The 113,074-nt window shown below is 62.9% G+C and carries 105 protein-coding genes, 1 tRNA gene and 3 pseudogenes (2 of these 109 only partly in view); 47 read left to right on the top strand and 62 right to left on the bottom strand.

The genetic code is table 11. The features are described 5' to 3' along the window. The 3 genes from QYQ98_RS09540 to QYQ98_RS09530 form a co-directional block, all read right to left on the bottom strand. Nucleotides 1–301: the 5' end (the start) of a DUF4192 domain-containing protein gene (locus QYQ98_RS09540; protein ID WP_302006627.1), read on the bottom strand. It extends 722 nt beyond the left edge of the window; 301 of the gene's 1,023 nt are visible here — the first part of the coding sequence; the start codon lies at nt 299–301; its stop codon lies beyond the left edge, outside the window. Between the two features lie 170 nt (nt 302–471). Beyond that, nucleotides 472–1,044 (bottom strand): recombinase family protein, encoded by a 573-nt coding sequence (locus QYQ98_RS09535; RefSeq protein ID WP_302006626.1) that lies wholly within the window; start codon nt 1,042–1,044, stop codon nt 472–474. Between the two features lie 16 nt (nt 1,045–1,060). Then, nucleotides 1,061–1,687, bottom strand: coding sequence for an HNH endonuclease (locus QYQ98_RS09530; protein ID WP_052333763.1), 627 nt, complete (start codon nt 1,685–1,687; stop codon nt 1,061–1,063). Between the two features lie 4 nt (nt 1,688–1,691). On the opposite strand from QYQ98_RS09530, the pseudogene QYQ98_RS09525 reads away from it, so the two are divergent. Next, nucleotides 1,692–1,814 (top strand): annotated as a pseudogene (locus QYQ98_RS09525) (IS3 family transposase); the annotation flags it as partial. Nucleotides 1,815–1,947: 133 nt separating this feature from the next. Here the strand turns inward: QYQ98_RS09525 and QYQ98_RS09520 are convergent. The 5 genes from QYQ98_RS09520 to ychF all read right to left on the bottom strand — a co-directional run bounded on the left by QYQ98_RS09520 (nt 1,948) and on the right by ychF (nt 8,091). Next, complete coding sequence (locus QYQ98_RS09520) at nt 1,948–2,682, bottom strand: ATP-binding cassette domain-containing protein (RefSeq protein WP_016456434.1); 735 nt, start codon at nt 2,680–2,682, stop codon at nt 1,948–1,950. Continuing rightward, nucleotides 2,669–4,453, bottom strand: coding sequence for a hypothetical protein (locus QYQ98_RS09515; protein WP_231376317.1), 1,785 nt, complete (start codon nt 4,451–4,453; stop codon nt 2,669–2,671). The genes QYQ98_RS09520 and QYQ98_RS09515 overlap by 14 nt, the downstream gene beginning before the upstream one ends. Before the next feature lie 227 nt (nt 4,454–4,680). After that, nucleotides 4,681–5,106, bottom strand: coding sequence for a lactococcin 972 family bacteriocin (locus QYQ98_RS09510; protein ID WP_016456436.1), 426 nt, complete (start codon nt 5,104–5,106; stop codon nt 4,681–4,683). Nucleotides 5,107–5,470: 364 nt separating this feature from the next. Then, on the bottom strand, nt 5,471–6,982 hold the full coding sequence (locus QYQ98_RS09505) for a recombinase family protein (protein WP_075467190.1): 1,512 nt from the start codon (nt 6,980–6,982) through the stop codon (nt 5,471–5,473). Between the two features lie 20 nt (nt 6,983–7,002). Then, entirely contained in the window at nt 7,003–8,091 is a 1,089-nt protein-coding gene (ychF, locus tag QYQ98_RS09500) for a redox-regulated ATPase YchF (protein WP_302006623.1), read from the bottom strand. Between the two features lie 294 nt (nt 8,092–8,385). On the opposite strand from ychF, the gene QYQ98_RS09495 reads away from it, so the two are divergent. From QYQ98_RS09495 to QYQ98_RS09485, 3 genes are read left to right on the top strand one after another with little or no spacing between them, the layout of a single operon-like run. Next, complete coding sequence (locus QYQ98_RS09495; RefSeq protein ID WP_302007758.1) at nt 8,386–9,705, top strand: AI-2E family transporter; 1,320 nt, start codon at nt 8,386–8,388, stop codon at nt 9,703–9,705. A 21-nt stretch (nt 9,706–9,726) separates the two neighbouring features. Beyond that, nucleotides 9,727–10,893, top strand: a complete 1,167-nt coding sequence (locus QYQ98_RS09490; protein ID WP_302006622.1) for a DNA recombination protein RmuC — start codon at nt 9,727–9,729, stop codon at nt 10,891–10,893. Nucleotides 10,894–10,945: 52 nt separating this feature from the next. Next, complete coding sequence (locus tag QYQ98_RS09485) at nt 10,946–11,608, top strand: DUF6542 domain-containing protein (RefSeq protein WP_302006621.1); 663 nt, start codon at nt 10,946–10,948, stop codon at nt 11,606–11,608. Nucleotides 11,609–11,616: 8 nt separating this feature from the next. On the opposite strand, the gene QYQ98_RS09480 is transcribed toward QYQ98_RS09485, so the two are convergent. After that, nucleotides 11,617–12,576, bottom strand: coding sequence for a 4-hydroxy-3-methylbut-2-enyl diphosphate reductase (locus QYQ98_RS09480; RefSeq protein ID WP_302006619.1), 960 nt, complete (start codon nt 12,574–12,576; stop codon nt 11,617–11,619). Between the two features lie 142 nt (nt 12,577–12,718). Between QYQ98_RS09480 and xseA the strand changes: the two genes are divergently transcribed. Together xseA and QYQ98_RS09470 are read left to right on the top strand one after the other, a co-directional pair. Continuing rightward, entirely contained in the window at nt 12,719–13,966 is a 1,248-nt protein-coding gene (xseA, locus tag QYQ98_RS09475) for an exodeoxyribonuclease VII large subunit (protein WP_302006618.1), read from the top strand. Between the two features lie 39 nt (nt 13,967–14,005). Continuing rightward, nucleotides 14,006–14,296: an exodeoxyribonuclease VII small subunit gene (locus tag QYQ98_RS09470; RefSeq protein WP_302006617.1), complete on the top strand. Its 291-nt coding sequence runs from the start codon at nt 14,006–14,008 to the stop codon at nt 14,294–14,296. Between the two features lie 46 nt (nt 14,297–14,342). Here QYQ98_RS09470 and QYQ98_RS09465 read toward each other — a convergent pair whose 3' ends face one another. Continuing rightward, nucleotides 14,343–14,948 (bottom strand): DUF4245 domain-containing protein, encoded by a 606-nt coding sequence (locus QYQ98_RS09465; protein WP_302006616.1) that lies wholly within the window; start codon nt 14,946–14,948, stop codon nt 14,343–14,345. Nucleotides 14,949–15,114: 166 nt separating this feature from the next. On the opposite strand from QYQ98_RS09465, the gene glpX reads away from it, so the two are divergent. From glpX to QYQ98_RS09445, 4 genes are all read left to right on the top strand, one after another. Then, nucleotides 15,115–16,122: a class II fructose-bisphosphatase gene (gene glpX / locus QYQ98_RS09460; RefSeq protein WP_302006615.1), complete on the top strand. Its 1,008-nt coding sequence runs from the start codon at nt 15,115–15,117 to the stop codon at nt 16,120–16,122. 189 nt (nt 16,123–16,311) lie between these two features. Further along, on the top strand, nt 16,312–17,709 hold the full coding sequence (locus QYQ98_RS09455) for a class II fumarate hydratase (RefSeq protein WP_302006614.1): 1,398 nt from the start codon (nt 16,312–16,314) through the stop codon (nt 17,707–17,709). A gap of 119 nt (nt 17,710–17,828) precedes the next feature. Next, on the top strand, nt 17,829–18,440 hold the full coding sequence (locus tag QYQ98_RS09450) for a TetR/AcrR family transcriptional regulator (protein ID WP_302006613.1): 612 nt from the start codon (nt 17,829–17,831) through the stop codon (nt 18,438–18,440). After that, nucleotides 18,434–19,972: an MDR family MFS transporter gene (locus QYQ98_RS09445; RefSeq protein ID WP_302006611.1), complete on the top strand. Its 1,539-nt coding sequence runs from the start codon at nt 18,434–18,436 to the stop codon at nt 19,970–19,972. The genes QYQ98_RS09450 and QYQ98_RS09445 overlap by 7 nt, the downstream gene beginning before the upstream one ends. Before the next feature lie 214 nt (nt 19,973–20,186). Here QYQ98_RS09445 and QYQ98_RS09440 read toward each other — a convergent pair. The 4 genes and pseudogenes from QYQ98_RS09440 to QYQ98_RS09425 form a co-directional block, all read right to left on the bottom strand. Next, nucleotides 20,187–20,714: pseudogene (locus QYQ98_RS09440) on the bottom strand (N-acetyltransferase family protein); the annotation flags it as partial. 45 nt (nt 20,715–20,759) lie between these two features. Further along, nucleotides 20,760–22,088: a PhoH family protein gene (locus tag QYQ98_RS09435; protein ID WP_302006610.1), complete on the bottom strand. Its 1,329-nt coding sequence runs from the start codon at nt 22,086–22,088 to the stop codon at nt 20,760–20,762. Between the two features lie 182 nt (nt 22,089–22,270). Further along, complete coding sequence (locus QYQ98_RS09430) at nt 22,271–22,828, bottom strand: LGFP repeat-containing protein (protein ID WP_302006608.1); 558 nt, start codon at nt 22,826–22,828, stop codon at nt 22,271–22,273. Between the two features lie 63 nt (nt 22,829–22,891). Continuing rightward, the gene (locus QYQ98_RS09425; RefSeq protein WP_302006606.1) at nt 22,892–23,866 is read right to left on the bottom strand and encodes a LysR family transcriptional regulator substrate-binding protein; all 975 of its coding nucleotides are present in this window, start codon (nt 23,864–23,866) and stop codon (nt 22,892–22,894) included. Nucleotides 23,867–23,888: 22 nt separating this feature from the next. Here QYQ98_RS09425 and QYQ98_RS09420 point away from each other — a divergent pair, with 22 nt between their 5' ends. After that, nucleotides 23,889–24,239: a DUF5997 family protein gene (locus tag QYQ98_RS09420; protein ID WP_302006604.1), complete on the top strand. Its 351-nt coding sequence runs from the start codon at nt 23,889–23,891 to the stop codon at nt 24,237–24,239. On the opposite strand, the gene glyA is transcribed toward QYQ98_RS09420, so the two are convergent. Next, on the bottom strand, nt 24,236–25,525 hold the full coding sequence (gene glyA, locus QYQ98_RS09415) for a serine hydroxymethyltransferase (protein ID WP_302006603.1): 1,290 nt from the start codon (nt 25,523–25,525) through the stop codon (nt 24,236–24,238). The two genes, QYQ98_RS09420 and glyA, sit on opposite strands and share 4 nt — an antisense overlap. Before the next feature lie 118 nt (nt 25,526–25,643). On the opposite strand from glyA, the gene coaA reads away from it, so the two are divergent. Next, nucleotides 25,644–26,570 carry a type I pantothenate kinase gene (gene coaA / locus QYQ98_RS09410; RefSeq protein WP_302006602.1) on the top strand — a complete coding sequence of 309 codons (927 nt, stop codon included), beginning with the start codon at nt 25,644–25,646 and terminating at the stop codon, nt 26,568–26,570. A gap of 19 nt (nt 26,571–26,589) precedes the next feature. Here the strand turns inward: coaA and QYQ98_RS09405 are convergent, their stop codons facing one another. The 3 genes and pseudogenes from QYQ98_RS09405 to mca all read right to left on the bottom strand — a co-directional run. Further along, a complete protein-coding gene (locus QYQ98_RS09405) occupies nt 26,590–27,354 on the bottom strand; it encodes an isoprenyl transferase (protein WP_302007756.1) in 765 nt (254 codons plus the stop codon). 97 nt (nt 27,355–27,451) lie between these two features. Then, nucleotides 27,452–27,715 (bottom strand): hypothetical protein, encoded by a 264-nt coding sequence (locus QYQ98_RS09400; protein ID WP_302007755.1) that lies wholly within the window; start codon nt 27,713–27,715, stop codon nt 27,452–27,454. Nucleotides 27,716–27,966: 251 nt separating this feature from the next. Beyond that, a pseudogene (gene mca, locus QYQ98_RS09395) lies at nt 27,967–28,824 on the bottom strand (mycothiol conjugate amidase Mca); the annotation flags it as partial. Between the two features lie 81 nt (nt 28,825–28,905). Between mca and QYQ98_RS09390 the strand changes: the two are divergent. The 3 genes from QYQ98_RS09390 to QYQ98_RS09380 all read left to right on the top strand — a co-directional run bounded on the left by QYQ98_RS09390 (nt 28,906) and on the right by QYQ98_RS09380 (nt 30,709). After that, the gene (locus QYQ98_RS09390) at nt 28,906–29,490 is read left to right on the top strand and encodes a DUF4307 domain-containing protein (RefSeq protein WP_302006601.1); all 585 of its coding nucleotides are present in this window, start codon (nt 28,906–28,908) and stop codon (nt 29,488–29,490) included. Nucleotides 29,491–29,569: 79 nt separating this feature from the next. Next, entirely contained in the window at nt 29,570–30,091 is a 522-nt protein-coding gene (gene greA, locus QYQ98_RS09385) for a transcription elongation factor GreA (RefSeq protein WP_302006600.1), read from the top strand. A gap of 72 nt (nt 30,092–30,163) precedes the next feature. Further along, nucleotides 30,164–30,709: a hypothetical protein gene (locus tag QYQ98_RS09380; RefSeq protein WP_302006599.1), complete on the top strand. Its 546-nt coding sequence runs from the start codon at nt 30,164–30,166 to the stop codon at nt 30,707–30,709. 310 nt (nt 30,710–31,019) lie between these two features. Here the strand turns inward: QYQ98_RS09380 and QYQ98_RS09375 are convergent, their stop codons facing one another. Next, nucleotides 31,020–31,865 carry a Bax inhibitor-1/YccA family protein gene (locus QYQ98_RS09375; protein WP_302006598.1) on the bottom strand — a complete coding sequence of 282 codons (846 nt, stop codon included), beginning with the start codon at nt 31,863–31,865 and terminating at the stop codon, nt 31,020–31,022. A gap of 122 nt (nt 31,866–31,987) precedes the next feature. On the opposite strand from QYQ98_RS09375, the gene QYQ98_RS09370 reads away from it, so the two are divergent. Next, nucleotides 31,988–32,983, top strand: coding sequence for a suppressor of fused domain protein (locus QYQ98_RS09370; protein ID WP_302006597.1), 996 nt, complete (start codon nt 31,988–31,990; stop codon nt 32,981–32,983). Nucleotides 32,984–33,403: 420 nt separating this feature from the next. Here QYQ98_RS09370 and QYQ98_RS09365 read toward each other — a convergent pair whose 3' ends face one another. Continuing rightward, the gene (locus QYQ98_RS09365; RefSeq protein ID WP_302006596.1) at nt 33,404–33,655 is read right to left on the bottom strand and encodes a hypothetical protein; all 252 of its coding nucleotides are present in this window, start codon (nt 33,653–33,655) and stop codon (nt 33,404–33,406) included. After that, nucleotides 33,652–33,942 carry a hypothetical protein gene (locus QYQ98_RS09360; protein WP_302006595.1) on the bottom strand — a complete coding sequence of 97 codons (291 nt, stop codon included), beginning with the start codon at nt 33,940–33,942 and terminating at the stop codon, nt 33,652–33,654. Before QYQ98_RS09360 ends, QYQ98_RS09365 begins: the two co-directional genes overlap by 4 nt. 243 nt (nt 33,943–34,185) lie before the next feature. Here QYQ98_RS09360 and QYQ98_RS09355 point away from each other — a divergent pair, with 243 nt between their 5' ends. Beyond that, a complete protein-coding gene (locus tag QYQ98_RS09355; protein WP_302006594.1) occupies nt 34,186–34,506 on the top strand; it encodes a hypothetical protein in 321 nt (106 codons plus the stop codon). Nucleotides 34,507–34,609: 103 nt separating this feature from the next. Here QYQ98_RS09355 and QYQ98_RS09350 read toward each other — a convergent pair whose 3' ends face one another. From QYQ98_RS09350 to QYQ98_RS09315, 8 genes are all read right to left on the bottom strand, one after another. After that, complete coding sequence (locus QYQ98_RS09350; protein ID WP_302006593.1) at nt 34,610–34,885, bottom strand: hypothetical protein; 276 nt, start codon at nt 34,883–34,885, stop codon at nt 34,610–34,612. A gap of 10 nt (nt 34,886–34,895) precedes the next feature. Continuing rightward, nucleotides 34,896–36,947, bottom strand: a complete 2,052-nt coding sequence (locus tag QYQ98_RS09345) for a DNA polymerase (protein WP_302006592.1) — start codon at nt 36,945–36,947, stop codon at nt 34,896–34,898. Nucleotides 36,948–36,967: 20 nt separating this feature from the next. Further along, complete coding sequence (locus QYQ98_RS09340; protein WP_302006591.1) at nt 36,968–39,772, bottom strand: bifunctional DNA primase/polymerase; 2,805 nt, start codon at nt 39,770–39,772, stop codon at nt 36,968–36,970. Between the two features lie 107 nt (nt 39,773–39,879). Further along, nucleotides 39,880–41,094 (bottom strand): IS30 family transposase, encoded by a 1,215-nt coding sequence (locus QYQ98_RS09335; RefSeq protein WP_302007689.1) that lies wholly within the window; start codon nt 41,092–41,094, stop codon nt 39,880–39,882. A gap of 414 nt (nt 41,095–41,508) precedes the next feature. After that, nucleotides 41,509–41,733, bottom strand: a complete 225-nt coding sequence (locus QYQ98_RS09330; RefSeq protein ID WP_302006590.1) for a hypothetical protein — start codon at nt 41,731–41,733, stop codon at nt 41,509–41,511. Nucleotides 41,734–42,610: 877 nt separating this feature from the next. Further along, nucleotides 42,611–43,624 carry a poly-gamma-glutamate biosynthesis protein PgsC/CapC gene (locus tag QYQ98_RS09325; protein WP_302006589.1) on the bottom strand — a complete coding sequence of 338 codons (1,014 nt, stop codon included), beginning with the start codon at nt 43,622–43,624 and terminating at the stop codon, nt 42,611–42,613. Nucleotides 43,625–43,626: 2 nt separating this feature from the next. Then, nucleotides 43,627–44,985 carry a poly-gamma-glutamate synthase PgsB gene (gene pgsB, locus QYQ98_RS09320; RefSeq protein WP_259851957.1) on the bottom strand — a complete coding sequence of 453 codons (1,359 nt, stop codon included), beginning with the start codon at nt 44,983–44,985 and terminating at the stop codon, nt 43,627–43,629. A gap of 78 nt (nt 44,986–45,063) precedes the next feature. After that, nucleotides 45,064–46,845 (bottom strand): gamma-glutamyltransferase, encoded by a 1,782-nt coding sequence (locus QYQ98_RS09315; protein ID WP_259851956.1) that lies wholly within the window; start codon nt 46,843–46,845, stop codon nt 45,064–45,066. 322 nt (nt 46,846–47,167) lie between these two features. On the opposite strand from QYQ98_RS09315, the gene QYQ98_RS09310 reads away from it, so the two are divergent. The 3 genes from QYQ98_RS09310 to QYQ98_RS09300 all read left to right on the top strand — a co-directional run bounded on the left by QYQ98_RS09310 (nt 47,168) and on the right by QYQ98_RS09300 (nt 51,224). After that, nucleotides 47,168–48,850, top strand: a complete 1,683-nt coding sequence (locus QYQ98_RS09310) for an FAD-dependent oxidoreductase (RefSeq protein WP_302006588.1) — start codon at nt 47,168–47,170, stop codon at nt 48,848–48,850. Nucleotides 48,851–48,885: 35 nt separating this feature from the next. Next, nucleotides 48,886–49,308 carry a helix-turn-helix domain-containing protein gene (locus QYQ98_RS09305; RefSeq protein ID WP_302006587.1) on the top strand — a complete coding sequence of 141 codons (423 nt, stop codon included), beginning with the start codon at nt 48,886–48,888 and terminating at the stop codon, nt 49,306–49,308. Nucleotides 49,309–49,976: 668 nt separating this feature from the next. Then, a complete protein-coding gene (locus tag QYQ98_RS09300; protein WP_302006586.1) occupies nt 49,977–51,224 on the top strand; it encodes a site-specific integrase in 1,248 nt (415 codons plus the stop codon). A 279-nt stretch (nt 51,225–51,503) separates the two neighbouring features. Here QYQ98_RS09300 and QYQ98_RS09295 read toward each other — a convergent pair. Next, a tRNA-Leu gene (locus QYQ98_RS09295) sits at nt 51,504–51,577 on the bottom strand. 177 nt (nt 51,578–51,754) lie between these two features. Here QYQ98_RS09295 and QYQ98_RS09290 point away from each other — a divergent pair. The 5 genes from QYQ98_RS09290 to QYQ98_RS09270 are packed head-to-tail and all read left to right on the top strand — an operon-like array spanning nt 51,755 to nt 55,447. Further along, nucleotides 51,755–52,366 (top strand): CPBP family intramembrane glutamic endopeptidase, encoded by a 612-nt coding sequence (locus QYQ98_RS09290; RefSeq protein ID WP_302006585.1) that lies wholly within the window; start codon nt 51,755–51,757, stop codon nt 52,364–52,366. A 19-nt stretch (nt 52,367–52,385) separates the two neighbouring features. Further along, nucleotides 52,386–53,192 (top strand): ABC transporter ATP-binding protein, encoded by an 807-nt coding sequence (locus QYQ98_RS09285; RefSeq protein WP_302006584.1) that lies wholly within the window; start codon nt 52,386–52,388, stop codon nt 53,190–53,192. Further along, the gene (locus tag QYQ98_RS09280) at nt 53,189–53,824 is read left to right on the top strand and encodes an ABC transporter permease (protein WP_302006582.1); all 636 of its coding nucleotides are present in this window, start codon (nt 53,189–53,191) and stop codon (nt 53,822–53,824) included. Before QYQ98_RS09285 ends, QYQ98_RS09280 begins: the two co-directional genes overlap by 4 nt. A gap of 1 nt (nt 53,825) precedes the next feature. Beyond that, a complete protein-coding gene (locus QYQ98_RS09275; RefSeq protein ID WP_302006581.1) occupies nt 53,826–54,512 on the top strand; it encodes an ABC transporter permease in 687 nt (228 codons plus the stop codon). Continuing rightward, on the top strand, nt 54,509–55,447 hold the full coding sequence (locus QYQ98_RS09270) for an ABC transporter substrate-binding protein (protein WP_302006579.1): 939 nt from the start codon (nt 54,509–54,511) through the stop codon (nt 55,445–55,447). The genes QYQ98_RS09275 and QYQ98_RS09270 overlap by 4 nt, the downstream gene beginning before the upstream one ends. Here the strand turns inward: QYQ98_RS09270 and mfd are convergent. Next, a complete protein-coding gene (gene mfd / locus QYQ98_RS09265; RefSeq protein ID WP_302006578.1) occupies nt 55,437–59,081 on the bottom strand; it encodes a transcription-repair coupling factor in 3,645 nt (1,214 codons plus the stop codon). The two genes, QYQ98_RS09270 and mfd, sit on opposite strands and share 11 nt — an antisense overlap. 203 nt (nt 59,082–59,284) lie before the next feature. On the opposite strand from mfd, the gene QYQ98_RS09260 reads away from it, so the two are divergent. After that, the gene (locus tag QYQ98_RS09260; RefSeq protein ID WP_302006577.1) at nt 59,285–60,481 is read left to right on the top strand and encodes a hypothetical protein; all 1,197 of its coding nucleotides are present in this window, start codon (nt 59,285–59,287) and stop codon (nt 60,479–60,481) included. A 190-nt stretch (nt 60,482–60,671) separates the two neighbouring features. Here the strand turns inward: QYQ98_RS09260 and QYQ98_RS09255 are convergent, their stop codons facing one another. From QYQ98_RS09255 to QYQ98_RS09245, 3 genes are all read right to left on the bottom strand, one after another. Next, nucleotides 60,672–60,866 carry a hypothetical protein gene (locus QYQ98_RS09255; RefSeq protein WP_302006576.1) on the bottom strand — a complete coding sequence of 65 codons (195 nt, stop codon included), beginning with the start codon at nt 60,864–60,866 and terminating at the stop codon, nt 60,672–60,674. A 46-nt stretch (nt 60,867–60,912) separates the two neighbouring features. Next, nucleotides 60,913–62,376, bottom strand: coding sequence for a multicopper oxidase family protein (locus QYQ98_RS09250; RefSeq protein ID WP_302006575.1), 1,464 nt, complete (start codon nt 62,374–62,376; stop codon nt 60,913–60,915). Between the two features lie 67 nt (nt 62,377–62,443). Continuing rightward, on the bottom strand, nt 62,444–63,817 hold the full coding sequence (locus QYQ98_RS09245; RefSeq protein ID WP_302006574.1) for a multicopper oxidase family protein: 1,374 nt from the start codon (nt 63,815–63,817) through the stop codon (nt 62,444–62,446). Nucleotides 63,818–63,874: 57 nt separating this feature from the next. Between QYQ98_RS09245 and QYQ98_RS09240 the strand changes: the two genes are divergently transcribed. The 6 genes from QYQ98_RS09240 (at nt 63,875) to pth (QYQ98_RS09215) (ending at nt 70,764) form a co-directional block, all read left to right on the top strand. Next, complete coding sequence (locus QYQ98_RS09240; protein ID WP_302006573.1) at nt 63,875–65,107, top strand: MFS transporter; 1,233 nt, start codon at nt 63,875–63,877, stop codon at nt 65,105–65,107. 61 nt (nt 65,108–65,168) lie between these two features. Further along, entirely contained in the window at nt 65,169–66,638 is a 1,470-nt protein-coding gene (gene glmU, locus QYQ98_RS09235) for a bifunctional UDP-N-acetylglucosamine diphosphorylase/glucosamine-1-phosphate N-acetyltransferase GlmU (protein ID WP_302006572.1), read from the top strand. Next, on the top strand, nt 66,628–67,605 hold the full coding sequence (locus QYQ98_RS09230; RefSeq protein WP_302006571.1) for a ribose-phosphate diphosphokinase: 978 nt from the start codon (nt 66,628–66,630) through the stop codon (nt 67,603–67,605). The genes glmU and QYQ98_RS09230 overlap by 11 nt, the downstream gene beginning before the upstream one ends. A gap of 169 nt (nt 67,606–67,774) precedes the next feature. Continuing rightward, nucleotides 67,775–69,181: an MFS transporter gene (locus QYQ98_RS09225; RefSeq protein WP_302006570.1), complete on the top strand. Its 1,407-nt coding sequence runs from the start codon at nt 67,775–67,777 to the stop codon at nt 69,179–69,181. A gap of 206 nt (nt 69,182–69,387) precedes the next feature. Then, nucleotides 69,388–70,071 carry a 50S ribosomal protein L25/general stress protein Ctc gene (locus tag QYQ98_RS09220; RefSeq protein WP_302006569.1) on the top strand — a complete coding sequence of 228 codons (684 nt, stop codon included), beginning with the start codon at nt 69,388–69,390 and terminating at the stop codon, nt 70,069–70,071. A gap of 132 nt (nt 70,072–70,203) precedes the next feature. Continuing rightward, on the top strand, nt 70,204–70,764 hold the full coding sequence (pth, locus tag QYQ98_RS09215; RefSeq protein ID WP_302006568.1) for an aminoacyl-tRNA hydrolase: 561 nt from the start codon (nt 70,204–70,206) through the stop codon (nt 70,762–70,764). Between the two features lie 7 nt (nt 70,765–70,771). Here the strand turns inward: pth (QYQ98_RS09215) and QYQ98_RS09210 are convergent, their stop codons facing one another. Beyond that, complete coding sequence (locus tag QYQ98_RS09210) at nt 70,772–71,722, bottom strand: nitronate monooxygenase (protein WP_302006567.1); 951 nt, start codon at nt 71,720–71,722, stop codon at nt 70,772–70,774. A gap of 39 nt (nt 71,723–71,761) precedes the next feature. Here QYQ98_RS09210 and pth (QYQ98_RS09205) point away from each other — a divergent pair, with 39 nt between their 5' ends. Next, on the top strand, nt 71,762–72,385 hold the full coding sequence (gene pth, locus QYQ98_RS09205) for an aminoacyl-tRNA hydrolase (RefSeq protein WP_302006565.1): 624 nt from the start codon (nt 71,762–71,764) through the stop codon (nt 72,383–72,385). Here the strand turns inward: pth (QYQ98_RS09205) and QYQ98_RS09200 are convergent. Then, nucleotides 72,382–72,927, bottom strand: a complete 546-nt coding sequence (locus tag QYQ98_RS09200; protein ID WP_302006564.1) for an NADPH-dependent FMN reductase — start codon at nt 72,925–72,927, stop codon at nt 72,382–72,384. The two genes, pth (QYQ98_RS09205) and QYQ98_RS09200, sit on opposite strands and share 4 nt — an antisense overlap. A 138-nt stretch (nt 72,928–73,065) precedes the next feature. Here QYQ98_RS09200 and QYQ98_RS09195 point away from each other — a divergent pair, with 138 nt between their 5' ends. Further along, nucleotides 73,066–73,965 carry an NAD(P)/FAD-dependent oxidoreductase gene (locus QYQ98_RS09195; protein ID WP_302006563.1) on the top strand — a complete coding sequence of 300 codons (900 nt, stop codon included), beginning with the start codon at nt 73,066–73,068 and terminating at the stop codon, nt 73,963–73,965. Nucleotides 73,966–74,024: 59 nt separating this feature from the next. Then, on the top strand, nt 74,025–75,668 hold the full coding sequence (locus QYQ98_RS09190) for a peptide chain release factor 3 (RefSeq protein WP_302006561.1): 1,644 nt from the start codon (nt 74,025–74,027) through the stop codon (nt 75,666–75,668). Nucleotides 75,669–75,677: 9 nt separating this feature from the next. Here QYQ98_RS09190 and QYQ98_RS09185 read toward each other — a convergent pair whose 3' ends face one another. From QYQ98_RS09185 to QYQ98_RS09155, 7 genes are all read right to left on the bottom strand, one after another. Next, on the bottom strand, nt 75,678–77,072 hold the full coding sequence (locus QYQ98_RS09185) for a hypothetical protein (protein ID WP_302006560.1): 1,395 nt from the start codon (nt 77,070–77,072) through the stop codon (nt 75,678–75,680). Between the two features lie 69 nt (nt 77,073–77,141). Continuing rightward, a complete protein-coding gene (locus tag QYQ98_RS09180) occupies nt 77,142–77,390 on the bottom strand; it encodes an LppP/LprE family lipoprotein (RefSeq protein ID WP_302006559.1) in 249 nt (82 codons plus the stop codon). Nucleotides 77,391–77,502: 112 nt separating this feature from the next. Then, nucleotides 77,503–77,793 (bottom strand): hypothetical protein, encoded by a 291-nt coding sequence (locus QYQ98_RS09175; RefSeq protein WP_302006558.1) that lies wholly within the window; start codon nt 77,791–77,793, stop codon nt 77,503–77,505. Between the two features lie 32 nt (nt 77,794–77,825). Then, nucleotides 77,826–78,710 carry an SDR family oxidoreductase gene (locus QYQ98_RS09170; protein WP_302006557.1) on the bottom strand — a complete coding sequence of 295 codons (885 nt, stop codon included), beginning with the start codon at nt 78,708–78,710 and terminating at the stop codon, nt 77,826–77,828. Nucleotides 78,711–78,720: 10 nt separating this feature from the next. Further along, nucleotides 78,721–79,590, bottom strand: coding sequence for a patatin family protein (locus QYQ98_RS09165; protein WP_302006556.1), 870 nt, complete (start codon nt 79,588–79,590; stop codon nt 78,721–78,723). A 38-nt stretch (nt 79,591–79,628) separates the two neighbouring features. Further along, nucleotides 79,629–80,495, bottom strand: a complete 867-nt coding sequence (locus tag QYQ98_RS09160) for a patatin family protein (RefSeq protein WP_302006555.1) — start codon at nt 80,493–80,495, stop codon at nt 79,629–79,631. 25 nt (nt 80,496–80,520) lie between these two features. Beyond that, nucleotides 80,521–81,681: a YihY/virulence factor BrkB family protein gene (locus QYQ98_RS09155; protein ID WP_302006553.1), complete on the bottom strand. Its 1,161-nt coding sequence runs from the start codon at nt 81,679–81,681 to the stop codon at nt 80,521–80,523. A gap of 49 nt (nt 81,682–81,730) precedes the next feature. Between QYQ98_RS09155 and QYQ98_RS09150 the strand changes: the two genes are divergently transcribed. Beyond that, nucleotides 81,731–82,189 carry a hypothetical protein gene (locus QYQ98_RS09150; RefSeq protein WP_302006552.1) on the top strand — a complete coding sequence of 153 codons (459 nt, stop codon included), beginning with the start codon at nt 81,731–81,733 and terminating at the stop codon, nt 82,187–82,189. A gap of 75 nt (nt 82,190–82,264) precedes the next feature. Here the strand turns inward: QYQ98_RS09150 and QYQ98_RS09145 are convergent, their stop codons facing one another. Next, nucleotides 82,265–83,464, bottom strand: a complete 1,200-nt coding sequence (locus QYQ98_RS09145) for an MFS transporter (protein WP_302006551.1) — start codon at nt 83,462–83,464, stop codon at nt 82,265–82,267. Nucleotides 83,465–83,537: 73 nt separating this feature from the next. On the opposite strand from QYQ98_RS09145, the gene QYQ98_RS09140 reads away from it, so the two are divergent. The 3 genes from QYQ98_RS09140 (at nt 83,538) to QYQ98_RS09130 (ending at nt 87,168) form a co-directional block, all read left to right on the top strand. Next, complete coding sequence (locus QYQ98_RS09140; RefSeq protein ID WP_302006550.1) at nt 83,538–84,761, top strand: D-serine ammonia-lyase; 1,224 nt, start codon at nt 83,538–83,540, stop codon at nt 84,759–84,761. A gap of 85 nt (nt 84,762–84,846) precedes the next feature. Further along, complete coding sequence (locus QYQ98_RS09135) at nt 84,847–86,037, top strand: NAD-dependent epimerase/dehydratase family protein (protein ID WP_302006548.1); 1,191 nt, start codon at nt 84,847–84,849, stop codon at nt 86,035–86,037. Then, nucleotides 86,038–87,168 carry a glycosyltransferase family 1 protein gene (locus QYQ98_RS09130; RefSeq protein WP_302006547.1) on the top strand — a complete coding sequence of 377 codons (1,131 nt, stop codon included), beginning with the start codon at nt 86,038–86,040 and terminating at the stop codon, nt 87,166–87,168. Here QYQ98_RS09130 and manA read toward each other — a convergent pair. The 3 genes from manA to QYQ98_RS09115 all read right to left on the bottom strand — a co-directional run bounded on the left by manA (nt 87,158) and on the right by QYQ98_RS09115 (nt 90,817). Next, nucleotides 87,158–88,282 carry a mannose-6-phosphate isomerase, class I gene (gene manA / locus QYQ98_RS09125; RefSeq protein ID WP_302006546.1) on the bottom strand — a complete coding sequence of 375 codons (1,125 nt, stop codon included), beginning with the start codon at nt 88,280–88,282 and terminating at the stop codon, nt 87,158–87,160. The two genes, QYQ98_RS09130 and manA, sit on opposite strands and share 11 nt — an antisense overlap. 13 nt (nt 88,283–88,295) lie before the next feature. Then, nucleotides 88,296–89,735 (bottom strand): glyceraldehyde-3-phosphate dehydrogenase, encoded by a 1,440-nt coding sequence (locus QYQ98_RS09120; RefSeq protein WP_302007753.1) that lies wholly within the window; start codon nt 89,733–89,735, stop codon nt 88,296–88,298. An 83-nt stretch (nt 89,736–89,818) separates the two neighbouring features. Next, nucleotides 89,819–90,817 carry a 3-hydroxyisobutyryl-CoA hydrolase gene (locus QYQ98_RS09115; RefSeq protein ID WP_302006545.1) on the bottom strand — a complete coding sequence of 333 codons (999 nt, stop codon included), beginning with the start codon at nt 90,815–90,817 and terminating at the stop codon, nt 89,819–89,821. A gap of 34 nt (nt 90,818–90,851) precedes the next feature. On the opposite strand from QYQ98_RS09115, the gene QYQ98_RS09110 reads away from it, so the two are divergent. The 3 genes from QYQ98_RS09110 (at nt 90,852) to QYQ98_RS09100 (ending at nt 93,973) form a co-directional block, all read left to right on the top strand. After that, nucleotides 90,852–91,652, top strand: a complete 801-nt coding sequence (locus tag QYQ98_RS09110; protein WP_302006544.1) for an HAD family hydrolase — start codon at nt 90,852–90,854, stop codon at nt 91,650–91,652. Then, nucleotides 91,640–92,206, top strand: a complete 567-nt coding sequence (locus QYQ98_RS09105; RefSeq protein WP_302006543.1) for a DNA-3-methyladenine glycosylase — start codon at nt 91,640–91,642, stop codon at nt 92,204–92,206. Before QYQ98_RS09110 ends, QYQ98_RS09105 begins: the two co-directional genes overlap by 13 nt. Nucleotides 92,207–92,470: 264 nt before the next feature. After that, nucleotides 92,471–93,973, top strand: coding sequence for a histidine-type phosphatase (locus QYQ98_RS09100; protein WP_302006542.1), 1,503 nt, complete (start codon nt 92,471–92,473; stop codon nt 93,971–93,973). Between the two features lie 237 nt (nt 93,974–94,210). Here QYQ98_RS09100 and ppk2 read toward each other — a convergent pair whose 3' ends face one another. From ppk2 to QYQ98_RS09065, 7 genes are all read right to left on the bottom strand, one after another. After that, nucleotides 94,211–95,065, bottom strand: a complete 855-nt coding sequence (ppk2, locus tag QYQ98_RS09095; protein ID WP_302006541.1) for a polyphosphate kinase 2 — start codon at nt 95,063–95,065, stop codon at nt 94,211–94,213. A gap of 22 nt (nt 95,066–95,087) precedes the next feature. Continuing rightward, nucleotides 95,088–95,411 (bottom strand): putative quinol monooxygenase, encoded by a 324-nt coding sequence (locus QYQ98_RS09090; protein WP_302006540.1) that lies wholly within the window; start codon nt 95,409–95,411, stop codon nt 95,088–95,090. A gap of 22 nt (nt 95,412–95,433) precedes the next feature. Then, complete coding sequence (locus QYQ98_RS09085; protein WP_302006539.1) at nt 95,434–97,233, bottom strand: ABC-F family ATP-binding cassette domain-containing protein; 1,800 nt, start codon at nt 97,231–97,233, stop codon at nt 95,434–95,436. Nucleotides 97,234–97,245: 12 nt separating this feature from the next. Continuing rightward, nucleotides 97,246–98,220, bottom strand: a complete 975-nt coding sequence (locus QYQ98_RS09080; protein WP_302006537.1) for a 4-(cytidine 5'-diphospho)-2-C-methyl-D-erythritol kinase — start codon at nt 98,218–98,220, stop codon at nt 97,246–97,248. Then, a complete protein-coding gene (gene rsmA / locus QYQ98_RS09075) occupies nt 98,217–99,074 on the bottom strand; it encodes a 16S rRNA (adenine(1518)-N(6)/adenine(1519)-N(6))-dimethyltransferase RsmA (RefSeq protein ID WP_302006536.1) in 858 nt (285 codons plus the stop codon). Before rsmA ends, QYQ98_RS09080 begins: the two co-directional genes overlap by 4 nt. An 11-nt stretch (nt 99,075–99,085) precedes the next feature. Beyond that, nucleotides 99,086–100,219 (bottom strand): resuscitation-promoting factor, encoded by a 1,134-nt coding sequence (locus tag QYQ98_RS09070; RefSeq protein WP_302006535.1) that lies wholly within the window; start codon nt 100,217–100,219, stop codon nt 99,086–99,088. A 173-nt stretch (nt 100,220–100,392) separates the two neighbouring features. After that, the gene (locus tag QYQ98_RS09065; RefSeq protein WP_302006534.1) at nt 100,393–101,229 is read right to left on the bottom strand and encodes a TatD family hydrolase; all 837 of its coding nucleotides are present in this window, start codon (nt 101,227–101,229) and stop codon (nt 100,393–100,395) included. Nucleotides 101,230–101,253: 24 nt separating this feature from the next. Here QYQ98_RS09065 and QYQ98_RS09060 point away from each other — a divergent pair, with 24 nt between their 5' ends. The 3 genes from QYQ98_RS09060 to QYQ98_RS09050 all read left to right on the top strand — a co-directional run bounded on the left by QYQ98_RS09060 (nt 101,254) and on the right by QYQ98_RS09050 (nt 103,234). Next, nucleotides 101,254–101,646 (top strand): DUF3806 domain-containing protein, encoded by a 393-nt coding sequence (locus QYQ98_RS09060; RefSeq protein WP_302006533.1) that lies wholly within the window; start codon nt 101,254–101,256, stop codon nt 101,644–101,646. Between the two features lie 235 nt (nt 101,647–101,881). Continuing rightward, entirely contained in the window at nt 101,882–102,586 is a 705-nt protein-coding gene (locus QYQ98_RS09055; protein WP_302006532.1) for a hypothetical protein, read from the top strand. Nucleotides 102,587–102,685: 99 nt separating this feature from the next. After that, the gene (locus QYQ98_RS09050; protein WP_302006531.1) at nt 102,686–103,234 is read left to right on the top strand and encodes an HNH endonuclease signature motif containing protein; all 549 of its coding nucleotides are present in this window, start codon (nt 102,686–102,688) and stop codon (nt 103,232–103,234) included. Nucleotides 103,235–103,241: 7 nt separating this feature from the next. On the opposite strand, the gene metG is transcribed toward QYQ98_RS09050, so the two are convergent. The 3 genes from metG to rsmI are packed head-to-tail and all read right to left on the bottom strand — an operon-like array spanning nt 103,242 to nt 107,809. Further along, a complete protein-coding gene (gene metG, locus QYQ98_RS09045) occupies nt 103,242–105,095 on the bottom strand; it encodes a methionine--tRNA ligase (protein ID WP_302006530.1) in 1,854 nt (617 codons plus the stop codon). 18 nt (nt 105,096–105,113) lie between these two features. Continuing rightward, nucleotides 105,114–106,907 (bottom strand): BCCT family transporter, encoded by a 1,794-nt coding sequence (locus tag QYQ98_RS09040; protein WP_302006529.1) that lies wholly within the window; start codon nt 106,905–106,907, stop codon nt 105,114–105,116. Nucleotides 106,908–106,966: 59 nt separating this feature from the next. Beyond that, on the bottom strand, nt 106,967–107,809 hold the full coding sequence (gene rsmI, locus QYQ98_RS09035) for a 16S rRNA (cytidine(1402)-2'-O)-methyltransferase (protein ID WP_302006528.1): 843 nt from the start codon (nt 107,807–107,809) through the stop codon (nt 106,967–106,969). A gap of 100 nt (nt 107,810–107,909) precedes the next feature. On the opposite strand from rsmI, the gene QYQ98_RS09030 reads away from it, so the two are divergent. Continuing rightward, nucleotides 107,910–109,406 (top strand): dolichyl-phosphate-mannose--protein mannosyltransferase, encoded by a 1,497-nt coding sequence (locus tag QYQ98_RS09030; RefSeq protein WP_302007752.1) that lies wholly within the window; start codon nt 107,910–107,912, stop codon nt 109,404–109,406. A gap of 2 nt (nt 109,407–109,408) precedes the next feature. Here QYQ98_RS09030 and QYQ98_RS09025 read toward each other — a convergent pair whose 3' ends face one another. Together QYQ98_RS09025 and QYQ98_RS09020 are read right to left on the bottom strand one after the other, a co-directional pair. Continuing rightward, nucleotides 109,409–110,029, bottom strand: a complete 621-nt coding sequence (locus QYQ98_RS09025) for a zf-HC2 domain-containing protein (RefSeq protein ID WP_302006527.1) — start codon at nt 110,027–110,029, stop codon at nt 109,409–109,411. Continuing rightward, nucleotides 110,022–110,429 carry a DoxX family protein gene (locus QYQ98_RS09020; protein WP_302006525.1) on the bottom strand — a complete coding sequence of 136 codons (408 nt, stop codon included), beginning with the start codon at nt 110,427–110,429 and terminating at the stop codon, nt 110,022–110,024. Before QYQ98_RS09020 ends, QYQ98_RS09025 begins: the two co-directional genes overlap by 8 nt. A gap of 55 nt (nt 110,430–110,484) precedes the next feature. Here QYQ98_RS09020 and QYQ98_RS09015 point away from each other — a divergent pair, with 55 nt between their 5' ends. Next, nucleotides 110,485–110,904 (top strand): DNA-3-methyladenine glycosylase I, encoded by a 420-nt coding sequence (locus tag QYQ98_RS09015; RefSeq protein ID WP_302006524.1) that lies wholly within the window; start codon nt 110,485–110,487, stop codon nt 110,902–110,904. On the opposite strand, the gene QYQ98_RS09010 is transcribed toward QYQ98_RS09015, so the two are convergent. From QYQ98_RS09010 to QYQ98_RS09000, 3 genes are all read right to left on the bottom strand, one after another. After that, a complete protein-coding gene (locus tag QYQ98_RS09010) occupies nt 110,891–111,406 on the bottom strand; it encodes a hotdog fold domain-containing protein (RefSeq protein ID WP_302006522.1) in 516 nt (171 codons plus the stop codon). The two genes, QYQ98_RS09015 and QYQ98_RS09010, sit on opposite strands and share 14 nt — an antisense overlap. A gap of 46 nt (nt 111,407–111,452) precedes the next feature. After that, nucleotides 111,453–112,475 (bottom strand): gephyrin-like molybdotransferase receptor GlpR, encoded by a 1,023-nt coding sequence (gene glpR, locus QYQ98_RS09005; RefSeq protein ID WP_302006520.1) that lies wholly within the window; start codon nt 112,473–112,475, stop codon nt 111,453–111,455. 113 nt (nt 112,476–112,588) lie between these two features. Further along, on the bottom strand, nt 112,589–113,074 hold the 3' portion of the coding sequence (locus QYQ98_RS09000; RefSeq protein ID WP_302006519.1) for a GNAT family N-acetyltransferase. The gene runs 168 nt beyond the window's last position; the window shows 486 of its 654 coding nt (coding positions 169–654); its start codon lies off the right edge, out of view — the gene reads right to left on this strand; its stop codon occupies nt 112,589–112,591.

Below are 113,074 nucleotides of genomic sequence, written 5' to 3'. Positions count from 1 at the left end.
GGTACGTGGCCGTCTCGTCGAAGATCGGCTGTGCAATGTCGTCGCTGATCATGTACGCGATAACAGCGTCGAGTTCGAGGTGGTGGACCCACGCTGCGAACCGCTCGCGGCTCTCGGTGAGCTTCTCCACGGCCTCGTCCAGGTCGAACCGCGCGACCGGGCCGAGGCGGACGGTGTCGACGCCCTCGTCATCGACGAAGAACGCGAGGATCAGCGAGTTGTTCGGGTAGAACCCGAGGATGCCGGGGAGGTTCGCGAGGATCTCGCCGTGGGATGCAAGCGTGTGAGAATGGGTGGACATTGCAGTGCTCCTTTGCACGAATACGGGGTGTACGTGGTCAATCCCGTATTCGGTCCGGCTCTGCCGGTCGCGCCCTGCCACGGCACCACCGCACCTGAAGCGTGCTGAGCGTCGCTAGCGCAGCCTGATGCTCGCTCGCTGGGTGCGAGCGCTAGCGACGCAGCCTGTGCCTAAGTGTCGGCGTCAATGCGCTTGAGAGCGCGATAGATCGTCGGCCGCGAGACGTTGAATGTCCTGCCTACTGCGCTGAGGGACTTGCCGCCCTCGATAAGCTCCTTAGCGATCTGGGCCTGCTCAGCGCTGAGCTTCGGCTTCGGGCCGGCGACCCTGCCCTGTGCGCGGGCGTGCGCCACGCCTTCACGGGTGCGCTGGACAAGCAGGTCACGCTCCCACTCGGCAAGACTTGCCATGACGTTGATGACCACCTTGTCGGTGGGCTTCGACGTGTCCAGCGCTGGCTCCAACACCTTGACGTTGATGTCGCGCTCGGCGAGGTCAGCGATGGTGTTCACGGTGTCCGCGAGGCTGCGGCCGAGCCTGTCCAAGCGTGTGACAACGAGCGTGTCGTCGGGGCGCATGTACGCCAGCGCGTCATCGAGGCCAGGCCGTTGCCATTTCGTGCCGGAGATGGTGTCTGAGTAGATGTGCTGAGGGTCGCAACCAGCGTCGATCAGGGCGTCGCGCTGGGTGTCGAGTGACTGCCCCTGCTTCGAGGTGGAAACGCGGGCGTAACCGATGAGCATGGTTAGTCACCTGCTCCTATGCGTTACCTTTGGCACGGTTGTGGGACTTGCAGAGCAGCTCGCAGTTGCTTTCCTCGGTCTTGCCGCCCTTCGACCAGGCGGCGACGTGATCGGCGTCCATATCCTTGAGCGGCCAGATCTTCGCCTTGCCCCCCTCGTGACCGAGGGCGCAATACGAGCAGTTCGAGACACCGTTCTTCTCGGCGGCGTCTGTCTGGCGCTTGTACACGCGCTTTTTGACGGCCTCAGTGAAGACACGCACGCTAAGCAGCCGCGTCTCTTTCTTGCCGCCGAGAAGGTACTCGTAGATACCCTTCTTCGACTGAACCTGCGAGTCGGAAAGCAACTCGCGTGCTTCGGCGGTCATCTCTGTTGCGTCGTAGCCCTTGTCGCCGTACTGCTCATAGAGCTTGTTCCATGCGATTCCACGCATGGAACTGTCCGTCATCTTGAACACGCTTGCGGCCCAGTCGATGACGGTGGTGAAGTACGTCTGCAGTTCATTGCAGTCGTCGTCATCGCGGTGCTTAGCCATGTAGTTGTCGATACTCACGCCGTCACGCTGAGCGATCCAGTCGAGGGCGACTTCAAGCACCTCCTGGCGGGCGGGTTCACCGCGCACGAAATTCGACCACTTCGACATCAGTCGCCAAGAAGTCTTCCGGTGGTGCATGCGCTACAACACCCGCAGACGGCACTCCTGGTGCAACGTTCTAGCCCCCAATGACTTCGAAGCACTCACATCAGCTACGCTGACCCAAGCAGCATAGCTAACCCCCGACGTGTCTACTTTCCGGGGGTCAGGCCCGTGCTCGACAACCCCAGCGGACTCAACGCCCACGCCAGCGTCGCGGACCATGCGGCCGGGTACCGGAAGGTGGCCAAGGCCGCGGGCATCGCGATTTAATCCCGCGCAGAGCCGGAGACTGTGACCTGGCGATCATTGATGCGCAAGGTGCTGTCAGCGGCAGCAATAACTGCGGCATCGTGCGTGGCGGCCAGAACGAGTGCGCCCCCGTCCGCAGCTCGCCGCAGGAGCGCGATAACTTGGTCGCGGTTAGTGGGGTCGAGGGAGGCGGTCGGCTCGTCAGCGAACACATAAGCCGCGCCGCGGAGCAGGGCTCGGGCGATCGCCAGCCGCTGCTGCTCGCCTCCGCTGAGAATAGCTGCCGGCCCGTCGAAGGGGACATCAAGACCGACTTCGCCGAGGGAGTGCAGCAATTCTTCTTTGGAGTATTGCTTCCTGGATAGCCCGAGGGTGAGGTTATCTTCGCAGCTTAGTTCGGGAATGATTCCGTGGTCTTGGTGGATTATCGCTGCGCGTTCTCGCCAGAACCTCCGCCTCCGCTTCATCCTCCACGCGGAGGCATTCTCACCGTCTATCCGGAGGAGGCCGTCCGCCGGCGGCAGGAGCCCGGCCAAGGTGTTGAGCAGCAAAGTCTTTCCGGAACCGCTGGCTCCACAGATGGCGACAAAGCCTGGCCCGGGTAGGGAAAACGTTGCATTTTCCACGAGGGACTTCTTCACCATCCGCGTGCTGCGCCCCACAGAAAAAGTCGACTCCGCGGCGAGACAGAGATGAGAGGTGGAAATCTCCGGCGGCAGAGTGGGGGACTGATTGGGGCTAGCCAATGACATTGTGACTCCTAGGGGAGGCGGACATGTGCTGAGAAATACTGAGACGGACAAAACCGAGGTAGACGATTAAGACAAGGCAGCTTAGCGCGGTGAAGGTGTAGAGGAACGGGTTGGGAAGCAGTAGCGGAGCCAGGACGGACAATATGACGACAACTGTCAGGCTGACCAGTTGGCTTTTGAATAGTCGCCACATTGTTTTGTCCGGTGATTGCCCAGCGCTGTGGAGGAGTACCAGGAGGCGACGGTGAACTCGGAGCTGGATGCGCGCCTGGACTATCAAGGCCGCAAGCGTGGCGAGCAAAGCTCCGAGGGCGCTCAGGATACTCAGCCAGAACAGCGCCGTGCTGGCTACTAGTTCGGCCAGACCGCGATCGGCGGCGCGTACCGGGTAGACGTAGCCTTCGAGGCCGGCAGCGGTAAGTTCTGGACCCAGTTCCGAGAAATCCGCGAAGAGCAAATTTTCACTCGAAGCTGTGGAGCTTAGGAAGTCTGCGTCGAAGCCGGATAGATCGTCCGTTTCAAGCACGTAAAAACAATCGCCGGGAACCAGTTCCCCCGACATTGTTCCACTAATGAATCCGACCGCATGATCGGCACTGACCGGACCAATTTGCGCAGATTTAAGGAGCAGGTCGCCGGATTCCTGAGCCCACAGATCCACGGAAGCTGCGAAATGCTCTTGGGCTGCGGAATAGTCGACCGAGTGGTTGTCGTCTCCGGGACGGAACTGATAATCCTGCAGATCGTGCCATTGGCGGTTGGCAAGTGCCACGGGGCAGGAGTCCGGCACACCGGTACCTTCTTTCGGCAAAGTATGGCTGAGGACAGCCCCGTGCTCCCGTTCCCAGCTGAGCGCGAAGTCGCGGAAGTTCTGCTGCAGACTGGGCGGCAAGAGCTCGCCTCCTTCCACGCGGCCAGCAGGGCCGTCGAAGTTGGCTGAAAAATGCAAGGCTCCAAACTCCGCGAGAGATTTCCAGGTCTGCTGGGCCTCGGATTCCTGCTGGTAGGAGCGGAGCGCAGCCGCTGAGCTAAGACCCGCTGCTACAAAGGTCACGCAGGTAAAGACCGAAATTACTTTCAGCGCTTTTCCCGCCGCCTTCTCTGCGGGGGCACGCTGCCCCAGCAGCGCTACTGCGCGGCGCAACAATGGGGCGGTGACGGCTACGGCCAAACCGGTGGTAGCCAGGGCCAAGCCTATCCCGGCGGCGTAGAACCTGAGGAACAGGAGGGCAAAAGAATAGCTCCCTTGGCGGGCGAGGAATGTACTCGCAAGGCCAATGAGAACTAGGTGCGGGAGGATGACAAAGGTCCATTGCCGCCAATTGCCTTTTTGACTGCGGTGCCCTCCATTTATTGTGCGCAGCGCTGCCAATCTAAGACCGGAAACCCGAAGAACAAATACCAGGGCAAAAAGGGAAACGACAAATAGAAACAGGATCGCCACCAACGCGGGCAGGCGGAATACGACCGATTGGATGAGGTGAAGGAACTGCGTCTTTTCGCTTAGCCTGAGCCCGTCATTCCTGGCCGATTCGTAGAAGTGGTTCGCATTGCCACCCGTTGCTTTGGGAACCAAGACGTAGTCACCGTGGTAATCCAGCGACCCAAGCTCACTGGCCGCTTGGCTCAAGGCATCCGGCCGGTTGAGCCGGGGAATGCGTTCCGGTGCTGGATAATTTTCCTCCAGCGGGATGAAAACCTCGTGGGAAGTCCCGCTTGCGTCATCGGTGCCAGTCAGCCGGTAGATGGAGTAGCCGTTCTGCTCGGCCAATGAAACCAGTGAGTTACGGATTACCGTCGGTGCGTAGTCTGACTCAAGTTCCTCCGCGAGTGAAGTCTTAGGCTCGACGTAGTCAAGACTAAAGGTTGATTCGACCCCTAAGGACAAGGGCTTGGTGGAGTCAACCAGGGCTGTCAGCAGCCACCCAGTAGTCGCGATGACTGCAGCAAGAAGTAGGCTCAAAAGCCCAAGTACTAGGGGTCGAATACGCATGAGTTCTAGCAGAAGTCGTAGTAGTAGCTGTCCTTAGTGCCCGGCAAATTCGTTGCCCAAAGCTCGGCGACCGACTTCTGGCCGCCGCGGGTGTCGATGCTTCGTTGCGTTCTGTCGTTGACGATCACAGTCGAAGTATGGCACCGATTCACGGTGAAATAAGAACGCGCCTTAGCGTCCCAGAATCCGTACTCCCAGGTACCGCCACCTGCAGGGTAGCGAACTTTCCGGCCGACAGATGCCCAGTAGGTTGTGAAGGCTGGTGCTGCCTCGCCGAGTAGCTCGGCCATCACACCGGAAGCAAAGCCTCCCTTGGCGCCGTGGTCTTGGAATTCTTCTGCGGAAGCAACGGCTGAGTTAGATACGGAAACGCTCAGAGCAGAGGCAATCAGCAGCGCTGCAAACTGCCGAGTGCGCTTTTTGGGGGTCATAACAGTCTCCTTTGAGAGAGGAAATGAGGCTGGATTTCCTCAAAAGGGAGACTATCCTAAGTGAATACAAATGGGAATAGAACCAGTTTTCTAATTATATTGGTACTTTTCACAGGCCTTAGGCTCGGGAGGGCGTTGGTTGTCCTTGGTCCGCTATGTCTTGGATTCACCCCGTACGGAGTGGGGTTGCCCGCAACACGCCCTTTCGTCCTTGCTCTCTTCTGACGTCATCCTCGCCAACGTCAGCTGCGCGAAACTCCTGCCTAGTTTCGCACGCCGCAAGCGCACGGTGTCGTGCGCTTGCTTAGGCCGCCCCTAAGGCGCAGCACATGCGCGCGATTGTTGACGTGTCACACACTGCAACCTAGTTCCACACGATCTGGACTGACTCGGGGTTGAAGGTCTTGCTTCCGCGCACGCCACGGCGCAGGCGCACCTGGCACAGGGTGTTGATGACTCGGCGCTGCACGGCAAGCTCTGCGTTGTCGAAGGCGTCCACGGGCGAGGCGTAGCCGGTTGTGTCGAGCAGCGCCGATGCGCCAGCAAGACGGGCACGGCGCGTTTCGAGTTTCTCGATCTGCGGCTCATAACGGTTTCGCGCGCGCTTGAGGTCACGGGCCTCGATAAGCTCCTCATCGTAGTCAGCCTGGACGCGGGCGAGCTTTGCGCGAAGCTCAGCGAGTTCGTCGTCGATGGCGTTGACCTCGTCGTCGTCCACAGTCGGCAGCAGGTCCGCCAGGTCGTCACGGCCAAGGCGGGCGCGGATCACGGCGAGCACAAAATCATCGACGCTATGTGTGCGCACTAATCCACAGGCGGCGCAGCGGTAGCGGTCGGCATGCGTGCGCACAGGGTTGCCGCACTCGTCGCAGACATACAGACCCGAGCCGAGATGGCGGCGAGTGTTCCGGCGCTCCTTGTTGGTCAGCCGGTCGGGATCATCGAGCACGTTCTGCACACGCCACCACAAATCGGGTGTGACGATCGGCTCCCACTGCCCTTTCACAGGCTCGCCGGTATCGGGGTCGCGGACGATATGCGTGACACGGCGGTATTTGTTCTTCACGCCTTTGCGTTTGGCCTTCTTGTAGGTGGAATAGCCGGCATACACGGGGTTGCGCAGAATCGAGTGCAACGACGTATAGGCCCACGGCTGCGCGTCGGGAACTGGCTTTTCTTCCTGGCCTTCAGCGCGGCGTCGAGCGTTGCGCTCTGTGACCACGGTGTGCATATGGCGCGGCGTGGTCGGGATATCCGGCAAGCCCGGTTGATCGACCCCAGATAGGGCGCGTGCAATGTCGCGCATGGAGTTGCCCCGCTCGACAGCCCGGAACATACCGAGCACGGCGGCGGCTTCGGGTGGGATGATCTCGCCGGTCGAGGTGTAGCCGATTGGGCGCACACCGCCGGAGTACCAGCGTCCCTGCTCGGCGCGCTGCTGTTGCGCACGGGATTGGCGCATGCTTTTACGTTCGATCTCGCCGCGCGCCACGGCTGCTTTGATGCGCGCGTACATTCTGCCGCCGTCGGTGGCAAGGTCAGCATCACCGTTCGCGGTGACGAGTTTCAGCCCCTGCTCTTCTGCTCTGTCGATCCACTCTTCGAGCTGCCAGGGCTGTCGCGTGAGGCGGTCGAGGTCCCAGCAAATGATCGCGTCGATCTCGCCGCGCTCGAAAGACGCCACCATGGCGTCGTAGTCGGGGCGGTCCACGTCCTTCTTCGACGCGGAGATCGACTGATCGACGTAGGTATGCACGACGTCCCAGCCACGTTGCTCGGCAAGGGCTTCGCAGTCCTGACGCTGCCGGTCGATGGCGAGGCCGTCCATGGCAGCATCGAGCGAGATACGGAGGTAAATAGCAGCACGTGTTGTCATGCCGCTAACACTAGCGCGCCTCAGGTTACATTGAAACGAAACTCCACGACATCGCCGTCGGCCATGACGTAATCCTTGCCCTCTTGGCGGACCTTTCCGTTGGCGCGCGCTTCGGCCATGGAACCGAGCTCGTCCAGGTCGTCGAAGGCGACGATCTCGGCTTTGATGAAGCCCTTCTCAAAATCGGTGTGGATCACCCCGGCAGCCTTCGGGGCGGTGTCGCCCTTGTGGATGGTCCAGGCGCGGGATTCCTTGGGGCCAGCAGTCAGGTAAGTCTGGAGTCCGAGGGTTTCAAAGCCGGCGCGCGCCAACGTCGATAAGCCGGGCTCGTCTTGTCCGACAGCCGCGAGAAGCTCTGCGGCATCCTCTTCGTCGAGCTCGAGCAGCTCGGTTTCGGTCTGCGCGTCGAGGAACACGGCCTCGGCAGGACCGACGAGCTCGCGCAGCTCCGCCTTCTTAGCCTCGTCCGTGAGCACGCCCTCGTCGGAGTTGAAGACGTAAAGGAACGGCTTCGCGGTCATCAGGTGAAGGTCACGCACGAGCGCGAGGTCGATTTCACCAGCCTTGGACGCGGCGAAGAGAGTGCGGTCATTCTCCAGGATCGCCTGAGCCTTCTTCGCCTCTTCCGCCTGCGCTGAGATGTCCTTGTCCTTGCGGCCTTCCTTTTCAAGACGAGGCAGCGCCTTCTCAATCGTCTGGAGGTCGGCGAGGATCAGCTCGGTGTTGATCACGGAGATGTCGCTGGCCGGGTCCACCTTGCCGTCGACGTGAATGACGTTGTCGTCGGAGAAGGCGCGCACCACCTGGCAGATCGCATCCGCCTCACGAATGTTGGCCAGGAAAGCATTGCCCATGCCCTCGCCCTCAGAGGCGCCCTTGACAATGCCGGCGATGTCCACGAACGACACCGTCGCCGGCAGGATCTCCGCGGAACCGAAGATCTCCGCGAGACGGTCCAAGCGCTTGTCCGGCAGCGGCACCAGACCGACATTCGGCTCAATGGTGGCGAAGGGGTAGTTCGCCGCCAAGACCTCGTTGCGGGTCAGCGCGTTGAACAGGGTGGATTTACCCACATTGGGAAGACCGACAATTCCAAGAGTAAGGCTCACGAGGGCCAATGATAACGCACGTCTGAACCACCCCGGACGGCGGGCGGATGGGCGGGGTCGTGCGGTGAGCCATCGAACAGCGGGCGTAAAAAGCTTCGCTCGGCGCTGATTGCTTAGGGCACAATAGGACCCGTGAGTTCTGCAGAGAAACCCCCAATTGCGGGCAAGGACCCAGTGACCGACGCTCAGGCACTAGCAGAAGAGGTGCAAGCGTCTGACGCGAAATCTGCCGGGTCAGGCGCGGTACACGAATACGACAACCGCGTGGACCGCTCCGTCATTGTCAATACGTGGATGAAGTCCGCGGCCCAGTTCTCGCTGCGAGCGCTCATCATCGTGGTTCTGCTGGGCGCCAGTTTCTACCTCATCGGAAAATTCTGGGCCGGTGTCCTGCCCGTCATCCTCGCGCTGATCGTGTGCACGGTGCTGTCCCCGATCACGAACTTCCTGCGCCGCCACAAAGTGCCAGAAGCGTTTGCAGCGCTTCTGTCGCTGCTGATTTTCTTCGCGGTTCTGGTCTTTTTCGTGGCCATCATCCTGCCGGATATCCTGCGCAATTCACGCATTCTTGTCATCCAGGCCGGCCAAGGAATCCAGGGATTACAGCTGTGGCTGCAAAACCAGGAAACGCTGCCGTTCGACATTGACGCAGAACAGCTGGACACCATTATCCAGGACATCACAACATGGATGCAGAACAAGGCGGGCGCGATCGCCGGCGGCATCTTCAGTGGCATCAGCACCGCCACGTCGATGTCGATCACCCTAGTCGTCGTGGTGGTCCTCACTTTCTTCTTCCTCAAAGACGGCCCTAAATTCCTGCCGTGGGTCCGCAGCGCCACCGGCGGCCGCGCAGGCCTGCACGCAACGGAGCTGCTTACCCGCGCGTGGGAGACCCTCGGCGGCTACATCCGTGCGCAAGCTCTCGTTTCGCTTATCGACGCCATCTTCATCGGCCTAGGCATCTGGCTCGTCGGAGTCCCCATGGCGTTCACCCTGGCGGTGATCACCTTCATGGCCGGGTTCATTCCTCTCGTCGGCGCGATCGTCGCCGGTACCCTGGCGGTGCTGATCGCGCTCGTCTCCCTCGGTTTCACCGAAGCTCTCATCGTCCTCGCAATCGTCATCGCGGTGCAGCAACTCGAAGGCAATGTCCTGTCCCCACTACTGCAATCACGGGCGATGAACCTCCACCCCGTGATCATCCTTGTCTCCGTCACGGTCGGCGGCGGACTCTTCGGACTCGTCGGCGCCTTCCTCGCCGTTCCTGTCGCGGCCACCTTGGCGGTGGTGTTCCGCTACATCCAAGAGATGCTCCGCCTGCACGCCGGGGAAGTCAGCGCGAGCGATCTGACCTTCTCCACCGACGTCGGCAGAGCATTGGCCGAAGCAGAAGAACGCGAGAGCAATGCCGCACGCGACGAGCTCATGTCCGAGCACGTCTGGGCACCACCGTCGGTGGACGATCCGGTCAACGACCAACGGGACCCACACCACACGCCCGGGTCAACACTGGTCAAGCAGGTGAAATCGATCAATTTTCGGCCGCGGAAAGAATGGAAGTTCGAAAATCCGTTCGGTTCCCGCAAGGACAGCGAAGACGACGTGTCTTAAGCGTGTGAAAGGGTGTGGTGCATGAGCACCTCTACCGTCGCTGTCCTGATCATTGTCGTTGCCGTCCTCGCATTCGTTGGCGGGGCGTTTGTCGGCGCAGCGTTCCACTCTGTGCGCTCGACGCGGCACGACCCCCACTCGGCGGGTCCCGCTCAGGCGGGATTTCCCGCTGAGCAAGCAGCGATCCCCGCCTCCCCGGAGACTCGCGCATTCGAGGCAGAACGCCAACGTGAGCTGGACCGTCTCGGGCAGACCATGGAGCAACTTTCCGCGCAGCTGCGGGAAATGGACGAGGACAGAGCAGTCGCCTACTCCGCACTAGCCGGGCAAGTACAAGCCGTCACCCGGGCGTCTACCCGATTGGGTGACCGCACCGACCAACTCGTGGCTGCTCTTCGCTCCCCCAACACCCGGGGGCGGTGGGGCGAGATGCAGCTCGAGCGTGTGGTGGAGCTCGGCGGAATGACCCGTTACTGCGATTTCGATGTCCAGGCCACAGCGTGGGTCGACGGACGCATGGTACGGCCCGACATGGTGATTCGCTTGAGCCGCGGCCGCAACATTGTCGTGGACGCGAAGGTACCGTTTGGAGCATTCCTGGATGCCTTGAGCACCGAAGACCCGGAAGAGAAACAGGGGTACCTGCGCCGCCATAGCCACCTCGTGCGAAACCATGTGGCCACACTGTCCGAGAAGAGCTACGTCGAGGCATTCCACCCGACCCCTGAATTCGTCGTGCTATTCATTCCCGCGGACCCCTTCCTCGATGCCGCACTCGAACAAGACCCCGAGCTGCTCGACTATGCGTTTTCCCGCGACGTCGTCCTGGCCACCCCGACCACCTTGTTCGCGCTGCTGCGCACCGTAGGCCTTGGCTGGCAGCAAGAGAGCGCCACGGAGAAAGCGCAGGAGATCCAACGCCTGGGGACGCAGCTGTACACACGCCTGGGAACCATGGCCGAGCACTACAACCGGCTCGGAGCCTCCCTAGATAAAGCCGTCGAGGCCTTCAACGCCACCCTCGGCTCCATGGACTCCCGCGTAATAGTTACCGCCCGCAAGCTCAAAGACCTCGACGTCCCTGCTCATTCCGCCGCCCCGCCCGCCGTGCTGAACTCGGTGTCCACACGCACGCGTACCGCGCCTGCCCGCACCCACGAAGCGCAGCCGGAAGAAAAATGGGGGTAGCTCCGCCGAGTGACGCTTAGGGCGGCACAGCCGGCAGGTAACATGTTTCATCGTGTCTCATGCTTCCCCCCGCTCGTCGTCCACGTCTAAATCGACGCTGTCCGGCTTTTCCACGGGTTCCGGCATTGGCATCATCATCGCCGCGCTCGTAACCGGCGGACTGATCGCACTGTACAACGAGGCGGTGGGAATGCCGTTCCTCGTGCTGTTCGCGCTGGCGTCGATCATTGTCACCACCTTCGTCAATCCGAAGGGCCTGTTCATCACCGTCGCGTCAATACCGGTTCTGTACACGTTCTTCCTGCTACTGACGGGCACGCTGAACGCGTATTTCCAGCTCCCCGACGGCCAGACATCACTGGGCAAAACCTCAGCTCTGCTGATTCTCTATCCGCTAACCCAGTACTTCCCGGTGCTTCTTTTTGTCGCACTCGGAACGCTTCTGATTGCCCTGCTGCGCCACCGTTTGCTGAAGAAACAGAACGAGGACATTCTCGCGCGTGAAGAGCGCCAACGCCGCAATGCGAGCGCCTCGAACAGGCGAACGCGCTACGAAGCCTCACGGTCGCGACAGCGAACCACCAGGTCAGACAGCACTGACACCAAGGTAACGGTCGAGGAGCTTCTATCCCGCCGAGGTGAGCGCCAGAAGGCGAACCGGAATGAATCCCGCGTGGTCAGCCGCAGGCTAAGCGACGACCTGTATAACCCCTAAACCTTCCCTTATTCCCGCGTCCGCGGCGCCCGCAGATCACGCGGCAGCGCGAAGGTGATGGTCTCCGTGGTCGTGGTGACCTGCTCAACGTTGTCGAATCCGCGCTCGCTCAAGTACTCCACGACCTCGCGCACGAGGATCTCCGGCACCGACGCGCCGGACGTGACGCCGACGGTGGTCACGCCGTCGAGCCACGCTTCGTCGATCTGGCGCGCGTAGTCCACGAGATAGGCCGCGTCCGCACCGTTTTGCAGCGCCACTTCCACGAGACGTTTCGAGTTCGAGGAGTTCTGCGATCCCACAACGATCATCAGCTCGACTTTCTCGGCGATCGCCTTGACAGCCACCTGGCGGTTCTGGGTGGCGTAGCAGATGTCGTCGCTCGGCGGATTCTCGAGGTTGGGGTACTTCTCCCGCAGCCGCGACACGATTTCCATCGTCTCGTCGACCGACAAGGTGGTCTGGGACAGCCACACCAGTTTCTGGTCAGCCGGGAAATCAGGCGCAGCCTCGACACCATCCACACCGTCAACAAGGTGGACGACATCCGGTGCCTCACCGGCGGTGCCCTCCACCTCCTCGTGGCCTTCGTGGCCGACGAGAAGAATGTGGTAGCCGTCGCGCGCGAAACGCTTGACCTCGTTGTGCACCTTGGTCACTAGGGGGCACGACGCATCGAGCGCCATGAGGTTGCGCTGTCGCGCCGATTCGCGCACCGCCGGGGACACACCGTGCGCGGAGAAAACCACGTGCGCGCCTTCGGGGACTTCGTCGGTCTCCTCCACAAAGATCACGCCGCGCTGAGACAGGGTCTCCACGACGTACTTGTTGTGCACGATTTCTTTGCGGACGTAAATGGGGGCGCCGTATTTTTCCAGCGCCTTCTCCACGGTTTCAACTGCGCGGTCCACGCCGGCACAGTATCCGCGAGGGGCTGCAAGAAGGACGTTTTTTCCGGTGCTGGACATGGGACCAAGGGTAATGGATGGGCAGTCTAAAAGGTAAGCTGGCGTGCTCGAGAAGACCCCGGTGACCGCCGGGCTTCCTCGTCGAGCACCGAAGCAGTAACGCAAGCACCTACGGCCAGCAGAAGAAAGGGGGCGTGGGCCAATGGCAGGACAACCACCAAAGAGCACACCGGAGACACCGTGGTCAGTTTCCCAGGTCAACCAGACGGTCAAACAGTGGATCGAGCGGCTGGGTTGGTTGTGGATCGAGGGGCAGCTGACCCAGGTGAACATGAAGCCGACGTGGAAGCTGTCGTATCTCACTTTGCGCGACACCCAGGAACAGATGAGTTTGCAGCTCACCGCGTCGACGGAATTGTTGCGAAGTATGCCCACTCCGCTGAAAGACGGCGACCATGTGGTGGTCCGCGGCAAACCCGCGTTCTATGCCGGCCGCGGGTCGTTTTCGATGTGGGTCACGGAGATCCGCCACGTGGGCGAAGGCGAACTTCTGGCCAAGATCGAGCAACTGCGCAAAATGCTCGCCGCAGAGGGGCTTTTCGACGTCTCGCGCAAGCGCCCCCTCCCCTACCTGCCCACCCGCGTCGGCCTGATCACCGGCCGCGGATCCGCCGCAGAGCGCGACGTGCTTTCCGTGGCCAAGGACCGGTGGCCGGCAGTCGATTTCCGCGTGATCAACACTGCAGTCCAGGGCGCCAACGCCGTCCCGGAGGTCGTCGAGGCGCTCAGGCTTCTCGACGCCGACGAGACCATCGACGTCATCATCATCGCCCGCGGCGGCGGCTCCGTTGAAGATCTGCTCCCGTTTTCCGAGGAAGTCCTTCAGCGCGCGGTCGCCATAGCAAAGACACCAGTCGTTTCTGCGATCGGGCACGAGCCCGATAATCCGGTCCTGGACAACGTAGCCGATCTGCGCGCCGCCACACCGACAGACGCCGCTAAACGCGTCGTCCCCGACGTCGCCGCCGAATACGAGCTGATTGGCGAAGCCCGCTCCCGCATGGCCGCGGCGCTCCGCGGTTGGGTGCACCGCGAACGCGAGGGGGTCCGCCAGCTGCGCTCCCGCCCCGTCATGGCGAATCCGCTCACCCCGATCCTGCAGCGCCGCGAGGAGCTGGACCGTTCCCGGGCGTCCATCAGGCGCGACATCACCCGTCTCGTCGCCGCGGAGTCCGCCGAAGTTCGGGCTTTGCGCGCCCAAGTCTCAGCGCTTGGGCCGTCGGCGACACTCGCCCGAGGCTACGCTGTCGTCCAGGTTCAGCCCCGCGACGGCAGCGACGCCGAAGTGGTGACCAGCATCGAGCAGGCGCCGCCCGGATCCCAGCTCCGCATCCGCGTCGGCGACGGCTCCATCACCGCCGCCGGAATGTCCACCACCCCAGCCGAATAACCCCAGCCGAACAACCCGGGAGAAACTCAAGGAGAAATCATGGCAGAGAACACCTTCGGACAGGGCACGCCCAACGACAATGCCTTCCCCGACCCCGCAGAGCTCACTTACGAGCAAGCCCGCGACGAGCTCATCGAGACCGTGAAAATCCTCGAGCTAGGCCAGATGAGCCTCGACGAATCACTCAAGTACTGGGAGCGAGGCGAAGCCCTCGCCAAACGCTGCGAAGTGCTTCTCGACGGCGCCCAGAAGCGCGTCGAGTCCGCCCTCGGCACCGCCAGCTCCTCCGCTGGGGGCGACGAGACACGTTCAGGCGATTCCGACGACTAACGGAGACTGAGCAGCTCAGAAACCTCCGAAAGGCGAACTGGGAGGGCTAAGAGGAAGAGGCCGCCGGAGCCGCGTGCGGGAGCGGTGCCGTAGCGATCGTCGTAGCCATGAGTTCCCGGAATTCCTCCTCCGGCGCCTCCCCCTTCACCAGCAAGCGCACGTCACCAAGATCGACGACCCACAGATCGCGCACGTCATTCTCAGGAGAGGAATAAACGAGCGCCTCGTGGCCGGGGGCGTTGGGAACGTCGATAAGCTGCGTACCTGTTTTCTCGCGGGGCGAAGAATCCGCGCACTTAACCGCGGCATCCACGTCCGCGTCAGTCTGTGTGAGCTGAAGGAACCCCTCCTGCGGGGTCACCCAGCCGACTACCGGAGCGGGCATCTCCCCAATCGTCGAACGGCGCGCCGAATTATTCACCCACCCCTGGGGCATATCCGGGAAGCGCACCGGGAAATCCACCGCCCGGGCTTCCATGCCCATGAACGTCGCACCGTCGACCTCTTGGACGGGTCCGTTTTCCGGGCGCCCCGGGTTGAAACTGCACATGCCGGTAAAGCCGACGGCACCAATCATCAACAGCACAATGACAATGACATTGATCGTCATGTCCCTGCCGTCCTGGAAAATCCGGGGTTTCTCCTTAGCCACGCTAGCCAGTATGTCACGCCGCTTACGTGCACCCGAAATGCACTCATCGCCCCCGATCAGGTGAGAAACCAGACATACCGGACAGCCAAAGGTGCCAGAATAGACACAGAGGTGACATCATTTCACCGAAGAATCACCCCCACCCACTGCCCAGGAGGCGCACATAATGTCCAACCCCGTTGAAGCTCCGGACCGCAACCTCGCGATGGAGCTCGTTCGCGTGACAGAAGCGGCGGCGCTAGCGTCCGGCCGATGGGTCGGCCGCGGCAAGAAGAACGAGGGCGACGGTGCCGCGGTCGACGCGATGCGCAAGATGATCAACTCCGTGAACATGGACGGAGTCATCGTCATCGGCGAAGGCGAGAAGGACGAAGCTCCGATGCTCTTCAACGGCGAGAACGTCGGCAACGGCCAAGGTGCAGCCCTCGACCTCGCCGTCGATCCTGTGGACGGCACCCGCCTGATGGCCGAGGGCCGGCCGAACTCCATTTCCGTCATTGCCGCAGCTGAGCGCGGCACAATGTTCGACCCGACCGACGCGTTCTACATGAACAAGATCGCCGTCGGTCCGGAAGCCACCGGCGTGATCGACATCACTGCTCCCGTCGCCCACAACATCCAAGCCGTCGCGAAGGCCAAAGGCATCGACACGCGCGACGTCACCGTCGTCGTGCTCGACCGCCCCCGACACTCCCAGCTCGTCTCCGAGATCCGTGAAGCTGGGGCGAAGGTCCGCTTCATCATGGACGGCGACGTTGCCGGTGCCATCGCCGCAGCCCGCAACAACAACTCTATCGACATCGCCATGGGCGTCGGCGGAACCCCGGAGGGCGTCATCACCGCATGCGCGCTGAAGTGCCTCGACGGCGAAATCCAGGGCATGCTCGCACCGCAGTCCGACGAAGAGCGCGAGAAGGTTCTCGCTGCCGGCCACGACCTCGACCGCGTTCTCGGCATCAATGACCTGGTCAGTTCCGACAACTGCTTCTTCGCGGCGACCGGCGTCACCAACGGCGACATGCTCCGCGGTGTCTCCTACCGCTCCGACGGCGCCACCACCCGGTCCCTGGCGATGCGCTCCAAGTCCGGCACAGTGCGCCACGTCGAGTCCCTGCACAAGCTGGCTAAGCTGCGCGAGTACTCCGTCGTCGACTACTCCGGCCCGGGCAACTAAACCCCGCCGCTTCCCGAGCGCGGCCGCGCCGCATGAATGTCGCCCCCCTCAATGCGGGGGCGACATTCGGTCTTTCCGGCTCCCGCCAACCTCCGCTTGGGGCATAATCGCGGGTGGACAGGCACACAGAATCCGCCACGATTCCCGCGGCGGCACGATGCGTGCGAGCGACAAACTCAAAGGAAGATTATGGCTGATCAGGAATACCGCATCGAGCACGACACCATGGGTGAAGTGAAGGTGCCCGCGCAGGCTCTGTGGCGCGCACAGACTCAGCGTGCCGTGGAGAACTTCCCCATTTCCGGCCGCGGCCTCGAGGCTCAGCAGATCCGCGCCCTCGGCCTGCTCAAGGCAGCGTGCGCGACGGTGAACAAGGAATCCGGCGCTCTCGACGCAGCCAAGGCTGACGCCATCATCGCCGCCGCCAAGGAAATCGCGGACGGCCAGCACAACGACGAATTCCCGATCGACGTGTTCCAGACCGGTTCCGGCACCTCCTCGAACATGAACACGAACGAGGTCATCGCGTCTATCGCCAAGGCAGGCGGTGTCGAGGTCCACCCGAACGACGACGTGAACATGGGCCAGTCCTCCAACGACACATTCCCGACCGCGACGCACGTCGCCGCCACCGAGGCCGCTGTCAACGACCTCATCCCGGGCCTGAAGGTGCTGCAGGAGTCCTTGGAGAAGAAGGCCAACGAGTGGAAGGACGTGGTCAAGTCCGGCCGCACCCACCTCATGGACGCCGTCCCGGTCACCCTCGGCCAGGAGTTCTCCGGTTACGCTCGCCAGATCGAGCTCGGCATCGCGCGCGTCGAAGCAACCCTGCCCCGCCTGGGCGAGCTGCCGATCGGCGGCACCGCAGTGGGCACCGGCCTGAACACCCCGGCTGACTTCGGCGCCAAGGTGACCGAGGAACTCAAGAACCTCACCGGCGTCCAGGAGCTCACCGAAGCGGCAAACCACTTCGAGGCGCAGGCCAACCGCGACGGCCTCGTCGAGTTCTCCGGCGCAATGCGCTCCGTCGCCGTGTCCCTGTACAAGATCGCCAACGACATCCGCCTCATGGGCTCCGGCCCGCTGACCGGCTTCGCCGAGATCCACCTGCCGGACCTCCAGCCGGGCTCCTCCATCATGCCGGGCAAGGTCAACCCGGTCCTGTGCGAGACCGCCACCCAGGTCTCCGCCCAGGTCATCGGTAACGACGCCGCTGTCGCCTTCGCTGGCACACAGGGCCAGTTCGAGCTCAACGTGTTCATCCCGGTCATGGCGCGCAACGTCCTCGAATCCGCACGCCTGCTCGCCAACACGGCACGCCAGTTTGCCACCAAGCTTGTCGACGGCATCGAGCCCAACGTCGAGCGCATGCAGACCCTCGCCGAGTCCTCGCCGTCCATCGTGACCCCGCTGAACTCCGCCATCGGTTACGAGAACGCCGCGAAGGTGGCCAAGACAGCCCTCAAGGAAGGCAAGACGATCCGCCAGACCGTTATCGATCTCGGCTTCATCGGCGACGACCTGACTGAGGAAGAGCTGGACCGCCGCCTCAACGTCCTCGACATGGCGAACACCGACCGCAACTAGCGGAATCTTCTCTCCCCCCACACCCCGGCAGTGCAACGCTGCCGGGGTTTTCGGGGTTCAGGGCGGCGTCGAAAAGCGAATGCTTGCACTTTGTTGCACCCGGTGTAATCTGGCTGCTCGTGGATAGAGCCAAAAGGCGCGAAGAAACTCGCACACGCATCATCAACAGCGCGACCGACCTCGTCGAACAACACGGCTTCGACAACATCACCGTCGACGACATCTGCGCTGAAGCCAGCATTTCCCGCCGCACCTTCTTCAACTACATGGAAAGCAAAGACGAGGCCGTTCTCGGCCCCGCGCCGCTGACCGTTACCGACGAGGCGCTCCGCCGCATCGTCGAGACGCAAGCAGACAACCTCGTCGCACTGATCATCTCCGAAACCAGTCTCGCTGACGACGACGAGCTCGACAACGCCACCATCGAGCGCCGCCGCCGCATCTTCGCGTCGAACCCGACTCTCGCGAACCTCGCACTCGCGCGGCACCGCGCCACCTTCACGGCCATCTCCGATGCCCTCAGCGAGCACTTCGAACGATACCCCGGCGACCGACTCGCCCCCGAGCGCCACGTCACCGCCGAAATCCACGCCATCGTCGAACTCGTTCAAAACGCGGTGAGCATCACCTCCTTCAACCCAGAATTCTCCGAACCCGGCCAAGATCTGCATGACACCGTCCACAGCGCCGCTGTATTCATCACCGACTACGCAAGGAAACTCGAATGGTAAACACTAAGAAAAAGGGCCCGAACGTCGGGCTCGTCTTCACAGCGCTGCTGATCACAATGTTGATGAGCTCGCTCGGGCAGATGATCTTCTCCTCGGCCCTGCCCACCATCGTCGGCGAACTCGGCGGTGTCGAGCACATGAGCTGGGTGATCTCCGCGTTCATGGTCACCATGACCATTGCGCTACCGATTTACGGCAAGCTTGGCGACGGCCTCGGCCGCAAATGGTTCTACATCTCCGGCATCGCCTTCTTTGTCATCGGCTCCACCCTCGGTGGTTTCGCCAACACGATGACCCTGCTGATCATCGGCCGCGCCGTCCAAGGCTTCGGCGCCGGCGGCATGATGATCAACTCCCAGGCCATCATCGCGGAGGTCGTTCCCGCCCGTGAACGCGGCAAATACATGGGTGTCATGGGCGCCGTCTTCGGCATTTCCTCGGTCCTCGGCCCCGTCCTCGGCGGCTGGTTCACCGACGGCCCGGGCTGGCGCTGGGGATTATGGATGAACATCCCCCTCGGCCTGCTTGCCATGACCGTGGCATCCATCGTCCTCGACCTGTCCAAAGGTCAGCGTGACGGCTTCCGCTTCGACTGGCTGGGGGCGTCCCTCATGGCTGTGGCCACCTCCACGCTCATCCTCGCCACCACCTGGGGCGGGCTGCAGTACCCGTGGGGCTCCACCCGCATTATCGGTTTGCTGGTCACTTCCGCAATCTCAGCGGTTCTCTTCGTGCTCGTCGAGCTGCGCACCGAGAACCCTCTGGTTCCCATGCGGCTCTTCCGCAACCGCAACATGGCGCTGACCACGGCCGCCAGCGTCGTTCTGGGCATATCCATGACAGGTGTCATGGCCTACCTGCCGACTTACCTGCAGATGGTCCACTCCATGAACCCCACCGAAGCAGGTTTGATGATGATCCCGATGGTCGGCGGCATGATCATCACCTCCATTGGCATCGGCGCCCTGATCAGCCGTAGCGGCCACTACAAGGTCTACCCGATCGTCGGTCTCGGTGTCGTTGCAGCTGGGTGCTATTTTCTCTCGCGGCTCACCGCAGACACCGGCCTGTGGACCCTCGGCCTCTACATCTTCATCTACGGCTTCGGCCTCGGCATGGTGATGCAGGTTCTCATCCTCATCGTCCAAAACTCCTTCCCCATCGCCGTCGTGGGCACTGCGACAGCCGCCAACAACTTCTTCCGTCAAATCGGAATGTCCGTCGGTGCCTCCGTCGTGGGAACAGTCTTCATCCACAACATGCAGAAGAATATGGAAACCCGGTTGCCGGAAGCTCTAGCCCAACTCGGCCCTGAGGGAGCGAAGTACGCCGAAGCATTCCAGGACGGCGCCGCTCAATCAATGACGCCAGGCGCGGTCAACGGTTTGCCGCAGCCACTTCACGACGCCATCGCCACCAGCTACAACGACGGTTTGACCCCCATTTTCCTCCTGCTCATCCCCCTAGTCGTCACAGCGGCTCTCCTGCTCACTCCGGTGCGCGAAGACACTTTGAAGGAGACCGTGGAATAGCGCGCGTACTCACGCGGAGCCTGAAAAGAGCCGGTGCCAGTCATCTCCTGACCAGCACCGGCTCTCTTATTTTGTCCTAATCGGTAGCGGCGGCATCGCTCCTGCTCGCGGCATCGCTCTTGCTCGCGTCGGCACCGGCTGCGGCACCACCGTCGGTCGCGCTTCCGGTCGCGCCCCCGGTCTCGGGCTGAGCCCCATTTTCACCTGCAGCGGGCTTCTTTCCCGGCTTCGGCAGCAGCAACTCGTAAATGTCAGTGTCACGCCACGTGCCAGCCATCTCCCCGTAGGTCATCTTGGCCATCTGGTGGTAGGTGCCCACTTTCACAAACCCGCGAGACACATGCAGGCCAGCAGAGCCCTCGTTCTCGGGAAAGATCCACGAGTGAATGGACCACTTGTTCAAGTCCTTGCAGGTCTGGATCAGCTTGTCCAGCAGCGCCCCGGACACGCCGCGTCCGCGGGCATCCGCATGAATGTAGATGGAATCCTCGACGACCCCGTGGAACACGGAACGGGTGGACGCCTGAGCGGCGGCGACCCAGCCGAGGACCTTGTCATCGTCGTCAGGCTCGACGGCGACGAAGACCGTCTCGATGATTTTGTTGGTGGCAAATTTCGCCCACGTCGGCCCCTCGGTCTCGTACGAAGCGTGGCCCGTACCGAGGCCAGATTCGTAGATGTCGCGGACCTGCGGGTAATCCTCAGGACGGATGGGACGGATCGTGAAATCGCGATTCGGCATGGCGACCATCGTACAACTGCCTTTCTCGGCCTGTGAATTACCTGCTTACGCATGGTCCTCGAGCAAGTCGGTAACCAGCTCTGCAATCGGAGAACGCTCGGAGCGGGTAAGTGTCACGTGAGCGAACAGATCCTGCCCTTTGAGCTTCTCGATCACCGCCTGCACGCCGTCATGCCGCCCCACCCGCAAGTTGTCGCGCTGTGCGACGTCGTGCGTGAGAACCACGCGTGAGCCGCGGCCGAGACGCGAAAGAACCGTCAACAGGACGTTGCGCTCAAGGGATTGCGCTTCGTCGACAATCACGAACGCATCGTGCAGGCTGCGGCCGCGGATGTGCGTGAGCGGCAGCACCTCCAGCAGATCACGCGCTGCGACTTCTTCGAGCACATTGTCCGAAACAACGCCTTCCAATGTGTCGTACACCGCCTGAGACCACGGGTTCATCTTCTCCATCTCATCGCCCGGAAGGTAGCCCAAGTTCTGCCCGCCTACCGCGTACAGCGGCCGGAAAACAATGATGCGTTTGTGCTCTCCGCGCTCCAAAACCGACTCCAGCCCTGCGCACAGAGCAAGCGCGGACTTACCGGTTCCGGCGCGGCCGCCGATGGAGACGATGCCGACGGTGTCGTCGAGAAGCAGATCGAGCGCAACCCGCTGCTCGGCGCTTCTGCCGGACAATCCGAAAGCGTCGGCGTCGCCGCGGACGAGTTTCACGCCTCCGCTTGGTGCCACCCGCGCAAGAGCAGACTGCCTCCCCGCGTTCAGCGTCAAACCGCAATGCACCGGGAGATCACCAGTGTCAATAGCTGCAAAACCGGTGGCATACAGTTCGTCGATCTCTTCCCCGGAGACCTCCAGCTCAGCCATTCCCGTGTAGCCCGTAAGCACGACATCCTGCGCGCGGTACTCCTGCGCCGCCAAACCGACCGCGCCCGCTTTCACGCGCAGCGGCACGTCCTTGGTCACCAGAACGGTGTCCTTACCCTCCTGCATGAAGTTGAAGGCGCACGCCAGAATTCGGTTGTCATTCTCCGGCCCGCGCAGCGCAGCAGGAAGGTTCGTTTGGTCCTGGTGGTTCAGCTCCACCCGAACGGTGCCGCCGTCGATATTGACCGGCATGGGCTCGTCCAGCCGGTCGTAGTCCTGGCGCAGGTCCTCCAAAAAGCGAAGAGCTTGGCGGGCGAACCAGCCAAGCTCTGGGTGATGACGTTTTTGCTCGAGTTCCGTGACGACCACGAGCGGGAGAACAACGCTGTGCTCCGCGAACTTTCTCAGCGCCCACGGATCGGACAACAGAACCGAGGTGTCCAGCACATAAGTTTTCAGTGCGGCGGGCGATGTGAGTTGTTCGGGATTGTCGCCCGCGCTTTCCATTCGAGCGCCGGCAGTTTCAAGATGGCTAACAGAAGGGTCAAACATGAACTTGCTCCCCTAGTGCGGTTGGTGGTAGCCAGGACCGTTCTTCGCGGTGCCTGACACCTGCCACACTAGAGGAGCAAAGTGTAAATTACATCGATGTAAGGTTAACTTCCGTTAAACCTCAATCGTGCAGGTAGTTAGCTGATTTTGGCGCCGAACTCGCCGTTCTCCTCGAGCCACTCGATGGTGCCGTTCTGGAACTCCTGGATCCAGCCGTTGTCGTCAGAACGCTTGTCCTCAGCCTTCAGCGGCAGGCCGATCTCGTTCTTCAGGCCACCGTCCTTCTTCCAGGTCTTAGCGATCTCGCCGACCAGCGGCACAGCACCCGTCTCCTCGGAGTAGACGATGTTCTTCTCAGCGTCGTACTCGATGAGGGTTGCGCCGTCCTCGGTGGTCTCGACGTTGAACGGGTCACCCCAGTTGCCCAGGCCGAGCTCCTCCGGAGCGTTAGCGGCAGCCGCCGGAACAACGACCTTCTCGCCGTCCTGAGTGGTGATCTCGGTGGTCTCACCGTCCGCCGCAGCAGCGTCAGCTTCCGAAGCAGCGGTCTCGCTCTCAGCGGTAGCGGAGGTCACGGTAGCGGTATCGGTTTCGGTTGCCTCAACTTCTTTGACGTCGCCTTCGTCGTTGGAGCAAGCGACAAGACCTGCGGACAGAGCGATTGCTGCGGCGGCTGCACCAAACTTGCGGTTCATAATTTAAGTATCCTTTCGTAAACAATTTCTAATGTTGACAGTTCACCATTATGCAACTTTGTTTCACCTCCGATTCTTCCACACCCCCGTTTTAGGGTGTTTTGATCGGACTCCCTTGCGCTGCGCACTGGTTTTGCCCTTAACTTTCCTGTCCCCTTTTACGCTCGCGCGCCCGCTTTTCGACGTTCCCCCGCCTTCCGACGCTTCCTTGCCCCTCGAGACTCCCCCGCCCCTCGACGAGTTCCTCGTCCTCCCCTTCGCCACTCCCACGAAGTCCTGAATCGCCTCGGAATCGTTCTCGACCTTCCACACAAGAGCGATGCTCGTCTCAGCCGGCCTTGGGGCGCCGGCAGCACCCGGCACGGCACCAGACCCAGCAACTCCAGCATCAGCAACTCCCGCGCCGGCAGCGCCCGGCTCGGCAACCGCACCGGCGACTCCCAACTCAGCGCCCACTCGTTGCGCACCAGATCCGTCATAGAGCACCTCGAGAACTACTACCTGCTTCTTCGACAGCATCTTGAGAAGCGGCGCTGGCGCGAATGCGACGCCGACGTTCGCCGCCACAACCTGTAGTGCCGCACGCAGATCATCGATCGAGTTCCCAGCACCCGAGCTGCTACTCGCACCCGCGCCCACGCTCTCATTCACGTCCGAGCCGCCGTCCGCGCTCGACGCGCCGTACTCACCTGCACCAGCGTTGTTGTCTACACCAAAGCGGTAGTTGACGTGCTCGTCGGCGAGGTCAGAAAGTCGCACAGCTTCCCCGCCTTTGGCATACAGCTCGGCATAGACGGAGTCTTTCGGCACGGCCACACCGGGCTTCTCCGGGTAGAGCTTCACCTGGTGGAACCACTCCCCCGGGGCGCCGATGCGGGGGTCGGGGAGGCGGAGGAGGGCGAGGTCGGCGCGGTCGTCGATAAGCATGGCGAACGGATCGTCGCTGGGGATGTCCTCGAGCCCGTGGTCGGTGGTTTCGCGGTAGCGAGAGAACCATTTGCCGGGTTCGGTTCCAGTGACGAAGGCGAGGCGCAGCATGCCACGATGCTACCGTTTGGGCATGAGCGAACAGCCGTCAAGCACAGCGATGAAGCCCGCCACCGCAGCGAAGAAGCTGGGGATTTACCTGCCCGCGACGCCGCCCGAATTCCAGGAAGGCGGAATCACCCACGCACAGTTGCGCGAGCTGCAGGACACACCGCCGGAGTGGCTGACCACGCTGCGCGCCGAGGGCCCCCACCCCCGCCCCGAGGTTGCCCGCAAGCTGGGTGTCAGCATCACGGCGCTGAAGAAAAATGGCATGGATAAGCCGCTGACTACCCCGGAGATCAAGGAGCTCCTGGGTGATCAGCCGGCGTGGCTCTCCGAGGCGCGGCGCATCCACGCCGAAGAGCGCGGAAGCGACGCTTAGAGCATCTTCCAGTCTTCGAGGCCCGGGTAGAGCGGGAAGTCCTGCGCGAGCTTGTCGACGCGCGCCCGCAACCCCTCCACGTCCGCACCCTTGCCCTGAGCGAGTGCGGTGCCGATGATGTCGGCGGTCTCCGTGAATGCGGCCTGATCAAAACCGCGGGTGGCCAGAGCTGACGTGCCGATACGCAGGCCGGAGGTGACCATCGGCGGACGCGGGTCGTTCGGCACAGCGTTGCGGTTGACGGTGATGCCGACAGAGTGGAGCAGGTCCTCCGCCTGCTGGCCGTCAAGCTCGGAGTGGCGCAGGTCCGCGAGCACGAGGTGGACGTCGGTGCCTCCGGTGAGCACGTCGATACCGGCCGCTGTGCAGTCGGCAGCGGTGAGGCGCTCAGCCAGGATGCGCGCTCCCTCAAGGGTGCGCTCCTGACGGTTCTTGAACTCCTCGGTGCCCGCGATCTTCAGCGCGGTCGCCTTCGCAGCCACCACGTGCATGAGCGGGCCGCCCTGCTGGCCGGGGAAGACTGCTGAGTTCAGTGCCTTGGCGTAGTCCTGCTTGGCCAGGATCATGCCGGAACGCGGTCCGCCCAGAGTCTTGTGGATCGTGGTGGACACCACATCGGAGTGCGGCACCGGCGACGGGTGCAGGCCAGCCGCGACGAGACCGGCGAAGTGCGCCATGTCGGTCCACAGGTATGCGCCGACCTCGTCAGCGATGGAGCGGAACGCCGCGAAATCGACGGTGCGCGGGTATGCGGACCAGCCCGCGATGATCACCTGCGGACGGTGCTCGAGCGCCAGCTCGCGGACCTTGTCCATGTCGATGAGCATGGTCTCCGGATCCACTTCGTAAGCGACGACGTTGTACAGGCGGCCGGAGAAGTTGATCTTCATGCCGTGGGTAAGGTGGCCGCCGTGCTCCAGCGACAGACCCATGATGGTGTCACCCGGCTTGATCAGCGCGTGCAGGACAGCCGCGTTTGCCTGGGCACCGGAGTGGGGCTGGACGTTGGCGTATTCGGCGTCGAAAAGCTGCGTGGCGCGGTCGCGCGCGATGTTCTCGATGACGTCGACGTTTTCGCAGCCGCCGTAGTAGCGGCGCCCCGGGTACCCCTCCGCGTATTTGTTCGTCAGGACAGACCCCTGGGCCTGCAGCACCGCACGCGGAACGAAGTTCTCCGACGCGATCATCTCGAGCGTGTTGCGCTGGCGGGACACCTCCCCGAGAATCTGCTCGTAAACATCCGGGTCGAGCGAGGCAAGGTCTTGGTAGCGGAAATCTTCAGACATGTTCCGGGGTTCCTTTCGGTACGGCAGTTGTGCGCCAGTATGCACTACTTCACTCTAGACACCGCAGACACGGCCCTCATACAGGAGTCACGCCCCAGCTGGTGTAAGAATGGTGCCCATGCCGCGACCCGCAGACCCGAGCCCTTACCTGGATTTCCCGCGCGATGCCTGGCGCGAACGCCGCGCGCACATGCCCCAGGTGATCGACGAGGACGATCTCGAGCAGCTCCTCGGTATCGGCGAGAGCATGGACCTGCAGGAAGTCGCAGACATCTACCTGCCGCTGTCGCGTCTCATCCACCTGCAGATACGCGCCCGCCAGAAGCTCACAGCAGTCACCGAGACATTCCTCGGGGAAAATCCGGGGCACGTGCCGTTCATCATCGGCATCGCGGGCTCCGTCGCCGTAGGCAAATCCACGACGGCGCGTGTCCTGCAAGCGCTTCTCCAGCGGTGGGATTCGCACCCTCGCGTGGATCTAGTCACCACTGACGGTTTCCTGCTCCCCGCCGCCGAGCTGCGCGAGCGCAACCTCATGTCGCGCAAGGGGTTTCCGGAGTCCTACAACCGGCGCGACCTGCTTCGTTTCGTCACCGAGGTCAAGGCGGGCCGCGAGAACGTGAAGACTCCCTTGTACTCCCACGACGCGTACGACATCATCCCCGGCGAGTACCAGGTGGTGGACCAGCCCGACATCCTCATCTTGGAGGGGCTCAACGTGCTGCAGACGGGCCCGACCCTCATGGTGTCGGACTTGTTCGATTTCTCGGTCTACGTCGACGCGCGGACGCAGGACATCGAGAAGTGGTACATCGACCGCTTCATCAAACTCAAGAACACCGCGTTCCGCCGTCCGGGCGCGCACTTCGCGCGGTTCGCGGACCTCACCGACGAGGCGGCGGCAGCCGAGGCCCGCAGGATTTGGCAGACGATCAACCTGCCGAATCTCGTGGAGAACATCCAGCCGACGAGAGTGCGCGCGTCACTCGTCCTCTCCAAAGCCGCCGACCATTCGGTTCAGCGCGTACGCATGCGCAAGATGTAGGGCGCACGCTTATCGACGCCTACTTCCCGAACCTCCTCGACCTCTGCGAGTAATCCCTCAACGCGCGCAGGAAATCGATCTTGCGGAAGGCCGGCCAGTATGTGTCGGTGAACCAGATCTCCGAGTACGCCGACTGCCACAAGAGGAACCCGGAAAGCCGCTGTTCACCGGAGGTGCGGATCACCAAATCCGGATCCGGCTGACCGGAGGTGTAGAGGTGGGCGGAGAGGGATTCTACGGAGACTTCGTCGGCAAGCTTGTCGGCGGGAACTCCTTCGGCAACCTTGGCTTCGAGGAAGTTCTTCACTGCGTCGACGATCTCCTGGCGCCCGCCGTAACCCACCGCGATATTGACCACGATGCCGGTCTTGTTCTCCGTGGCCGCCGCCGCAGAACGCATCCTGTTGGCCACCTTCTCCGGCAGCAAGTTGAGGTGGCCGACGAGTCGGATACGCGCCTCGTAATCATCCCCCGACAGCTCGTCGACCACACCCGAAATGATGTCGTAGAGCAGCTGCACCTCCTCTTCGGTGCGCGAGAGATTCTCCGTGGACAGCAGGTAGATCGTGACGACATCGACATCCATTTCCGCCGACCACTGCACCAGCTCCCCGATCTTCGCTGCCCCGACGCGGTGCCCGTGGGAAATGTCCTCGAAGCCGGCTTCGCGCGCCCAACGGCGGTTACCGTCAGCCATTACAGCGATGTGCTCCGGACGATTGACCCCCTGGAGTTCACGCTTCAACCGCTTCTCGTAAAGCGGGTACAGAAGTCGGTCGAGCATAGCCACGTAGTTCAGCTTACCCCCACGGTGGGGTCTCCCGGCAGGGGTTTCAGCCGGTCCCGTTACGGGTGCTCGCGGCCCGGTCCCGTTACGGGTGCTAGAAGAAGGTCTTCTTGCGTCTGTCGAGGAGCCCCTCGGCCTCCATCGCTTCGTCGACAGCCTTTTCGTCGAACACGTCTAGTCCCCGCTCCTCCGCGAAACGCTTGCGACGGAGAAAGCGTGAATAGCGGCGGTGAAACGCCCACCCAATGAGCAAAATGACCACCATCAAGCACACGACAATGAGTGCACCGATGGGCTCCGCCTTGCCGAACTCCGGCCCGACCGGCGCGTCCTTATTCATCTGCTGCGCCAGATTCATCTGCTGCGCGAGCACAAGAACGGTCTCAGCCGCCGCGGGTGTCAGCACTTCGATCCCCATTGTCACTGTCGCTCTCCTTCATGTTCGGCACGTCCAGCTGCTCCAGTTTGTCCAGCGTGTCCGGCCTGTTCGGATTGTCCAGCCTGTTCGGATTGCCCAGCAAACTCCGCATCTTCCTCGCCTACGGCTGCAGTTTCGGTTACGGTGCCGGCCTCGGTCTTGGCATCGGCGTCGGAGCCGGTGTCAGCTTCGATGCCCGCAAACAGGTCATCCTCGGGCAGTGTCGCCGGAACACGAGTCTGCGCCAACTCGAACTCCTCGGTCGGCCACACTTCCTGCTGCACTTCGACGGGACTGGCCAGGAACGCACCGGCGGGGTCGATCTGGGTGGCGTGCGCGGTCAGAGCTTCGGCGCGGTTAGAAAAATAGTCACCGCATTCGACCTGGGTGGTCACGCGCCGCATGATGTCGGAGGCGTTCTCCTCCCAGCGCTTCAGCATGGGTTCGTATGGGCTCGGTTTGCCTGCCTCGATGAGACGGTCGTGGAGCAACCGCATCCGCTGCGCAACAAAACCGTGGCTGTAGTAGAGCTTCAATGGGGTCCACGGCTCGCCTGCCTCCGGCGCGAAATCCGGATTACCGGCCTCCTCCCACGCAATCATGGACACCTTGTGCACCATGATGTGGTCTGGGTGCGGGTAACCACCGTTCTCGTCGTAAGTGATGATCACGTGGGGGCGGAACTCGCGGATCTTTTCCACCACGACCTTGGCCACTTCGACAGGGTCCTCGAGAGCAAAGCAGCCCTCCGGCAACGGGGGCAGCGGGTCCCCCTCGGGCAGACCCGAATCCTCGTAGCCCAGCCACTCGTGCTCGACACCCAAGGCAGCAGCGGCGGCGGCCATCTCTTCGCGGCGGATCTCTGTCATCCGCTCGATAATCCCGGGACGGTCCATTGCCGGGTTGAGAATGTCTCCACGCTGCCCGCCGGTGCATGTGAGCACCTTGACTCGGTTGCCCTCGTGGGCGTACTTCGCCATCGTCGCGGCGCCCTTGCTGGACTCGTCGTCCGGGTGCGCGTGGATGGCCAGCAAACGGTATCCCGTCACTTAGTGTTCCACCTCTGCTTGGGGTTAAGGTTGATCGCGGAACAAGTTTAGTACCTCCCTTGACGAGAAAGAGCACCCACCGTGGCAAAGCCCGAATCCATGCCCGAATCCACGCCCGGGTCCAAGGCTGGGGCCCAGGCTGGGGCCACGTCCGACGCGCCAACGACGGGTGCACGAACTTCCGCCAACCGCACACGCGACAACGCAGGCAACAACGGAAGATCCACGCGCGCACGCTACGGCACCAGCACCGCCGAGGCAGCCCCGTCCCGCACCGCCGGCAAGATCGTCGCCGTCGTCAGCGTGCTCTTCCTTGTCCTCCTCCTCGTGTTCGCCGGCCGCTACATCATGCAGCGCCGCGAGGAACCCATCTCCGCCACCCTCGTCTCGCACGAGCGTATCGACGACACCACCTCTCGCGTCTGGTTCGACGTCTCCCGCAACGACCCGTCTGTCCCCGGCTACTGCATCATCACCTCCCTCAACTACGAGCACGCCGAAATCGGGCGCCGCGACGTAGTCCTCCCCGCCGGCGGCGAGAAGCAGACCCGCATGTACGTCGATATCCCCGTCCGCGATCAACCGGTCTCAGGAGGCGTGTACGGATGCTCGACAACTATCCCGTCCTTCCTTGACGCGGAGGCGGAATACGTGGAGGCGAGGTAGGAAGCGTCGATAGGCGATGCTCATGTTACGATCCGAACGTCTACCTAAACGAACGTGAGGAAACGAGGGTCCGAACTCCATGGCTGAAAAGCAGCAGCAGTACATCACCCCGGAAATGAAGGCTAAGCTCGAGGGCGAGCTGCAGCAGCTCATCGACAACCGCCCGGTGATCGCCGCTGAAATCAACGAGCGCCGCGAAGAGGGCGACCTCAAAGAGAACGCCGGCTACGATGCCGCCCGCGAACAACAGGACCAGGAAGAAGCCCGCATCAAACAGATCTCCGAGCTGCTGGCAAACTCCACCACCGAACGCGCTGGTGTCGTCGAAGGCATGGCCGTCGTCGGATCTGTCGTCCACGTCTACTACAACGGCGACGAAGACGACAAGGAGACCTTCCTCATCGGTACCCGTGCCGCCTCGACCGACAACAAGGACCTCGAGACCTACTCCGAGCAGTCCCCCCTCGGCGCCGCCGTCCTCGGAGCCACCGAAGGCGAAACCCGCACCTACACCGCCCCGAACGGCCGCGAGATTTCGGTCACGATCGTCTCCGCGAAGCCGTATGATTCGGTTAAGGCTAAGACCCCGCGCGCGATCTAAACGCGCACTACACATTCCGCGTATCCACGCGTGACGCCACCTCAAGAATTTCTAGGAATTAAGGACCCCGCAGTGACTACCCGCACTTCCCGCAAGGTTGCCGCCCTCGCTCTCGTCGCCGCCACCGCATTCGGCGTGACCGCCTGCACCCCGCCGAACCAGAAGGACTCGGCCCAGAAAGTCGACACCGCAACCAGCCAGAACCCGAACTCCCTGCCGGATGCCGGCCAGACCGGGGGCACCGCCACTGCGACCGCGACCAACGTCACCGACGCGAACGCCTCCGCCCAAGCCACCACCACCGCCGAGCGCGCCGCCGCGAACGCCGCCGCCGACGGCACCCCGCTTTTCATCAACTGCGAGACCGAAGCCGAGCACAAGCCCGGCACCATCATCCTTAACTGCAAGGACAAGAACGACATCGCAGAGAACATCACGTGGGACGAGTGGACCGACGAGATCGCCCACGGAACCGCCACCCGCAACATCAAGGATGTCGACCGCGTTGTTAATGACGCGCAGATCACCCTGTCCGCGCCCGAGGTCGTCAACGGCGCGCTTGTCTTCACCCAGGTTTCTATCGACGGCGCCAGCGTCCAGACGCAGACGACCTACTAAAACGCACCGCGCGCCCCTCGCGTAGACACGCGCTTTTCGACGTCTCCCCCTCCGCGACCCATCCAACCCCGCCACCCAGCCGTGAAGTACCAGGGTGCCGGGGTTGTGGTGTCTTTGGACAGGGGTGAATCCACGCTCCCAGCTCACACTTCTCTCACCGGGGCGTGTTGAGGTGTCCGTCTCGATTTCGGGCATGCTTCTTTGGCCGTCCTGCCACTGTCTTCGTGAGCAGGGCGGCGGAGGCGTCGATAAGCATGCAAAAAGGCCCGCACTGAAGTGCGGGCCGCGGAATCCGCTTGGTGGGAGCTAGCTAGTCCCGGTTGAAGTAGGACAAGAAACGCAGGATCTCGGTGTAGAGCCAGACCAGCGTCACGGCGAGGCCGAGGGCGACACCCCAGGCCATCTTGGCGGGGGCGCCGGTGCGGACGAGCTTGTCGGCGGTGTCAAAGTCGGTGAGGAAGCTCAGCGAACCGAGGACGATGCAGACGAGGGAGAAGAGGATGGCGATGGGGCCGCCGTCGCGAAGCGGGGACATGCCGGTGAAGATGAACAGCAGCAGGTTGCCCAGCGCGAGCACAGCGACGCCGATGATGCAGCCGGTGACGATGCGCGTGAACTTCGGGGTGACGCGGATGGCGCCGGTCTTGTACACGAAGAGCATGCCGGCGAAGACACCGATGGTGCCCAGGATCGCCTGGAAGATGATGGCGCCGGCGTTTTCAGCGCCGATGATGACACCGGACAGAAGGAGCGAGAATCCGCCCACGAAGAGGCCTTCAAAAGCTGCGTAGATCAGGGTGACGGCGGCGGAACCGTATTTGCGGCCGAAGGAGTGAACCAAGACGGTGATGAAGCCGCCGATGGCGCCCACGAAGGTAAGAAGCATCGCCGCGGACTGGTTGACAAAGCCGAGGCCGAAGTTGACCGCGGCGAAGGCGACAATGACGGCGAGGGTGATGCCGGTCTTGGTGACGATGTCGTCGACGGTGATGGGGCGCTCAGCTGTCTGGCCGTAGCCCTGGCTGAAGTTCGGGGTTTCGCCGTACTGGGTCTGACCGTACGGGGACTGCTGCGGGTAGCCGGCCTGGGGCTGGGCGTACCCGTTGTTCTGTTGGGCCTGCGGGAGGCGCGTCAAGACGGGGTTGTTGGATTTCACGCTTCTCGAGTTCCTTTCTGTTTCTTCCAAGCGGCGTTGAAACCGATCATCGATCATACTGTGCAACGCCCCACGTCTCCGTTTCGTTCCCGGGCGGGGCGAAATAGTATGAAGTCATGGTCATGGGGTGGGGTCGCGGCAAGCGCATGGGTCGCGCTACCGGCGGTGATCATCTGCTCGCCCATCTTGAGCGGGTCGCGGGCGCGGGCCCGGAGGAGATCCACGGTGAGCTGGCTTTTTCGGAGGATACGGCGGTGCTCGTGTACCGCCTCGAGGCCCCGGTCGCGCACATGTTGTACGTGACGTACGGGTTGTCGCGGACGCGTTCGTCGGCGCCGGTGGCCGGCATTCAGGACGAGCTGACCATCCGCGTCCCCGCCGAATCCGTTCCGCCTGTGTGGCCGGTTCAGCGGTTGCGCAATCTGGCGCGTTATCAGAAGGCGTCGGGGTACCCGATCGAGCCGGGCCACTACATGGATCTGCGCGCACCTGTACAGGAGGGCGCTTCGCTGTCGGGTTTCATCTTCGTCTCCGATCCGTGCGTACCCCTCCTTTCCGCACCGACGGGGCGCGTCCGCTTCATCAACGCTGTGCCCGTCACCGCGGACGAGCTCGACGCGGCGCTGCGCTGGGACCCGCTGAAATTCGCGGGTCTGCTCGGCGACGCGTTGCCTTTAGGCATCAGCGATCCCACGCGCGCTTCATTGCTTATCGACGCCTCCTTCACCCACCCCCTCACCTCCCTCACCGTAAGAGACGGATCCACCATTGCTGCGGTGTCCTCGGGGTACTTCGCGGTCGATGCCACGGGCCGGATCGACATGACCACGCACGCCGCCGCGCATGTGTTGCGGGCGATGAAGTGGCGTTTGGGCTATGGGCGCCCGTTCGCCGTGGTCGGCGAGGGCGAGACAGGATGGGCACGGTTCCTTCCAGCTGAAAGCGACGACGAGCCGGGGATCGTTTACGGCGCGGACCCCGCATCCGGGCCCCATCTAACTGTGAGCGTGAACCGCGCTTTGCGCCACGAGGTGCTGGCGGTGCTGGACACCGTGCCGGGCTCGTACCGGTTCACCTCGGCTCCGATGTCTATTCACGTCATCGACCCCGAGCGGTAAAAGTGTGCCGCGGCGAGCGGTGTGTGCTTGTGCCCCCAGTGGGACTCGAACCCACACTGAATCGATATGTGTTTTTGACCATTTTTGGCGTCGCCGCAGCACAGAGCTCGACGCTGACAATCGCCTGGCGAGGGGTGTACTGGGCAAATTGGTGTGGCCGTGCTCCAAACGGGGGGGCAAACGGGGGGAAACGAGTTCAAACGGGGGGAAGATCAAGCCAAACGGGGGGCACGGCGGTGGGCCCTCCCCCGGCGTTGCGCAACCATGTTTCACTCCCTCGCAGGGGGACGTGACAGCACCCTCACGCCATGCGCGGCGGACGAGGGCATGGCAAGATCAACACCGCGCGGCACCCCCCCGGCTGCGCAGAGGTGAGCCCCCGCCGCGGACTGCGGCGGGGGCTGGTGGTCGTGGGCAGGACTAGGCCGCGGCGCTGCGGGTGACGATGGTGTGGACTTGCTGGCGTGACACCCCGGCAGCGGCGGCGATGGCCTCGCGCGGTGCGCCGAGGGTGACCGCGCGGACTATCAGGGCATCGCGGCGGGTGCGCAAGCGACGGAGTTCGTCGGTGATGCCAGTGATGTCACGCCGGGTGTCGCGGAGGTCATCGAGGGTGTCCGCGAGCTCGTAGGTCAGCCCGGCCTGGGTGATCGCGCGCTCGGTCAGGGTCATCGCGGCGCCACCTGGGTGTAGGACGTGGGCATCACAGTGACGGGGATGCGCGTGCAGGAAATGGGTTCGGGATCACCGGGGACCGCCCCGATCGCGGTGCAGAAGCCGTTGTACGCCGCGGGGGTGACGGTCAGGCCCGGCGTGGTGGTGTCGCCGGACGGCTCCGCGGTGGGCGCAGCGGTGGGCGTGGTCTCGGGCAGGGTCATCGCGGTCACCGCGGCGACCGCGAGGGTGATGGCCGCAGCGAGAGCAATGGGCTGTGATGTGAAAGTTTGGATGTCGTTCATACGTTCGACTTTACGTCCGTGGCCAGGCCGAGGTAAAGGGACTTGACACAATATCGTAGCCGTATAACGCCCACGCTACCGCCACGCGCAACGGCCAGCGCAGGGTGTTGCTTTTCGCACGCCTGTTCGCATGGCCAACGCCCCGCCACACATCTCTGGATTTGACTCCTGGCTGCCTAGAAGCATAGACTGCTCGTGAGCATAGAAGCTCACGTTCAAGGTTCCACCGTGAAAGGATGAACAATGGAGAAAGTAATTTCCCGAGTGAACTGCACAGACGCCTCTTGGAGCGCCGAAGCCTGGCTGGAAAGAGGTCGTATGTGGTGGAAGGCTAGCCCTTCCCGCATCATCGACTGCGATCTCCTCGTCGTAATCGATGCAAATAACGTCGTTCGTGCGGTCGGCCGAATCGAGGGTGTATCCAAAGATTTAGACAGTGCTTCAGGACGCATTGCCATCACCGCACGACCGGAGGTCGACAGCACCTGGCTCGGCAAGACGATCGAACGTCCCAGTTCCCGAAATCCAGTTGTCTACGTCGACAAACTCTGTGAAGTGAGGTAGATCCTTTTCGGGAATTACGCGCGGGTCATTCGCGCGTAGACACACCAACGCCCCTGCCGCGGGCTGCGGCGGGGGCGGGGGTGTTGGCGTTGGTCCGGCCTGGTCAGGCCAGGGCGCGGCGTGTGGCGGTGCCAGGCCGTGGGAGAACGCGTCGGCGTATGCCGCGGGCATCGCGGCTGGGTCCGCCGGGAAGGCGGAAGCAGTTGTCCCAGCCGAGGATGACATCGCCGCGGCGGGTGAGCTCGGCGAGGACAGTGGGCATATCCGTGGCCCACGTCGGCCCTGCGGCCCGGGTGAGCTCCGCCGCGGTGGCGGTGCCGGGGGCACTGTCGAGGAGGTCGAAGACCAGGGCTTCGAGGGGATCGTCATCAGGGTGCATGTGACTCAGATTACTTCCGGTAGAAGTCCAAGGTTTCAGCCTCGGCCGCGAGTGGCAGGCCAGCCGCCCACGCAGGGGCCTCCTCCATGAGCTCGACCAGCGCGTCCGCCTCGGCTTCGTCACGCGCCTCTGCGACAATCTCGTCGTGGACATGGAAGACCGTGTGCACCCCCGCCGCCTCCGCGCGGACGAGCGCATCGGCAAGCAAGTCCCGCGCTATGGCCTGCGTTACATTTTCCACGAGTTTGCCGCCGTAGGTCGAGGCGCGCCGCCCCCGGGCATCGGTGAAGTGAATCGACATCTCTCCCTCGCGCGGCCCGCTGCGCTGCGGCTCGATGCGGGCGTCTACGTACCGCATGACACGCCCGGAGGGAAGCTGAATTAGCAGGTCGCGGGCACCACTGCGGCCCGTGATGCTCGGCGCAGACGCGATGCCGAGGCGGTAGCCGTACACCGCCGCGGTCGATGCCAGCGCGGTGCGGCATGCGGCTTCGAGCTCGCCCCAGAAATTCACGATGCGGGGATTGGTAGAGCGCCACTTCGAGACGACCTCGCGCAGCTGGGCTTCCCTGATGTCGGGGTTCATGGCCTGAAGTGCGCGCCAGCTCGCGCCGTAGCCACAGCCGAGCACGGCGATTTTCCCCAGCGCTCGGAGGTGACCATTCTCGCCGTTCTTCTCGACGGTCACGCCATACATCTGCGAAGCGGTAGCGCAGTAAATGTCCTCGCCGCGCAAGAACGTGCGCAAAGCAGCGGTCTCCCCCGCCATCCACGCCAGCACGCGGGCCTCGATGGAGGCGTAGTCGGCAGCGACGAGGCGACAGCCCTGACCGGGGACAATGGCCGTGCGCACCAGTCCGCCGACCAGCTCCGCGGGGTCGAGACCGGCGTCGCGGATGGTGGACAGACCTCCGCACATGGCCTCGCGGGCGGCGTGGAGATCAACGTCGGGGGTGTGCGCGAGATTTTGCGTCTGGATGCCGCGGCCAGCCCAGCGGCCCGTGTGAGCGCCGAAGAACACCGCCGTGCCCCTGGCGCGGCCATCGCGCGGCGAGGCCCGTGCCTGCATCGCCGCGTATTTCGCCGAGCTTGCCGCGGCGATGGCCGGGCGCAGGCGACAGGCACGGGCGACGCCGTTGTCACCCGCGGCCTCGGCCCGCTGGGCGGTTGCGGCCATCGTCGACTTGTCCACGCTCGCAACGTCGTAGCCGCGCTCGGCTAACCACGTGCGGAACTGGATGACCGAGCGGGGGTTGTCCAGGCCAGTGAGCTCGGCCAGTTCGGCGGTCAGCTCCTCGCGGTGCTCGGCGTCGACCCCCTGCGCAGCCTCAACGAGGTCGAGGTCAATGGCCAGACCCCGGTCGCAAATGCGCTGGTCAGCGGCGTATTCAGCCCACAACTGGTCAGGGACCGGGACCGCGTCGAGGGCTTGGCGCACTGCCCGCTCCACCCCCACGTCGCGGGCGCAGTAGTCCTTGAAGGTCTCCCACGCCTCGGGGTCGCTGGCCGGGAGCCAGCGGACTTTGCCTTCACCTGCGGGGAGCGAATAGGTCAGGTCATCCCGCTTCTTCGGCTTACAGGGGATGCTGAATCGTTTGATCAGAGCCTTGCCCTCGCTCATTTTCTCCGCCGCGCCGAGGGCACGGGCAGCGCCGTCGAGACTGCGGGGCAGTCCGAGGGTCGCCGCGTGGACCATCGTGCAGTGCCACGACGTCGGATCGAGGAAGGTGCCCTCGGGGAGTTTGCCGAGGTCACGGAGGTAGCGGGACAGACAGACCCTCTCAAAATTTGCGTTGAATGCCGTCTTGGTCACGGCGGGGTCGGTGAGCGCATCGAGGAGGTCATCGGGCAGGGGCCTCTTGGTGAGGTCGACGACCTCGACGGGAGCGTCGCCCAGGGCGTAGGAGAAGAGCAGGACCTGGAAGGCCTCGTCCTCGGTGTAGCGGTAGACACCGGCCTTACTCAGATCGACGGGTGAGTAAGTCTCGATGTCGATGGCGAGGGCCGGGGCTGCGGCCGGGGCGTCGGCGGCGGCTGGTGCTGTGAGCGTTGTTGTTGTCATGGTTCTTTCCTATGTGCGGGCTATCCAGGGGTCGAGGCCGACCGCATCGCGTCAGCGTGATACACCCGGTTGTTCGCGCGTACAGCGGCGCCTTCCTCGACCAGGTGCGTGATGGCAGCCGACGCGTGCGGCTTTTTCCCCTCCGCGAGTTGGTTCTTCAACCGGCCCATTGTCAGACCCGCCCCGCCAGCCTTACGCAGGTGCTTCTCGATCAGCTGCGCCGTGGCGTCGACGAGGGCATCGGTCTCCGCGCGTTCGCCGGCGCGTTCGTGCGCCCGTGTCTTGCCGCGAGCGGACGCGCTGGCCGCGTCTTCCGCTGCGACCTCGGCTAACAGCCAGGCGAGCGTTTTTCGGGAAATCTCCATCACCCAGCCGCTCCACTCCCACAAATCTTCCCCCACCTCGGCGGTCGAGTGCAGGGCCGCAGCGAGGGTGGCGATCTTAATGCGCGTCCATGTCGCATGACTCAGCATCGAGGAGATTTCCTTGCCGGTCTCGTCAACCGGGTGGACGACATTGGTCCTGCGGCGTGCCTCGCGCCTCGCTCGGTCTATGCTGGCGCAGCTGGAGAAACGCGTTCCGGTAGCAACCCGCAGGTGCGGAGCTGGCGCCGGCTGCTGCGGCTGCGGGACACCAAGATCGACGCCGTCCCACGGCCACATCGCGGGGAGATGACACCACCTCTGGGTGAACCCGGACCCCGCGTGGGCAATGAAGGACGCGGCCAGCGCCGGTTGAAGGCCCATAGTGCGGAAAAACGAGTACGGGGGAGCAAGGTCGACGTCGCCCTTTTCCTGCGTGGAATTCGAAATCGGGGCCCCGGCCCACAGCGCGTTTTGCACCGTGATGATTGTGGATGTCATGGACTTCGCTTTATTCATGTCGGAACCGCCTTCGTCCGAGTGGGCCCACAGGGCAGGGTGCGCGTTCTTGACCTGCTCTTTCGCCTCGTCATCCCACCGGAAATACCCCCGGGTGATGGTGGCCTCGCCCGACCCGAAACCGCGGCGCTTGTCGAAATCGACGAAACCTCCGGCGGTAGCCTGAGTGATCCCCGTCGCGACGCCTCCCTCGGCCGAGCCCCCGTCGTCCGCGTCGTCCGCATCGTTGTCCGCGGGGGCCGGACCGGCCAGGAGGTCGAAAAAACCGGGGTAGGAGGTGGACGGCCACGGAGAATTTTGCGGATCGAAGCCTGACGTTTTACCCGACCCGCTCGGACCAATAGCAGAGAAGAATGAGGAGACACAACCGCCGGTCGGCCCTTCCACGTCGGCGGGCAGGCGCATGCCCACGCGAACCAGCTCACAGGCAAGCACCACCAAAGGCGAGACCAGCGCGTTGCTTGCCGCGTGGTAAATCGTCTGGGTGACCGGCGAAAACGAGAAAATCTTGCGGACAAGGCGCGGGTCGACCGGGTACCCCTCCGGGTAGAGCTCAGCGTCGAAGAAGCGTTCGCCCTCCTGAATGTAGTAATTTAGCTCCTCGCGCTCCTCGGCGGCGAGGGTACGGCCGAGCTCGGTCTCCAGCATGGACACCATCCGGGTCAGGTCGGTGTCGATTGCCGGGGGCTCTGCCTGTGCGGGTGGTGTTTCGTCGAGGTCCGGGACCACCGACAGGGCGGGGCGGGCAGAGAGCTCTGTGATCTGGCCTGTCGACTCGAATTCGGCCTGCGGGGTGGCGTAGATCGGGCCGAGCTCCCTGGGCGTCACACCCAGCGCCTCGGCTCCCGCCTGCATGGCGGCGATGGTCGACTCGTGATCGGGGTGCGGCACTCCGAGCCGTACCCTGGCCCAATCGAGCCGGCCATCGAACTCGGTTACAGCTTCGTACTCCAGCCGGGAAAGCGTCGGCCCGTGCTCGGAGATGTAGTCTGCGAGACCAGCCGGCGGGTGGTCGGTCCACACGTGTAGCTTCCCTGCCAGACCCTCGACCGAGCACTCCAGAGAGTGCGCCGTCGCCGATTTCGTCGATGCATGGGCTTCGACCGGCGGAGCTGTCCACGTGGAGCACCCGCAGGCGTCGTTAGCGGCTTCGACCCACCCATCAGATGCCAGCCGAGTCTCCCAGGGATGTGCTTCGACCCAGCCGAACTCCGCCGAGTCCTCCGGCAGGGGCTCGGCGGTTGTGGTGGACCCTGCTGCGGTTTTCTGCCGGGCGATGGAGAGAACAGCCTCGACCAGGGCCGGCGGGGCGTCGTAGGCCCCATCAGCACTGTCCCACACATACGGGCCCTCCGGGCGGGCGGATGGAGTCGTCAGGGCATAGCCGTTGCCGAGGATGATCGACGCAGCGTCGTCCTCGCGTCCGATCGTGGCAGTGGTCGTACCCTCGGGGATGGCGCCTTTGGGGGCGATAAAAACCCAGTGCCCGCCGTCCCGGTGACGCCACTCACCATCAGCGTCGATCATGCCGGGGGTCGCCTCCGACCGGGGCGGGAGCTCCTCTCCCGTTGCGGCGGTGAACCACTGACGCAAGCTCTCGACGGCCTCGGGGGTGTCGGCGTCGAGGATGATGCAGCGGTCTCCCCCGGAGATCGCGAGGTTCGGGATGCGAGTCAGCTCGTTGGTGTCGGTGGCGTGTTCGGCGACGTAGGCGTCGTAGGCGGCCTGGATCGAGGCGGGGTCGGTCGTGGCCTTGTACTGGCGTTCACGGGGCGCCTCTGGCTGCATCAGCAAGCGCGGCGCCTTCGCGTCGCCCGGGGTGAAAACGACGGGCACGCCCTGGCTCGCCCAGGCGAGTGCGGTGGGCAGGACAGCGGGTTTGCCGAGCTCGGCGGCATGCGCCAGCGATTGCGGCACGGGGTGGCATGAGGTATTGTTGTTCACAGGACTAGAAATTCTCTTTCTTTTCGACCCCGTCGTGGTGACCGCCACGGCGGGGTTTTTCTTGTGCGGGCCTAGGTGGCGGATTCTAGGGGTCGTTGCAACATTTCCTAGCTTTCAGCTAAACCTAACAGCTCCGCCATCCGCTCCGCAGGAGTAGCAAAACCCAACGTCTTACGCGGCCGACAATTCAACCGATGAGCAACAAGCTCCAACTCCTCCCGCCCATAAACACTCAAATCCGCACCTTTCGGAAAATACTGACGCAACAACCCATTAGTGTTCTCATTCGTCCCCCGCTGCCACGGCGACCCCGGATCACAGAAATACACCGGACAATCCGTCGCAATGCTAAACGACCTATGACCAGCCATCTCTGAACCCTGATCCCAGGTCAACGACCCCCGAAGATGCTGCGGCAACGTCATAATCGCCTCCACCAGCGCATCACGCACCGCCACCGCACCATGCCCATCCGGCAAATGCAGCAACATCACATACCGCGTCGTCCGCTCCACCAACGTCCCAATCGCAGACCTTCCACCTGCACCGATAATCAGATCACCCTCCCAATGCCCCGGCACAGCCCGATCCTCAACAACAGCAGGACGATCGGCAATCATGATCATCGGATCAATAAACCGACTCCTCGCAACACGCTGACCACGCGGTTTACGCCGCGTCCGCCCCGTACGAAGGGCATGGGCCACCACCTTCTTCAACTCGCCTCTGGCCTGGCAATACAGCTCTTGATAGATCGTTTCATGACTCACATGCATAGTCTCATCGCCAGGGAATTCCCTGCGCAACCGGCCAGCCACCTGCTCAGGGGAAAACTCCATCCGCAACCACTGCCACACCTGCTGTTTCAACCGCGGATTCGCCGCAATCTTCGACACCTTCGGCCGAAACCTCCGAAGCGTTGACTTCCGGTGCGCCTCATACGGGCGATAAATGCCATCATCACCACTATTGCGACTAATCTCGCGCGAAATCGTCCCCGGATCACGCCCAAGCTCACGCGCAATCGCCCGAACCGATAAATTCCGATTCACCCGATCCGCGATGCGCTCCCGCTCCACCAACGACAAGTACCGCCGGTCAATCACCTTCTCCACCGCAGCCTGCGGCAACACCTCCACCGGAACACTGACCCGGCCATCAACATACGCAAGAACCTGCATAAGCCGTTTATAGCGATAAACTGCCTGGCCATCAGGCACAAACGGCACACGCCGACCACGTGTTTTAATCACCCCCTTATCAACATCAAGCGCACCACGTAACCCCATCCCACACGCAGCTGCAGCAGAACGACGATCCAACCCACAGGCCCGAAGCTCCAAATACTCCACTCGCCGCGCCGTAGCCACAGCCCGCCGACCCTCAGGAGCAGGACGGGGCCGCGCACCAATCGATATCCCCACCCGGTATACCGACGAAGGATTCACACCCAACCGCCGCACAATATCCATTGGCGCGACATTCTGGGCAAACAACGCAACAATCTCGTCAACCACCTGTGACGACAACGTCTTATTCCGCAGTGGTAACCCATCACGATGCGCAATCCGATACGCCGTAGCTAACGACCATCCCAGATCCAGCCCAGCCGCACGCACCGACAAACCATCACCCACCACCAACTGGTGGAACCGAGTGATCTCCTCAACCGGTGGATCCCACCGTGACACCGTCATCACCAACACCAACCCTTCAGATCAGTGTTGCAACGACCACTAGAACTTAAGGGTGGTCACCAGCTCGTCGACGCGGCGGCGGAGAAAAGCGGCGTCGGCTTCGGTGAGTGCTTCGTCGCCGAGTTGCACAGCCAGACTCTCGGCTGTCAGTGCGATCGTGAGCGCGTGGCGGAGTTCGGCAGGGACCTCGCCGTGCCATCGCACGGCCGCGCCTATGCGGCCACGGAGACGGCCAGAACCTTGCGCGGCCGGGTGGTTCGACATTTGGGGGCTCCTTACGGGGGTAGTGTTGTCAAGCTCGAATGCTTGACCGTGCCGCCATTATGTCACCGCCTGCGACGCACAGCAAGCCCGTGACCTGCGCTTTTAACACACAACAGTTATGTGAGTGCGACGTTTTTACTGGTCAGAGGCCCAACGCTCGCGAGAAAACTCTTCAGAAAACTTTTTCGGCCCGGCTTGACCGAGAACCCGACCTGGTGTTATACGGGAGCGTTATAGATGTTTCCGGCGTAGCTGCGGAGCCAGTCTGGGATGTAAACGGCGATGTAGGTGATGTAGGCGATGATGTAGGCGGTAAAAACATGCGCTGACCTGCGGCGGGGGTGATGTAGGCGATGTAGGTGGTAGGTGCCTACCCCGCCTACACCGTCTAGCTTCCTCCCCGGCTTTCCCCTTTAATGAAAAATATATAGAACATATGTTCGAATATATTTAAATACAAGGAAGTAGAGACGGAGACGAAGCCGGCCCGGTGGTGTAGGTGGCGGGGGCGGAGACGCCTACATCGCCTACATCGCCTACATCACCCCCGCCGCAGGTCAAAAGGGGTTTTCCCACCTACATCATCGCCTACATCGCCTACATCATCGCCTACATCTTCGCCTACATCTTCGCCTAAATCCCAGTACTATCCTCTATTCTGCTGTTTTACCTCGACTGCGGCTCCACCCCTCCACCGCAGCCCTTTCGAACAAAAAGTTCGAACAAACCAACAAACCCCCGCCGCGGGGCATTGAACTGCTCCCCACTAGTCGATAACTGATTTCTCAGTCCAACTAATGGGGAGCAGTTCAGTAAGCAGGCTCTCGGGGTTTTCGATTGTTTGTGCTTGATTGACCCTATCCGCAAGGCGGCTGCGTTAGGCGGCGAGTGCGAAACCGGGGATCGCAACCGCGCCGGTGACAAGCGCCGAGATGGCCATTCCGCCGGCTGTCTTCTTCGGGCCGTACTGGATGAGGTCGTTGGCCACGATCGCCGGCAGCGCGCAGTACACGATGTTGCGGGCGCCGCCGAACTGCACACCGGTGAGCGTGTTCAGCACGTACTCGATTGTCAGCACCGACACAGACGAGATCATGATCAGTACGACGAACCGGTCCTTGCCGTGCGCCGGGACGAGCTTCGTGACGTTGACAAAGACCAGGTAGGTCACAAGCACCGCCGCGGCCATGAGGACGACGACCTGCCACGGGCCGATCGTGGCAACGAGCAGCCCGACGGTGACGTAACCGCCAGTGCGCAGCTTCAGCTTCGAGAACGGGCCGTCTTGAATGAGCACGGCCATGAGCACCGACAGCGCCGTGAGCGCGAACGTTAGCGTCGGGTGAGCTTCGGCGGGAGCGAACATCCGGCCGATGGTGCCGGTGTCGGAGATACGGTACGACAACGAGGCCAGGCCAAGCCCCACTACGCCGGTCAACGGGAGCATCCACACCATGGGGACGAGCGTCTTGGCTACGCCCTGCTTGTTGAACGAGTTGCAGAGCATGCCGGGGATGATCACGCCCACGATAGCGATCTGCGAGGGGACGGAATCCGACCCGAACACCGCAGTGGCCACCGCAAGCCAGATCGCGCCGTAACAGATGCCCACGAGTAGGCCGATGCCGAAGATCTGGCGCGGCCGGGGCAGCCATAAACGGAGCACGACCCGCTTCACTGTTACGTAGGAAATTAAGGCGATGACGATGGTGGATACGATGGCTACCGGCCACAGGATGCTCGCCCCGAGGTAGGCGACAGCGAGCGACCCGCCGCAGGAAATGTTGGTCTTTTTGTAGTAGATGTAGCTCACCAAAAGACCGGTGATGAACAGGTAGTGAATGGCTTCGATTGTGAAGCCGTACTCGGTGGGAAGAAATGCAAGGGTCAAGGTTACGCCGCCATTTTCGTCTCGGTTGTTTCCAGTTCGGGCTCGTGGTCTTCGATGAACTCCGCGCCCTCGTAGCCGAAGGCGGCCACGTCGGAGGTGAGCTCTGCAATCGCCGACTGTTCCTGCTCCGCCACCGGGCTTGCGCCCGGTGCGGCGTCGTCGGTGGCAGCGGCGTCGAAGTAGCGGATGAGCTCAGTAGCGTGGTCGGTGTGGATATTGACCATGCCGAAGACGGCGACGTCGCCGTCCAGGCCGTCGATGACCCGGCGCAGGAGCGCCTCGCCGGTCGCGTTTTCAAGATCGCCGGTGGTCACCACCATGTCTGCCGGCAGACCGTTGTCCACGAGCTGCTGACTCACCACATCCTGGAGGTCGCCGAAAAGCACCACGCGGTCGATCTCCTCGCGCAGGTCCGTGCTGATCAGCTCGTTGAACATCTGGGCGCGGTCGGTGCGGTCCGAGCGGTTGTTCAAGATGACCACGCGGGAAGCGTCGTCGCTGAGCTTCTCTGCGCTCACCGAGCGGAACACGCGCACTGTGGACTCCCAGTCGTTGACCGCGAACATCGGCACCCACTTGAGGTCGGTGACGGACGAATCACCAACCGGGATGCGCTGAACGGCCGTGGTGCCCGGGTCAGGGGCCGCGGCCAGCATCCCGCGCGCGGCGGTCTGGGCGTCGATGCCGATGAGCTCGGCGACGGCGAGCACCACGGCGACATTTTCCTCAAACTGCTGGTAGGAGAAGTAGGGGACGAGGCCTTCGGAAAGATCCGTGCGGGCAGCGACAATGACACGGGATCCGCGCTCCTGAGCGAACTTCTCCATGATGGAGACGAGGCGGGGATTGCGCTCTGCGGTGACGACGGTGCCGTTGAACGGCACCGTGTTGCACAAGGAGGCGGTGATCTCTTCCAGGGTGTCGCCCATGTCCTCCTGGTGGTCCAGCCGCACGTTGGTGATGACAGTGATGGGCGACTGCAGGATAGTTTCCTGGCAGACCTTCTGGTACTTCGGCTTCACCGCCATGCACTCGACCACCAGCGCATCCACGTCCTCGGTGACCCATTCGCGGATAAACGAGTACTGCTCGGCGATGTTTGCGGGACCGGTGCGCTTGATCGGGTGCTCGTCGCTCTCGCAGTCGATGACGCAGGCGTACGTGCCCGTCGTTTTGGAGATCGTGCGCAGCCCTGCCTCCCGCAGCACAGCCCCCATCATGCGGGTCACAGTGGACTTGCCGCGGATGCCGTTGATGTGAATGTTGTGCTGCAAGCCGTCCAGACGGGAGCGGTGGCGCGAGTGGAAGGTGTGGAGGTAGGAGACGTGCGCGGCGACACCAGCGGCACAGAGGCTAATCATGCTCAGCATTCTGGGAATACCTTTTCAAAACGATTGGGGTGGATGCGGGAGAGACGGGCTGGAGGAAACTGTGGGGGGCTATGGGGCCGAGCTAGCAGCTGCGCCTCCTCCCCGGCGAGGGTCGGCTGCGGCAGCCACAGTCCCGTCGATGAACGTGACAACCGACGTACCGCTGTCTGCTTCGCCGGTGTCTAGGCGGTGGCCCCACCGTTTGAGAACCTTGCGCATTCGTTTCATATCGCGGGGAAGCTTCTCGTGCTTCGGCGTTTCAACGTAGGCGGAATGTCGTCCGGTCGCGCCAAAATTCGGCATGGTGACTGCCTGGTCAGGGTCGAGGCTCCAGGCGGTGAGCGCCACCGTGGTCTTGATGTTGTAGGACGGGATGGATTTGCCGCCGGGTGAGCCGAGCGCCGCCACCGGGTCGCCGTCGTCACCGGTGATGATGAGCGGGGACATCGTCGTTTTCGGGTGCCGCCCGGGTGCGCGGAAATTTGGCTCGCGCGGGTCGTCGCCGCCGAAGTTGTCCAGGGAATTGTTGATGAAAAAGCCCCCTGCTGTCAGCCCGGTACCGAAGTTTTTCTGCAGTGTCGTCGTCACCGAGGCAAAGTTGCCGTCGCCGTCCCGGACGCTGATCTGGGCGGTGCCCTCTTCCTCGAAGTCGCGGTACTTGCCTGCCACACCATTCAGGCGCTCCGCCTCGGGTTCTTTCCGGGGCCGTTTTTTCCGGATCGACTTCGCCTCGTTCTTGAGCGTGCGGCGGTCGGTGACAATGTCGTTGATGTATCCGTCCGCGATGGCCTCTTGCGTTTTGTCTCCGGCAGGGTCGCCTGCCCACGTATTCGCGTTGGCGAAGGCGATGCGCTCGGCCTCGATGATCTCGTGCGCCGCTGTCGTCCGGGCGACGCGGAGCCCGTCGTTGTCGTACGGCTCGTGGCGCGCCGGGTCGAGGTGATTCAAGATGCCGAGCGTCTGGGCGACGATCGGGGTCCCTGTGGCGGGGGATCCCACGCCACACACCTCCGTGTCCTCGAAGGTCACGCACAGTGGATCAATCTCGGCAGCGGCGGCGTAGTACCACTCCCGGGCGAAGTTCGCCCGTCCGGCGACGTCAGGCAGCTCGCTCGCGAGGGACTCGATAGTGTCTTTCGACAACGCACCGTCGGTATCGACCCAGGAGCCGAGAAACTCGGCGTACGCCCTGTTAGTCAGCGTCTCGCCAGCGGTGATGCCGTCGGCGCCCTCAGCGCCGTACAGCTTCTCGGCCAGGTCCGTGCCCGCAAGCGGTGAGCCGTCGCTCGCGGCTGCGTCCGCGAACCGCTCGGAGACGGTGAAGCCGTCCGTGGCGAGATCTCGCGCCGGCCCCGCGACGCTCGCCGCGTCCAACACCCCGTAATCCGCGCGCAACGATGCGAGCAGCGCGAGAGTGTGCGGCACACCGGCAGAGGAAAGTGCGTCACCTGTTTCGTCCTTAGGCGCGACGACCGTGCCGTCGTAGGAGCTGAGCGAGCGGGTCTGGGCGTCGTAGTACACCGCGAGCGCCCCGCCGCCTGGGCCCGAGGACATCGGTTCAACTACCCCCAATGCCAGCTGGGCGGCCGCGACGGCATCCGCGGCTGAGCCACCCTGGGCGAGCACGGTGCACGCGGCCCATGCGGCCTGCGGGTGCGTTGTGGCGACGGCGAAGCCGTTGCTCCCACTCGTCGACCGGGCTGTATCCGTAGCGCAGCCCGTGTGCGCCGCCGGGGCAGAAGAGGGCGAGGCCGAACGCGTCGAATCCGACGCTGAATCGGTACCGCAGGACGCCAAGAGGACAGCCGACGCTGCCAACGAGGCGACCAGGTGCCGCGGCGTGTTCCTCATCGAATTCTCCCAACCGACTTGCAGTTTTTGTAATCAGATCTGCAGTGAACAGACAGGGAGGTTAATAGCGGTGCAATACCTGGGGAAGAGGCCGCAGCGGAGTGGGAACGAAGGTGCCACGGCGGGACGAAAGTACACCGCCGCGCTGCGGTCGGCCCTCGGTAGCACGGTCTCAAAGCGCAGTTCATGGCGGGTATGGGTCGGGCTGGCTGAGAAGGTGACGACACCCGCACATGTGGCCGGAACGTCACGCGACAACCATGGCACGAAAGTTCCTCGCTTCCCCGGCCGCGAATGGGTACCCAGGTTTACCATGGGCGCGGTGAAACCAACCGCAGTGATTGTGGGCGCCGGGCCAAACGGGCTGACGGCCGCGGCGCGCCTAGCCGTGAACGGATGGCGGGTTGACGTGCGAGAACGCTCAAGCAGCGCCGGTGGCGCTGCCGCTGCGCGCACACTTGTCCACGCCGCGTCTCCGCGCATGGCAGGGCTAGTCGGCGCGGGTGGTCGGGAGCGGTGGAAAGCGATCGCTCGGAAGGCCGGGCTGGTCGAGGAGACCACCAAGAAAGTGAAAATGTGGGACGCCGCGCAGAACAAACACGTCGAGTTGCCGCAGCTGAAAATCACTTCCAGCTGGCCGGTGAAATTTGTCCTCGGCGACGGCGAGCGAGGCGGCGTGACATTCTCCACGCCGCCCGCCGTGACTCTCGACAGCTGGCGGAAAGCCGCCCCGATCTTGGAAACAATGCTCGGCGTCGCAGACCTGGAGGTGACCCGCAGCGCACCCGGCGAAGTATGTCTGTGGCTCCCCCGCGAGACCCGCGCGATGACTCCGTTCATCCCCGGGCCGGACGAGATCACGCACATCGCCTCGGCCGGCAGCGAGGCCGAGGCGCGGGCTGCCGCGGTGGCCGCGCACTCGGCGTTTCGCTGGGTTCTCGGACGCACGTCGGAGGGCGAGGTGCTGGGTGAGCGCATCTCCCGCGCACCACATGCTCTCGTGGCTGGCGGCACTGGCGCGGGTAAAAGCACTTGGGTCACCTGGCTGGCCAGCACCTTGGTCGCGGCGGGTGCGGATGTCATCCTCGCCGATGGCAAAGGGTCGTCTGATTACGACGGCATCGCTCGGACCCTGCCCAACGTAAAGTGCCTTTCCAAAGACCCCGTGACCCACGTCGCATGCCTCCAGTGGCTCGCGGACGAGATGGAGGCTAGGTACGCCGTGGAGTCAGCGCGGGGTAGGCAGGGCGTTGCCCGCGACGCGCAGCTTTACCATCGCCCGACGGTGTTGATCTTCGACGAATTCGGTGCTTTCAAGGAAGCTCTGTCGTCCGACTCCGGGCCGCTCGGCGCCGACCTGCCCGAGGTCGATTCTCTGGTGACGCGCATCCTGCAAAAAGGACGCGCCGCGAGGATTCACCTCGTTTTCGTGTCGCAGACCATCTATGCCGAAACTTTGCCGGGCAAACAGAAAAATAACATCCCCACTCGGCTGAGCCTCGGCGTGCCGGCACCCTACACCCTGCGCGAAGTAGTTGGGAGTGACCAACTTTTCGAGGAGGCCAAGTCCATCGCCGCGACTATCCCCCGCGGCCGCCCAGGACAAGGAATCGCGGTGGCGGAGAGCGAGGTCGATGGGGAGCCCCACGCGCAGCGCGTGAGCGTGCCGTACGGTTTCGTTCCCGGTGCTCCAGGACGCCGCGACCCGGCTGTGCAGGAGGTCTGGGACAAGACGAAAACCCAGGTTTTCGACAACCTGCACCACCTCACGCCGCGCATGGCTCTCGCTTTCGACGCCCCGGTGGAGATCGCCGAGCGGGGGAAGAAAGTCACTCCGCCGTCATCGTGGCAAGAGTACGGCCTCCACGAAATCAGACAGCTCCCCTGGGTCCGCGTCACCCCCTGGCGTGGTGTTGATCCGCCGCCCGGGGCGAGCCGTTACGACACGCTCTCCGACGACTACGCCGGGGCCGAGACCAACGCCAGCGCCGCCCGCTACCACTAAGTCATTTATGCGAAATCTGCAAAGGAGAACCTACAATGACCCGACAATTTTCCCGCCCCGCCAGCCTCCTCGTGGCCGCGAGGCAGAACATGACGAAGGACCTGACCGACCTCGACGCCGCGGGCAAGAAGCGAGTCTTCCCCGCCTACAAGGTGGTACAGGAGTGCGCGAAGATCGAGGGTCGCACGCCGACCGTCGAGGAAGCGCTGGCCGCGATCCGCGCAGCCATGACGCCGAGCGAGGAGGAGCGCGTCGCAGCCCTCCGCCTGGCCGCGAGCCTGCGCATGGCCGGAGTGGCCTCGCGCGAGGTGGCCCGGGCTTTCGGAGTGAGCGAGAGCCAGCTTTCACGCATGCTCTCGGCGTACCCGGAGGCGGGGATCGCCCGCGCATCCGACGTTGTTTTCGATGACGCAACGGGGCGCTGGACCCTGCACAGCGCAGCGACTGTCGTGGGGTAGTACTGTTCTCACCTGCACCGCCGCGGCCACAGTCGCGGCGGTGTTCTTGTCCTGGAGAGGTTTTCGGGACTCGAACACGCGTTTTACGGGGGTCTCGACCCGGGTATTGCCTGGTCTGGGCAAGGATATGGGGTGTGGTCTGGGGGGCTCTGCCCAAGCCTTTTTGCCCGGCGTGGGCATGGCTTTGGGGGTCGATTTTGCACAGAGGCGTGCACAGAACCTTGCACATAGGAGCGCACAGACCACTGCACATGCCCCTGCACATGCCCCCGCACCAGCCCTACGCCATGCCCTCGCGTTCGGCCTCGGGCCACGCGCGTGGGCAAGGCCGTGGGCATGCAGGTGGGCTAGTGCACGGCAAGTGCACGGCGTGGTCTGGGGCTGCGCTGGGCATGGCGAGAACAAGGCCACGGCGGGGTCGAGCACATAGTGCCGCGCTCACCCAGACCCGGCGATGACATAGCGCTGCGGTGATCTCCGCGCAGCCCCCAGGCATAACCAACGGCCAGGCAGCGGTGGTGTGGAGGGGTTAGACGAGCCATGCGCACACCACCGCAGCGCTGCCCGGCCGCGGTTGTCCTTCACTATACACTGGGTGTCTAGACGAGTCGGTGCGATGGCAGTCATGTGGTCACCCCCACGTGACGGGTGCGAGGGAAGGAGGGACCATGCCGCAGGTACGACGCGGGTTGGGCGAGCTCGGCGGGATCAGCATCACCGAGCGGACGAAGGCTGACGGGTCTGTGGTCTACGTCGCGAGGGCGAAGGGCCGTCGTTTGGATGGCCGCGACATCTCCCTCGAAGCCACCGGACCCTCCCGCCGCGCAGCCGAGCGCAAGCTCCGCGAGCGCTGGGACGCGCGGCGCGGGGAGAGGTCAGGACAGACTCCACCGCGGCCTGGTGAGGTGGCCGCAGGCACTTCGTCAACGAGGTTGACATCCACCTCCACCCTCGCCGAGGTCACTCGCGCGTGGCTCACCGCGGAGGAGACGAATCTCCGCACTCGCCCCCAGACCAAGAAGACCTACCGTACCACCGCTGAGCGCCACATCCTCCCCGCGCTCGGTGGTCTCCGGCTCAATGAAATCACAGCCGGGACCATCACTGACCACCTCCGCGACCTCCGCGGTGGACCAACCCCGAGCGCGGTGGAGTCGACCATGACCGTGCTGCGCCGCGTGGCCAAATTTGCCGCGCAGCGTGGTCTCGTCAGCGGTGATTTGCTCTTCGGTGTGGACATCCCGCCGAAGATCAAGAAGGAGACCGCGGCCACCCGCGAGACCGTCACCCCCGCCGAAACCGTGCAAGTTCTTGACTTGGCCGACGGCCACTCCCCCACACTTGGTCTTGTCATGCGCGTGATCGCCGAGACCGGGGCCAGGCCCGGCGAAGTGCTGGCCCTGCACCCCGGCCAGCTCCACCCTGCGGTGGACACCGCGCCGCCGTATATCGAGCTGCACGGGACCGTTATCGGATTAGTCACGGGCGGCGCGTATCGGCAGGCCGAGTCCAAGACTGAGACGAGTCGCCGCTTTGTCACAGTCACTCCTGCGACGATGGATCGGCTCCTCCTCGCAGCCGATTGCTCGGCTGCGCGCTTTGCCGAGCCCGAGGCCGAGACCGGGCTGCGACCCATCTTCCCGACACGCGACGGCGGGTGGAAAACCGTGCACACCATCAATGCTGAGCTGCGCAAGGCGTTGGATGGGACTCCGCTTGCAGGAATTAGCCCTCGCGTTTCCCGTCGCACGCTCGCCACCGCCGTCGCCGCGCAAGCTGGTGACCAGACCGCTGCGCAGTTGCTCGGCCACGCGCGCGTGTCAGTCACCGGTCGGCACTACATCAAGCCGGGTGTAACTGTCCGCGACGGAGCGAGCGCACTGACACAGTACCTCGGCGAGGATGCTGCGGAGTAGGCCTCGCCTTCCGGGTCGCGCGACCATATTTCACTCTCCAGAGCGGGGACGTGACATCACCTCCGCGCTAACCCAGCCCGCGGCGGTGACCACCCCCGAGCCCAACTCCGCGGCGTCGTCAACCTGCTTTACACCGCCTCCGCGCACACCGTGATCGCGGCGTGGAACTCGCCTTGCTCTGACCTGGGGTTTTACGCAGCGGTGAAATCAAACGGGGGGCAAACGGGGGGGATATCGATGTAGCGGCAGGTGCGAAAACTTTCTGACCTGCCGATACGGTGCCCCCAGTGGGACTCGAACCCACACTGAATCGATTTTAAGTCGACTGCCTCTGCCAATTGGGCTATAGGGGCACGCCCGCGTCCGACTCACGCGGAAGGAGCGGGCACGGGAAAGTGTACGGCACCGCGGGCGGAGACTCGCAAACAGCCGTCGTTAAGCAGTGCCCTGATTACCTCTCCCCCCGATGAATCCGGTGGCGCCTGTCACGAGAGCGGAGCGTGTCATGCCCCCGTTCTAAACTCGTGGCCATGAAACTCGGCTGGCTGATTCCCTGTGCGTTCGGCGCTCTAGGCCTGTTCTTGGCGCGCGGCGCGGGCGACGGAAGCCCCGGGTTCTATATATTCACAGTCCTGACTGCACTGGTTTACACCGTCGGGTGGTGGGTATGGGGCAACCGCATCGCGTTTTCGGGGCCTCACCCGGGCCGGGAAATCGGCCGCGGCGCGCTCATCGGCGCCGTGCTCGCGCTGGTGTTCGTGGCGGGCGCCGCGGTGGTGCAGCACATTCCGTTTCTCGCGGGGCCGGTCGAGCAGCTGCTGGACACCCCGGCGGAAGGCGGACTCGCTCCGACTCTGTTAGTGCTGATCATCAACGGTATCGGCGAGGAGATGGCGTACCGCGACATGGTGCCGAACCAATTGCGCCGCCGGCACCCCGAAGTCGCAGTCGGTGTGATCTCCACCCTGATCTATTGCGCGGTCACAATCGCGATGGGCGTGCCGCTGCTCGTCTTCGCCGCTGCGGTGCTCGGCGCCGTCGCGTTCTATGAGGCATCCCGGTCGCGCCAGCTGTACTCCCCCATCGCGGTGCACCTCACGTGGAGCATCACCATGCTGTTTGTCATGCCGTTGTTCTTCTGACCCCGCTACGCTGGGTTCGGTGATCGAATTCCGCGATGTGTCCAAGACCTACCCGGGCAGCAAGCTGCCGGCAGTGAAGGACTTCTCCCTCACCGTTGAGGCGGGGTCAACCACAGCGTTCGTGGGACCGTCCGGGTGTGGGAAGACAACGCTCCTGCGCATGGTCAACCGCATGGTGGACCCGGATTCGGGCGCGGTCTTCGTGCGCGGGGACAACGTCGCGGGCACGGACCCGGTGCAGTTGCGCCGCAGTATCGGCTACGTCATGCAGCATTCGGGCCTCATGCCGCACCGCACAGTGCGGGACAATATCGCGGACGTGGCGCGGCTGACAGGCACGAGTAAAAGGGAGGCCCGCCGCAAGGCCGACGAGTTACTGGAGCTCGTGGGTCTCGACCCGCGGCTGAGCGACCGCTACCCCGCGGAGCTCTCCGGCGGCCAAGCGCAGCGCGTGGGCGTGGCCCGCGGCCTGGTCAATGAACCGGATGTGCTGATCATGGACGAGCCTTTCGGTGCCGTTGATCCAGTCGTGCGGCGTGGTCTGCAACAGGAGATCGTAGAGCTGAGGGAAAAATTTGCCACCACGATCCTGATTGTCAGCCACGACATCGACGAAGCGTTCTTCCTCGGCGACTCTGTGGTGGTCCTGGGTGAACAGGCGCGCATCGAGCAGGCGGACAGCCCCGAGAAAATCATGGCGGAACCGGCGAATGGGAGGGTGAGGGAGTTCGTCGATAAGCAATCGCGCAGCTTGCGCACCGAGCAGCGAGGAGACCAGACCGTCGTCGTGGACGCGTTGGGCCATATCAAAGGAGTGCTCGAGTGAACTGGGCGTGGCTAGCGGACAACGCGGGAATGATCGGCGGGCTGGCGTGGCAGCACTTCCTGATCGCGCTGCCGGCGGTGGTGCTGACCTTCCTGCTGGCGGTGCCGCTCGGCTGGGCTGCTCACCGCTCGGGGCGGTTCCGTGAGGTGATCGTGGCCGCGACGAGCTTGATTTACGTGGTGCCGGGGCTCGCGATGTTCATCCTGATGCCTCTCATTCTGGGCACGTCGATCCTGTCGCCGCTGAACGTGGTCGCCGCGATGACGCTCTACGGCGTCGCGCTCATGGTGCGCAGCGCCGCCGACGCGTTCGACGCTGTTCCGGCGGAGGTCCGGCAGTCTGCGGTTGCGTCCGGGTACGCCCCGCTCAAACGCATCTTCGCGGTGGAACTGCCGCTGGCGGGGCCCGGTCTCGTGTCGGGCATGCGAGTTGTGGCCGCGTCGACGGTGAGTCTCATTTCCGTCGGCGCACTCATTGGCGTGGAATCGCTGGGCACCCTGTTCACTGAAGGCTTCCAACGCGCGTTTCCCACCGAGATCATCGCGGGGCTTTTCGGCACCGTCGCGCTCGCCTTGCTTTTCGACGCCGCCCTGCTCCTCATTTCCCGCTTCACCATGCCGTGGAGGTCTTGACGTGCAGCCGCTTATCGACGCCTTCGTTTACCTCACCACCCCCTCCCACTGGACCGGCCCCACCGGCTTTGGGATGCGCATCCTCGAGCACCTGGGGTACACCGCACTCGCGGTCCTGGCGGCCGCTCTCATCGCAGTGCCCATCGGTGTGGCTGTCGGGCACAGCCGGAGGGGCGCGAACGCTGTTGTCGCAGTTTCGGGCGCTCTGCGCGCACTGCCAGAGCTCGGGTTGTTGACGTGGTTGGCCATCTCGCTGCCGCGTGGAATCAGCTGGCCGATCGTGCCGTCAGTCATCGTGCTGGTGCTGCTGGCCGTTGCCCCACTGCTCGCCGGCATTGTTGCGGGCTTCGATTCCGTGGAGCGCGACGTCGTGCATTCGGCGCGCGCCGCCGGGTACAGCGAAAAGCAGATTTTGCGGATTGTCGAGCTGCCTCTGGCGGCCCCAGTGATGCTCGGCGGGCTGCGGTCGTGCGTGGTGCAAGTTCTGGCCACGGCGACTGTCGTGGCCTACATCGGTCTCGGAGGACTCGGCCGATACCTCATCGACGGGCTGGCGGTGCAGGATTATGCACGGATGGTGGCGGGGGCGGTCGTCGTCACGCTTCTCGCTCTGGTTGTGGATCTCTTGCTTGCAGCTTTGCAGCGGTGGGTGACACCCAAAGGTCTCAATGTGAAGGAGAACGCATGATGCGCACTCGGTACCTCATTGTGCTGCTTCCGTTCTTGCTCGCCGCGTGCGCTCAGGGTGACCCACTGGACACCTCGGGCTCAGAAGAAGCCCCGACCGTGGAGGCTGACGCGGGCACGATCGTCATCGGCACCGCCAATTTCCCGGAGGCGCAGATCATCGGGCACATTTGGGCCGCAGCTCTCAATGATGCCGGCTTCGAGGCCACCGTCGCCCCCGGCATCGGTTCCCGCGAGGTGTACCTCGGCGCGCTAGAGGAAGGAACCATCACCGTGGTGCCCGAATACGCCGGCAACCTCGCTTCTTTCTACGCCGAACTGCCGGAACGGGCCGACGAGAACGCGGTGCGCGAAACCCTTGCAACGTCTCTACCCGACACGTTGGAGCTGGGTGAATTCAGCCCCGCCGAATCCGCCGACGCCTACCGCGTCACCGCCGCCACAGCCGAGCGCGGCATCCGCACCATCGCCGATCTGGACAAACTCGACCGAATCACCATTGCCGCTCCCCCGGAATTCGCGGAACGCCGATACGGCCCGCCCGGCCTGACAACGGTGTACGGCATCGACCCGGACAAGATCACGGTCCGCCCGATCTCCGACGGCGGCGGACCGCTCACCGTCCAAGCGCTCGCGGAGGGCGCGGCGGATGCAGCGAATATCTTCACTACCTCGCCGGCGATCACGGGCAAGGGCGAAAAACCGGATCTGGTCATTCTCGACGACCCGCTGCACCTCATCCCACCTCAAAACGTCGTGCCCGTGATCCGCGCCGGGGAGCTGCCGCCGGGCGCCCTTGATGTTCTCAACGCCATCGACGCCCAGCTGACCACCGACGATCTCGCCGCAATGAATCAGCGCAATGTCGGCGACGAACGCGCCGAGCCCGGCGCGATCGCTCGGGACTGGGTGGATTCGGTGCGGGCTACTCGCTGACGGAGAAAACCCGCTTCTTCGACGGCTTTTCCGCTGCTGCGCCCCGGACGGAGATCTCCTCGATGTCGAACATCTGGCTCAAGAAGTCCGCGATCCACTGCAGCAGCTCCTCGTCGCGCAGGTTCGGCGCGTTGAGAGCTTTCTTCGCGCCGCCTTCGCGCGGGAACGGCACCTGGAGAGCTTTGGCCGCGGCGCGGTAATTCGACCCTGGGTACAGGCGCTTGAGTCGCACCTGCTTGGAATCGGGCATGTCCACCGGGTGGAATTTCAGGCGGGTGCCTTGCATGGTGATGTCGGCGACCCCGGCGCGGCGGGCTTGGTGGCGCAGGCGGGCGACCGCGAAGAGCCGCTGGACCTCCTCGGGCATCTCACCGAAGCGGTCGACGAGCTCGTCGGAGACGCGATCGAGTTCGGCATCGTCACGCGCTGCGGCGAGCTTGCGGTAGCTCTCCAGGCGGAGTCGCTCCGAGTTGATGTAGGTCTCCGGGATGTGCGCGTCGACGGGCAGGTCGATGCGGATCTCCTTCGGCCCCTGGTCGGTGGCGTCGACGACATCGCCGGACATGAGCGCCTTGTAGGTCTCCACGGCCTCGCCGACGAGACGGACGTACATGTCGAATCCGACGCCGGCGATGTGGCCGGACTGCTCCGCGCCGAGGACGTTTCCGGCGCCGCGCATCTCCAGGTCTTTCTGGGCGACGGCGATGCCCGCACCCAGATCGTTGTTCTGGGCGATCGTGGCCAGCCGGTCGTAGGACGTCTCGGTGAGCACCTTGTCTTTCGGGTACAGGAAATAGGCGTAGCCGCGCTCGCGTGAACGGCCGACGCGGCCGCGCAGCTGGTGCAGCTGGGACAAGCCCATGTTCTGGGCGTTCTCCACAATCAAGGTGTTGGCGTTGGCGATGTCCAGGCCGGTCTCCACGATGGTGGTGCACACGAGCACGTCGTACTCGCGGCTCCAGAAGCCCTGCACCGTCTGTTCGAGAAGCTGCTCCCCCATCTGGCCGTGGGCGACGACGATGCGCGCTTCCGGGACGAGGGTGCGCAGGTGCCGGGCAGTCTTCTCGATGTCGGAGACTTTGTTGTGGATGTAGAAAACCTGGCCGTCGCGAAGCAGCTCGCGCCTGATGGCGGCGGCGACTTGTTTGTCTTCCTGCGGTCCCACGTACGTAAGCACCGGGTGGCGGTCCTCCGGCGGCGTGGTGATGGAGGTCATTTCCCGGATGCCGGTCAGCGACATCTCCAGCGTGCGCGGAATCGGGGTCGCGGTCATGGTGAGGACGTCGACATGCGATTTGAGCGCCTTGATGTGCTCCTTGTGCTCGACGCCGAAGCGCTGCTCCTCGTCGACGATGATTAGGCCCAGGTTTTTCCATTGCACGCCGGTCTGCAGGAGGCGGTGGGTGCCGATGACGACGTCGACGGAGCCGTCGGCAAGCCCCGCCATGATCTTCTTCGCGTCGGCGGCGGTGGTGAATCGGGACAGCTCGCGGATTTCCACCCCGAAACCGTCCATGCGCTGGCTGAACGTGGAGAAATGCTGCTGCGCCAGCAGAGTCGTGGGCACGAGCACCGCGACCTGCTTTCCGTCTTGGACAGCCTTGAAGGCGGCGCGCACAGCTACCTCGGTCTTGCCGAAACCGACGTCGCCCACGATGACGCGGTCCATCGGCGTCGGCTTTTCCATGTCGGACTTGACGGCCTCGATCGCGGCCATCTGGTCCTCGGTCTCGACGAAGGGGAAATTGTCCTCCATCTCGATCTGCCACGGTGAGTCCGCCGCGAACGCGTGGCCCGGCGCGGAGGCGCGCTTAGCGTAGAGCTGCACGAGCTCGCCCGCGATTTCGCGCACGGCCGCGCGGGCTTTCCTCTTGGTGTTCTTCCAGTCGGAGCCGCCCATTTTGCTTAGCGACGGCTGTTCCCCTCCCGAGTACTTGCTCAGCAGATCCAGGGACTCCATGGGGACCCACAGCTGGTCGGCGGGCTGGCCGCGTTTGGCGGGCTGGTACTCGAGGACGATGTACTCGCGGCGCGAGGAATCCTCGCCGGTGCCGATCGTGCGTTCGGCCATTTTGACAAAGCGGCCGATGCCGTGAGTGTCGTGCACCACGTAATCGCCGGGTTTGAGGGCCAGCGGGTCAACGCGGTTGCGGCGACGCGGGGCACGGCGCTTGGCACCGGCAATGTCGCCGACACGGTTGCCGGTCACGTCTGTCTCAGTGAACACGACTAGGCCCGGGCCGGGGAAGGTCAGGCCGGCGTGGGAAAGGGCCTGGTACAGGGTGACTTGGCCGTCGACGGGTTCGAGCCCCGGTGTCGCCACACGCGCGGACACACCGTTTTCGCGGAGCCGCTCCGCCATGCGGTCCACGGTGCCCTTGGCTGGCGCGACGAATGCGGCGCGGCCGCCGCCCTGCAAGTGCAGCTTCACTTGCCCGTAGAGCGCCTCGATCTGCTTCGGGTCGCCCTTCGGCGCAGGCGCCGGCTCGAATTCGAGGGGCAAGGTCACAGCGTCGTCCTCGCCGGCGGCGAACATGCCGGGAGGTGCGAATGTCCACCACGCGTTGCCCGCTTCGCGGGCGGAGACCTCGAGGGATTCGAAGGAACGGTACGAGCTAGCCGACACATCCAAGCCTTCCGCGGCGACGGGACCGTCCGCCCCCATTGCGGCGGCTTCCCAACCGGCCTCGAGGAATTCCTGGTCGGTGGCCTGCAGGTCGGAAATGCGGGTGCGCACCTTCTCCGGCGAGGTCACCAGCACCACCGAGCCGGCCGGCATGAGCTCAGGCAGCACAGAGAACGGGGACGATGTCAGCGCCGGGATGAGCGCTTCCATCCCGTCGGCGTAACTGCCGTCGGAAATGCGGGTGAGCAGCTCGACCAGGGTCCGGTTGCCGGGGTGGGCTTGGGCGAGGGAGGCGGCGGAAGCCTTGACGGAGTCGTCGATAAGCAATTGGCGCGCTGGATGCAGCTCGGCGCGAGCGATGTCGTCGATGGTGCGCTGGTCGGCGACAGCGAACGTGCGCAGGTCCGTGACTTCGTCGCCCCAGAATTCAATGCGCACCGGGTGCTCGGCCGTGGTCGGGAACACATCGATGATGCCGCCGCGTGTCGCGAATTCGCCGCGGCCCGAGACCATGTCCACATGGTCGTACGCGAAAGACGTCAGCGAGGCGGTGAGCTCTTCAAAGTCGTACTCTTGCCCGTGCTCGACCACGATCGGCGAAATAGTCGGCAGAACCGGCTGGCAGGTGGCGCGCGCGGATGCCACCACGACCGAGGTCTCGTTCAATCCGTGGAGCACCTTGTTGCGCGCACCGACGATGTCGGCGGCGGGCGACAAACGCTCGTGCGGCAGCGTCTCGTAAGCCGGCATGAGCGCCACACGCTCGGACCCGAGCAACGCCCCGAGCTCCGCCGCGAGATCTTCCGCTTCGTGCCCGGTGGCAGTGACCAGCAGAACAGGTGTTTTCCGCGCGATCGTCGCGGCCGCCCACGGACGAACCTGGTCGATGCCCGTCACGTGGAGCGACGGCTCCCCCACCCGCTTGCTCAGCCCCTTCAACTTGGGGTCCGTCATCGCCTGGGTGAGTACCCCGGCGAGCATCGGAATATCTTGCGGTTGGTCAGCCATCGAACCCCCTGGTTGAAGCTTCATTCCGGGCGATAAAAAAGCTTCCCCACCAGGACTCGAACCTAGAATGACGGTACCAAAAACCGTAGTGTTGCCAATTACACCATGGGGAAAGACGGTCCAAAGCTTACAGCATCTCTCACGCGAACCGAATTCCGCATCGACTCCATGTGCAATAGATGTGAGGCAGCTACTCTGAGCCTGTGACAAAGACCAACAAGATCCTCTTAGCTGTCCTTGGCGTCCTGCTGCTCATCGCTGCTGTTCTCGCCGGGACGATCGTGGCGCGCAACAGCCATTTCGGCCAGAACTCGATCGCTCAGCCCTACAACGAGACGCGCTACAGCGGAACCATCGACAAAGCAGAGGGGCTTATCGACGCCTCCGATGCCGTCCCCGTCGTCCTCGTCGTCCGCTTCCACGACGGTGGAAAAACCGGTGAGCTGACGTCCCCGACGCTCAAACGCCACTCCACGCTGACCAAGACCGGCAAGCACACGTACCGGGAAGAAATCGTCCACGGTGAGGGCGATGACGGTGTCGAGTGGACTTTCGAGCCTGGCGCCGACGATGCCATGGATGTCAGCTACACCACCCCCGACGGTGCCAGCGCTTCCGCGGAACTGCCCCAGACCGACCCGGAGGAAACCGCGGGCGAAGTGGGCCTCAACCCCGACGCACCCGGCGCGGAGCCCGACGGCATTGAGTTCCCCACAGGCTCTTACCGCTCGACGGGCCCGATCGAGCTGGTGAATGCCGACGACCCGTCGAAGAATGTTTCCGACGACGTCATTTTCCGCATCGGCCAGGACGGCTCAACCTTCACCGTGACCTACCCGGGCCGCGGCTGCTACGGCGTTCTTGAAGACACTGAGCCTGGAAGCCGGACCGAGAAGATCACGGTCGGCGACTGCGAGAGTGGCGGAACGTGGCGCTTCACCTCAGGCGACCCGAGCGGCGGGACCGCCGAGTTCACGTCCGCAGACGGATCGTTGACGGGCGATCTGAAATTCAGCCACTCCGACTGGGACGACATCGACGGAGAGATCGGCATTGCCCGCTCCGGACCGGTCCTTGATTTCTACCGCTCATTCACCGGCGGCGACGGCACAGACACTCATGCCAAGGGCTCGTGCGATGCTTCCGCTTTCGATGCGGTTGTGGAAGCTTGGCCAAGCCCGCTCGGCACTGTCGTCCTGTACTGCGACGGTGAGTGGGCGACCGCAGGTGCCGACGAGAGTGACGAAATCGGGAATTTCCGTTTCGCCGACGGCAAGTGGTCTGTGATCGAACCAGATGGTCGGACGTCACTTACCCATCACTTGTGCTACGACATAGATAAGCTCCGCGATGAGGGAGCGCCGGAGGAATTCCTCGAGAATCTGATTGCGTGCGACTGAGCAAGAGAGGAACCACCCCCTTAGATGACGCACGTGACGTCTCGGGACTACGGTGATCTGCTCATCGGGATGAACCAGGACGAAGCTACCGGGTTGGGGCTCAGTTCAAGCAGGCATAGACCGTAGAAAACGTTGAAGCCCAGCTCCCCCGATTTGTCCGGGGGCAGCTGGGCTTGAGCGTTGAGGCGTATTAGTCGAGCAGGTCGAGGTTGGTGTTGCGGCGCAGGCGCAGGCGGATGTTCTCGCCTTCCGGGAGGTCGATCCAGATGTCGTCTTCGTCATCGCTGAAGCGCTCTTGGCGGCTCAGACGACCGGTGTATTCCTTGCCGTCGTCGTGGGTGAAACGGATGTTCTTGCCGGTGTAATCTTCTTCGAAAGTAGCCATGCGGATCAGCATAAAGAAGTTTTGCCCGCAGGGCGCTGCGAGAACGTTAGTGCCCCGCGTGCGCGCCGAGAGCAGGCTGCTGCCCCGGTTCGACGATGACGTACTGCCCCATCATTCCCTGATCCTCGTGATAGAGCATGTGGCAGTGGTACATATACGCCAAGCTCGGGTCTGGGTAGTGCCCGAATTCGACGAGTAGCGTCGCAGTCGCACCAGGCGGAATATAAATGGTGTCGTGCCAGCCGCGGGTGAATGCCACGTCGCCGCGTTCGACGGATTCCACCATGAACCGCGCGTTGTGAATGTGGAAGTTGTGCGGCCAATCGGTGTTCTCGTTGGTCACCCGCCAGATCTCTGGGCCGTCGTGGTCGATGACCAAGTCGACGCGGTTCATGTCCATTGTCTGCCCGTTGATCTCGAATCCGCTCAGCGCCAACTCGCGCTCAGGTGCACCCGAAACATCAGGCTTATCGACGCCCACCAGCATCCCCGGCACCTCCCCCACCTCGGGCGCGCTCTCATCCGGTCCGGTGATTTTCAACAGGTTGAAGGTGTCGCGCAGACCGAAGCCGTTGGCGGCATCCTCCTTAGGCAGGCCGCCGCCGTCGGGAACACCGTCGCTGCGGAGCATGAGGTCCTTGCCGGGCTCGAGGTCCACAAGGATCTCGGCGCGTTCCCCGGGGCTGAGCAGGATGCCGTCGGCTTCCACCGGCGCGTCCAGCAGACCCTGGTCTGTTGCGATGACCTGGAACGGCTTCCCCACGACAAGGTGGTGGAAGCGCATGGTGGCGCCGTTGACTAGGCGGAGGCGCACCCGGCGCGTAGTTGCGGTGAATTGGGGTTTGGTGATGCCGTTGATCAACGGCGTGTCCCCGAGCAACCCGTAGTCGGGATCGAAAGACTCGTCGAGTTGTCCGCCCGCGCCGAATTTCGCGTCGGTGATGATCACGGGAATATCGTCGACCCCGTAGTCGTGCGGTAGATCAAGCGCGTCAGATTCGTCATCGGCGACAATGAGTCCGCCGGCGAGGCCACGGTAGGCGTGCAAACCAGATTTGTTGTGCGGGTGCGGGTGGTACCAGCAAGTCGCCGCCGGCTGGTCCACATCCCAGGTCGGCTCCCAGGCCTGCCCGGGGTCGAAAATGAGAGCGGGGCCGCCGTCCGCGGCCGCTGGCAGGTGGAGGCCATGCCAGTGAACGACAGTTGGCTCCCGGACGTTGTTATGCACAGCCATTTCGATGTGCTCGCCGCGCCGCATGTAAAGAGTCGGGCCGAGCCACGCGCCGTTGAAACCCCACGTATGCGTCATCGTTCCGGGCAGGATCTCCGCCTGTCCGGACTGCGCGGTCAGCTCGAACCGCCGGGTGGTGCCGTCCAACTCGCCCTCGTAGAGCTCCGGGATCGGCAAATCGCGGAAATCCTCTTTCGCGCCTTCCGGCGTGGCCTGCTGGAAGCGGACCCCGCCCGGCCCCGCGCACGCTGCCGCAGTTGCGGCGGTGGCGAGAAGCATGCCTTTGAAAAAGGTCCGTCGTCCAAATTCCCGTTGCACTTGTGTCCTCCGATTCTTCGAATAGGTCTTAACCGCGCAGGTTCGGCTGCTGGCCCGGTTCGACGATGACGTACTGCCCCATCATTCCCTGGTCCTCGTGGTTGAGCATGTGGCAGTGGTACATATACGCCAATGTGGGATCCGGGTAGTAGCCCATCTCCACCAGAAGCGTCACCGCACCGCCGGGCGGAACGTTGATGGTGTCGTGCCATCCCGAGGTGAACTCCAGCTCACCGCCATGGACCTCCTCCACCAAGAAGCGGGCGTTGTGGATGTGGAAATTGTGCAGCTTATCGGCGTTGTCATTCGTCACCCGCCACGCCTCGGTGCCCCGGTGGTCGACCACCTCGTCCACGCGCGACATGTCCATCTTCTTGCCGTTGATCTCCATGTCTTTCATGCGGAATTCACGCGTGACAGTGGGAGTCTCCGGTTCCTCGAATTCGACGAGCGTCTCGGGCAACGGCGGATAAGTAGGGGCGTTCTCCGGCGGCGCCGCGATCTCGAGCACATCGAATTCATCGGTCACCCGGAAGGTCTCTGCTGTGTCCTTGTCGGGGAGGCCGGCGTAGTTCGGCACGCTGCTACTGCGCAGCAGGAGGTCCTGTCCGGGCTCGAGATCCACCACGATCTCCACACGCTCGCCGGAGGTGAGCAGGATCGACTCTACCTCCACTGGGGATTCCAAAAAGCCCTGATCGGTCGCCACGATCTGAAACGGCACGCCAAGTGTCAGGTGGAGAAAACGCATGACCGAGCCGTTGAGGATGCGCAGGCGCAGCCGCCGGGTTGTCGCCTCAAAGCGCGGATTGGTGATCCCGTTGACAACCAGTGTGTCACCGAGCCAGCCGTTGTCCTCGTCGAGTTGGCCGTCGTCGGTGAAGTGAGCGTCTCTGACGATCAAGGGGATGTCGTCCACCCCGTAGTCAGAGGGGAGGCCGGGGATGGCGGCGGTGTCGTCGTCTAGCACAATGCCCCCTGCAAGACCGCGGTAGGCGTGGGGTGCTGATTCCTCGTGCGGGTGCGGGTGGTACCAGCACGTCGACGCCGGCTGCTCAACCGTCCACGCGGGCGACCAGGACTCGCCCGGCCCGAACATCAGCGCCGGCCCCCCGTCCGCCGTCGCCGGAAGATGCAGGCCGTGCCAGTGCACCACGGTGGGCACGGGCAATTCGTTGTGCACCGTCATGTCGATCTGCTCGCCGCGGCGCATGTACAGCATCGGGCCGAGGAACGGTCCGTTGAAACCCCACGTCTTCGTCGCGGTGCCGGGCAGAATCTCGTACTCGCCCTCCTGCGCCGTCAGCTCAAATCGTCGGACCTTACCGTCGAGGGTGCCTTCGTAGAGGGGCGGGATGGGCAACGGCCGCACCGTCCTCGTGGATTTTGTTTCGCCGCCCATGTGCTGTCTATCCCTCCCGGTTCGCTGGTCGTCTCTTTCGACCCTACTATCCGGAATATGACATCCCCCTTTCCGAACGAGGAGCGCAACGCGCGCCGCTTCATCTGGTCCAACGGACTGCAGAACATCGGCGACCAGATCGTGGCCCCGAAAACCGTGCTGCCGTGGCTGTTCACCGCTGCCGGTGTGCCGTCCGCGTTCACCTCTTTTCTCGTTCCTATCCGCGAATCGGGCTCGATGCTGCCCCAATTCGCGCTCAGTCCGTGGGTGACCTCGGCGGCCTCCCGCAAACGGGTGTGGTTGATCGGCTCCTGGGGGCAGGCCATCGCGGCAGCGCTCATCGCCGTCGCCGCAATGTTCTTGAACGGGGCGGCGCTCGGGATCGCCGTCCTGGTGCTGCTCGCCATCCAAGCTCTCTTCCGCGCAATTTGTTCGATTGCGGGCAAGGACGTGCAGGGGCGGACAATTTCTAAGGGGCACCGGGGCGACATCACGGGGCGTGCGACGGCATTGGGCGGCGCCTTCACCCTGGCGGTGGGCCTCGGCCTGACGTTCTTGCCTAATGATCTGCCCCACTGGGTCCTTGTCACGCTGCTGGGCGCCGGAGCATCCACGTGGGCGTTCGCTTCGCTCGTGTTCACCGGTATCAAGGAACCGGAGTCGGACCCGGACGACAACGCAGCAACCCATGGCTTCCGACAGATGTGGCAGCTAATCAAGGGTGACCGGGACCTGCAGAAATTCTTGGTCGTCCGTTCGTTAATGCTGGTCACCGCTCTTTCCACGCCCTTCATTGTCATGCTTGCGCACGAGCAAGGCGCTGATCTGACGGGGCTGGGCAGCTTCATCATCGCCTCCGGCGGCGCGGCACTCATCGGCGGGCGCGTCTCCGGCTGGTGGTCCGATAAATCGTCCAAGGCCGCAATGGGCTGGGCCGCCGGCGCCGCCTCCACGGTGTTGGTTCTGCTGGTGCTGTCCGCACGCCTCGCCCCCGAAACAATCAACGCCTGGGTCATGCCTATCGGCTTCTTCTTGGTCAACCTCGCGCACACCACTGTGCGGGTGAGCCGAAAGACCTACCTGGTGGACATGACGGAGGGCGACAACCGAACCCTCATCACCGGCGTCTCCAACACAGCCATGGGTCTCATGCTGCTCATCGCCGGCGCAATCACTTCGATCGTGGCGAGCTTTGGCACCCAAACCGCGCTGATCTTCCTGGCGGTACTCGGCTACGCGGGTGTGATCGGAGCGCGGAACCTCCGTGAAGTCTCGGCAGGAGCCGCGTAGGCGTTAAGCTGGTCGGCGGAATTTCCCCGGAATTTGAAGCGACCGTAAGGAGAACCCCAGCGTGCCTAACCATTCCGAGTGCGCCGTCGTCGTTCTGGCGGCTGGTGCCGGAACCCGCATGAAGTCGACCACGCAGAAGACGCTCCACGAGATTGGGGGCCGTAGCCTGCTGTCCCACTCGCTGCATGCGGCGGCTGGGCTCTCCCCCGCTCATCTCGTGGCGGTGGTCGGCCACCAGCGCGACCAAGTTTCCCCGGCGGTGGAGGCGATTGCGGAGGACATGCAAACGAGCATTCTCCAGGCCGTCCAGGAGGAGCAGAACGGCACCGGCCACGCCGTTCAAGTCGGCCTCGGTGCAATCCCAGAGTTCAACGGAACCGTGGTGGTCACCAACGGCGATGTGCCGCTGTTGAGGGCTGAGACGCTGGAGGCGCTCGTCGATAAGCATGAAAGCGCTGAAGCCGCTGTGACCGTTCTGTCCCTGGAATTCGACGACCCGACGGGCTACGGACGCATCATCCGCGACACCGACGGCAACGTGCGCGAAATCGTCGAGGAGAAGGACGCAAACGACGAGCAGCGCGCCGTCACCGAGGTGAACTCCGGGGTCTTCGCGTTCGACGGCTCCGTTCTCCGCGACGCGCTAACCCGCATCAATTCCGACAACGCCCAGGGTGAGCTCTACATCACCGATGTACTCGGCATCGCAGTGAACGACGGCCGCACGGTCACCGCTTTCACTGCCCCCGATTCCCGCGAGCTCGCGGGCGTCAACGACCGCGTCCAGCTCGCGTCAGCCGGCAAAGAGCTCAACCGCCGCCTGGTCGAGCAGGCCATGCGCGGCGGCGCCACCATCATCGACCCGGACACCACCTGGATCGGCGTCGACGTAGAAATCGGTCAGGACGTGACCATTCACCCGAACACCCAACTGTGGGGCTCGACCGTCATCGGTGACGGGGCCGTGGTCGGACCAGACACCACCCTCACCGACTTCGAGGTCGGAGAACGCGCGACGGTCGTGCGCACGCAAGGCGAGCTCGGCGTTGTCGGCCCAGAGGCGACCGTTGGACCCTTCACCTACATCCGTCCCGGCACGAAGCTCGGCGCCCGCGGCAAGCTCGGCGGTTTCGTGGAGGCCAAGAACGCCGAGATCGGCGAGGGCTCCAAGGTGCCGCACCTCACCTACGTCGGCGACGCCACCGTCGGCTGCGAGTCCAATATCGGGGCTTCAAGCGTCTTCGTCAACTACGACGGCGTGAACAAGCACCGCACCACCATCGGCGACCACTGCCGGACCGGTTCGGACACAATGTTCGTCGCCCCCGTCAATGTCGGCGATGGCGCGTACACCGGCGCGGGTACAGTGGTGACTAAAGATGTGCCCGCAGGCGCCCTCGCCGTCAAGGAAGGACACCAGCGCAACATCGAAGGCTGGGTGGAGCAAAACCGCCCCGGCACCGCCGCGGCCGAAGCTTCCCAGCGCGCACGCGAGAGTGAACTGAAAGGTGACACCACCAATGACCGGTAAGAAAGTCGAAAGTCACAAAGACCTCAAGGTCTTCTCCGGCCGGGCCCACCCGGACCTCGCGGAGAAGGTCGCTGATGAACTCGGCATCGACCTCGTGCCCACCACCGCCCGCGACTTCGCTAACGGCGAGATCTTCATCCGCTTCGAGGAGTCCGTCCGCGGCGCAGACTGCTTTGTCATGCAGTCCCACGCGCAGCCACTGAACAAGTGGTTGATGGAGCAGCTCATCATGATCGATGCGCTCAAGCGCGGCTCCGCGAAGCGCATCACTGCGATCCTGCCGTTCTACCCGTACGCGCGCCAAGACAAGAAGCACCGCGGCCGCGAGCCGATCTCCGCCCGCCTCGTCGCTGATCTGCTCACTGCCGCCGGCGCGGACCGCATCGTCTCCGTCGACCTGCACACCGACCAGATTCAGGGCTTCTTCGACGGCCCGGTCGACCACATGCACGCGATGCCGATCCTGACGGACTACATCAAGTCCAAGTACTCCATGGACAACCTCGTTGTGGTCTCCCCCGACGCGGGACGCGTGAAGACTGCGGAGAAGTGGGCTAACACGCTGGGCGACGCCCCGATGGCCTTCGTGCACAAGACCCGCGACATCGACGCGGCGAACAAGGTCGTGTCCAACCGCGTGGTCGGCGACGTGGAGGGAAAGAACTGCATCCTCCTCGACGACATGATCGACACCGGCGGCACCATCGCCGGCGCGGTCGGCGTGCTCAAGGACGCGGGCGCCGAGTCCGTGGTCATCGCCACCACCCACGGTGTCTTCTCCGACCCGGCACGCGAGCGCCTGTCTAACTGCGGTGCCGAAGAAGTCATCACCACGGACACGCTTCCGCAGTCCACGGAGGGCTGGAGCAACCTCACGGTCCTGTCGATCGCCCCGCTGCTGGCGCGCACGATCCACGAGATCTTCGAGAACGGCTCCGTCACCACTCTCTTCGAGGGCCAAGCTTAAACGCCTCCTTTCCAAATACCTATTCCAGGATGCCTATTCACCGGGTGACGCAGCGGCCCCCTGCCCCAGCGACCTTGTAAATAGGCATCCTGGAATAGGTATTTGGCTTTTCCGGCGCTTTTCGCGATCGCCGAGGCTCGAACCCCACCATCGTCTATACTGCACAAGCATGATTCCAGAGCCGACATCAGCGTCCACCCAGGACGCACCGCTTATCGACGACACCCTCGGTCCCTCCCTCACCTCCGAACGCCGCCGAGTGGTGGCTGCCACGACAGTCGGCACCGCCATCGAGTGGTACGACTTCTTCCTCTATGCCGCCACCGCTGGCCTGGTGTTCAAGCAAGCGATGTTTGCTCCTTTGGGGTCCGCCGCCGGTACAGTCGTGGCTTTCCTCACTGTCGGACTCTCGTTCTTGTTCCGGCCGCTCGGCGCGTTCCTTGCCGGCCATTTCGCCGACAAGATCGGCCGCCGCACCGTTCTCTTGGTCACACTCCTTGCCATGGGTGGAGCGACGACTTTGATCGGTCTTCTGCCCACCTACGAGGCCGTAGGTGTCCTTTCCCCCGTTCTCCTCGTCCTGCTGCGCATCGTGCAGGGAATCTCAGCCGGCGGTGAATGGGGTTCGGCGGTGCTCTTGGCTGTGGAGCACGCACCCGCGGGCAAGCGGGGCCTCTTCGGAGCGGGCCCGCAGATCGGCGCTCCGGCCGGCCTGCTGCTGTCCTCTGGTGCGCTATTCCTGATGAACACCATTGCCCCCGGGGGCGCCTTCATCGAATGGGGCTGGCGCGTACCGTTCCTCTTCTCCGCGGTACTGGTCGTGCTTGCGTGGTGGGTGCGCAAGGGGGTGGACGAGTCACCCGTCTACTCGGAAATGACAGAGGTCTCCGCGGCGCAGGTACCTAACCCAATGGGCACTCTTTTCCGGAACTATTTCACGGTTGTCCTCGCCGGCGCTCTCCTCTTCGCCGCGAACAGCATACTGGGCTATATGACCACTGGCGGGTACATCCAGAACTACACAACAAATCCGGACGGTATGGCCATGGAGCGAGGCCCGATCCTCTTCGCGGTCACCGTGGCAGGCGCGGTATGGATGGTGTCCACGTTCTTCACCGGTTGGCTCTCCGACCACGTGGGACGCAAAACGACGCTCGTCGGCGGCTTCATCATCCAGACGGCAGCAGCGCTAGCGTTGTTCCCTCTGGTCAACACTGCGGAGATGAGCAAAATCTACGCGGCCCTCGTCTTCCTCGCGCTGGCCCTGGGCTTCACCTACGGTCAGATCGCGGCCCTCTACGCGGAGCTCTTCCCCGCCTCGGTCCGTGCGTCAGGCACATCCATCACCTACGCTATCGGCGCGATCCTGGGCGGAGCTTTCGCTCCGTTCATTGCCTCCTGGATCTTCGAAGCCACCGGCTCCTCCTGGGGCATCACCGCCTACCTGGTGGGTGCCAGCCTGATCGGCCTCGCCGTCTCTTTGGTCATCCGGGAGCGCAAGGACATCCCGCTGGACCACGAGCACGAACACATGCAGCGCACCGGCCATTTCATCTGGCAGCCGCGATCCGTCTAAGTTTGGTCCCGCCGCCTGCGGTCTGTTAAGGTTTTGAAGGTCTCGGCGAGGGACCCCACTTGCACGGTTGATCCGTCCAAGCAGGGCCGTTATCGACGCGATGTATCACAGACTTTTCTCCGAAAAGCCTGCGGTCACTCGACGAGAACAAGTGGCCGCAGGCTTTTCTGTGGCTTGAACCGATAAGCAACAAAAGGAGAACCATCATGGCTTCCAAGTTCCCGGTCATTCAGGCTGAGAAGCGCGACGAGTTCGGCAAGGGTTCCGCACGCCGTCTGCGCGCAGCGGGCCGCGTCCCGGGCGTCCTGTACAGCAACGGCGAGGACAACATCCACTTTCACGTGGACATCCTCGAGATCACGGCGCTCGTGCGTAACGACGGCACGAACGCCATCCTCGAGCTCGAGGTCGAGGGCGACAAGAACCTGGCCATGGTCAAGCACGTCGACCAGAACGTCCTGACCCTGAACATCGACCACATCGACCTCTTCGGCGTCAAACGCGGCGAGAAGGTCACCGTCGAGGTCCCGGTCGTCTACGAGGGTGAGGCTGCAGACGACGCTGTTGTCCTGCAGGAGATCGATGTCGTGGAGATCGAGGTCGACGCACTGAACATTCCGGACGAGATCACCGTGTCCATCGAGGGCAAGGAGATCGGCGACCAGATCTTCGCCGGCGACCTGCCGCTGCCGGAGGGTGCAGAGCTCATCACCGATCCGGAGTACCTGGCCATCAACGTCACCTTCGAGCAGGTTGATGAGGAGCTCGAGGCGGCAGCCGAGGACGCTGAGGAAGGCGGCGCTGATGCTGGTGCCGATTCCGACGAGGACGCAGAGAGCACCGTCGAGGTCGCTGACGGCGGCGAGGGCGACGAGGACGCAAGCGAGTAATTTCGCTTACCGACGTCTCCCGCACCGGCCCGCAGGTCTCACCGTGGATCTGCGGGCCGTTTCGCATCAGTACGGTAACGGCTTCTGTTTCCGCCAGCCGTCCCCCACGGCCTGCATTTAGAATCGGCGGTTGTGGCTTCTGACTCCCCAATCTTGATCGTCGGCTTGGGCAACCCGGGCACCATTTACGCGCAGACGCGCCATAATGCGGGAGCGATGCTGATCGACGAACTTCTCGACCGCGCCACCCCGATTCCCGCCCAGCTCAGCGTGCACAAAAAGACCAACACGGAGGTCGCCGAGCTCGCTGCTGGCTGCCTCTTGCCGCGGCGGACGATCTTGGCGCGGACCCGCGGCTTCATGAACGTCTCCGGCGCCCCTATCAAGGCCTTGGCCAGCTACTACGGCACGCAACCGGGCGACATCTATGTCCTTTACGACGAACTGGATCTGGACTTCGGCCAGTCCAAGCTCCGCCAAGGCGGCGGCGACCACGGCCACAACGGGCTCAAATCGGTGACCAAGTCCTTGGGTACCTCCGACTACAACCGTCTCGCCGTCGGCATCGGCCGCCCGCCGGGCCGCCAGGCACCCGCCGATTACGTGCTCAAGCCGTTCTCCAAGCACGAAGCCGCCGAACTGCCGATCGTGTTGGCCGACGCCGCCGACGAACTGATCGCCGCCCTCACGTAGCACGTAGCTAACGTCCCAGCAGCTTAGCCTCGATCTCCGCGGCGGGACCTTCTTGGAGCTTTCCGGCGAAGTCGTCGCCGACAAGACAGTAGGAGTAGTCGGGATCTTTACGCAGCGACTTCTGCATTGCATTTAGCTGCGGGTACAGCGGCGGCAGGTCGGGGTCCTCGCGGGTGAATCGCGTTTCCACACCGCGGGCGTAGCGCCCGGAGAAGGCGCGGGTGGACACGGAGGTGCCGCCAGCTTTCAGGATGGAGCGGTTGGTGTCGCTGGTCCCGGCTTCGCGGGCAAGCAGAAAAGCGCTGCCGCAGGCAACAGATGTCGAGCCCCACTCGATGAGGCGCTCGACATCCTCGGATGTCCTCGCACCTCCGGCGGCGATGAGGGGAATATTCACGTGGCGGAACACGCCGGCGAGCAGCTTCTCCAACGGCTGCGTGTCGGGTTCTTCCGTGATCCTCCAAGTCGAGCGGTGCCCGCCGGCTTTGGATCCTTGGACGATGAGGCCGTCGGCACCGAGCTCCGCGGCCTTGATTGCGTCGAGCTCGTTGGTCACGGTCACCCACGCCTGAATGCCGGCATCGTGGATGCGCTTGAACTGCTCTACGGTGAAGCAGCCGAAGGTGCAGGAAATGATGGAGGCGCGGCCGTCGGCAAGCGCGAGGTCCAGCTTGTCCTGGAAACCGAAGGTGTAATCCGGCTCAGGGATCTCAGCGCCCAGCTCGGCGGCGATGGCCTCGAGATCCTCCCGGCGCGGTGCCTCACGCTGCGGGTAGAACAGGTTTATGCCGAACGGCTCGTCAACGCGTGCTAGCTCGTCGCGCGCTTGGTCGAGCGAGCATGTCCCCCAGGCGAGAAAACCGAAGCCGACAGCGTTGACCAGCTCCGGCGTGCTCGGTCCTCCCGCCATGGGGGCGACAATGACGCGGGGCAAACGGGCGGGAAGTTCAGGAGGCATGGGCCCACTCTATAGAAGCGGTCCCCTAGACTCATCGGGGTGTTCGATAAACTACGCGCCCTCTTCGCCCCAAGGCATAACTCCCAGGACTCCCTCGACTTGGATGCCGTGAACGCGCAGTGGCTCGTCGTCGGCCTGGGCAACCCCGGCGCGAAATACGCCGCCACCCGCCACAACGTGGGCTATATGGCGCAGGACTTGCTTATCGACGCTCCCCTGCTCCCCCTCCCCGGCCTCAAAGCCCAAGGAGCACCGATCCCGGGTACTTCTGCTTTCGCATTGCGCTCCACCACGTTCATGAACAACAGCGGCGAAGGCATTGCCCCGGTGGCCGAGAAACTGGGCATTCCGCCGGAGCGGATCGTGGTCCTCCACGACGAGCTGGACCTGCCCGCGGGCAAGGTGCGCATCAAGCTCGGCGGGAACGAGAACGGCCACAACGGTTTGAAGTCACTGACTGAGCAGCTGGGTACCCACGATTACATCCGCGTGCGCATTGGCATCGGCCGTCCGCCGAAGGGCATGCCGGTCCCGGAATGGGTGCTCAGCCCTGTTGACGACGAAGGGCTCGATGAGCAGATCGCGACCGCCGCGGATGCCGCGCGCCTTGTGGTCGCGGAAGGTCTACAGCGCGCGCAGAACCAGATCCACGCGCGGAATTAACCCCGAAGTTTCGCCGTCATCTCCTCGAGACGGTCGCACATCGCAGCGAGCTCTTTGGCCCGGTGCGGCATCGGGTTGAAACCGTCGCGCATCTCCATCGCCTGAATGAATCCGAGCTGCTCGCGGATGTCGTGCATGTGGAAATTCGCGGCGATCTGACGCCAGTGCTCGATCGCGCGGATCGCCCCGACACCGCCGTAGCCGACGAACGCGATGGGCTTGCCCACCCACTCCGGGCCGAGGGTGTCCACCGCGTTCTTCAGTGCTGCCGGCACTGAGTGGTTGTACTCCGGGGTGATGAAGATGAAGGCGTCGCAGGCATCGATCGCCTCCGACCAGCGGGTCACCTCATCATTGTCGTACTGCTTGTTCATGAGCATGGGCAGCCCGGCGCCGTCGTAAAGCGGAAGCTCGAAGTCCGCAAGGTCGATGAATTCGTATTCGAATCCCTCCCGCTCCCCGATTGCTTCTTTCATCCAGTTCGCGACCTTCTCTGCGGTGCGTCCTTTGCGGATGGACCCGACAATCACGCCGATCTTCATTGCTTCTCCTTACGATTGCGTACAAGTCACTAAACTCGGCCCCACTCTAACGGAGGCCACTAAGGCCTTCCGCTGGGAAGCACGAGCAACTACGTTTACAACGCGAAAGACTGTCGAAAGAATTCCAGGGGTTACGGCATGGACGTCACCATTATCGGCGGCGGCTTCGCCGGCACGGCGGCCGCTATTAATTTGGCACGAGCGAATCGTTCAGTTTGTTTGATTGACGAGGGTAAGCCACGCAACCGCTTCAGCGAGCACGCCCACGGCATCCTTGGCCTAGACTCAATCAAACCCGCGGAACTTCTTTCTAGAGCTCACGAAGAATTCGTGTCGTTCGGCGGAACAATTCTTCCTCAACGCGCGATCAAGCTGACGGAGTCGCATGACAGCGATTTTCGCTGGTCGGTCCAGCTGACTGGTGGAGAAGCTGTACAGTCTTCCCACGTTCTCGTCGCCACTGGCATCACAGATGTACTTCCTGATGTCCCCGGGCTGCCTGAGTTGTGGGGGAAACGTGTTTTCCATTGTCCTTACTGCCACGGGTACGAAGTGAGAGGAACGAACCTCGCCGTGATTGGCGGAGAGAACCCCGGTTTCACGTTCCACATCTCTAAGCTCCTGACCAAATGGGCAGCGAAAGTGACGTTCTTCGCGAACGGTCTTGAGCTTCCCGCGGAAGAACACGAACTGTTCACATCGCTGGAAATCACCGTCATCGAGGAGCCTGTCGTTTCAGTGGACGCGGCCGACGCAAGCCGTTCTGCTGTCACAATTCGCACCAGCAACAACGAGACCACTTTTGAATCCTGCTTCACAGCTCCACGCTTCAAACCGAACGACGAACTATTGCGCGAAGCCGGGTGCGATGTTGTTGACGGGTGGGTTCACACCGAGCGTGGGCTGACATCACAGGCTGGGCTGTGGGCCGCCGGCAATGTGATCAGCTCCCCTGACCAAGTTTCGCAAGCTGCGGGAGCGGGGGCTGCTGCCGGCATCGCGATCGACCAGGCCCTTTTCGCAGAGTCCCTACTCTGATTCCGCTGCCCCGCACTGGTTAGCCCTCCCGCTGCCGGAGCGACTACCCTCTACAGGTCATGAGCACCGTTTCCGAGGCTGCCCGCCGCCGCACCTTTGCCGTCATCGCCCACCCGGACGCCGGTAAGTCGACGTTGACGGAGGCGCTGGCGCTGCACGCGCACATCATCTCCGAGGCCGGCGCGGTGCACGGCAAAGGCAACCGCAAATCCACGGTGTCCGACTGGATGGAGATGGAGAAGGACCGCGGCATCTCCATCGCCTCTTCGGCGCTGCAGTTCGAGTATTTGCCGGACGAAGCCCGGCAAAGGGGACAAACCGAGCCCTACGTGATCAACCTAGTGGACACCCCGGGCCACGCGGACTTCTCCGAGGACACCTACCGCGTGCTCTCCGCCGTCGACGCCGCAGTAATGCTGATTGACGCAGCGAAGGGCCTCGAGCCGCAGACCCTCAAGCTCTTCCGCGTGTGCAAGGCGCGCGGCCTGCCGATCGTCACCGTGATCAACAAATGGGACCGTGTGGGACGCGAGCCGCTCGAGCTTGTCGACGAGATCGTCACCGAGATCGGCCTCCAGCCCACTCCCCTCTACTGGCCGGTCGGCGAGGCGGGCGACTTCCGCGGGCTCGCCCATGTCAACTCCGACGGTGAGGCAGACCAGTACATCCACTTCATCCGCACTGCCGGCGGCTCTACCATCGCCCCGGAGGAAGAATACTCTCCCGACGAGGCTCTCCAACGCGAAGAGGATGCCTGGGAGACCGCCGTCGAGGAAGCTGAGCTGCTCGCCGCCGATGGCGCGGTGCACAATCAGGAGCTCTTCGAACAGTGCGTGACCTCCCCGCTGATCTTCGCCTCCGCGATGCTGAACTTCGGCGTCCACCAGATCCTGGACACGCTGTGCGCTATTGCGCCGGCTCCGGAGGGCAGGGAGTCGGATCCGGCGGCGGTGGAGGCGTCAACAAGCGCAATGGATACCGAACGCGAAGTCGGCGACGAATTCTCGGGCGTGGTGTTCAAGGTCCAGGCCGGCATGGACAAGAACCACCGCGACACGCTCGCGTTCATGCGCGTCGTCTCCGGCGAATTCGACCGCGGCATGCAGGTCACTCACGCTCAGTCGGGCCGCAGCTTCTCCACGAAATACGCCCTGACCGTCTTCGGCCGCAACCGCGACACCGTGGAAACGGCCTTCCCCGGCGACATTATCGGCCTGGTCAACGCGGGCGCGCTCGCGCCGGGCGACACGATTTACTCCGGCAAGAAGGTGCAGTTCCCGCCGATGCCGCAGTTCGCGCCCGAGCACTTCCGCACCCTGCGCGCGAAGTCGCTGGGCAAGTACAAGCAGTTCCGCAAGGCTCTCGAGCAGCTGGACGCCGAGGGCGTCGTGCAGATTCTGCGCAACGACGCCCGCGGCGACGCCGCTCCCGTCATGGCCGCCGTCGGCCCCATGCAGTTCGAGGTCATGCAGGCCCGCATGGAAAACGAGTACAACGTGGAAACGGTCACCGAACCGATCCCCTATTCGGTGGCCCGCCGAACCGACATGGAATCCGCACCCGAGCTTGGTCGGCAGCGCGGCGTGGAGATCTTCACCCGCACTGACGGCGAGCTCATCGCGCTGTTCGGCGACAAGTGGAAGCTGGCCTTCATTGAAAAGGAGCACCCGGAGCTGACCATGGAGCCCCTCGTCGCCGACTAGCGGCAGCGATTACTTCACTCGGAGCATCCGGGTGACAGTGCCCTGCCAGTAAGCGCCATCCGGGGTGACCATTCCGGTGAGCTGCATCGGTAGATCCGCCGGGAGGTTACCCACTTGGCGCCGGGCGACCTCTTCACCCGTGTCGGCGCTGATACCGACAAGGTCCACACCGAGTCGCGCCGGCTCGGTGCTGAGTGACCAGATCGTGCGGTCCTGTTCGGTCAGCACGGGCAATGTCTCGATCTTGCGCGGTTTCTCCCACCGGCGTTCACACTTCGCGCCCGACTCGGTCGGTGTGACATCGATGCGCGCCAATCCACCAGTAAACGGCGCGAATGGCGGGTTCGCTTTCCCATCGACAGCGTTGGGCGGGTACACAAACCCGTACGTCGACGGAATGAACAGCGAATTCCCGCTGGCGATCAGTGAGTTCTCAGTTCCGGGCCCACTGCCTGCGAATGCAGGCATTACGCAGACATCCGCGCCTGTCGCAGCGTCGACAACGATCAAGTTCGGCGAACCATCGGCATTGTCGACGATCGCTTCCCACTTTCCACCCGGCCCGAAGACCGTCGGCGTCGTTCCCGAGCCCCACGACAACTGGCCGGGTTTTCTCGCTGTTCCCCGGTCGTAATCGCGCCGCCACTTGAGCTGGATTTTCTCACCGTCATAAGCGACCTCGTTCAGCGAATGACTGGTGAGCACACTCATGCCGTTCGGCCGGCCCGTCAACCCGTTGGCAATGGTCTCCCCTCCCGGCGACTTTGACAAAGGCAATGTGGCGATCTTCCCGCCGTCCACGACACCGATCGTTGAATCTTTCGTGACAAACCAGGTGCGGCCAGCCTCATCTGGAGCAAGACCCCCGAGCGATGTTCCGGCAGGCAGTCCGAGGGGAACACGATTGTCCACGTTCAACTGCCACTTTCCGCCCTGGAACCGGTGACTGATATTCAGTACATCGTCTCCCTCGGCGATCACCACGTTGTCGTGCTCGTCCAAGTAACCGTAGACACCGCCTAATAGCGATGTCTTCTTCAACTCCAGCGACGCCAAAGGTTGCGCAGTATTCGGATCGAAGAGGATCACTGACGGAATGACCACATCCACGCCAAGCGCGTTCTTGTGCTTCTGCTCCGTTCCTAGGTACTTGGTGCACAGAGCCAGCACCATGCCGTCAGAAGCTTGGAAAGTGGTCGAACAGGTTCCCAGCGGAACAGACCACTTCAGATTCCCAGCCACATTCGGACCAGCCCACGGAACCGAGTCGGACGAATTAATGTCGCGGTGCATCAGGCGCGTCCCCGTTGGAGCGGACTGATTCTCAGCGTGGGCGGGTCCGGTGACACCGAGCACTGCCCCAGTCAAGAGCAGCGCTGCGGTGATGTGTGATGTGTGCCTCATCCTTCAGGAGAATACAAGCGGCGCACACCGCAAAACCCATTTTCATTCATGAAGTCGCAGCGCACAGCGCTACCGCGGCGTCATCGAGGTATTCGGGATCCGCCCGTCATGCGCGACCTTGCTCCCGTCCCAGAAGTAGGTCACCGTGCTGTTGTACTTTGGCGATTCGGCGTTACCCGCGCCAGCAGCATCCAGCGCTTCCCAGTCCTTGTACAGCACCGTGAAGCTCCCGTCATCGTTCGGTGTGACATCCATCGCCTGCTGTGGGTAATTCGAATCAATGCCGATGTACTCACCTTTGTGGAACATGAGGATCAAGGTGCTGCGCGTTACCCTGTTTCGCTTGAGTGACTAATGCAAAGCTCAGATCGCTGCACGAGTTGTAGTTCGTATGTCCCGTTAAGACCCAGCCCCCAGCTTGATTCGGGTATTACTCGTTGACTTCCGCGGTGGCTTTGTGGATCTCGGGAGAAGCCGAGTTCGTGACGCATTCTTCACGGCCCTTGGGCTCCTCCTCGGCTTGCTCTTCCTCGGTCTCAGTTTCAAAGATGGTCGTGACCGTGGTACTGCTGGTCGCCTCATCCGTGTTTTCCGCACTGGACTCGACGGGGTGGAGCTCCGGCTCCGCGATATTGTCGTCGCTGCATCCGGCGAGAAGCACTGCACTCGAAAGGGAAAGCCCCACGAGGAACCGGCGTGTGTGGTGACGGTGATTGAGCATGTGCGCCTTCTAATAGCTCGAAGCGATGGTTATTACGGCGTCAGCGCGCCACCAGTGACAGCGAGTGTCTCACCGGAAATATAGGAGGCGTCCTCGGAGGCGAGAAAGACGTACGCACCTGCCAGTTCGGCGGGCTGGCCGGGCCGGCCCATCTTCGATCCCTGACCAAACTCGTCCACGACCTCTTGGGGCTGCCCTTCTGACGGCTGGATCACGGTCCAGATCGGGCCCGGAGCAACGGCGTTGACGCGGATTCCCTGGGACGGCAGGAGTTCTTCCGACAGGCCCTTCGCGAAGTTATTGAACGCCGCCTTCGTCATGGCGTAGTCGAGGAGCTCCTTGGACGGCTGGTAGGCCTGGATCGAGGTGGAGAAGATGATGGAGGACCCAGGCTCCATGTGTTTCACGGCTTCCTTAGTCACGCGGAAGGCCGAGTAGATGTTAGTCTTCATCGTCGCGTCGAAATCCTCGTCGGAGATGTTGAGCACACCGTCGTTCCACACCTGGCGGGAAGCGTTGTTGACCAAGATGTCAATGCCGCCGAGACCAGCCACGGTCTTTTCCACTGCGGCGACGCAGTTGTCCAACTCCCTGAGGTCGCCCGGAATAGCGACTGCGGTACGGCCTTCTTTTTCAATGGCCTTGACGATGCGGTCCGCGTCTTCCTGCTCCTCGGGCAAGTACGCGATCGCCACATCTGCGCCTTCGCGGGCGAACGCGATCGCCGTGGCGGCACCGATGCCGGAATCGCCGCCGGTGATCAATGCGCGGCGGCCTTCGAGCTTGCCGCTGCCCTCGTAGGAATCCAGTCCCAGATCGGGCTCAGAAACCATGCGGACATCTTCGCCAGGGTTGTCCTGCCGGGGCTCGCGGGGGAATTCGGACGGGTACTTGGTACGTGGATCGATTAGTGCCATGCTCACCAGGCTACGCCGATAAGAACTCCACCCACTCGTCCCATTCGCGCTCCATCTGCGCTTTGCCCAACAGATAGTTGGCGTTGAGCTTGGAAACGTTGCGCTCCGAGGCGTCCACGCTCATGTGCTCAGGGAACAGCACTTTGGCGCGGCCTTCCTTCTCCAACTCGAGGATCTTGTCCTTGGACGCGTTGTACCGCGGCGGCCGGGCAATCAGTGCTTCAGCGACGGCTGGGTGTTTGGTGAACAGCCGGCGCGTGGCCATCGGGCGCGTGTTCTCGGGGCGAATATAGTCCCGCTCCTTCGTGGCCAGCACGAGGAATTTGGAGAAGCCGGCGTCTAGGGCGGCGTCGATAAGCAATCCTCCCGAAACCCCGAGCGCACCGTCGACGTACGGGATACCGTCGATGCTGCCCATGGGCATGACTTTCGGCAGCGTGGACGAGGCGCGGGTGACTTGCCCGATGAGCTCGGTCGACCGCAGGTCCTTCCGTGTCCAGGTGACGGTGTGGCCGGTGTCCGCGCGAACGGCCTCGATGTGGACCTCGGTGCCGCTGTTCGCGTCGAAGGTCTCCCAATCGAATGGGAGAACATCGTTAGAGCCTTCGTAAATGAACTCCGCGTTGAAATAGCCGGTACCGCGAGCCAACGACATCCAGCCGCCAAATTTCTCGTGCGCCACGAAATTCGTGAACGACTCACGCGCACGGTGCGCGTCGCGCGAGGCGTAGTTGACGGCGTGCGCAGCGCCGGCGGAGACCCCTCCTACCCAGCCGAAACGCACGTCCTCCTCGATGAAGCGGACGATCGCGGGGGCGGTGTAGGAGTTGCGCATTCCACCACCTTCAACAACGAGAGCGGTGTCGGTGGCTTCAATCATGCCGATGATTGTAGGTCGATAACGCCGACCTGTCCCGGCTACTTTTCTAGGAAGTCCCTGACCGCCTCCCACTCGCGGTCGAACTGCTCTTTGCCGGCGGCGAAGTTCTTCTGCAATTTGGGCACTTTGAACTCCGAGTTTTCCACCATCATCTGCTCCGGGTAGAAGACGTACGCGCTGCCCTGCGCCGCCAATTCATCAATGTGGGCCTTAGCCTTGTTGTACTGGTCAGGGCGCTCGATGGTGCGGCGCGCCACCTCAGGGTATTTCGGGAACATGCGGCGAACCATCGCCGGGCGGTTCACTGGCTCACGCACGTAATCACGGGGCTTGGTCGCCAGCACCAGGCATTTGCTGAACCCGGCGCCTTCCGCCGCCCCGATCAGCAGACCGCCATCGTCGCCCAGGGCGCCGTCGACGTACGGCACACCATCAATGCGGGCCATAGGCATGAGCATCGGCATGGTGGAGGAGGCGCGCATGACCACGTTGATCGTGTCCTCGTCCAGAAGATCCGCGTTATTCCAGGCGACCGTCTCGCCGGTGTCCGCGCGAACCGCTTCGATGTGGATTGGGGTCTCATTGGCCAGAAACGCATCGAGGTTGAACGGCAATTCACCCCCGCGGTCCTGGAACATGAACTCCGCGTTCATCAGCCCGCGGCCGAGCGCCAGCGAGCGCAGCCCGCCGATCTTCGGGTGCCCCATGAACGTGGTGAACGCTTCCTCGGTGCGCTGGGCGTCCCCGGACAGGAAGTTGATGGCGTGGATCGCACCGGCCGAGACACCCCCTACCCAGCCGAAGCGCGCATCTTCCTCGATGAGTTTCATGATCGCGGGGGCAGTGTACGAGTTACGTGTTCCGCCGCCCTCAATGACGAGGGCTGTATCGCGTGCGTCTATCATGGTTCACCAGTGTAGGGGTACAAAACTATTTTTCGGTTTTCGGCTCAACCTCACGCTCAGCCTCGGCTTTGACATCCTCTGCGAGGCGCCGCAGCCACACCTGCACCTTACGCTGCCACAGAACTGAATCCTGGGACCGCGGCGGCGCTTGAATGAGGAATTCCGAATCGTAGCCGGACTGCAGCTCCTTCGCGCGCAGAATCTCGGCGTCGAGCTTCACCCCGAGCAACAGGACGATATTCATCCCCCACACCGCCACCAGCACGGCCAGCACGGTTCCGAATGCGCCGTAGGCGCTGCGCAGACCGAAGGTGGACAGGTACCAGCCGAAGAGCAGCCACTCCGCACCGATGACCAACATGGCAAAGACCGCACCGACAGTGAGCAGCCGGAACCGGCCCGGGCGCACATTGGGCGCGAAATAGAACAGGCAGGACACCAGCACGACAGCCGCCACCACGACCGCCGGGTAGCGCGCCCTTTCCCACACCGGCAGCAGGATCTGGTTAAGGTAGTTCACCGCGCCCGTTAGTCCGAGCGGTTCCGCGATCGGGCCCAACACCGCGTCGATGATGGATTCGCGCAGCACCAAGGCGGCGACCACAACGACGAGCCCGAGCACGAGCAGTAGGGTGATCGCCCACATGGTCAGCCACGTCACGGGCAGACCCCGACCTTCCGTGCGCCCGTAGATGACATTCGTGGAGCGTGAGAACGCGCGGACATAAGCGGATGCGGACAGCAGCGACACCAGTATGGAGATCACCAAGGCGATCGTGCTCTGCGCGGGAGTGCCCACCACCGTCAAGAACAAATCGAAGGCTTGCGCGCGGAGTGCCTCAGGCACTGCTTCGTCGATAAGCCCGCCGATCATGTCGTGCAACGCATTCTCATCGGTGGGAAACAGCAGGGTTACCATGGAGTAGAACGCCAGCAGCATCGGCGCGAAGGCAGTCACACTGAAATACGTCATGGTGGCACCGCGGTCTGTGATCGCCAGCGGGCCGAAATCCATCGCGGTGCGCGCGAACACCAGCTTCCAGGATTTCCACGACAGCCAGTTCCCACGCCGCAGCGGCTCGTCGCGCTTGTACGCGGGCTCGACTGTCTCGATGTCCCCGGGGCCGTAGGGTTGCACGAATTCGGCGGCGTGCGCGACGACATCCGCCGGGGTTTCCCTACTCATGCACCACACCTTATCCGGCCGTTAGCCATTCCCGCTGTAGGGTTGGGCCATGTCATGGGCACAAAACACTGACCTCGGTTTTGCCACGAGCATCTGGGAGCCGGTCCTGATCCTCGTGATCATCGCCATGCTCATCGCGGTTCCCGCCATCGCGATCGCATTCGGGATCATCCGCAAGAACAACCGCATCGCTGTCTACGCGACGGACACGCTCAGAGTCCACACCGCGAATCTGAGCCCCGAGTCCAACGACATCATCGTCATCATCACCGTCGACGTCGCCGCGTTCCAGCACATTTCGCTTATCGACGCCCCCCTGCGCCTCACCTCCCCCACCTCTCACCCGGTCACCTTCCAGCCGGGCACCGCCGGCCCTCCGGTGCTCGACCCGAACGAGGGATGGATCATTCCCGTGTCCGCCCAGACCCAGGCAGAGCTGCGGTCTCTGCCTATTGCCTGGGGCGAATACGAGCTGACTACGACGAATATCGCTTTCGTCGTGGAGTGACCCAGCTATATCAGCACGTGCATCCGGAAGAAAGGTGACAAACCACGTACGGCCCGGTGGCCGAGGGGGAGCATTTCAGGGACGCTTGAGGTAGCCCGAGCGGATCTGCACTGCACGAATGAGTGCCGAGCACAGCGCGCCCACCGCCAGAACCCAGTACGGCAGCGACGGGCCAACGAAACCGGCGAGCCACTCGATCAGCGGCGGGTACCCGAAGCCAATGTAGGTGGCCACGTAGTAGACGCCGATCACGGCACCGCGCTTCTCCGGCGGGCTGAAGGTCTCCACATCCAGCAAGCCTTCACGCAGGCAGAGACCGTAGGCGAGCCCCAAGAAGATTGAAGCGACCACGAACATCGCCATGGATGGAGCGGCCCCGCCGATGGCCGCAAGGCTCATGCCCACCACTGAGCACAGCGCACCGACCACACCGGAGGACGGCCCGAACTCGAAGCGGCGCCCCAGCGCCTGGATGACCAGTCCCGAACCGAATGCGGTGACCGCGGCGACTCCGGGAAGGAACGCGCTGGACTCGAAGTGTTGCCCGACGCGTCCGGAGAGCACCACGATCGCGCTCGTCATCGACGCAAAGACCCATAAGCCCATCGGGAACGCGGTGGCCAAAGCCTTCTTGGCGGAACGCACCTGTGCCGGAGCCCGGACTCCTTGCTCCTCCTCAATCTTCTCCACCACCACTTCGCGGGTATTCGGCGCATCACCCACGAACAGGGAGAATGCCACCGCTGCGAAGGACAGCACGATCGAGGCGATGTACGGAATGTAGATCGCATTGTGGGCGCTGACCAGGTGCGCAATGATGCCGGAGGCAATCGGGCCCAGCATGAAGCCCGATGTCAGGAAGATACCGGCGAGCGTCGTACCGGCCGCTCCGCGCAACCGACCCGCCCACGCGGTGCCCGCGCTGACCACGAGGCCCACGCCGAGCCCGATGACGAAGCGGGCCGTGAGCAGCACTGCGGGCACTTCCTGCCAGAACATCAGCGCGACATTGCCCAGTGCCGCGACGATAGCGCCGAGCATCACCGCCGGCCGGGAGCCGAAGCGGTCGGCGACGAGCCCGCCGGCAATCAGGCACGGGAACAGGCCCAGCGCATAGATCCCGTACGCGCTGTTGACCAGCAACGTGGACATGTCCTGGTTCTCGCGGAGCACCACCAGCACGGACGCAAAGTGGTTGGCCGCCCAGCCCGCGGTAATGAGGAAGGCCACAACGCTGACGAAGACCAGCTGCGGTTGAGACTTCTTCGTTTCCATCTTGCGTCTCCCTTCCGGCTCACAGTGTGACCCACGTAACTGTACACCCGCACACTTCCTACAATGGATCACCATGACCATGCCTTGGGACCGCCCAGCTCACCCCGCAGATTCACGGCCGCAGCCGCTTTCGCTTGTCGACGGCCTCTCCCACCAGCACGAGCTCTCCTGGGCCCGCACCCCCGACTCCGGCGCCGTCGACCCGGATGTAGCCGCCGCTGTCGATGAGGCTGCCGCCCGCTTCGACCGCTTCGCCCCGTGGGTGGCGGAACACTTCCCGGAATCCGGCGACGGCGTCATCGAGTCAGACATCCAGCACGTTCCCGGGACAAAGGACTATGTGGCTCGCCTCATGGAGCGGGACGTTCCCGGCGATCTGTGGGTCAAGCGCGATGATTCCCTGCCGATCAGCGGGTCCATCAAATCCCGCGGCGGCGTCCACGAGGTCTTCCGGCTGGCGGAGGAGAAGCGCTATGAGAAACTCTCTGTCGCCTCCACCGGCAACCTCGCACTTTCCATCGGCACCGTCGGCCCGCTGCTGGGGTTCGACACCGAGGTACACATGTCGGTGGACGCGAAGCAGTGGAAGAAGGAACTGCTCCGGTCACGCGGAGCGGACGTGATCGAGCACTCCGGACTATTCACCGAGACCGTGGCTCAGGCGCGCGAGACTGCCGGCGATGCGTTCTTCATCGACGACGAGAACTCCTTCGGCCTCTTCGCCGGGTACGCCGTCGCCGGACGGCGGCTCAAAGAGCAGTTCGCCGCACTCGGCAGGAACTTCACCCCCGATAATCCGCTCTACGTCTACCTCCCCTGCGGTGTCGGCGGCGGACCGGGAGGAGTGACCTTCGGGCTGAAAATGGCGTTCGGCGATGCCGTCTCCTGCCATTTCATCGAGCCCACCGCCAACCCGTGCATGCTCCTCGGCGCGTTCACCGGAAACCCTGCAGTGGCATGCGCAGACTACGGTCTCGCCGGGCGGACCGTCGCCGACGGCCTGGCAGTGCAAAGCCCCTCCCCGCTCGCGCTGGACTACGCCGCGCACCTTGTCAGCGGATTCCACACCCTCGACGACGTCACCTTCCTCGCCGCCGTGAACTGGCTCGAGCGAAGCGCTGGCATCATCGTCGAGCCGTCAGCCACCGCAGGTCTCACCATTCCCTGGCGGCTCCCCGACGTCCCCGAGACCGCCACTCATCTCGTGTGGCTGACCGGGGGCTCGCTCATTCCCGACCAAGACAAAGACCGCCTGCGCGGGCAGGCAGCTACTGCCTCGCTCCACTGGCTGCGTTAACTGTGGCCGCTTTTCCACTCGCCCGGCGGGAACCTACAATCCCGGGTAACGTGACCGGGAAGCGTCCGAATAGAAAGGTGTTCATATGAAAATCGCGGTTCTCGGTGGCGACGGATTCTGCGGCTGGCCTGCATCACTTCACCTTTCGGATATCGGCCACGACGTGACCATCGTGGACAACCTCTCCCGCCGCGCGATCGACGAGGAACTGGGAGCGGAATCCCTGACCCCCATCGCATCCATCGACGAGCGCATCTCCGCTTGGAAAGAGGTCTCCGGTAAGGACATCGCCTTCCGCAACATCGATGTCGCCCAGGACTACGAGGGCCTGAAGGACTTCATCGTCGCCGAGCAGCCCGACGCGATCATCCATTTCGCCGAGCAGCGCGCCGCGCCGTATTCCATGAAGAACCCGGTGACCAAGCGCTACACCGTGGACAACAACGTCAATGCCACGCACAACTTGCTTGTCGCCGTTGTCGAATCGGGCCTGGACATCCACATCGTCCACCTAGGCACGATGGGTGTCTACGGCTACGGCACCGCAGGCATGAAGATCCCGGAGGGGTACCTGGACATCAAGGTCGACAACGGCGAAGAACTCGTCGATCAACAGATCCTCTACCCTACTAACCCGGGTTCGGTGTACCACCTGACCAAGGTGCTGGACCAGAACCTGTTCGCCTACTACGCCAAGAACGACGAGCTGCGCATCACCGACCTGCACCAGGGCATCATCTGGGGCACCCACACCCCCCAGACGGAGCGCGACGAGCGCCTGATCAACCGCTTCGACTACGACGGCGATTACGGCACCGTGCTCAACCGCTTCCTCATGCAGGCCGCGATCGGCTATCCGCTGACCGTGCACGGCACCGGCGGCCAGACCCGCGCATTCATCCACATCCGCGACATGGTCAAGTGCATCCAGATCGCGCTGGCGAATCCGCCCGCTAAGGGCGACCGGGTGAAGATCTTCAACCAGATGACGGAGACGCACCGCGTCCGCGACCTGGCTAAGCTGGTTGCATCAATCTCAGGCACCGACTACGCGCTCGTGCCCAACCCGCGCAAAGAGTCCGCGGAGAACGAGCTCCACGTCAGCAACGACACCTTCCTCAGCCTCGGTCTCGAACCGACCAAGCTCGCTGAAGGCCTGCTGCAGGAGGTCGAGGACGTGGCCAAGAAATACGCCGACCGCGCCGACCGCAGCAAAATCCCGGCCCGGTCTCTCTGGACCCATAACCAGGCAGAAGGCGTTCCGGAGAACGCTTAGATGCGGATCGCGATTTTCACGGAAGTCTTCCTCCCCAAAATCGACGGTGTGGTCACGCGCATCATCCGCACCATGGACCAGCTGGCGGAGATGGGCCACGACGTGATGATCTTCGCCACCGGAGACACACCTGAGACCTACGCCGGCTTCCCGGTGGTGCGCGCCCCCAGTTTTTCCCTGCACCGCATCTACCCTGAGATCAAGGTGGGACTGCCCACCCCGTCGGTGGCCAGGAAGTTGAAGGAATTCGATCCGGACATCGTCCATGCGGTCAACCCGGTGTTTTTCGCCGGCTACGGCGCGCTGTTGGCCAAACGGCACAATAAACCGCTGCTCGCCTCCTTCCACACCGACGTTCCCGCCTACACCGAAGCACTCATGATCGGTGCCGTGAAAAAGCCCGCCACCGCACTCATCCGCGAATTCCACAACCGCGCCCAGATGAACCTGGTCACCTCCGACCCCATGCTGGAGACTGCGGAGAAATACGGCTTCCGCAACCTCGCGGTCTGGCCGAAAGCGGTGGACACCGTGAGCTATCACCCGAACAATTACTCGGACGCGATGCGCGAGACACTCACCGGCGGCAACCCCGACGCCCCGCTTCTCGTCTACGTCGGCCGCATCAGCGCCGAGAAGAACCTCGCTATTCTTAGCGACATCATGCCGCTCCTGCGCGAAAAGGTCCCCGGTGCCCGCTTGGCCATGGTCGGCGCGGGCCCCCAGCTCGAGCAGATGAAAAAGGAATTCGACCCCGCCTATACCGTCTTCACCGGCTACATGTCCGGCGAACCGCTCGCCCAGGCATTCGCGTCGGCAGACGTCTTTGCATTCCCGTCGCAGACGGAAACTCTGGGCCTTGTCGCGCTCGAGTCCTTCGCCTCTGGTGTGCCCGTCGTCGGTGCCCGCGCCGGCGGCATCCCGTTCGTGATCGAGGATGATAAGACCGGATTACTCGTGGACAAAGGCGCGCAAGCAGACGAGTGGGCTGATGCTTTCGCGGGCCTGCTTATCGACGCCGCACAGCGCCGCCGCATGTCCCTCTCCGCCCGCCAGGAAGCCGAACGCTGGTCGTGGCGCGCGGCTACCGAGAGACTTGTCGGGTATTACGAAGACTGCATCAGCGAATGATGAAGAAATCGGACGCGTCGAACCGCGCTTCAATGTCGCCGTCTTTCGCCGCGATGAATGCCGCTTCGCCGGGGCCGAGAACCAGACCCTCGCCTAGGTGAACTACTCCGACAACCGCGAGGACAATGGCCGGTCCCTGAAACATCGCCGAGCCATCCCCCGTGTAGCGAGTCACCGCGAAATCCGGGACAGGCACGGGAAAAGACCTCGCCCTTCCGCCATCGGATATCACCGGTTCCAGCACCGGGTCCTCGATCGGCTCGAAGACGACGATGTCTTTCAGTTCGTCGACGTCGATGTGCTTCTCCGTCAGACCACCGCGAAGCACGTTATCCGAATTAGCCATCACCTCGACGCCGAATCCTTCGAGGTAGGCGTGCATGTTGCCCGCTGGCAGGAACAGAGCCTGCCCCGGCTCCAACTCAACGTGGTTGAGCAACAGCGCCGCCAACACACCCACGTCCCCGGGGAATGCTTCGCCAATGTAGACAAGGTTGCGGGCCACATCCGAGTCCAGTTCGGCCGCGCGCTTGAGCACCGCTTCCACGATCGGTGCTGGTTCCTCTAAAGCGAGCCAGTCCGACAACACGGTCCGGAGGCGCTGATCGGTGGGCACAGTGCCGTCGATAAGCAATGCCCTCGTTGGCTCAAGCTGCGGTATAGCGAGTTCGTCGAGCAGCGTCGCTGTCTCCTCAAGATTACGAAATCCCGCCATCGCTCGAAACGGCGTCAACGCAATGAGAATCTCAGGCTTGTGGTTGGCGTCCTTGTAATTCCGCTGCGCTGCATCCCGCGGAATCCCGGCCGCGTCCTCCCGTGCGAAACCCGCTTCCGCTTGCTCGATGGACGGGTGTGCCTGGATGGACAATGGCTGGCCGGCAGCCAGCAGTTTGACGAGGAACGGAAGCGTCCCCTCCGACCCCAATGCGCCCACGGGATCGGCCGCGATCACTGCGTCGAGCGGGCCCTCATCGGTGAGCGAAGGCGCACTCGGGTGCGCCCCGAACCACACCTCCGCCTCCGGCTGACCGGTCGGCATGTGCCCCTGCAGCCCAGAGATGCTGAAGGTGTCTCCCCACGCGTAATTCTGGACCTTGCCCGTGAGCTTGAGCATCGAATCCCCTTTGTTAGCGGATGTCCTGCGGGGCCTTGCGCACCGGCAGGATCCTCGGACGAACACCGGCGATCTCCTCGACGATGCGGATCACCTGGTTGGAGTACCCGAACTCGTTGTCGTACCAGACATAGAGCACGAGGTGGTTGCCGGTGGCAATAGTGGCCAGGCCGTCGACGATGCCGGCGTGGGTGGTGCCCACAAAGTCGGTGGACACGATGTCCGGGGACTGAATGTAGTCGATCTGCTGGCGCAGATCCGAGTCCGTGGACACGCGGCGCAGGTAGTTATTCACGGCCTCGCGCTCGACCTCGTTCTCCAAGTCCAAGTTGAGCACAGCCATGGACACATCCGGGGTGGGGACGCGGATGGCGTTACCCGTGAGCTTGCCTTCGAACTCCGGCAGCGCCTTGGACACGGCCTTCGCCGCACCGGTCTCCGTGAGCACCATGTTCAGGCCAGCAGCGCGACCGCGGCGCGGACCCTTGTGGAAGTTGTCGGCCAAGTTCTGGTCGTTGGTGTACGAGTGGACAGTCTCCACGTGGCCGTGCTTCACTCCCCAACGGTCACCGACGACCTTGAGCACCGGAGTGATGGCATTTGTCGTGCACGATGCGGCGGACAGAACGCGATCCTGCTCAGAATCGTCGATCGTGTCGTGGTTGATGCCGTAAACGATGTTCTTCACATCGCCCTTGCCCGGCGCGGTCAACAGTGCGCGTGAGACACCCTTGGACTGCAGGTGCTGGGACAGGCCTGCGCGATCGCGCCAGCGGCCGGTGTTGTCCACCACGATCGCGTCGTTGATGCCGTAGGCGGTGTAGTCGATTGCCGCAGGATCGTCCGAGTAGATCATCTGGATCGGGGTGCCGTTCGCCCAAATGATCTCGTTTTCCTCATCCACGGTGATCGTGCCGTTGAACGCCCCGTGCACCGAGTCGCGTCGCAGCAGGGAGGCGCGCTTGATCACGTCGTCGTCGCCCTTCTTGCGCACCACGACAGCACGCAGCCGGACACCGCCGTACTGGGCCTCGCGGGCGATGAGAATGCGGGCGAGCAGGCGGCCAATGCGGCCGAAACCGTACAGGACCACATCACGCGGGACGCGGTGGCAGTCTGCGCCGATAACCTCTGCGAGCTCCTCCTCAAGGAAGGAACGCAGCTCCGTGCCCTCGGTACGGGAATAGTTCTTGGCCAAACGGCCGAGATCGATGGAGGCAGTGCCCAGGTTCATCGTGGTCAGCTCGCGCAGGATCGGCAGCGTGGCATCCAGCGGAAGCTCGCGGGCCACCACCCGGCGGGCGTATCGGTGCGCCTTGATGATCTCAATGTCCGTCATCCCCACCAGCAGACGCCCGTAGATCGAGGTGACCACGTTGTTCTCCCGGTGGAGCTGGCTGATCAGCGGCAGCATCTCCTGAGCCAGATGAATCTTGTGGTTCCAGTCGTCCATCGGGTTGTCGTGCGGGTTCGGGTTGACCGGGCTCTCAGCGTTCACGCCGCGTCCTTTCACATGTCGCGTTGCTCAAACGGCCCTTAGTTTAGTACGTCGCGGTATTTCTCCGGCTCAGGCTCCGGTTGGAACTCCGCATCCTTGGTCTTGTCCACCAGCACGGCACGCACGCCTTCACGGAAATCTGGTTCGCGCAATAGAAATTGAGCGAAGCGGCGCTCATTGTCCAGGCTCCCGGCCAGGTCGTGTCGGGAATTGGACAGCATCAACTCCGATGTGGCCACCAGCGACGACGGCGACGCGTGAGCGATCAACGGCTGCACGACCTCCGCCAGGGCCGGATCCGCATCGATCTTGCTCTTTATCTCGGACCAGGGGCCTCTGAATGCTCCTTCGATCAGCGGGTAGAGCTTCTCCAGCTCTGACGGACCCGGTTCAACCGCCAGCTCGTCGAGGACACCCGGACCTTCTGCAATGATTTTTTCTTCCAGACCCTCGAGCGATTCGACGAGATGGGTTGCCAATCCCGTGGCCATCATGTCGTCCGCATTCAACCGGTACCCCGTCAGCGCGAGGAACATCCCTAGATCCAGCGAGGGGTGCTTCGGCAGGTTCTGCAGGCGGTGGCTCATGCCCACATCAGTGAAGAACCCGATGTTCATCTCGGGCATGGATGCGGTGGCGTTGGGAGTGACCACCACGTGGCTTCCGTGAGCGGACAAGCCGAGCCCGCCTCCCATCACCACCCCGGAAATCAACGAGATATACGGCTTCGGGTACTGGGAGATCATCAAATTCATCTCGTATTCCCTCGAGAAGAAGTCGTCGGCTTCCTCTCCCCGCCCAGCCATTTCCATTTCGCGCGCCCAGCGCACGTCGCCGCCGGCGCAGAAGTGCTTCCCGGACGAGGTGACCACGACACGTTCCACACGGTCGTCCTCCCTCCATTCTTCCAGCGCGTCGATCACGGGAAAGAGGATCTCCGGGCTGATGGAGTTCAAGGCCTCCGGCCGATCCAGGGTGATCACTCCGGTAGACTGCTGCACGGCAATATGTACTGGTCCAGTGGTAGTTTCCGCCATGAAGCCAGTGTTCCACAGCAGGCAAAGGACTTCTATGACTTTCCCCCGAATCGTCGCCCTGGACATGGACGGAACCCTCGTCGATCCGGAAGGGAACATCCCGGACGAGTTCTGGGCGGTGCTGGAAGATGCTCAGAAGAAGGGCATGGTGATCGCACCGGCATCAGGCCGGCAGCTGGCCACACTCCAGGACATGTTCGAGGGAAGAGACATCCAGACCTTCATCGCCGAAAACGGCGGTGTGGTGTGGCACAAGGGCGAAATCGTCTCCGCCAAACCGATGGACGAAAACGCGGTCGCAGAGGTCCTGCGCGCTGCCGAGAATTCCGACGCCCCCGTGCATCCGGTGGTGTGCAAGCCGGAATTCGCGTTCGTGAACGAGGACATGCCGGAATCGGTCGCGAAAGAGACTGCGAAGTACTACCACTCCCGCCGTCCAGTTTCCTCCCTCCGTGACGCCGCCGAGTCCAGCGATGACCCAACCATTAAGGTCGCCCTCTTCATCGAATCCGATGCGGAGCGCGACGGCCTCCCCATCGCGCAGGCCGCGGATGGCCAGAACATCGCTGTCAGCGGCGAGCACTGGGTCGACATCATGTCGCCGCAGACGAACAAGGGCTTCGCCCTGAAAGCCCTTGCCGAAACCCTCGATGTCGACATCACCGACACCGCAGCGATCGGCGACTACCTCAACGACTACGAGATGCTCGCCGCCGCTGGAACCGCCGTGGCGATGGAGAACGGCCACGAGAAACTCAAAGATATCGCGGACATTGTCGCCGCTTCCAATGCCGATCACGGCGCGATCAGGCAGCTGCAGGCATGGCTGGGATAGATTTCACCGCCCCCGCCAACGTCGTCGCACCGCAGTTGCTCGGCTGCTACGTCAGCCACAACGGCGTGACCGTCCGACTGACAGAAGTCGAGGCCTACCTCGGTGCCGAAGACGCCGCCGCCCACACGTACCGGGGCCGGACCAAGCGCAACGCCACCATGTTCGGCCCGCCCGGCCGCTTCTACGTTTACCTGTCCTATGGCATCCACTTGAACGGCAACATCGTCTGTGCGCCGGAGGGCACCGGCCAGGGGTGCCTCATGCGCGGCGGGGAGATCGTTGAGGGAGAGCAGCTCGCCCGCAGCCGTCGTCAAGTGAAAGACCGCGCCCCAATTCCTTACGAAAACCTCGCCCGCGGACCTGGAAATCTCGGGCGCGCCCTCGGGCTGTCCTTGGACGACAACGGCACACCCGTCCAGCTCACAATGCGCACCGAGGAACCCGAATGGGTTGCTGGCCCGCGCATCGGAATCAGCAAGAACGCGGGCGCACCCTACCGTTTCTGGATCCCCCGCAACAAAACGGTCAGTACGCCCCGCGGCTACCCGAAGTAGCGATTTCTTCTTGCTATTTCCTCCCACTCGGTCGTGTCCTCGATCCGAGCGTCGATAATCTGGGGAGCCCCCCGAGATTGTCGGGAACAACTCTTGAGAGGTGCTGAGATCGCCGAAGTTGGTGCACACCCAAAGCTCTCTCTTTCCTACCGCCTTACAAACACAACCAGTCGCGGACGTTCACATCGATGTAACCAGCTTTTTACCAGGGGCATTTAAGCTGTAATTCCTGTTGTTTCCCCCGTTTCCACTAAGGAGTTCCCCGTGCCACGCTCCCCAGCACTAGCCCGTCGCGCCATCGCCCTCGCCACTGTCGCAGCCACTGCAGCGACACTCGTTCCTGCTGGTGCTGCTGAGGCAGCGACCTACTATTCCACCAAACAGCCATATTCCCCCGCCGCCCCCATCTCCTCCTACAGCCAACCTCCCGCTGGTTTCCACCAGATTTACACCGCCTCCGTGGGCCGTCACGGTTCCCGCGGCTTGTCCGGTTTCAAATATGACGACCTCGCCGGCCAGATGCTCACCTCCGCAAAAGAGCGTGGAGAGTTGACCCCGCTCGGCGAGAAGTTAATCCCTCAGGTGGAGGCGATGTCTCGCGCAAACGAACAGCTCACCGGTCCGGGGGAAGGCGGCTACGGCAATCTGACCACGTTCGGCCGCAACGAATTGCGCGGTATCGGCAGCCGCAATGCGGCCCGCAACCTGACATTTTTGGAATCGGTGTCTCAGAGCGAAACCGACCAGGTGAAGTTCATGTCCTCCGGCGCGGACCGCGCGAAGGAATCCGGAGAGCTTTTCGGGCAGGGGTTGCTCTCGGCTGTTCCAGAGCTGTCTGACAATCTAGCCGACGGCATCACAAACAACACCGTCAACGTCGAGGACCGATTCGACCTGCTGCACGCCCACTCCGACGAGAATTCTCCGCGTTACGCGGCGTACTCCGAGTGGACCGAGAGCGACACCCTCGACGAAAAGGTGAACAAAGCCAAGAATTCCGAGGCATCCCAGCAGGCGGCGACTCACCTGCTCACCAAGATCTTCGACCAGAAGTTCATCGACGACCTCGACAACGGGACTCTGAAGTTTGTTGGCACCAGCGGTAAGGAAGTAAAAGGCACCACCGACGCGGCACTTCAGTTCTACAACCTGTACATCATCTCCCCCGCGATGGAGAACGAGCCCGCTAAACCGGCCGAAGGGTGGATCTTCGACCAGTTCATAGATGATGAGGACGGTCGACAGCTCGCTTACTTACTCGACGTAGAGAAATTCTACGAAAGCGGCCCGGGTATCGAAGGACAATCGGTGTCCTACGACATCTACGAACCCCTCCTCAATCATATGATTAAGGGGGTCCAGGATCGCGCCGCCGGCGGCAACATCGCAGCCGAGTACCGGTTCGGCCACGCCGAGACCATCGCCCCGCTCGCCGCCTTGCTTAAGCTGCCTGGTTCCGAGAAAGGTGTGCCAGCCGACGAGGTCATGTCTTACGACAATTCCACTTGGCGCGGCGACAAGGTTACGCCGATGGCCGCGAACATCCAGTGGGACGCGTTTCAGAATGACACGGGTGTCACCCTCGTTCGCATGCTTTACAACGAGGCAGAAACCCCGTTCCACGCGGGATGCATGCCCGTGGCAGATGACTCGTTTTTCTACACCATCGGCGAGTTGGCGGACTGCCTGCCGCTCGGTTCCACTTCCGACCACTCCAAAGCCCGCCCCGACAGCGCGCAAGTTCAACCAGCTCCGTCGGTTCTTTGACTGGTGGCACCGTCGCCCTCATCCTCGCAGTACTCACTTTTGTCAGCGCCGCCCTCGGCTTCGGCGCGGTGCAGGCAGGCCTTATCGACGTGCCGCCCCTGCCGTTCTAACGGACAGGCTAAAGTCACTGTCGCCGAGGGAAACACCTCGCAAGACGACGTCGTCAAGCTAAGGACCGTGCGCTAATCCGCGGGGGGAGCCCTACGTTTCTGGATCCCCCGCGGCTATCCGAAATAGCTACTTCTTCTTGCGTTTCTTGGTGTTTTTCTGCTTGTCCTTTTCCAAGTTGGCAGCTACGTCGGGCACGTAGCGGAACTCCGCCCGCGGCGGGCGCTCGTAATCGTCGGACTCGGGGCGCTCCGGCACCTCGGGCAGATCCGGCTCAACATGCTCGTACGGGATGGTGGACAAAAGGTGGGAGATCACGTTGATACGCGAACGCTTCTTGTCCTCGGATTCCACCGTGTACCAGGGAGCGGTCGGGATGTCGGTGTGAATGAACATCTCGTCCTTCGCGCGCGAGTAGTCCTCCCACTTGGTTATGGACTCCAAGTCCATCGACGAGAGCTTCCACTGGCGCAGCGGATCATTGCGGCGGGACTCGAACCTGGCGTGCTGCTCTTCGTCGGACACGGAGAACCAGTACTTGCGCAGGTAAATCCCATCTTCGACCAGCAGCCGCTCGAAGATCGGCGCCTGGTGCAGGAAGCGGCGGTATTCCTCCGTGGTGCAAAAGCCCATCACGCGCTCTACGCCGGCGCGGTTGTACCAGGAACGGTCGAAAATCACGATCTCGCCGGCAGCGGGAAGCTTTTCCACGTACCGCTGAAAGTACCACTGCGTCTGCTCGCGCTCCGTCGGCTTCGGCAGCGCCTCGATCCGGCACACGCGCGGGTTGAGGTATTGAGTGATCCGCTTGATCGCGGAACCCTTGCCCGCCGCATCGCGGCCTTCCATGACAACGACAATGCGTGCGCCGGTGGCCACGACCCACTGCTGCATTTTCACCAATTCGGCCTGGAGGCGGAGCAGCTCCTTCTCGTAGGCCTTCTTGGACAGCTTCGGCGGTTTGGTAGTGCTCTCAGAACTCATACATACAACGGTAATACGCCTGCTATTGGACCTTGAATTCGGCCATTTCGTCCCATTCGGTTTTTCCCTCGATGAGGGTGTTGATGATCTCGGGAGTCTCCTCCAGAATCTGCGGGAACAACTCTTGGGCGGCCTTGAAGTGATCCGAATTCACGTGGGCTTCCGCAGCATCGTCCTTGAACGCCTCGACGAGAATGTACTCGCGCGGATCGTCGGTGTTGCGGTACCACTCGAAGAAGAGGTTGCCGTCTTCGGCGCGGGAGGCCTCCGTGAAGTCGTTGACCAGCTCGCGGAAGTTTTCGGTGTTCTCGGGCAGGGGACGGAAACGCACGTTGATCAAAATCATGTGCTCCAGTGTACGAGCTAATCTATGATTCCAGCTGCTCCCCTAGGTCGAGCCACTCCAATTCCAGCTCTTCTCGCTCGGCCCGCAGCTCTGCGACCTGGCCGGTCTTCGCTCCGATCGCTTCAAAATCAGGGGCATCGACAGAGGACATCTGCGTGATCTCCGCTTCTAGCGCCGACGCTTGCTCGTCGAGCTTCTCCATCTTGCGGTCGAGCGACTTCATCTTCTTGGTCAGTTCCCGGCGGTCTTGGCCGCTCAGGCCGCTCGCCGGTTTCTGCTTCGGCTCCGTGTCCCCGAGGTCCAGCACGCCGGGTTCTTCGGACATGGCCTTCCTGCGCTCTAGGTACTGCTCGATGCCGCCTGGCAGGTTGGTCAGGGTGCCGTCACCGAACAGCGCGTAGGTCACATCGGCGATGCGCTCGATCAGATAGCGGTCGTGGGAGATCACCACCAGCGTTCCCGGCCAAGAATCGAGTAAGTTCTCCAGCTCCTGGAGGGTGTCAATGTCAAGGTCGTTCGTCGGCTCGTCGAGAAGCAGCACATTGGGCTCGCTCATGAGCACACGCGTGAGCTGCAAACGTCGGCGCTCGCCGCCGGAGAGATCCCCGACCGGCGTGCGCTGCCGCTTCGGCGAGAAACCGAGGCGCTCGGCCAGCTGCGAGGCGGACATCTCTTTCTTGCCCAGCGTGATGTAGGTGGCCACATCCTCCACCGCGTCGATGACTCGACGGGAGGGGTCAAGATCGTCCAGCTCCTGTCGCAGCCACCCGATCTTTGTCGTCTGTCCCTCAATGCGGCGGCCTGCAGCGAGTTCGTAGTCGCCCGCAATCGCCCGCAGCAGGGTTGTCTTTCCGGAGCCGTTCACCCCAACAAGGCCGATGCGCTCGCCCGGGGCCAGCCGCCACGTCAAGTGGTCGACGAGGGTGCGGCCATCCGGAGCGTCGATCCGCGCATCTTCCAACTCCACAACGACGCGGCCCTGGCGCTGCTTCGAAAACGCCATGAGCTCAACCGTGTCGCGCGGCGCGGGAACATCCGCGATGAGCGCCTCAGCTGCCTCGACCCGGTAACGCGGCTTGGATGTGCGTGCAGGAGCACCGCGGCGCAGCCACGCGAGCTCTTTCCGCGCCAAGTTCTGCCGCCGCTGCTCAATTGCGTCAGCCTGCCGGGCGCGCTCCGCGCGGGCGAAAGTCCAGTCGTTGTAGCCGCCCTCGTAAACATCGACTTTGCCGTCGTGCACTTCCCACGTCAGGGTCGCCACGGTGTCGAGGAACCAGCGGTCGTGCGTGACCACCACGATGGCCACCTTCCGCTTCAACAGGTGATCCGCGAGCCACTGAACACCTTCCACATCGAGGTGGTTCGTCGGCTCGTCGAGCACGATCAGATCCAGATCCTGCACCAATGCCGCCGCCAGGTTCACCCGCCGGCGCTCGCCACCGGACAGGCTACCCACCGGCGTATCCAAACCCAATTCAGCCACGCCCGTCCCCGCGAGCACCTCACGCACCTTGGCATTCGACGCCCACTCGAAGACTTCGAGCCCCAGCGGCTCCACCACGGCCTGTCCGACCGTCACCTCGTCGGGCAGGGTGAAACGCTGTGTCACCACCGCCATCCGCAGCCCGTTCGTGTGGGACACGCGCCCCTCATCGGGCGGCTCGATCCCGGTGAGCACCTCCAGCAGCGTGGTCTTGCCCCCGCCGTTGAGCCCCACCACTCCGATCCGGTCCCCGGTTTGCACGCCGAGCGACACCTCGTCCAGCAGGGTCTTCAGCCCCCACGTCTTGGACACATTCTCCAGGTTGATCAGGTTCGCCATGATGGGGCCATTCTAAGGCTCGAGCAAGCGGACGCCGCCCACAGGCCCGTACGCCGCGAAACCTTCGATGTCGCCGCGCGTAGTCAGCTTATCGACGACCCCCCGCGCCGTCTCCTCATCCGCACACAGCGCCGCCACGGTCGGGCCGGAACCAGACACCATCGCGCGAATGGCGCCGGCATCCTCAGCGTCGTGAATAAGCTGTTGCAACGAAGGACGCAAGGCGAGCGCTGCCGCTTCCAAATCGTTGTGCATAGCCGCGCCCACAAGCTGTGGGTCACCGGAAAGCAGCGCGCGCGAGAGCGTCGTCGTGTCCAAGTGCGGGACCATGGAAGCGTAATTGAAGCGGAGGTCATCCAGCTTCTCAAAAACAGCTTTGGTGGATAGCCCCACCTTCGGATTCAGGAAAGCAAACCAGTATTTTCCGCGCCCCATCATGGGAACGAGCGAATCTCCCCGCCCCGTGCCCAAAGCGATCCCGCCCATCTGCGCGAAGGGGACATCAGCACCCAGCGCAGGTACGAGATACCTGAGCAGCTCGTCCGGCAGCGGCTTATCGACGTACGCGATCACCGCCCCAATCGCCTCCACCGCAGCAGCCGCGTCCGCTGATCCCCCTGCCATTCCACCAGCGACCGGAACGGTCTTTTCGATCTCGAGCCGCATCATTGGCAGCTTCGGCTCGTGTGAAATCATCCCCCGGTAACCGGTGCAGATCGAGTCCACCGCTTTCCACGCTAGGTTCTTCGGGGTGTCCAGGTCCTCGTCCGGTTCCTGAACGTGATACGTCGTGCTCGTCTCAGTGATGAAGCTCAGGGGAGATGCATCCGGGTGCCTCTCCCCGTTCGGCACAGTGGTGAGTGTGACCGTTTCCGGGCGGTCCACCGCCATGAACACGGTGGCGAGGTCGTGGTACCCGTCGGCGCGAACCTCCCCCACCCCGAGATGCAGGTTCACCTTGCCGTTGGCGCGGGCGGTGAACTTCATTGCTCACTCACCTCCGCCAACCGCACGAAGTCCTCCACCGCGAGCTTCTCACCGCGTAGTTGCGGATCAATGCCAGCGGCGCGCAGCGCTTCCTCTGCAGCAGCAGCCGATCCGTAAATCCCACCCAAGCAGGCGCGGAGGGTCTTGCGGCGTTGGGCAAAGGCTGCGTCGATAAGCGGAAAAACCCGCTCCCGCAACGAAACTGGCCACCCCTTATCGCGGACGTCGATACGCACGAGCCCCGATTCGATGTTCGGTGCGGGCCAGAAGACGTTCTTCCCGATATTCCCCGCCTTGTGCACGTCCCCGTAGAAGGACGATTTAACACTCGGGACACCGTAGATCTTGGAGCCGGGTTGGGCAGCCAAGCGGTCCGCCACCTCGAGCTGAACCATGACGAGGACGCGACGGATGCTCGGAAACTCCTCCAACAAATGGAGCAGCACCGGCACCGCCACGTTGTAGGGCAAATTGGCCACCAAAGCTGTGGGCGAAACCGGTAGATCCGATTGCCTCACTTTGAGCGCGTCGGCGTTCACAACTTCGAGGTCTCCGGCTACGTCAGGAGCGAATTCCACTGCCGTCTGCGGCAGCCGCTGCGCCAAACGCGAATCAATCTCAACGGCGGACACGCGGCAGCCGAGCTCAAGCAGACCGAGCGTTAGCGATCCGAGGCCCGGCCCGACTTCAACTACGGTGTCATCGGGCGAGAGATCCGCGGCCGCGACAATCCGGCGCACCGTGTTGGGATCATGAACGAAATTCTGCCCCAGCTTCTTAGTCGGGGACACCCCGAGCTCGTCAGCGAGAGCCCTGATCTCCACGGGGCCGAGCAGCTGGATTTCGGGGGTCATGCCCTTCGAGGTTAGCGGATGCCCAGGCTCGCGGTGCAAGCAGGCCACGCACCCCAGCCTTGCCCGGCCTGAACCTTCTTTGCAACGTCGATCTGCTGCTCCCGCGTAGCCAAGTTCGCAGTCGGAGCGTATGCGGTACCGCCGTACGCCGCCCACGTCGACGCGGTGAACTGCAGGCCACCGTAGAAGCCATTACCGGTGTTGATCGCCCAGTTTCCACCCGACTCGCACTGCGCGAGCGAGTCCCAAACGGATCCGTCAGCGACTGCCGGCGCACTGACTGCCGATGCGGGGGTCTTCTTGCCGCGGGCGATCACGGCTGCGCGACCCTTGCGGATCTCTTCGCTCTTGACCACCTGATCGGACTCGACAGCCCCGTTGACCGTGACGATGCGACGAGTGATCTCGCGTTTGCCCTTCTCCCCCTTCTCGCGGACCTTCTCCTCCCCCTCGGCGAGGTTATCGTCTTCGACATAGCGGGGCTCGACATCGAAATCCTCGGCAGTTGTGCGCTCATCGACGTCGACGTGGTCGATAGTGATGTCCATGTTGCCAGTCAGCGGCGTATCCATGCCCGGAGAAACACGGTCGTTGGAGTCCACGAGAACGCCGCGGGCACTGAGCAGCTCAGCGACTGTCTTCGCCGCCGCAGCGGTGTAGGTGGTCTTTCCGCCGTCGTGAATGGCCACGATCTTGGGGGAGGTGAGGTCGATGGTCATGTTGTCGGTGACCGGCGTCTCATCCGCGTAATCGTAGCTGGCGCCTCCCACGCCCGGCAGCTCCTTGAGGAAGTCGGACACGGTCGCCGCGGTGGTGGTGTACTCCTGCGCCTCGCCCCCGTCGATGGTCACTGCCACGGGCTTTGCGGTCCTGACCGTCACGGTGTCACCGGTGGCCAGCGCGTCCGACGGCGCGGGGTACACGAGATCCTTGTCTCCCACCTCAACACCGGCGGCCTGGAGCGCACCACTGACATCCGATGCAAAGGTGGTCAGCTCGATGGGCTCTCCGTTGACGTCCACGGTCACCGACTTCTGAGCGGCGACGGCCGTGGTGGCACCCCCGATAGCGAGGGCGCCGACGGCGGTGGAGGCAATGACGGCACGAGTGGTCGATGTCTTATTGATGCGACGATGACGCGACATAGAGAAAATTCCTCACTGGGTGGGCAGGGAACTGAAGTAACAATACGGTAAAGAAGGGCATTGCACCAGATAGTTAGCTAGCTTCCGCTTTTGTTTCCGTCACAATCACCACACCTACAACGTGAGATGACGGGCACCACTCACGCCCTGCACAAATAGGAACGTGTGCTACATCACACGCCGAAAACGCGCCCAAACGTATCGCCCACTTCTGCCGCCAAATCCTCCACCGCCATCCCGCGCGCCTGAGCGACCACCTTCGCGGTGTGGCCAATCAGTGACGGCTCGTTGCGCGCCCCCCGAAACGGTTCCGGCGTCATGTACGGCGCATCAGTCTCGATGAGCAGCTGCCCCGCAGGCGCAAGTGCCGCCGCCTCCCGCAGTTCGTCGTTGCGTTTAAATGTGACGTTGCCCGCAAAGGACAGCACGTATCCGCGCTCGACAGCTTCGCGCGCGACGTTGAGAGGCGAGGAGAAGCAGTGCAGCATGACATACTCCGGCTGCGGAGCGTCCGCGAGAATCCGCATCATGTGCGTATCACCCTCACGGTTGTGGATCATCAACGCTTTACCGGAATTCACCGCGAGCTGAATGTGCCAGCGGAACGCCTCTTCCTGCACCTCCAACGGAGCAGTGCGGTCAGGGTCGTGCTTGATCCAGTAGGTATCGATGCCGGTCTCCCCCACCGCAACACACCTCTTATCCGCAGCCATCCGAGCGAGACGTTCGCGCGCTCCCTCATCGAGCTCCCCGGCGCGCGTGGGGTGAATGGCGCAGGCAGCGAACACACGCTCGTTCATGTGCGCGGCCTGAAGCGCCAGTTCCGCTTCATCAAGGCCGTCCCCGACAGTGCAGATTCGCTCAACCCCGGCGTCCGCAGCACGATTCACCATCGCATCCACCTCGACTTTGGTGCGGGCTTTGGCGGAAGCGAGGTGTGTGTGGGCGTCGATAAGTCCAGCAATTCGCTCGGCCGGAACGGGTGTGGGACGCGGCTTCTTCTTCGACATGCGTTCCAGCCTATCCTCGGGCGCATGGAGTTCCACGACATCGATGCCGCCACCCGCTCACAGATCGACCGCGACCTCGCCGAAGCCGCCGTCGCCGGAGTCAACGGATCGATCGACGACATCGTCGCGTCTTTCGAAGAGGTTTTGGGTGAGTACCTCGCCCTCGAGCCGGACCTCCGGCGAGCATATTCCCGCGGCGACGTAGCCCGCATGTACGGCACGGCGCTCGGCGACGCATTCATCCGCGAGCACGACTTCGCATGGCAATTGCTTATCGACGACTACGGCACCGACCTCGTCGTCACCTCCCCCGACCACGACATGTACACCGCTCCCATGGTGGTCGTGGACACCCGATTCGAGGATGAGGAACCGGGGAAGTTGACCGCCTTCATCACACAGTTCTTGGGCAACTAGGGCCCACCCTCCACTGTTCGACAGCGTTCTCTGCCGAACAGGCTTTTTCCTTTACCTTTCGCACATATATACGACGAGAATGCTGTTTTAACGGGCATGGTTCACATCACATGAAAGAATGTTCGCATAACCGAAAAGCAGTGCAAATCGACAGCACCTAGCGAATCGATAGCACATAGAGAAACGAGGGGGCAATGTCAGTGACCACCATGAAATCGGGAAGGGAGGGACCCTGATGGAACCGTTCTTCGAAACGGAGAACCCAGACGACGATCACGCTGTCCTGGGAGCACACCTACGGAAAGCACACCATGAGGTGTTCCGCCACTACGCCGACGGCGAAGCGTTCTACGGCTCCGCCGACCACGATGTAGAAATGGCCCACATGCGCACGGTCACGGGAATTCCACTCCCCGAGGTGAAAACGGCGGTCTACGCGTACATGACGCTCGGCTCCCTGCCGCGTCTCCGCCAGCTCCAAGACGACACAGCGCGACTCGATCTCTCCCGCCTGAAGGCGATCGACCGTTCGGTGAGCCTGCTGGGCTACGACGTGGACCGGTCGGTGTACGACATCATCGACGGCATGCTCGTCGACTTGTTCACTCCGAGCAAGCCGCACCAGGAGCTGCCCACCGCCCACACAGTGACGAGCCGGCTGCAGAAACTGATCGGCGACATCGACTCTTCGGTCGCCTTCGACTCCCGCAGGAGAAAGGAACGGGAGAAGCAACCCGGCGAGTGCGACCTCGCTTTCCATGACGGTGCCACGCACGGAACGTCCGGCATGACCCTGTCCGGGGATCACGCCACCGTGGCAGCCATCAAGGAATTCATCTGTGCAGCCTCGAGAGAGCGCGGGATCACCGAGGTGGAAGCGGTGGTGAAACTGCTCACCGGGGACATCACTCCCCCGGCCAACGTGACCATCTTCGCCTAGGCGCCGCTGAATGAAGACGGGGTACTCGACGAATCAGCGTCCGCATTCGTTCCCGGCTTCGGGCACACTACCGCAGCAGGAACCGACATGGTGCACAGCATGAGCTCGACCATTGTGGACCTCCGCCCCGCGAAGGAGCGCACGGTTGCCGGCTACGTTCCGCCGCCGTCGGTACGCGCCTATGCGCAGGGCCGAGACGGCACCTGCATCTATCCGGGATGCGATCAGCCCGCGTGGAACTGCCAGCTCGACCACCGCATCCCCTTCGAGGAGGGCGGCCAAACGACGGCCGATAACCTGTTCTGCCTGTGCCAGCATCATCACAACTGCAAAACCGATAAACGGGCGATGTATGTGCCCGACCCGATCACGGGCGACATCGTGTGGCTCTTCTCAGACGGAACCTACGCAATTGTCGACACGGAGGGCCTCTTCGCCCGCCACACCACCCCGACTGCTCCGCGCTGGAAGTGCACTCTCGACGATATCCAGCGGTTGAAGCGGAAGCGCGAACAGTTCCTCGCTAAAGGCCACACGATTCTGGACACCTACGATATCGACCGCGACTTTGAGGCCTGCGTAGCTGCCCTCATCGAGCTAGAGCGGGAATTCAGCTTGGACTTCCCCTTCTTCCCGGAGGTGCAGTGATTGGAAACTACTGCACCGGCGCCCACTCGGGGCCAGTCTCGCCGAGCTCGGGGTCCAGCTTGGCCACCAGAGGTTGCGGTTTCTCCAGCTTGGTTCCCGGCTCAATGTCCACGCGTGCCCACACTGCCTTCTGGGACGCGTACTCACCGGTGATCACCGGGTACGTCTGGCCCTGCTCGGGCAGGCCGACACCGACAAGCTCGAGATCCTCATCATCAGTGACTTCCTTGACAACCGGGGACGCAGCCCAGATTCCATCGCGGCCGAGGGTCTCGTGAACTTTCTGCGCGGTGTGCGGGATGAACGGGGTCAACATGGCGTTGCAATCGGAGACCACCTGGAGGGCCGTCCACAAGACGGTTGCAAGGCGTTCGCGCTGGGATTCGTCCTTCGCCAGCTTCCACGGCTGCTGGTCCGCAATGTACGCGTTCGCCTCACCGACAACGTGCATCACCTTGGTGATCGCAGCCTTGAAGTGAGCAAGTCCGAGTTCTGCGCCGGCGGCATCGAAGGTCTGGGAGGCAAGGTCGAGGATGGCGCGGTCGACGTCGAGAAGCTCGCCCGGCTGCGGCACCTCCCCGAAGTTCTTGTGTGCCATGGATACGGTGCGGTTGACCAGGTTGCCCCAGCCGTTGGCGAGCTCGTTGTTCACGCGGCGGACAAACTCGTCCCAGGTGAAGTCCGTGTCGTTGTTCTCTGGGCCGGCGACAGCGATGAAGTAGCGCAGCGGATCGGGACCAAACTCGGCGAGGAAGTCCTTGACGTAGATAACTACACCCTTGGAGGAGGAGAACTTCGAACCGGACATGGTGAGGAACTCAGAAGACACAACCTCGGTGGGCAGGTTTAGCTCGCCAAGCTCGTGGACCTGGCCGCCCTTCGATCCCTTGCCGGCGTAACCGAGCAGTTCACCCGGCCAGATCTGGGAGTGGAAGGTGATGTTGTCCTTGCCCATGAAGTAGAAGCCCTGGGTCTGCGGATCTTGCCAGAACTGCTTCCACGCGTCCGGGTTACCGGTGCGCGCTGCCCACTCGATGGAGGCAGACAGGTAGCCAATGACGGCATCGAACCACACGTAGAGCTTCTTACCCGGGTCATTTTCCCACCCTTCGACGGGAACGGGAATGCCCCAGTCGATGTCACGGGTCATGGAACGCGGGCGCATGTCCTCAAGCAGGTTCAAGGAGAACTTGAGCACGTTCGGGCGCCAGTCTTGGCGGGCCTCGAGCCATTCCTTCAGGGCGTCGTGAAGCGCGGGCAGATCAAGCATGAAGTGCTCGGTCTCGACGAACTCCGGGGTCTCGCCATTGATTTTGGAGACGGGATTGATCAAATCGACTGGGTCGAGCTGGTTGCCACAGTTGTCACATTGGTCGCCGCGGGCATCATCGGCGCCGCATATCGGACAGGTTCCTTCGATGTAACGGTCCGGAAGAGTGCGGCCTGTCGACGGAGAGATCGCGCCCTGGGTGGTCTCCTTGATCATGTAGCCGTTGGCATACAGGCCCTTGAACAGCTCCTGCACGACCGCATAGTGGTTGCGGGTCGTGGTGCGGGTGAACAAGTCGTAAGACAATCCCAAGCCCGCGAGGTCTTCCACGATCTGGCGGTTGTAACGGTCGGCCAGCTCCTTGACAGTCACACCTTCTTTGTCCGCTTGGACCAGAAGCGGAGTGCCGTGCTCGTCAGTACCCGAGACCATGAGCACGTTGTTTCCCACCATGCGCTGGTAGCGCGCGAACACATCGGACGGGACACCGAAACCGGCGACGTGGCCGATGTGGCGCGGCCCGTTCGCATACGGCCACGCCACGCACACGAGAACATTTTCGGAGGTGGGGTTGTTCGGGGAGACAGTCATACGCCCCAGCATAAGTGACTAGCGCCTATTGCCGAACATGCGCTGCCGTTTGCGGGCCCGGGCGACTGCGTCGCGGTGCATGCGGCGTTCAATAGCGAGCTGGTGGGCAAAGCGCCGCTCCTCCTTCATGTCAAGGTAAATCGTGTCGTTGCTGACATCCTTCACAATGGCGAACATCAGCAGAATCAAGATGAACAGGAACGGAGTCGCAGCCGCGATGGTGACGCTCTGTAGAGAGTTCAAGGCATCGTCGCCACCCGCAATGAGCAACGTCAAACCAACTGCCGCGGTAGCTAGACCCCACATACCGGTGAGCACCGGCTTCGCGTCTGTCTTGCCATTCTGAGACAGCGACCCCATGACCGTCGATGCTGAATCAGCCGAGGTGATGAAAAAGGTACCGAGCAGGATCAGAGCGAGGATTCCCAAAACGTAACCGCCGGGCAGAGTGTGCAGCAGCTTGAACAGCTGCTGCTCGGACGCACCATCGCCGTAAATCGACTTGCCGTTCTGCTCCAGGTGGATGGCGGTTCCTCCGAAGATGCAGAACCACACAGTCGACAGACCAGCAGGAACCAGAGTGACACCGATGCAGAACTCGCGTATGGTGCGGCCGCGCGAAATGCGGGCCAAGAAGGCTCCCACAAACGGGGACCAGGAAATCCACCATGCCCAGTAGAAGATGGTCCAGCTGCCCAGCCATTCCCCGGCGGAGGAATCAGCTGATTCCGCGGTTCGGGATGCCATGAGGAAGAACTGGTCCAGGTAGGAATTGATCGCGGTCGGCAGCATGTTCAGCTGAGTCAGTGTCGGGCCGAACACGAAGACGAACACCGCGAGCACAGCAGCGATGATCAGGTTGAAGTTGGATACCCACTGAATGCCATTGCCCACGCCCGACATTGCGGACAACAGGAACGCCAAAGTCAGCACGGCGACGATACCGATCGTGAGCTTCGTCGACGGCGAATCGACGAGCCCCGATGCCTCCAACCCGGTGGAAATCTGAAGGGCCCCCAGCCCCAGAGAGCAAGAGGTGCCGAAGATGGTGGCGAAGATGGCGAGGCCGTCGATAAGCTTGCCCAGCCATCCCTCCGCTCGCTTCTCGCCGATGAGCGGAATGAAGGCGCTTGAAAGCAACTGTATACGGCCGAGGCGGAACGTGGAGTACGCGATGGCAAGGCCGATGATGGCGTATACCGCCCACGGGTGCAGCGTCCAGTGGAACATTGTCTGAGCCATTGCCGTACCCACCGCGTCCGCGCTGTCCATGCCAGGCACTCCGTCACGGTAGAAGTTCAGCGGCTCGGACGCACCGAAGAACATCAGACCAATGCCCATGCCGGCGGCGAACATCATTGCGATCCACGAGATCATGCTGAATTCCGGCTGTTCGTCGGAGGCGCCCAAGCGGATTTTCCCGAACTTCGACACCGCCATCACAATGATGAACACGACGAAGACCGTGCCGAAGAAGACGTATGCCCAGCCGAGATTCCCAATCACCCAGCTGAAGGCCTCGTCGGAGAAGGCGCCGAAGCTTTCCGTTCCGAATAGGCCCCACACAACGACAGCGATGACGATCGCGGCGAGCGGGCCGACAACAGCCCAGTCGATTTTCAGGTCATCACTTTCTGAAGCGCGCTCGAGGGCGTCTTCCGGATCGGAGATCTTCTGTTGGCTGCCGATGTTCTGTGCATCCAGAAGGTCCTGCAGTTCCGCCGTAGCTGGGCGGTTGTGCTTGATCGGATCCTCCGCGTGCGGGCTAGCATCGGGGTCATGGGGGTCGCGAACTTGATCGTTACCGTTCATTTAGGCTCCTTTCACCCACGGACGGTAACAAAGATGTACACCAAGTGCATGCCAGCTGACTAGGAGCTGCGAGCAGTTATGAAGGCGTCGTAAAGCTCGCCCGCCTTGATACCCGCGCCTTTCGCGACTTCTTTCACCGCGTCCTTGGGGCGCATCCCGTCGTCGACGCGCTGCTGCACAAGCGCGAGGACATCCTCCGGTTCAGCGGACTCCGTTCCCCCGTCGATCACGACCGTGACTTCACCCTTGACCCCCTCTCGGGACCAGTCGGCGAGCTCCGCGAGGGTGCCGCGTTTCACTTCTTCGTAGGTCTTGGTCAATTCGCGGCACACAGCCGCCTGGCGCTGCCCAAGCACATTCGCAGCCTCGGTAAGCGTGGCCTCGAGACGATGCGGGGACTCGAAAAAGCACACCGCGCGCCTCTCATTCTTGAGCGACTCCAGCCACGTGGCGCGTGCGCCAGGTTTCCGGGGCGCGAATCCGTCAAAAATGAAACGTCCGACACCAAGACCGGACAGGGCGAGAGCTGTAGTCACCGCAGATGGCCCGGGCAGACATGTGACGGGAATGCCTTCATCATGTGCGGCCGTCACGATGGAGTGCCCGGGGTCGGACACGAGCGGCATTCCCGCATCCGTGACTACGAGCACCACAGAGTTGCGGGCCATGCCGATGAGTTCGGCAACCCTCTTGTCCTCGTTGTGGTCGAAGTTGGAGACGATCTTGCCCGTGATATTTACACCAAGAGCGGACGCAAGGTTCCGGGTGCGCCGAGTGTCCTCCGCCGCGATGACATCGGCATGTTCAAGCGCATGCACGAGGCGCGCCGTGGCATCCCCGACGTTGCCCAGCGGGGTAGCCGCGAGCACGATTCCGCGCGTGGGCAGGTAGTGAGTTTCCATGCCCCCAAGCTTGTCACACCCACCCGCTAAGATCATTGCCGTGAGTTCGACCGCGACCCAACCCCGCCTGCGCACCCGCACGCCAGAACCGACCGCACCCGTGAGCGTCCCGTGGTCCCGCCAAGACACCGTTCTGACTGCCGCGATCGGATTCCTCGCGTTGTTCACGCGCTTTGTGGGCCTGACGTCCGCGACATCGAGCGGAACACCCGTCTTCGACGAGAAGCACTACGTCCCCCAGGCGTGGGATATTGCGCGATCATGGTTCAATCCGGTCCTCGGCGGCATCGAGTCGAACCCGGGATACGGTCTTGTCGTCCACCCGCCTTTGGCGAAGCGGATTGAGGCGGCCGGTGAAATGGTCTTCGGGTACACGCCGCTGGGGTGGCGTGTGATGGCCGCGTTCTTCGCCTCCGCTGTGGTGGTGTTCACGATGCTGCTCGCGCGACGTTTATCCCAATCCCGGATGATCGCTCTCTTCGCCGGTGTCATGGCTCTGTGCGACGGAGTGCTGCTAGTAATCGGCCGATTCGGCATGCTCGATGTGTTCATACTGCTGTTCGTTGTCATGGCCGCCTGGACCTTGGCGGGCGACATGCGGCAGGTCCACCAGCGTTTCCACGATGCTTACCTCGACGGCGAAATCAACCCCCGGCTAGGATTTCGGTGGTGGCGTTTCGCCACCGGTGTGCTGCTCGGCTGCGCGTTGGCGGTGAAGTGGTCGGGCCTGTACTACATCGCGTTTTTCGGTCTGCTCTCATCCTTTTACGACCTGTGGCTCCGGCGGCGCTACGGGGTGAAAAACCCTGTTCGGGAAACACTGATGAAAGATGTCCCCTCCGCGCTAGCGTCGATCGTGCTCATCCCTGCAATCCTCTACGTTTGGTCGTGGCGCGCATGGTTCGCCTCGGAGACTGCTGTGTACCGCCATTCGCTTTCCGACGGCACAATTGCCAACTCCGACTGGCCTGGCCTGGCCAACCTCCCGGAATCCATTGCCGGTTGGCTGTACTACCACTTCTCGGTGCTCAAATTTCACTCCGAACTGACCTCCTCTTCCGGCCATTCCCACCCGTGGGATTCCAAGCCCTGGTCGTGGCTGGTCGCTTCCCGCCCGATCCTCTACTACTCCTCCACCGGAATCGAGTGTGCAGGCGGGCAAGAGTGCCGGCGGATGATCTATCTCTTCGGCACCCCCGCGATCTGGTGGTTGACGGTGCCGATTCTGCTTTGGGCCATCTGGGCGTGGATTTCGCGCAAGGACCGCCGCGTCATCCTGCCCCTGATCGGTTTCGCGGCAGGGTTCTTGCCGTGGCTGGCCGCCTTTGACAGGCAAATGTACTTCTTCTACGCCGCTCCCCTCGTGCCGTTCACCATCGTGCTGCTTGCGTTAGCGCTCGGTGAGCTGTCTAAGCGCGGCAAACCGGTGCCGTGGATGAGCAGGTTGGCGGGAACCATCACATCCGGTCAGCTCGGAGTGATCGTCTACCTTGCAGCGGTGATCGGAATGTTCCTTTACTTCTCGCCGATCCTCTACGGATTCGTCATTCCGGACAACATCTACAACCAGCTCATGTGGTTGCCGAGCTGGAAGTAGAGTCACATCGGTCGCGCATTGAGAACACGCAATGGATTGCCGTTGTCCACAGCCCACATTGTGACGAGAACGACGCAAGTGAACAGCAGCGTGAACAGTTGCGGCCACGGGGCTGCTCCCCCAGTGATGGTTTCTAGCACCGCGAAGCCGAGGCTGAAACCGAACATCGCCCCCACGATGAGCAGCACCCCCGGGATCTGGGACGGCTTCCAGCTGACAAACAGCAGCGCCGCCGCGATGCCGACCCGGACCGAGGCGGCTCCGAGCACGAGATCGGTCACCTCCGGAACGAGGAGCCGTCCTGCCCACACGAGGTAGACGACTGCGAGGAGCACCAAGACCACCCGGCACAAAGACATGAAGAGCACCCGGCGCGCGGATACCCGGCGAAATTCGGTTTCCACCCCGGCGTAGATCACGTCCGAAAGATCTTCCGGAGGCGACATTGGCCCTTCCGCGTCGACAAAGCTCAGGGAGCGGGACAGCCGCAGGGACTGGTCCCAGTATCGTTGGCATTCCGCGCATTCGGCGAGATGCGCGTCAAGGACATCGTCGGCGATGTTCGCGTCTTCACCGTCGAGCCGCGCGGAAAGCGCAGCTTGCACATCGTCATGGTCAACCATCGACGAGCACCTTGTCCAAACTAACGCGGCCAGAACCAAACACAACGATGAGCCCAAGGAGGACGACTAGTATCAACGGGTATTCGATTCCGCCGTCGGAGGCGAAGAATCCGGCACCTAAGTGCACGAAATATGCAGCGGCGACCATCATCAGCGCGAGAATGCCGGCGACAATCGTGGTCAGCAAACCGATGATCAGCATCGCACCCCCCACCAGTTCCACTGAACCGGCGAGATAGGCGGACAGACGGGGTTGCGGAACTCCCGACTGCGCGAACTGCTCGGCTGTGCGCCGCATTCCGTTGCCGATCCAGTGCTGGTAACCGTGCGCTATGAACACGACACCAAGTACGAGCCGCGCCATGAGCAGGGCGAAATCGCGGAGGGCGGGGCTATTCATGAGTTAAAGACTACAACGTGGAACCTTTGAGGCGGTGACGGCAGTCAAAGAAGGTATGACAACAACGCTTATCGACGACACGCACGCATTCGAACTGCTTAGCCTCGAAGTCTTTCTCCCCGGCTTGTCCTGGAGCCTGATCGAGAAGAAGCGCGACGCCTTGAGGGAAGTTTTCTGCGATTTCGATCCGGACATCGTCGCTGAATTCGACGACGAGGATATCGAGTACCTCATGGACAACCCCGACATCATCCGTAACCGGCGCAAAATCAACGCTGTGGTGACAAACGCCCAAGCCACGATCGCCATGCGGGAGCACTATAACCAGTCTCTCTCGGAACTGATCAACTGGTTCCTCGAAACGGATAATCTCAGAGACGGCCTATCGCTCACCGCTTACCTGCGGCCGTTGGGTTTCGTCTACATCGGGCCAAAGACGATGGACGGAATGATCGAGATGCTTATTTCTTCTTAGCGGTGACCCAGACATCGATCTCCGCGGTGATCGGCTCCACGCCCGCATCGTCGACAATCTCGCAGTTGATGGTGACGAGCTGGCCACCGGTCTCACGCGTGATCGTCTCAAATTCGGGGAAGTCAGCGGTCGCGGTGATGGTGAGCCCACCCGTGGACTTCGCAGGGTAGTCAGCGCGCATGCCGCGCGGGATCCAACGGTGGGTGTCCGGCACCGTCACCTCGCACAGCAGCCCCATGGCTGCTTCAGCGCCGTTGAGTCCGGCGATGACGTGGAATGTGCCGATGTGGTTCTGCACGCCCCACCACTTCCCGAGGCGGACGACGCAGCGACCCGGTTCAGCGACCTGGATGCGGGGCATCACCGTGCGGAAGTAGGGGGCCTTCACCGAATAGAACGCGGAGAAAAGGAGGCGTTTGAGTTTCGTGTCGCTGAACTTCTCCCAGAGCTGAGCCGATTTGCCGGGGTTGGTGTTCACCTGAGTGGAAAAGGAGGTCGTCATACCCGGCGATATTACCGGGTATAACGACCTCGTATTGGCGAAAAAACTAAGCGATTTCTCGGATCGGTTCGGTTTCCTGGCGGTAGGTGGGCAGGTTGGCGAAATCCGCGCTCTCGTCGTCCACTTCCACAATGACAGCTCCCGGGCGACGCATGTGCGCGGGCACCGGAGCATCTTCAGCAGCTGAAATGACACCAAGGCGCGCACGACGCAACTGGCGCACGCGGCGTTCGTGAAGCGCGCGCTCCTTCTTCACCGTCGTGCGCAACGCCGTCAGGTACCACACGAGAAGGCCTGCCGCCGCAGCCGGAGCGAGCCACGCCCAACCTCCGGAGACGATTGCGAACACGAAAGCAACACCAAAGACGACCACGAGCCCGAGCAGGGTGCGCTGCCGGCGGCGGAAGCGGTCCTCACGGACACGCTTGGCGGTCTCCGGGTCCCAGCCCCCGCGGCCACGACGCGCACGGGCAAAGGCCAGCTCGTCTTCCGTCGGCTCCTTCGGTGCCGCTTCGTCCTCGTCCACGGTGGCCTGCGCAACCTTAGGCGATTCTTCGAGCTTTGCGACGGTCGAGTAGCCGTAGTCCTCCGGAGAAAGGAAAGAGTCATCGAGCTCGTACTCGCCCGGCTCTTTTTCGTCGACAGTCCCCGCTTCGTCGACCCCCCCAGCTTCATCGACCTGCTCTGCTGTGACCTCGGAGTCGGCTTCTGCAGCGGAATCAGAGGCTTCCTCCACGATTTCGCCGTCGACGGCGTCTTTGCGGGCGAAGAGCTTCTTCAGGGAAGTGGAGCCGGAGGAAGCGTCGTCGATAAGCACCTCTTCTTCATCCGCGACTGGATCGAGAACCTCGTAATCGTTCTCTTCGTCGAAGCTGTGGATATCCGCTTTAGTCACCTTCGGACGGCGACGCGCCTGGAGCGGAGTGGTGCCCTGGTGCAGCACACGCGTCTCGTCGTAGCCTTCGCCGGAACGCCGGATCGGTTTGGAGTCCCCAAACACCATTGGCGCGAGAACGATCGCCCACACTACGACAATGAGAACGATGATCAGGCTGAGGCTGCCGGACATGTAAGGTGGCCTTTCTGCTTTCGGGCACGTATTCCTGGCTGAGGATAACGACGGCATCGTGGCTGATGGAGGACCCACGCCGTGAAATCAACTCTGTTTTTGAAGCAGTGTTTCTAGATCCAGAGTTTTCCCCGCGCCGCGAGACGCTCCACAGCGGAACCCGGCAGGTCATCAATATTCTGGGCGACAAAGTGGTGGTCGCGCCATGCTCCGTCGATATGCAGATTTTCGCGGAGGTACCCCTCCGGCCGGAAGCCCGCTTTGGCCAACACTTTTCCCGACGCCGGATTCTCGGGCAGAAAAGTGGCAGTGACGCGGTGCAGGCCGATCCTGGCGAAGGCGTGGTCGACGCCGAGCGCGCACGCGACGGTGGCAATGCCGCGGCCTGCGTAGCGGGAGTACACCCAATACCCGATCCAGCACTCCCCGATTGCCCCGTGCTGAATATTCCCCAAAGTGACTTGGCCGACGAAGCGCCCATCGAGCTCGATGGCGAGGGGCACGATGATCCCGTCGTTTGCAAAGCGGCGCAGATTGCTCCAGTTCGCCCGCCATGCCGCGGGCGAATGCGCCTCCTCCCACCTACCGGGAACGGTGGG

The sequence above is a fragment of the Corynebacterium sp. P3-F1 genome (assembly GCF_030503635.1).
Lineage (GTDB): Bacteria > Actinomycetota > Actinomycetes > Mycobacteriales > Mycobacteriaceae > Corynebacterium.
Note: the sequence above shows the minus strand (reverse complement) of the source record. Positions and strands in the feature narration are given on the sequence as shown.

Coding starts and splice junctions, on each gene's coding strand:
- QYQ98_RS09435 (WP_302006610.1), bottom strand. CDS start 22,088: ATGGAAAGCGCGGGCGACAATCCCGAACAACTCACATCGCCCGCCGCA.
- QYQ98_RS09150 (WP_302006552.1), top strand. CDS start 81,731: ATGTCATGGGCACAAAACACTGACCTCGGTTTTGCCACGAGCATCTGG.
- QYQ98_RS09065 (WP_302006534.1), bottom strand. CDS start 101,229: ATGTCGAAGAAGAAGCCGCGTCCCACACCCGTTCCGGCCGAGCGAATT.
- QYQ98_RS09445 (WP_302006611.1), top strand. CDS start 18,434: ATGGTAAACACTAAGAAAAAGGGCCCGAACGTCGGGCTCGTCTTCACA.
- QYQ98_RS09070 (WP_302006535.1), bottom strand. CDS start 100,219: ATGTCGCGTCATCGTCGCATCAATAAGACATCGACCACTCGTGCCGTC.
- QYQ98_RS09480 (WP_302006619.1), bottom strand. CDS start 12,576: ATGTCCAGCACCGGAAAAAACGTCCTTCTTGCAGCCCCTCGCGGATAC.
- QYQ98_RS09370 (WP_302006597.1), top strand. CDS start 31,988: ATGGGGTGGGGTCGCGGCAAGCGCATGGGTCGCGCTACCGGCGGTGAT.
- QYQ98_RS09345 (WP_302006592.1), bottom strand. CDS start 36,947: ATGACAACAACAACGCTCACAGCACCAGCCGCCGCCGACGCCCCGGCC.
- QYQ98_RS09140 (WP_302006550.1), top strand. CDS start 83,538: ATGACCATGCCTTGGGACCGCCCAGCTCACCCCGCAGATTCACGGCCG.
- QYQ98_RS09365 (WP_302006596.1), bottom strand. CDS start 33,655: ATGACCCTGACCGAGCGCGCGATCACCCAGGCCGGGCTGACCTACGAG.
- QYQ98_RS09240 (WP_302006573.1), top strand. CDS start 63,875: ATGACATCCCCCTTTCCGAACGAGGAGCGCAACGCGCGCCGCTTCATC.
- QYQ98_RS09305 (WP_302006587.1), top strand. CDS start 48,886: ATGACCCGACAATTTTCCCGCCCCGCCAGCCTCCTCGTGGCCGCGAGG.
- QYQ98_RS09495 (WP_302007758.1), top strand. CDS start 8,386: ATGAAGTCCGCGGCCCAGTTCTCGCTGCGAGCGCTCATCATCGTGGTT.
- QYQ98_RS09110 (WP_302006544.1), top strand. CDS start 90,852: ATGACTTTCCCCCGAATCGTCGCCCTGGACATGGACGGAACCCTCGTC.
- QYQ98_RS09020 (WP_302006525.1), bottom strand. CDS start 110,429: ATGAATAGCCCCGCCCTCCGCGATTTCGCCCTGCTCATGGCGCGGCTC.
- QYQ98_RS09085 (WP_302006539.1), bottom strand. CDS start 97,233: ATGGCGAACCTGATCAACCTGGAGAATGTGTCCAAGACGTGGGGGCTG.
- QYQ98_RS09130 (WP_302006547.1), top strand. CDS start 86,038: ATGCGGATCGCGATTTTCACGGAAGTCTTCCTCCCCAAAATCGACGGT.
- QYQ98_RS09520 (WP_016456434.1), bottom strand. CDS start 2,682: ATGTCATTGGCTAGCCCCAATCAGTCCCCCACTCTGCCGCCGGAGATT.
- xseA (WP_302006618.1), top strand. CDS start 12,719: ATGGCAGGACAACCACCAAAGAGCACACCGGAGACACCGTGGTCAGTT.
- QYQ98_RS09360 (WP_302006595.1), bottom strand. CDS start 33,942: ATGAACGACATCCAAACTTTCACATCACAGCCCATTGCTCTCGCTGCG.
- QYQ98_RS09015 (WP_302006524.1), top strand. CDS start 110,485: ATGACAACAACGCTTATCGACGACACGCACGCATTCGAACTGCTTAGC.
- QYQ98_RS09040 (WP_302006529.1), bottom strand. CDS start 106,907: ATGAACGGTAACGATCAAGTTCGCGACCCCCATGACCCCGATGCTAGC.
- QYQ98_RS09190 (WP_302006561.1), top strand. CDS start 74,025: ATGAGCACCGTTTCCGAGGCTGCCCGCCGCCGCACCTTTGCCGTCATC.
- QYQ98_RS09505 (WP_075467190.1), bottom strand. CDS start 6,982: ATGACAACACGTGCTGCTATTTACCTCCGTATCTCGCTCGATGCTGCC.
- QYQ98_RS09105 (WP_302006543.1), top strand. CDS start 91,640: ATGGCTGGGATAGATTTCACCGCCCCCGCCAACGTCGTCGCACCGCAG.
- QYQ98_RS09530 (WP_052333763.1), bottom strand. CDS start 1,687: ATGTCGAAGTGGTCGAATTTCGTGCGCGGTGAACCCGCCCGCCAGGAG.
- QYQ98_RS09165 (WP_302006556.1), bottom strand. CDS start 79,590: ATGATTGAAGCCACCGACACCGCTCTCGTTGTTGAAGGTGGTGGAATG.
- QYQ98_RS09155 (WP_302006553.1), bottom strand. CDS start 81,681: ATGAGTAGGGAAACCCCGGCGGATGTCGTCGCGCACGCCGCCGAATTC.
- glyA (WP_302006603.1), bottom strand. CDS start 25,525: ATGTCTGAAGATTTCCGCTACCAAGACCTTGCCTCGCTCGACCCGGAT.
- QYQ98_RS09135 (WP_302006548.1), top strand. CDS start 84,847: ATGAAAATCGCGGTTCTCGGTGGCGACGGATTCTGCGGCTGGCCTGCA.
- QYQ98_RS09245 (WP_302006574.1), bottom strand. CDS start 63,817: ATGGGCGGCGAAACAAAATCCACGAGGACGGTGCGGCCGTTGCCCATC.
- QYQ98_RS09220 (WP_302006569.1), top strand. CDS start 69,388: ATGGCTTCCAAGTTCCCGGTCATTCAGGCTGAGAAGCGCGACGAGTTC.
- QYQ98_RS09060 (WP_302006533.1), top strand. CDS start 101,254: ATGGAGTTCCACGACATCGATGCCGCCACCCGCTCACAGATCGACCGC.
- QYQ98_RS09120 (WP_302007753.1), bottom strand. CDS start 89,735: ATGGACGACTGGAACCACAAGATTCATCTGGCTCAGGAGATGCTGCCG.
- coaA (WP_302006602.1), top strand. CDS start 25,644: ATGCCGCGACCCGCAGACCCGAGCCCTTACCTGGATTTCCCGCGCGAT.
- rsmI (WP_302006528.1), bottom strand. CDS start 107,809: ATGGAAACTCACTACCTGCCCACGCGCGGAATCGTGCTCGCGGCTACC.
- QYQ98_RS09470 (WP_302006617.1), top strand. CDS start 14,006: ATGGCAGAGAACACCTTCGGACAGGGCACGCCCAACGACAATGCCTTC.
- QYQ98_RS09025 (WP_302006527.1), bottom strand. CDS start 110,029: ATGGTTGACCATGACGATGTGCAAGCTGCGCTTTCCGCGCGGCTCGAC.
- QYQ98_RS09455 (WP_302006614.1), top strand. CDS start 16,312: ATGGCTGATCAGGAATACCGCATCGAGCACGACACCATGGGTGAAGTG.
- QYQ98_RS09230 (WP_302006571.1), top strand. CDS start 66,628: ATGACCGGTAAGAAAGTCGAAAGTCACAAAGACCTCAAGGTCTTCTCC.
- QYQ98_RS09145 (WP_302006551.1), bottom strand. CDS start 83,464: ATGGAAACGAAGAAGTCTCAACCGCAGCTGGTCTTCGTCAGCGTTGTG.
- QYQ98_RS09050 (WP_302006531.1), top strand. CDS start 102,686: ATGAGCTCGACCATTGTGGACCTCCGCCCCGCGAAGGAGCGCACGGTT.
- QYQ98_RS09405 (WP_302007756.1), bottom strand. CDS start 27,354: ATGCTCGACCGACTTCTGTACCCGCTTTACGAGAAGCGGTTGAAGCGT.
- QYQ98_RS09425 (WP_302006606.1), bottom strand. CDS start 23,866: ATGCTGCGCCTCGCCTTCGTCACTGGAACCGAACCCGGCAAATGGTTC.
- QYQ98_RS09210 (WP_302006567.1), bottom strand. CDS start 71,722: ATGCCTCCTGAACTTCCCGCCCGTTTGCCCCGCGTCATTGTCGCCCCC.
- QYQ98_RS09195 (WP_302006563.1), top strand. CDS start 73,066: ATGGACGTCACCATTATCGGCGGCGGCTTCGCCGGCACGGCGGCCGCT.
- QYQ98_RS09080 (WP_302006537.1), bottom strand. CDS start 98,220: ATGAAGTTCACCGCCCGCGCCAACGGCAAGGTGAACCTGCATCTCGGG.
- greA (WP_302006600.1), top strand. CDS start 29,570: ATGGCTGAAAAGCAGCAGCAGTACATCACCCCGGAAATGAAGGCTAAG.
- mfd (WP_302006578.1), bottom strand. CDS start 59,081: ATGGCTGACCAACCGCAAGATATTCCGATGCTCGCCGGGGTACTCACC.
- QYQ98_RS09010 (WP_302006522.1), bottom strand. CDS start 111,406: ATGACGACCTCCTTTTCCACTCAGGTGAACACCAACCCCGGCAAATCG.
- QYQ98_RS09225 (WP_302006570.1), top strand. CDS start 67,775: ATGATTCCAGAGCCGACATCAGCGTCCACCCAGGACGCACCGCTTATC.
- metG (WP_302006530.1), bottom strand. CDS start 105,095: ATGACTGTCTCCCCGAACAACCCCACCTCCGAAAATGTTCTCGTGTGC.
- QYQ98_RS09250 (WP_302006575.1), bottom strand. CDS start 62,376: ATGCTTCTCGCCACCGCCGCAACTGCGGCAGCGTGCGCGGGGCCGGGC.
- QYQ98_RS09115 (WP_302006545.1), bottom strand. CDS start 90,817: ATGGCGGAAACTACCACTGGACCAGTACATATTGCCGTGCAGCAGTCT.
- glpR (WP_302006520.1), bottom strand. CDS start 112,475: ATGTCCGGCAGCCTCAGCCTGATCATCGTTCTCATTGTCGTAGTGTGG.
- QYQ98_RS09255 (WP_302006576.1), bottom strand. CDS start 60,866: ATGGCTACTTTCGAAGAAGATTACACCGGCAAGAACATCCGTTTCACC.
- QYQ98_RS09200 (WP_302006564.1), bottom strand. CDS start 72,927: ATGAAGATCGGCGTGATTGTCGGGTCCATCCGCAAAGGACGCACCGCA.
- QYQ98_RS09420 (WP_302006604.1), top strand. CDS start 23,889: ATGAGCGAACAGCCGTCAAGCACAGCGATGAAGCCCGCCACCGCAGCG.
- QYQ98_RS09175 (WP_302006558.1), bottom strand. CDS start 77,793: ATGCTCAATCACCGTCACCACACACGCCGGTTCCTCGTGGGGCTTTCC.
- QYQ98_RS09300 (WP_302006586.1), top strand. CDS start 49,977: ATGCCGCAGGTACGACGCGGGTTGGGCGAGCTCGGCGGGATCAGCATC.
- QYQ98_RS09400 (WP_302007755.1), bottom strand. CDS start 27,715: ATGAATCTGGCGCAGCAGATGAATAAGGACGCGCCGGTCGGGCCGGAG.
- ppk2 (WP_302006541.1), bottom strand. CDS start 95,065: ATGAGTTCTGAGAGCACTACCAAACCGCCGAAGCTGTCCAAGAAGGCC.
- manA (WP_302006546.1), bottom strand. CDS start 88,282: ATGCTCAAGCTCACGGGCAAGGTCCAGAATTACGCGTGGGGAGACACC.
- QYQ98_RS09315 (WP_259851956.1), bottom strand. CDS start 46,845: ATGAGGAACACGCCGCGGCACCTGGTCGCCTCGTTGGCAGCGTCGGCT.
- QYQ98_RS09170 (WP_302006557.1), bottom strand. CDS start 78,710: ATGGCACTAATCGATCCACGTACCAAGTACCCGTCCGAATTCCCCCGC.
- QYQ98_RS09350 (WP_302006593.1), bottom strand. CDS start 34,885: ATGCACCCTGATGACGATCCCCTCGAAGCCCTGGTCTTCGACCTCCTC.
- QYQ98_RS09430 (WP_302006608.1), bottom strand. CDS start 22,828: ATGAACCGCAAGTTTGGTGCAGCCGCCGCAGCAATCGCTCTGTCCGCA.
- glpX (WP_302006615.1), top strand. CDS start 15,115: ATGTCCAACCCCGTTGAAGCTCCGGACCGCAACCTCGCGATGGAGCTC.
- QYQ98_RS09510 (WP_016456436.1), bottom strand. CDS start 5,106: ATGACCCCCAAAAAGCGCACTCGGCAGTTTGCAGCGCTGCTGATTGCC.
- rsmA (WP_302006536.1), bottom strand. CDS start 99,074: ATGACCCCCGAAATCCAGCTGCTCGGCCCCGTGGAGATCAGGGCTCTC.
- QYQ98_RS09090 (WP_302006540.1), bottom strand. CDS start 95,411: ATGATTTTGATCAACGTGCGTTTCCGTCCCCTGCCCGAGAACACCGAA.
- QYQ98_RS09490 (WP_302006622.1), top strand. CDS start 9,727: ATGAGCACCTCTACCGTCGCTGTCCTGATCATTGTCGTTGCCGTCCTC.
- QYQ98_RS09290 (WP_302006585.1), top strand. CDS start 51,755: ATGAAACTCGGCTGGCTGATTCCCTGTGCGTTCGGCGCTCTAGGCCTG.
- QYQ98_RS09355 (WP_302006594.1), top strand. CDS start 34,186: ATGGAGAAAGTAATTTCCCGAGTGAACTGCACAGACGCCTCTTGGAGC.
- QYQ98_RS09055 (WP_302006532.1), top strand. CDS start 101,882: ATGGAACCGTTCTTCGAAACGGAGAACCCAGACGACGATCACGCTGTC.
- QYQ98_RS09330 (WP_302006590.1), bottom strand. CDS start 41,733: ATGTCGAACCACCCGGCCGCGCAAGGTTCTGGCCGTCTCCGTGGCCGC.
- pgsB (WP_259851957.1), bottom strand. CDS start 44,985: ATGATTAGCCTCTGTGCCGCTGGTGTCGCCGCGCACGTCTCCTACCTC.
- QYQ98_RS09160 (WP_302006555.1), bottom strand. CDS start 80,495: ATGATAGACGCACGCGATACAGCCCTCGTCATTGAGGGCGGCGGAACA.
- QYQ98_RS09535 (WP_302006626.1), bottom strand. CDS start 1,044: ATGCTCATCGGTTACGCCCGCGTTTCCACCTCGAAGCAGGGGCAGTCA.
- QYQ98_RS09270 (WP_302006579.1), top strand. CDS start 54,509: ATGATGCGCACTCGGTACCTCATTGTGCTGCTTCCGTTCTTGCTCGCC.
- QYQ98_RS09185 (WP_302006560.1), bottom strand. CDS start 77,072: ATGAGGCACACATCACACATCACCGCAGCGCTGCTCTTGACTGGGGCA.